The 115,343-nt window shown below is 40.5% G+C and carries 77 protein-coding genes, 6 tRNA genes and 1 riboswitch (2 of these 84 cut by a window edge); of the genes, 36 read left to right on the plus strand and 47 right to left on the minus strand.

What is annotated here, in order from left to right; genetic code table 11:
• Positions 1–145, plus strand: partial view of a leucine--tRNA ligase gene (locus IPM34_09635; protein MBK8955806.1) — the final stretch only. Its footprint begins 2,702 nt before the window's first position; 145 of the gene's 2,847 nt are visible here — the last part of the coding sequence; its start codon lies beyond the left edge, outside the window; it ends in the stop codon at positions 143–145.
• A gap of 122 nt (positions 146–267) precedes the next feature.
• Here IPM34_09635 and IPM34_09640 read toward each other — a convergent pair whose 3' ends face one another.
• Positions 268–1,158: a 3-hydroxybutyryl-CoA dehydrogenase gene (locus IPM34_09640; GenBank protein MBK8955807.1), complete on the minus strand. Its 891-nt coding sequence runs from the start codon at positions 1,156–1,158 to the stop codon at positions 268–270.
• Positions 1,159–1,252: 94 nt separating this feature from the next.
• Here IPM34_09640 and IPM34_09645 point away from each other — a divergent pair, with 94 nt between their 5' ends.
• Entirely contained in the window at positions 1,253–2,095 is an 843-nt protein-coding gene (locus IPM34_09645) for a hypothetical protein (GenBank protein ID MBK8955808.1), read from the plus strand.
• A complete protein-coding gene (gene pfkA, locus IPM34_09650) occupies positions 2,082–3,062 on the plus strand; it encodes a 6-phosphofructokinase (GenBank protein MBK8955809.1) in 981 nt (326 codons plus the stop codon). Before IPM34_09645 ends, pfkA begins: the two co-directional genes overlap by 14 nt.
• An 11-nt stretch (positions 3,063–3,073) precedes the next feature.
• On the opposite strand, the gene IPM34_09655 is transcribed toward pfkA, so the two are convergent.
• Positions 3,074–3,649: an aminodeoxychorismate/anthranilate synthase component II gene (locus tag IPM34_09655; GenBank protein MBK8955810.1), complete on the minus strand. Its 576-nt coding sequence runs from the start codon at positions 3,647–3,649 to the stop codon at positions 3,074–3,076.
• A gap of 90 nt (positions 3,650–3,739) precedes the next feature.
• Between IPM34_09655 and IPM34_09660 the strand changes: the two genes are divergently transcribed.
• Genes IPM34_09660 through IPM34_09670 form a run of 3 tightly spaced genes read left to right on the plus strand, consistent with a single transcriptional unit; the run spans position 3,740 to position 5,934 of the window.
• Positions 3,740–4,675: an aminodeoxychorismate synthase component I gene (locus IPM34_09660; protein MBK8955811.1), complete on the plus strand. Its 936-nt coding sequence runs from the start codon at positions 3,740–3,742 to the stop codon at positions 4,673–4,675.
• Entirely contained in the window at positions 4,659–5,285 is a 627-nt protein-coding gene (locus IPM34_09665; protein MBK8955812.1) for an aminotransferase class IV, read from the plus strand. The genes IPM34_09660 and IPM34_09665 overlap by 17 nt, the downstream gene beginning before the upstream one ends.
• Entirely contained in the window at positions 5,275–5,934 is a 660-nt protein-coding gene (locus IPM34_09670; GenBank protein ID MBK8955813.1) for a YggS family pyridoxal phosphate-dependent enzyme, read from the plus strand. The genes IPM34_09665 and IPM34_09670 overlap by 11 nt, the downstream gene beginning before the upstream one ends.
• Here IPM34_09670 and IPM34_09675 read toward each other — a convergent pair.
• Both IPM34_09675 and IPM34_09680 read right to left on the minus strand, forming a co-directional pair.
• Positions 5,928–7,559: a hypothetical protein gene (locus IPM34_09675; GenBank protein ID MBK8955814.1), complete on the minus strand. Its 1,632-nt coding sequence runs from the start codon at positions 7,557–7,559 to the stop codon at positions 5,928–5,930. The genes IPM34_09670 and IPM34_09675 overlap by 7 nt on opposite strands.
• A gap of 2 nt (positions 7,560–7,561) precedes the next feature.
• On the minus strand, positions 7,562–9,823 hold the full coding sequence (locus tag IPM34_09680) for a T9SS type A sorting domain-containing protein (GenBank protein ID MBK8955815.1): 2,262 nt from the start codon (positions 9,821–9,823) through the stop codon (positions 7,562–7,564).
• Positions 9,824–9,987: 164 nt separating this feature from the next.
• Here IPM34_09680 and IPM34_09685 point away from each other — a divergent pair, with 164 nt between their 5' ends.
• The 4 genes from IPM34_09685 (at position 9,988) to IPM34_09700 (ending at position 14,534) form a co-directional block, all read left to right on the plus strand.
• The gene (locus IPM34_09685) at positions 9,988–10,491 is read left to right on the plus strand and encodes a TlpA family protein disulfide reductase (GenBank protein ID MBK8955816.1); all 504 of its coding nucleotides are present in this window, start codon (positions 9,988–9,990) and stop codon (positions 10,489–10,491) included.
• 1 nt (position 10,492) lies between these two features.
• A complete protein-coding gene (locus IPM34_09690; protein MBK8955817.1) occupies positions 10,493–11,083 on the plus strand; it encodes a thioredoxin family protein in 591 nt (196 codons plus the stop codon).
• Positions 11,084–11,200: 117 nt separating this feature from the next.
• On the plus strand, positions 11,201–13,423 hold the full coding sequence (purL, locus tag IPM34_09695; protein MBK8955818.1) for a phosphoribosylformylglycinamidine synthase subunit PurL: 2,223 nt from the start codon (positions 11,201–11,203) through the stop codon (positions 13,421–13,423).
• A gap of 16 nt (positions 13,424–13,439) precedes the next feature.
• On the plus strand, positions 13,440–14,534 hold the full coding sequence (locus IPM34_09700; GenBank protein ID MBK8955819.1) for an AhpC/TSA family protein: 1,095 nt from the start codon (positions 13,440–13,442) through the stop codon (positions 14,532–14,534).
• 18 nt (positions 14,535–14,552) lie between these two features.
• Here IPM34_09700 and IPM34_09705 read toward each other — a convergent pair whose 3' ends face one another.
• The gene (locus tag IPM34_09705) at positions 14,553–15,275 is read right to left on the minus strand and encodes an RNA methyltransferase (GenBank protein MBK8955820.1); all 723 of its coding nucleotides are present in this window, start codon (positions 15,273–15,275) and stop codon (positions 14,553–14,555) included.
• A gap of 34 nt (positions 15,276–15,309) precedes the next feature.
• Between IPM34_09705 and IPM34_09710 the strand changes: the two genes are divergently transcribed.
• Entirely contained in the window at positions 15,310–17,667 is a 2,358-nt protein-coding gene (locus tag IPM34_09710) for a BamA/TamA family outer membrane protein (GenBank protein ID MBK8955821.1), read from the plus strand.
• Here the strand turns inward: IPM34_09710 and nth are convergent.
• From nth to IPM34_09725, 3 genes are read right to left on the minus strand one after another with little or no spacing between them, the layout of a single operon-like run.
• A complete protein-coding gene (gene nth, locus IPM34_09715) occupies positions 17,664–18,296 on the minus strand; it encodes an endonuclease III (GenBank protein ID MBK8955822.1) in 633 nt (210 codons plus the stop codon). The two genes, IPM34_09710 and nth, sit on opposite strands and share 4 nt — an antisense overlap.
• Complete coding sequence (locus tag IPM34_09720) at positions 18,274–19,317, minus strand: hypothetical protein (protein ID MBK8955823.1); 1,044 nt, start codon at positions 19,315–19,317, stop codon at positions 18,274–18,276. The genes nth and IPM34_09720 overlap by 23 nt, the downstream gene beginning before the upstream one ends.
• Positions 19,317–20,360, minus strand: a complete 1,044-nt coding sequence (locus tag IPM34_09725) for an RluA family pseudouridine synthase (protein ID MBK8955824.1) — start codon at positions 20,358–20,360, stop codon at positions 19,317–19,319. Before IPM34_09725 ends, IPM34_09720 begins: the two co-directional genes overlap by 1 nt.
• Before the next feature lie 42 nt (positions 20,361–20,402).
• Between IPM34_09725 and IPM34_09730 the strand changes: the two genes are divergently transcribed.
• Positions 20,403–21,608, plus strand: a complete 1,206-nt coding sequence (locus tag IPM34_09730) for an aminotransferase class I/II-fold pyridoxal phosphate-dependent enzyme (GenBank protein ID MBK8955825.1) — start codon at positions 20,403–20,405, stop codon at positions 21,606–21,608.
• Here the strand turns inward: IPM34_09730 and IPM34_09735 are convergent.
• The 6 genes from IPM34_09735 to IPM34_09760 form a co-directional block, all read right to left on the minus strand.
• Positions 21,601–22,101, minus strand: coding sequence for a metallophosphoesterase family protein (locus IPM34_09735; GenBank protein ID MBK8955826.1), 501 nt, complete (start codon positions 22,099–22,101; stop codon positions 21,601–21,603). The two genes, IPM34_09730 and IPM34_09735, sit on opposite strands and share 8 nt — an antisense overlap.
• Positions 22,098–23,072 carry a zinc-binding dehydrogenase gene (locus IPM34_09740; protein MBK8955827.1) on the minus strand — a complete coding sequence of 325 codons (975 nt, stop codon included), beginning with the start codon at positions 23,070–23,072 and terminating at the stop codon, positions 22,098–22,100. Before IPM34_09740 ends, IPM34_09735 begins: the two co-directional genes overlap by 4 nt.
• A 70-nt stretch (positions 23,073–23,142) precedes the next feature.
• Complete coding sequence (locus IPM34_09745; GenBank protein MBK8955828.1) at positions 23,143–27,336, minus strand: T9SS type A sorting domain-containing protein; 4,194 nt, start codon at positions 27,334–27,336, stop codon at positions 23,143–23,145.
• A gap of 202 nt (positions 27,337–27,538) precedes the next feature.
• Positions 27,539–31,975: a hypothetical protein gene (locus IPM34_09750; protein ID MBK8955829.1), complete on the minus strand. Its 4,437-nt coding sequence runs from the start codon at positions 31,973–31,975 to the stop codon at positions 27,539–27,541.
• 164 nt (positions 31,976–32,139) lie between these two features.
• Positions 32,140–36,519: an Ig-like domain repeat protein gene (locus tag IPM34_09755; protein MBK8955830.1), complete on the minus strand. Its 4,380-nt coding sequence runs from the start codon at positions 36,517–36,519 to the stop codon at positions 32,140–32,142.
• Positions 36,520–36,964: 445 nt separating this feature from the next.
• Positions 36,965–43,276: a T9SS type A sorting domain-containing protein gene (locus IPM34_09760; protein ID MBK8955831.1), complete on the minus strand. Its 6,312-nt coding sequence runs from the start codon at positions 43,274–43,276 to the stop codon at positions 36,965–36,967.
• A gap of 458 nt (positions 43,277–43,734) precedes the next feature.
• Here IPM34_09760 and IPM34_09765 point away from each other — a divergent pair, with 458 nt between their 5' ends.
• Together IPM34_09765 and IPM34_09770 are read left to right on the plus strand one after the other, a co-directional pair.
• Positions 43,735–46,620 (plus strand): hypothetical protein, encoded by a 2,886-nt coding sequence (locus IPM34_09765; protein MBK8955832.1) that lies wholly within the window; start codon positions 43,735–43,737, stop codon positions 46,618–46,620.
• A 153-nt stretch (positions 46,621–46,773) separates the two neighbouring features.
• A complete protein-coding gene (locus IPM34_09770) occupies positions 46,774–47,967 on the plus strand; it encodes a pyridoxal phosphate-dependent aminotransferase (protein ID MBK8955833.1) in 1,194 nt (397 codons plus the stop codon).
• Here the strand turns inward: IPM34_09770 and IPM34_09775 are convergent, their stop codons facing one another.
• From IPM34_09775 to IPM34_09795, 5 genes are all read right to left on the minus strand, one after another.
• On the minus strand, positions 47,968–49,368 hold the full coding sequence (locus tag IPM34_09775; protein ID MBK8955834.1) for a hypothetical protein: 1,401 nt from the start codon (positions 49,366–49,368) through the stop codon (positions 47,968–47,970). It abuts the gene before it with no gap.
• Entirely contained in the window at positions 49,325–50,857 is a 1,533-nt protein-coding gene (gene guaA / locus IPM34_09780) for a glutamine-hydrolyzing GMP synthase (protein MBK8955835.1), read from the minus strand. Before guaA ends, IPM34_09775 begins: the two co-directional genes overlap by 44 nt.
• 36 nt (positions 50,858–50,893) lie before the next feature.
• Positions 50,894–51,826 carry a transcription antitermination factor NusB gene (nusB, locus tag IPM34_09785; GenBank protein MBK8955836.1) on the minus strand — a complete coding sequence of 311 codons (933 nt, stop codon included), beginning with the start codon at positions 51,824–51,826 and terminating at the stop codon, positions 50,894–50,896.
• A gap of 188 nt (positions 51,827–52,014) precedes the next feature.
• Positions 52,015–53,544, minus strand: a complete 1,530-nt coding sequence (locus tag IPM34_09790) for a DoxX family protein (GenBank protein MBK8955837.1) — start codon at positions 53,542–53,544, stop codon at positions 52,015–52,017.
• Positions 53,545–53,548: 4 nt separating this feature from the next.
• Positions 53,549–54,106, minus strand: coding sequence for a DUF1599 domain-containing protein (locus tag IPM34_09795; protein ID MBK8955838.1), 558 nt, complete (start codon positions 54,104–54,106; stop codon positions 53,549–53,551).
• A gap of 101 nt (positions 54,107–54,207) precedes the next feature.
• On the opposite strand from IPM34_09795, the gene IPM34_09800 reads away from it, so the two are divergent.
• The 5 genes from IPM34_09800 (at position 54,208) to IPM34_09820 (ending at position 58,656) form a co-directional block, all read left to right on the plus strand.
• Positions 54,208–55,065 carry an EamA family transporter gene (locus tag IPM34_09800; protein MBK8955839.1) on the plus strand — a complete coding sequence of 286 codons (858 nt, stop codon included), beginning with the start codon at positions 54,208–54,210 and terminating at the stop codon, positions 55,063–55,065.
• A 3-nt stretch (positions 55,066–55,068) separates the two neighbouring features.
• A complete protein-coding gene (locus IPM34_09805; protein ID MBK8955840.1) occupies positions 55,069–55,716 on the plus strand; it encodes a YigZ family protein in 648 nt (215 codons plus the stop codon).
• Positions 55,713–56,303 (plus strand): dephospho-CoA kinase, encoded by a 591-nt coding sequence (gene coaE, locus IPM34_09810; GenBank protein ID MBK8955841.1) that lies wholly within the window; start codon positions 55,713–55,715, stop codon positions 56,301–56,303. The genes IPM34_09805 and coaE overlap by 4 nt, the downstream gene beginning before the upstream one ends.
• A gap of 70 nt (positions 56,304–56,373) precedes the next feature.
• Positions 56,374–57,615 (plus strand): ornithine--oxo-acid transaminase, encoded by a 1,242-nt coding sequence (gene rocD, locus IPM34_09815; protein MBK8955842.1) that lies wholly within the window; start codon positions 56,374–56,376, stop codon positions 57,613–57,615.
• Positions 57,616–57,789: 174 nt separating this feature from the next.
• A complete protein-coding gene (locus IPM34_09820; protein MBK8955843.1) occupies positions 57,790–58,656 on the plus strand; it encodes a T9SS type A sorting domain-containing protein in 867 nt (288 codons plus the stop codon).
• A 35-nt stretch (positions 58,657–58,691) separates the two neighbouring features.
• On the opposite strand, the gene IPM34_09825 is transcribed toward IPM34_09820, so the two are convergent.
• Entirely contained in the window at positions 58,692–60,668 is a 1,977-nt protein-coding gene (locus IPM34_09825) for an acetoacetate--CoA ligase (GenBank protein MBK8955844.1), read from the minus strand.
• 275 nt (positions 60,669–60,943) lie between these two features.
• On the opposite strand from IPM34_09825, the gene IPM34_09830 reads away from it, so the two are divergent.
• Both IPM34_09830 and IPM34_09835 read left to right on the plus strand, forming a co-directional pair.
• The gene (locus IPM34_09830) at positions 60,944–61,702 is read left to right on the plus strand and encodes a metal-dependent transcriptional regulator (protein MBK8955845.1); all 759 of its coding nucleotides are present in this window, start codon (positions 60,944–60,946) and stop codon (positions 61,700–61,702) included.
• A 12-nt stretch (positions 61,703–61,714) separates the two neighbouring features.
• Positions 61,715–64,162, plus strand: coding sequence for a TonB-dependent receptor (locus tag IPM34_09835; protein MBK8955846.1), 2,448 nt, complete (start codon positions 61,715–61,717; stop codon positions 64,160–64,162).
• A 355-nt stretch (positions 64,163–64,517) separates the two neighbouring features.
• Here IPM34_09835 and IPM34_09840 read toward each other — a convergent pair whose 3' ends face one another.
• The 4 genes from IPM34_09840 to IPM34_09855 all read right to left on the minus strand — a co-directional run bounded on the left by IPM34_09840 (position 64,518) and on the right by IPM34_09855 (position 66,354).
• Positions 64,518–64,679 carry a hypothetical protein gene (locus IPM34_09840; GenBank protein MBK8955847.1) on the minus strand — a complete coding sequence of 54 codons (162 nt, stop codon included), beginning with the start codon at positions 64,677–64,679 and terminating at the stop codon, positions 64,518–64,520.
• A 170-nt stretch (positions 64,680–64,849) separates the two neighbouring features.
• Positions 64,850–64,922 (minus strand) — tRNA-Lys (locus tag IPM34_09845).
• A gap of 109 nt (positions 64,923–65,031) precedes the next feature.
• Positions 65,032–65,976 (minus strand): ribonuclease Z, encoded by a 945-nt coding sequence (locus IPM34_09850; GenBank protein MBK8955848.1) that lies wholly within the window; start codon positions 65,974–65,976, stop codon positions 65,032–65,034.
• 3 nt (positions 65,977–65,979) lie between these two features.
• Positions 65,980–66,354: an STAS domain-containing protein gene (locus IPM34_09855; protein ID MBK8955849.1), complete on the minus strand. Its 375-nt coding sequence runs from the start codon at positions 66,352–66,354 to the stop codon at positions 65,980–65,982.
• Positions 66,355–66,598: 244 nt separating this feature from the next.
• Between IPM34_09855 and IPM34_09860 the strand changes: the two genes are divergently transcribed.
• The 4 genes from IPM34_09860 (at position 66,599) to rplT (ending at position 70,446) form a co-directional block, all read left to right on the plus strand.
• A complete protein-coding gene (locus tag IPM34_09860; GenBank protein MBK8955850.1) occupies positions 66,599–69,145 on the plus strand; it encodes an ATP-dependent Clp protease ATP-binding subunit in 2,547 nt (848 codons plus the stop codon).
• Between the two features lie 47 nt (positions 69,146–69,192).
• A complete protein-coding gene (locus IPM34_09865) occupies positions 69,193–69,780 on the plus strand; it encodes a translation initiation factor IF-3 (GenBank protein ID MBK8955851.1) in 588 nt (195 codons plus the stop codon).
• Positions 69,781–69,842: 62 nt separating this feature from the next.
• A complete protein-coding gene (gene rpmI, locus IPM34_09870; GenBank protein ID MBK8955852.1) occupies positions 69,843–70,040 on the plus strand; it encodes a 50S ribosomal protein L35 in 198 nt (65 codons plus the stop codon).
• A 61-nt stretch (positions 70,041–70,101) separates the two neighbouring features.
• Positions 70,102–70,446, plus strand: coding sequence for a 50S ribosomal protein L20 (gene rplT, locus IPM34_09875; protein MBK8955853.1), 345 nt, complete (start codon positions 70,102–70,104; stop codon positions 70,444–70,446).
• Positions 70,447–70,461: 15 nt separating this feature from the next.
• Here rplT and IPM34_09880 read toward each other — a convergent pair whose 3' ends face one another.
• On the minus strand, positions 70,462–71,712 hold the full coding sequence (locus tag IPM34_09880) for an ABC transporter permease (protein ID MBK8955854.1): 1,251 nt from the start codon (positions 71,710–71,712) through the stop codon (positions 70,462–70,464).
• 177 nt (positions 71,713–71,889) lie between these two features.
• On the opposite strand from IPM34_09880, the gene queA reads away from it, so the two are divergent.
• From queA to IPM34_09895, 3 genes are read left to right on the plus strand one after another with little or no spacing between them, the layout of a single operon-like run.
• The gene (gene queA / locus IPM34_09885; protein MBK8955855.1) at positions 71,890–72,954 is read left to right on the plus strand and encodes a tRNA preQ1(34) S-adenosylmethionine ribosyltransferase-isomerase QueA; all 1,065 of its coding nucleotides are present in this window, start codon (positions 71,890–71,892) and stop codon (positions 72,952–72,954) included.
• 48 nt (positions 72,955–73,002) lie between these two features.
• Complete coding sequence (locus IPM34_09890; protein MBK8955856.1) at positions 73,003–73,224, plus strand: DUF2795 domain-containing protein; 222 nt, start codon at positions 73,003–73,005, stop codon at positions 73,222–73,224.
• Between the two features lie 59 nt (positions 73,225–73,283).
• Positions 73,284–73,949, plus strand: a complete 666-nt coding sequence (locus tag IPM34_09895; GenBank protein ID MBK8955857.1) for a (d)CMP kinase — start codon at positions 73,284–73,286, stop codon at positions 73,947–73,949.
• Positions 73,950–74,132: 183 nt separating this feature from the next.
• On the opposite strand, the gene IPM34_09900 is transcribed toward IPM34_09895, so the two are convergent.
• The 3 genes from IPM34_09900 to IPM34_09910 form a co-directional block, all read right to left on the minus strand.
• Positions 74,133–79,865, minus strand: a complete 5,733-nt coding sequence (locus IPM34_09900) for a gliding motility-associated C-terminal domain-containing protein (protein MBK8955858.1) — start codon at positions 79,863–79,865, stop codon at positions 74,133–74,135.
• Positions 79,866–80,162: 297 nt separating this feature from the next.
• On the minus strand, positions 80,163–85,541 hold the full coding sequence (locus IPM34_09905; GenBank protein MBK8955859.1) for a gliding motility-associated C-terminal domain-containing protein: 5,379 nt from the start codon (positions 85,539–85,541) through the stop codon (positions 80,163–80,165).
• Between the two features lie 281 nt (positions 85,542–85,822).
• Positions 85,823–89,026, minus strand: coding sequence for a PKD domain-containing protein (locus IPM34_09910; GenBank protein ID MBK8955860.1), 3,204 nt, complete (start codon positions 89,024–89,026; stop codon positions 85,823–85,825).
• A 94-nt stretch (positions 89,027–89,120) separates the two neighbouring features.
• Between IPM34_09910 and IPM34_09915 the strand changes: the two genes are divergently transcribed.
• Complete coding sequence (locus IPM34_09915) at positions 89,121–89,726, plus strand: hypothetical protein (GenBank protein MBK8955861.1); 606 nt, start codon at positions 89,121–89,123, stop codon at positions 89,724–89,726.
• A 21-nt stretch (positions 89,727–89,747) separates the two neighbouring features.
• Here IPM34_09915 and IPM34_09920 read toward each other — a convergent pair whose 3' ends face one another.
• Complete coding sequence (locus IPM34_09920) at positions 89,748–92,195, minus strand: TonB-dependent receptor (protein ID MBK8955862.1); 2,448 nt, start codon at positions 92,193–92,195, stop codon at positions 89,748–89,750.
• A gap of 26 nt (positions 92,196–92,221) precedes the next feature.
• Positions 92,222–92,322, minus strand: a riboswitch (TPP riboswitch).
• A gap of 5 nt (positions 92,323–92,327) precedes the next feature.
• The gene (locus IPM34_09925) at positions 92,328–92,852 is read right to left on the minus strand and encodes an ATP-binding protein (protein ID MBK8955863.1); all 525 of its coding nucleotides are present in this window, start codon (positions 92,850–92,852) and stop codon (positions 92,328–92,330) included.
• Positions 92,853–92,880: 28 nt separating this feature from the next.
• Here IPM34_09925 and IPM34_09930 point away from each other — a divergent pair, with 28 nt between their 5' ends.
• From IPM34_09930 to IPM34_09960, 7 genes are read left to right on the plus strand one after another with little or no spacing between them, the layout of a single operon-like run.
• On the plus strand, positions 92,881–93,438 hold the full coding sequence (locus IPM34_09930; GenBank protein MBK8955864.1) for a hypothetical protein: 558 nt from the start codon (positions 92,881–92,883) through the stop codon (positions 93,436–93,438).
• A 1-nt stretch (position 93,439) separates the two neighbouring features.
• Positions 93,440–94,342, plus strand: coding sequence for a GTPase Era (gene era, locus IPM34_09935; protein ID MBK8955865.1), 903 nt, complete (start codon positions 93,440–93,442; stop codon positions 94,340–94,342).
• Positions 94,339–95,640, plus strand: a complete 1,302-nt coding sequence (gene der, locus IPM34_09940; GenBank protein MBK8955866.1) for a ribosome biogenesis GTPase Der — start codon at positions 94,339–94,341, stop codon at positions 95,638–95,640. The genes era and der overlap by 4 nt, the downstream gene beginning before the upstream one ends.
• Complete coding sequence (rfbC, locus tag IPM34_09945) at positions 95,637–96,194, plus strand: dTDP-4-dehydrorhamnose 3,5-epimerase (GenBank protein ID MBK8955867.1); 558 nt, start codon at positions 95,637–95,639, stop codon at positions 96,192–96,194. The genes der and rfbC overlap by 4 nt, the downstream gene beginning before the upstream one ends.
• Positions 96,184–97,065: a dTDP-4-dehydrorhamnose reductase gene (gene rfbD, locus IPM34_09950; GenBank protein MBK8955868.1), complete on the plus strand. Its 882-nt coding sequence runs from the start codon at positions 96,184–96,186 to the stop codon at positions 97,063–97,065. Before rfbC ends, rfbD begins: the two co-directional genes overlap by 11 nt.
• A 10-nt stretch (positions 97,066–97,075) precedes the next feature.
• Entirely contained in the window at positions 97,076–99,793 is a 2,718-nt protein-coding gene (locus IPM34_09955) for a gliding motility-associated C-terminal domain-containing protein (protein MBK8955869.1), read from the plus strand.
• Positions 99,794–99,800: 7 nt separating this feature from the next.
• Entirely contained in the window at positions 99,801–100,391 is a 591-nt protein-coding gene (locus IPM34_09960) for a riboflavin synthase (GenBank protein ID MBK8955870.1), read from the plus strand.
• A gap of 34 nt (positions 100,392–100,425) precedes the next feature.
• On the opposite strand, the gene rpoC is transcribed toward IPM34_09960, so the two are convergent.
• From rpoC to IPM34_10045, 17 genes are all read right to left on the minus strand, one after another.
• The gene (rpoC, locus tag IPM34_09965; protein MBK8955871.1) at positions 100,426–104,685 is read right to left on the minus strand and encodes a DNA-directed RNA polymerase subunit beta'; all 4,260 of its coding nucleotides are present in this window, start codon (positions 104,683–104,685) and stop codon (positions 100,426–100,428) included.
• A 20-nt stretch (positions 104,686–104,705) separates the two neighbouring features.
• Complete coding sequence (gene rpoB, locus IPM34_09970) at positions 104,706–108,524, minus strand: DNA-directed RNA polymerase subunit beta (protein ID MBK8955872.1); 3,819 nt, start codon at positions 108,522–108,524, stop codon at positions 104,706–104,708.
• 145 nt (positions 108,525–108,669) lie between these two features.
• The gene (rplL, locus tag IPM34_09975; protein MBK8955873.1) at positions 108,670–109,047 is read right to left on the minus strand and encodes a 50S ribosomal protein L7/L12; all 378 of its coding nucleotides are present in this window, start codon (positions 109,045–109,047) and stop codon (positions 108,670–108,672) included.
• A gap of 71 nt (positions 109,048–109,118) precedes the next feature.
• The gene (locus IPM34_09980; protein ID MBK8955874.1) at positions 109,119–109,646 is read right to left on the minus strand and encodes a 50S ribosomal protein L10; all 528 of its coding nucleotides are present in this window, start codon (positions 109,644–109,646) and stop codon (positions 109,119–109,121) included.
• Between the two features lie 25 nt (positions 109,647–109,671).
• Positions 109,672–110,364, minus strand: a complete 693-nt coding sequence (locus IPM34_09985; protein MBK8955875.1) for a 50S ribosomal protein L1 — start codon at positions 110,362–110,364, stop codon at positions 109,672–109,674.
• A gap of 73 nt (positions 110,365–110,437) precedes the next feature.
• Complete coding sequence (gene rplK, locus IPM34_09990) at positions 110,438–110,878, minus strand: 50S ribosomal protein L11 (protein MBK8955876.1); 441 nt, start codon at positions 110,876–110,878, stop codon at positions 110,438–110,440.
• Positions 110,879–110,888: 10 nt separating this feature from the next.
• Positions 110,889–111,437 carry a transcription termination/antitermination factor NusG gene (nusG, locus tag IPM34_09995; protein ID MBK8955877.1) on the minus strand — a complete coding sequence of 183 codons (549 nt, stop codon included), beginning with the start codon at positions 111,435–111,437 and terminating at the stop codon, positions 110,889–110,891.
• A 10-nt stretch (positions 111,438–111,447) separates the two neighbouring features.
• Positions 111,448–111,636, minus strand: coding sequence for a preprotein translocase subunit SecE (gene secE / locus IPM34_10000; GenBank protein MBK8955878.1), 189 nt, complete (start codon positions 111,634–111,636; stop codon positions 111,448–111,450).
• Positions 111,637–111,651: 15 nt separating this feature from the next.
• Positions 111,652–111,724 (minus strand) — tRNA-Trp (locus tag IPM34_10005).
• A gap of 55 nt (positions 111,725–111,779) precedes the next feature.
• Positions 111,780–112,976, minus strand: a complete 1,197-nt coding sequence (gene tuf, locus IPM34_10010) for an elongation factor Tu (protein ID MBK8955879.1) — start codon at positions 112,974–112,976, stop codon at positions 111,780–111,782.
• A 48-nt stretch (positions 112,977–113,024) separates the two neighbouring features.
• Positions 113,025–113,096, minus strand: a tRNA-Thr gene (locus IPM34_10015).
• A 153-nt stretch (positions 113,097–113,249) separates the two neighbouring features.
• A tRNA-Gly gene (locus IPM34_10020) sits at positions 113,250–113,322 on the minus strand.
• 314 nt (positions 113,323–113,636) lie between these two features.
• A tRNA-Tyr gene (locus tag IPM34_10025) sits at positions 113,637–113,719 on the minus strand.
• Between the two features lie 11 nt (positions 113,720–113,730).
• Positions 113,731–113,803, minus strand: a tRNA-Thr gene (locus tag IPM34_10030).
• Between the two features lie 174 nt (positions 113,804–113,977).
• Positions 113,978–114,283, minus strand: coding sequence for an HPF/RaiA family ribosome-associated protein (locus IPM34_10035; GenBank protein ID MBK8955880.1), 306 nt, complete (start codon positions 114,281–114,283; stop codon positions 113,978–113,980).
• 55 nt (positions 114,284–114,338) lie between these two features.
• The gene (locus IPM34_10040) at positions 114,339–115,226 is read right to left on the minus strand and encodes a tyrosine-type recombinase/integrase (GenBank protein ID MBK8955881.1); all 888 of its coding nucleotides are present in this window, start codon (positions 115,224–115,226) and stop codon (positions 114,339–114,341) included.
• Between the two features lie 55 nt (positions 115,227–115,281).
• Positions 115,282–115,343, minus strand: partial view of a 30S ribosomal protein S21 gene (locus IPM34_10045; protein ID MBK8955882.1) — the end only. The gene runs 130 nt beyond the window's last position; 62 of the gene's 192 nt are visible here — the last part of the coding sequence; its start codon lies off the right edge, out of view; its stop codon occupies positions 115,282–115,284.

Genomic DNA, 115,343 nt, shown 5'->3' on the forward strand with positions numbered 1-115,343 from the left:
GGAATGGGAAATTTCCAAAACGCATACTGTGGATGAAATCAAAGCCATGGTTGTTGAACTTCCGGAAATCAAAAAATGGATTGAATCGGGTCCAATTAAAAATATCATTGTGGTGCCGGGGAGGATGGTCAATATTGTGATGTGATTGGCCTCACCCCTAACCCCTCTCCACTACGTGGAGAGGGGAATAAGAAATAAAATTTTTTTAAACCGAAATCGCTCCCTTCTCCACTGGCGTGGAGAAGGGCTGGGGATGAGGCCAAACCCTTACGAAAACTGCTGCGCCACCTTCATCGCTCCCTTCGTTTCCCCCTGATAATTGTAAAATCCTTCGCCTGATTTAACTCCCAGTTTTCCTGCGGTGACCATATTGACCAGCAGCGGACATGGTGCATATTTTGGATTGCCGAATCCATCGTGTAATACTCTCAATATTGCGAGACACACATCCAATCCTATGAAATCCGCAAGTTGCAGCGGGCCCATGGGATGTGCCATTCCGAGCTTCATGACCGCATCGATCTCTTCCACTCCCGCAACATCTTCGTATAGCGTATAAAAAGCTTCGTTCAGCATCGTCATCAAAATGCGGTTGGATACAAAACCGGGATAATCGTTGACCTCGACGGGAATCTTTTGAAGAGATTTCGTAATGTCGACAATTTTGGCAAGGGTTTCGTGGGAAGTGTTGTAGCCTTTGATGATCTCGACCAGCTTCATAACCGGAACGGGATTCATAAAGTGCATTCCAATTACACGGGAAGGATCAGCAACAACCGATGCAATTTTTGTTATGGAGATGGAAGAAGTATTTGAAGCCAGTATGGCTTCTGCAGGAGCGGCCTTAGAAATATCTGCAAATATTTTCAACTTGAGATCGATGTTTTCTGTTGCTGCTTCCACCACCAGATTAGCTTTTGACACCGCATTGCTGATGTCTGTCTGTGTAGTTAACCTGTTTAAGATCGACTCCTTTTTCTCCTCGGGAAGAATTCCTTTCTGGATCATTCTGTCCAGATTTTTAGATATCGTTGCAAGAGCTTTTTGCAGAGCGGTTTCAGAAATATCGGCGAGGACCACGGTATATCCATATTGTGCAAAAACATGAGCAATACCATTTCCCATAGTTCCTGCACCAATGACTGTAATGTTATTCATAAAAATATTGATTAAGCGCGCAAAGGTAAACTCAGATGTGTAAATCCGTGCAAGAATATTCTCCTAAAAAATTTCCATATATTGCCATCCAAACATGGTACTGATATCGGATTCGGGTTCTACTAAAACAGATTGGGCTTGCCTTTCTGATGCAACCACACAATATTTTTCTACTCCCGGAATGAATCCGGTCACTCAAAGTCCGATAAAGCTGCAGGAGATCATTTCTCTGGTAAAGGACAACTGTGACACAGCTCCAGCAAAACTAATTCATTACGGTGCTGGCTGCAGGGATTTAAAGGCCCGTGCAAACCTAATCCATCTCTATAAAGAATCCTTTCGCGACTGCGATGTCCGTGTAGAAACTGATCTTTTAGGAGCAGCCCGTTCCCTGTGTGAAGGAAAACCCGGGTTGGTTTGTATTTTGGGCACCGGATCCAACGCAGCCGCATCCGATGGTCATCAACTGCTCCGGAATTTTCCTTCCCTGGGTTATATTTTAGGCGATTATGGCAGCGCAAGTCATCTTGCTAAAAAGCTACTGCAGGCTTATTACACAAATTCACTTCCAAACGAGGTCGCGAAGAGTATTCAACGGCAAGTGCCGTTACTCGACGATGCATTCATTTATAAATTCTATACGGAACCCGACCAGGTCAGCAAATTATCTCAAGTGGCTTCTGTCGTCGTAAAAAATAAAAATGAACCGGCTATTCAAAAATTGATTCAAACAGCTTTTTTCGAGTTCATTGATCTACAGCTGTTGCCTCTTTCTTCCGACAAATCATTTCCGGTTCACTTTACCGGGAGCATCGCCTTTTATTTATTCGATGTGTTAAAATCGTGTTTAGAGCTAAGAGGCTTCACTCCCGGAAATTGTATTCGCAAACCTATTGAAGGCTTAGTCCGTTATCATCATACATATGAACTCAATTAAACGAATTGGCGTATTTACCTCCGGCGGGGACGCCCCCGGCATGAATGCCGCAATAAGGGCCATTACCCGAAGTGCAAGTTTTTTTGATTTGCATGTCTATGGCATTATGAGAGGCTATGAAGGAATGATCGATGGAGACTTTAAAAGACTCGAACCTTCAGATGTTGCGAATATCATTCAACGGGGTGGCACCATTCTCAAAACAGCCCGGAGTAAAAGATTCCTGGAGCCTTCGGGCAGAGAATCCGCGTATAAAAATCTGGTCGCAAATGATATCGATGCACTTATAGCGATAGGAGGAAACGGGACCTTCGCGGGTGCCGACATTTTTTACAAGGAACACGGTATTCCTGTCATCGGATTACCCGGCACGATCGATAACGATCTTTACGGAACAGATTATACCATAGGTTTTGACACCGCCATCAATACGGCAATTTCTGCGGTGGACAAAATCAGGGATACCGCCGATGCCCACAACCGGTTGTTTCTCATCGAAGTCATGGGCAGACATTCGGGTTACATCGGGCTTTACACCGCTCTGGCCTCCGGCGCTTCCGCAATGGTTATTCCCGAAACCCATCCAACGCTGGATCAATTGGTGGCCGATCTCGAAAATTCCTTGCGGAGAAAGAAATTGTTTGGTCTGGTCATCGTAGCCGAAGGCAACAATATTGGTTCGACCCATTCCATTGCGGAACAACTGGCCCAACGCATCAAGGATTACGAAATTAAAATCACCATCATCGGACATATCCAGCGGGGAGGCTCGCCCAGTGCAAACGACAGAATTCTCGCCAGCAGACTTGGACATGCCGCAGTAGAAGCCCTTTTGAAAGGAAAACACGGTTGCATGGCAGGATTGCTCAACGACAAAATCACTTTTACACCCTTCGATATTTCTATTCAGAAAGCAAATGAACCCGATCGCGAATTGTTTAAACTGGCCGAAATTTTAGGCCTTTAAACGAACAAGGTTTACAGTTTCTTAAGCCAATTTTTAATCATTACGGGGCCGAACCCGGTTAGAAAAGATTCCGGGTGAAACTGAAAACCTTCAATGGGAAATTGCACATGGCGAACCCCCATTAGAATGCCCTGTTCTGATACGCATGTGGCCATTAGTTCTTTTGGTAATGTTCCTCTTTCGACAGCCCAACTGTGGTACAATCCCACATCAAAACATTCGGGTACTTCATGGAATAAATCGGAAGCATTGGGTATTTGAATCACTTTATGGATCTTCCCGTGCTGCACTTCCGCCTGCCGGTACAGGCGACCTCCGTAAGCTTGAGCAATGGCCTGCATTCCCAGACAAATTCCAAGCATTGGAACATCTTGAGAAGATTCTATTATTTGCATCATCAAAGGAAAATCGGTTGGAACTCCCGGCCCTGGCGACAACACTACTCCCTGAACCTCAGATATATTCACATTCCGGTTCTGTTTTCCACCAACCACAATTGGATTGACATGAAGGTCTTCAAGCAATTGGACCAGGTTAAAAGTGAATGAATCTTTGTTGTCGACTAATAGTACTTTTGGAGATGCCATGTGCCTAAAAGCTGCTAACTTTCTGCGAAATTAGAAAAATAGAGAAAGGCGGTGTCTGAATTTATTGAATTCACAGAGGTCAGGGAGAAGATGGATGATTATTATCAAAGGAGAATACCTTTCCTGTTCGTCATCGATTATCAAAAAACCCAGGGACTATGTCTGCCTTTATCGGAAATCAATCCCGAAGAAATTCAATACTCCTTTGGCCAATCAAAACAGTCATCAAAATCAAGTACCAAGCTCGCGATCGAAGTCCATCCGGAATCATATGAATCCTATCGGGACAAGTTCAATTGTGTAAAAGAACAACTCAAGCTGGGAAATACCTATCTCTGCAATCTAACGCAACCCAGCAAAATAAAAATCAATTGGGGCTTACAAGAAATTTACGAGCACAGCCACGCATCTTACAAATTATATCTGAAAGACCGCTTCGTTATTTTTTCTCCTGAAACTTTTGTCAACATCGAAGATGGAAAGATCTCAACGTATCCGATGAAAGGAACTGCAGATGCTGAAAAAGAGGGCAGTTACGAATTTTTACAAACAGATCTCAAAGAAAATGCCGAACACAATACCATCGTCGATCTGCTGAGGAATGATCTGAGCATCGTTGCAAACCGGGTTCAAGTGAAAAAGTTGAAATACATCGAGAAAATAAAAACCCACAAAGGCGAACTCTGGCAAATGAGCAGTGAAATTACCGGCATACTTAGAGAAAGTCATGTCAGGCATCCCGGAAAGATTTTTGATGATCTGCTTCCCGCAGGTTCAATTAGTGGAGCGCCTAAGGCGAAAACACTTCAGATCATCGAAGAAGTTGAAAAATACAAAAGAGGCTATTATACTGGTGTCTTTGGCTTATTCGATGGTTCGACCCTAAAAAGTGCCGTCATGATCAGATTCATTGAAAAAAGCGGAGACCAATTTATCTATAAAAGCGGAGGCGGGATCACTGCACTTTCAGATCCGCAATTGGAATATCAAGAACTCCTGGATAAAATTTATGTACCGGTTTTTTGAATCCATAGCAATCGTTGGTGGTGTGGCCAGAAATTTGCCATTACACCAGGAAAGGGTTGAAAAAACCTACAGACAATTCTATAAAGTCAGGTTTCCAGTTGAGCTTTCAAGTCTTATTCAACAATCCGGTGAACAATTTTCTGCAGAAGTAAAATATAAATTCAAATTTAGTTACTCTCAGAACAAGTTCTCTCTTTCATTCGAACTCTATGAGACAAAAGCGCACGCTCATTTTAAGCTGATACCCTCCAAAATAAATTATCCCCATAAACTCACCAACCGGATCAAAATTCTACAACTAAAAAAAGACATTGCAGATCAGGACGAAATCATCATCATCAGATCAAATAGATTAACCGATACGAGTTACTCCAATCTGGTTTTTTCGGATGGTCGAAGTTGGTTTACTCCAAAACAACCTCTACTCAAAGGAATCATGCGTACCCATCTGCTGAATCAAAATAAAATCACAGAGGAAGATCTTTGCCTGAATGATTTACATAAATTTGTCCGGTTCAAATGCATCAATGCATTAAACGGATTAGAAGAAGGGCCTGTGTACGGAATCGAAAAGATCCTGCATCCAAATATGATTCAAAATGGTAAATGAGAAAAAATACATAGAGGTCCTGAACTTAAGCATAAAGTACAAAGCTGATTTGTTGGTAGTCACCAAAAACCAAAGCACTTCAGACATTCTTAAACTATACGAATTGGGCCATCGGCTTTTTGGCGAAAATAAAGTCCAAATGTTATTAGACCGACGCCAATCGTTGCCGGAAGATATCACATGGCACATGATCGGTCATTTGCAAAAAAATAAGATCAGGTATATTATCGACTGGATCAGCTGTATTCAATCGATAGATTCCTGGTCGCTTGCAGAAGCACTCAATCAACATGCCCGGGAAGCCAACAGAATCTTGCCCGTTTTTCTGGAAATAAAAATCGCAAAGGAATACACCAAATATGGTTTTAACCGACTTGCCTTAATGGAGGACTTAAAATCTTTTCCAGCCCATCCTTTTCCTAACCTACATCTGGCCGGTTGCATGGGTATGGCCAGCTTTACAGACAACAAACTGCAAATTCAAAGCGAATTTGCAGATTTAAAAAACTGTTTCGATGAAATAAAAATGCTATTCGATTGTTGCTCGAAAATGCAAACACTCTCCATGGGCATGTCAGGTGATTATCAAATCGCATTGGATTCAGGATCCAATATGATCAGAGTCGGATCTCTTTTATTCTCTCAATAGGAAACTGCAAATTTTGAGATATGCCGAAGTCCATTTTCTGTATGCGCCCTCAAAAAGTAGATCCCTGCTGGAAGCGGAACTTTAACTTCAACAGGACCATCAGAATGATCTGTCATATTGAAAATGCTTTTTCCCGAATAATCTATCAATTGGAGATCTTTCAAGGGTTGATCCTTATGAATCGTTAATGTTTGCACATCAGGTCTGTAAAACGTTTCGATTCGATTGACTGCATAATCATCCTGATTGGTAGTTTCGCAGATCTCCTTGCTGAGCATTTTTATATCCTGAGCCAACGCGGAGAAATCAGATAGACGCAGTTCGAGATTTTTAGCAGAGAGCGTCAGATCAGTTATTCGCATGGTGTCTTTCGCAACGGTAGAAGTCAGATTTGAACCACAGAGATGCGTTAAAGAACTGGGATTTTCGATAACGAGAACTCCATGATCTGATTTATTATTTGATTTTACTGCAGACCATATTTTATCATTTGCGCGGTCGTAGCATGCGGTAGAACTGGTTTCTGTATTTTCATTGTGAATACCTTTTTCAAAATATTTTACAGCTTCGACAATTGCGTTAGAAGAATTGACGCGTACCATGGTATATCCGTTGTACACAGATCCCAAAGGCGATTGCCCGCCAAAATAAAAGAAATTACCATCGATCATCGAAAATTCTGCTTTGATGGGTACCGTATAATTCCGCCAGGTTCGCAAAGCATAATTCACATCAAACATGGTCACGAGCAATTGTCCTGGTTCTGAGCCGCCGATCACAGCCTGAGAAAATAAATGCACATTGGTGCCTCTGGTTTTGACATAAGTCCAACCATATCTATTGCTAAAGGTTAAATTCGGAGCCAACAGCTCCACTTTTTTTAACAAACCGGGATCTCCATTTGTATTCACCTGCATCAGCATCATCCTGTCAAAATTATCTCCCGAAGATTTGATTGTTCCTGCAATTGCAATATTTCCATTGGGGTCAAAAGTCAAGTGTGTCGGCGCTTCAGAATGAATTGGTGCCACGACATTGTACGTTTTTGCCCAGGGAATTCCATTCCCATTGTAATTAAATAAGACCACTTTTTGGTGCCTGGCTGACAAATAATCAATTTCTGTCGATGCAAGCAAGTAAAACTGATCTGCTTCAGAAATCACATCTTTCAAATTCAATCTTAAATCCGGATCATTTGGAAGATCGATCACTTTAAATGAACTTAATTGCTGAAGTCTGTAATTGTATTTTGCAACAAATGGATAAGTCTCCCCACTGGCATTTTCAAACATGCCAAACAAGTACATTTCATAATCACCATCTCCAAAAAGTTTGACCAACTCCAGTTTTCCCTCGGGGATCGTAAAAAAGATGCTGCTTTTAATTTCCAACGGATTTAAAAACTGACTTACCAAAATTCCTGCTTTTCCATTTTTTTCATCGACAGCATTCATGCCCAGATATTTATTTGCCGGAGTTGCAGATAAATTTCCAACGGAATACATGGATACGGCTTTGGTAATTTTATAATCTGAATCTTCTGCATACATATTTACATATGATTGCGCATAAAATTCATTCCATGCCAATATGAGCAACAAGAAGAAAATGTAAAATCTAATCATAGTTAAATTTTTATCCATTTACAAATTTCTGAACCTGATTTATGTTTTAATACAATCATATAAGCACCTGTGGAAAACTTATCAACAGGTATGCTTAGACTTTGCTTCTCCTGAATGTGTTTGCGATACATTTGTTTACCATCCATCCGGAGGATACTAAGCTCCGCATGACCCGTATGATGCGTCAAAACATTAAGTATTGTATGTCCGGGATTCGGACTAAGTTCCATTGTAGCAAAACTTGTTTCCTGAGTTGTTGTTCCCAATTTTATTTTCAGGTCCGTCTGGTAGAAAGCTATACCTCCTCTTGCATTTCCAGTGGCCATTTCCAGTAAACCATCCCCATCCAGATCGGCCAGACTTAAAGTCAACCTCTCCCCTTCTTTAAGTTGTCCGTAGTGCTGATTTAAATAAACATAGGGCAATTGCGGATCAGTGGACACATTTCCGATGAGTTTAACCTCTCCGTAAATATTGCCACTCAACATTTTCAACTCGCCATTTTCATCCGTATAGAATTCAGGACAAGTAAAAGATTTAGAAGAAATAGCATTGACTATAATTTTGCCAAGACAATTGGTATTTGGGCTTTTATAATAATCCGGATCAAACTCAGCTTGAGTAGTCGTTCCCATATTTTGAAAATAGTAAAAACTCCCGCAAGCCAATCCGCTAAGATCATTTGTATTCAATCTCGAACCACTGACGATATCCAGCAATCCGTCTTTGTTAATATCTACGAGATAAGGAGAGCTGTATGTTCTTACACTTAAATCTTTGTAAGGATAGACCGGTTTTTTAAACTGAAATGGTTTCCCTTTTCCGGCGATGTTCTCACAATAAAAAAACTGACCTTGATTTTCGCCTACGATCAAATCCAAATCTTCGTCGTTGTCCAGATCTCCAAAAGCAGGAGTAAAAGACAGATGCGCATCAGGGCTCAGGGCAAATTCACTGAAGTTTAAATAATTGCTATCGACCAATTGGAACGCTGGATTTTTCTCGCTTCCTACATTTTCAAACAACATCAATCTTGCATCCCTCAGATTGGTTCCTCTTATAAAATATCCTTCAGAACCTATAAGTAAATCCATTTTTCCATCCTGGTTGTAGTCGACAAAACACGGATCGCTTGACGAACCCAGGTCGATGGTTTCCTCCGTCAGGAATGATTTGGACACGACTTTAAAATCAGGTGCCGCCAGTGTACCTGTATTGCGATAGTACCAAAAGTTATTGGCATTTTCTGAAATAGATCTTTGGTTAGGCGCAACCAATACGTCCATGAGCCCATCCTGGTCCACATCTGCCCGAAAAGCCGCATTGAAGGTTGCTATGTTCACCGAATCCGAAGGATATGGCCAATTGGGTTGTTGGCTGGTAAAATAGGCTTGGGGACCTGGTTTGGAATTGAATAGAGCAATCAATCCATTATTGGTGAGATCTCCCACCAGTAAGTCGAGAAATCCATCGCCATTCAGGTCCATACTTAGCAAAGTGGAACCGGAATGCCTCGTGGTGTTGGCAGGATTCCGGAAGTTTGCACAGGTATCTGAACTGCCGCTGAGCGTAATTTCCGATGTAAATCCACTTTCAACAAATCGCCCGTAACAACGGTCAGATAAAACAAACGCAAGCGTATCTTTTGAGTAGCCTCTTTCCTTCACTACATTGATGAATAACGAAACGCGATTGTTGCCCGGTTCGAACAGGATGATGTCCAAATCACCATCTCCGTCGGCATCTTCGATGGCAGGGATGTCGGTAAAATCAGTTGGTATTTGAGTATCTCCTATGCCGGTCGAAAAGTAAATGACATCAAAGGATTTCCCCATATCAAATTTCCGAAACTCCAGACCGTTGACGCCTTTTTGGGCGACATGCAATTCAATTCCCGGAATGCCTGCAGTATTGAATGAACTGGCGAAAATATCGGCCAATCCGTCGTTATTAAAATCCCTTAAGAGTACCCAATCCTTTAGTTTGGGAAACAATTGCCGATGTTTGTAGCTAAAGAGGTAATTCTGTGAAACAGGATCAAATACAAAGGGCAGGATCACATCTCCGGCACGATCAAAAACCAGAAGATCCATGTGGGTGTCGTCATCAATCAACATTTCACCAATTTGTGGATTATCCAGCCCCCCAATGGCAGCATTAATCAGTTGACGCTGATCAGGGCCCAGGATTGGAATTTCCTTCATTTCAAGCACCTGGGCATATACAACCTGTACAATAAATAACCATATCAAGCTTGTTCTCATGACCTTTGTTCCTTTATAGTGCAACGAACAAAACTAAAAAACGATTCTTACATCCCTGGAAATATTACGTAAACGGACAGCCCAGGGTGGTTAAAAAAGGCATAAAATTTAAGCTTCATTCCTGATTTACCCAACTAATACCATTAAATTTCGTTGTTGATTTTATGAATTTCCACAAATTTTTTATCCCTGTAATCCTGATTTTGTCTGCAAACTCCATATGGAGTCAGGGCTTGGCAACCACAGTTCCAGTGATTGGAATGAAGGACTTACAGCTATTGTTAGAAAAGAAAGATGACACGATCAGATTATTTAACTTTTGGGCAACCTGGTGCAGGCCCTGTGTCAAAGAACTTCCCTATTTCGAAGAATTGAATAGCGAATGGAAAAAATCCAAAGCGATGGTTTATCTGATCAGTCTCGACTTCAATGAAGGCCAGAACAGAAAGTTGCATAAATTTTTAGAGAAAAACCAAATCAAATCTCAGGTTTTACTCTTCGATGGCGGGGACCCGAATAAGTGGATAGATGAAATATCAAGAGAATGGTCAGGCACCATTCCTGCAAGCCTGGTTGTTCAACAGGGACGAAAATGTTTCCTTGAATCTTCTTTTGACAATACTCAGGAAATCCGGAAATTTATAAATAGCTGTAGCAAATCAAATTAATATGAAATATTTACACGTACTACTTTTTAGCCTGGTGGCTTTTGCAGGATTAAACTCACAGGCTTATCAGTTTGGCGATCAGGTAGATGACTTTAAACTTATGAATGTCGATGGAAAATGGGTTTCTCTATCCGATTACAAAGATTCTAAAGCTTATATCATCGTTTTTACCTGCAACCATTGTCCTTATGCAAAAATGTATGAAGACAGGATCATTAAGCTGGCTTCTGCATACAAGGCTAAGGGAATCCCTGTCATAGCTATCAACCCAAACGATCCCGATGTCGTTCCTGAAGACAGTTACGAATTGATGGTTACTCAAGCCAAAAGCAAAAGTTATACCTTCCCCTATCTGTTTGATGAAAAACAAACTGTGTATCCCAAATTCGGAGCCACCCGAACTCCACAGGTTTATGTTTTGGATGCCATGAAGAAATTAAGATACAGCGGAGCCATTGATGATTCTCCGAAAGATGCAACCATGGTTCAGAGCAGGTACCTGGAAAATGCAGTTTCAGCTGTGGAATCAGGCAAAACTCCGGATCCGCAACTTACCAAAGCCATTGGTTGCTCCATCAAGAAAAAGAGCTGATTTTTATATCGGGATGCATATCCCATTTGTACCCCCGTGTTAATGCAAATCTAAAAGGCAATGACTGTTTAAAATATGTAAATCATTAAATATCTTTGCCTTACAAATTTATTTAAGGTGTCAGTAGCAAATGTAGAGACCGCTCAAAAACTTGGTTTAACGGAAGAAGAGTTTTATAAAATCAACGATATTTTAGGGAGAGCTCCGAACTTTACAGAACTGAGTATTTATTCAGTCATGTGGTCTGAACATTGTTCTTATAAAAACTCAATAACTTATCTCAAAAAACTGCCCAGAAAAGGTTCGCGTTTACTTGTCGAGGCCGGTGAAGAGAATGCTGGTCTGGTCGATATCGGCGATGGAATTGCCTGTGCGTTTAAGATAGAATCACACAATCACCCTTCTGCCATTGAACCCTACCAGGGAGCAGCAACTGGGGTCGGTGGGATCCATCGCGATATTTTCACCATGGGTGCCAGACCCATAGCAGCTTTGAATTCCCTAAGGTTTGGCGAAATTCAACTCAACCATACGCAGAGACTTATGAAAGGGGTGGTAAAAGGAATTGGGAATTATGGAAATGCTTTTGGAGTGCCCACCGTTGGAGGAGAAGTCTATTTCAATTCATGCTACAACCAGAATATCCTTGTGAATGCCATGAGCGTAGGCCTGGTTGAAATTGGCAAAACTGTTTCTGCAGTTGCCGATGGCCCGGGAAACCCTGTTTTTATTGTCGGGTCGGCAACCGGGAAAGACGGCATTCACGGAGCTACATTCGCCAGTGCGGACCTTACTGAGGATTCAGCAGAGGACCTGCCCGCTGTGCAGGTAGGTGATCCTTTTCAGGAAAAATTGTTATTGGAAGCCAGCCTGGAAGCTATTTCAACCGGACAAATTGTAGGCATGCAGGATATGGGGGCAGCAGGAATTACCTGTTCCACTTCAGAAATGTCTGCAAAATCGGGTACCGGTATGGATATCTGGTTGGACAAAGTTCCGACACGGCAAAAAAACATGCAGCCGTTCGAAATTTTGCTTTCAGAATCTCAGGAAAGAATGTTGGTGGTTTGCAAAAAGGGCGGAGAAGAACAATTGTTGCGCGTTTTCGAAAAATGGGATTTGGAATGCATTCAAATTGGCGAAGTAAATGATACCGGTCGTCTGAAATATTTTCACCATGATGAATTGGTTGCAGATGTGCCAGCCGAATCCCTGGTACTGGGAGGTGGTGCACCGGTTTATCAAAGAAGCTTTAAAGAACCAGCCTACCTGGAAAAAGTCCGCACATTTGATGCTTCGGCGGTTAAACTCCCTGCAGACCTCAAACAGGTAGCCAAAGAGCTCATGAAACATCCGGATATTGCCAATAAAAAATGGATTTACGAGCAATACGATAAAATGGTTAGAACCGGCACCATGACCTCAGTGGAAGCCTCAGATGCCGCAATTGTGAGAATTAAGAACTCTGAAAAAGCATTGGCTTTAACCGTGGATTGCAATTCCAATTACGTCTACCTCAATCCTGAAACCGGGGGCATGATAGCCGTAGCAGAATGTGCCCGCAACATCAGTTGTTCAGGAGGGATTCCCGTTGCCATCACCAATTGCCTCAATTTTGGAAATCCATACAATCCCGAAGTGTACTGGCAGTTTGTACATGCGTTGCAAGGGATGGGGAAAGCCTGCCAAAAATTTGACACCCCCGTTACCGGTGGCAATGTGAGCTTCTATAACCAATCAGTTTCCAAAGATGGGACGATCCCGGTATATCCAACTCCGGTAATTGGTATGTTGGGCATTCTCGAAAACCAAAATCTAAAAACCGGAATCGCATTTAAAAATCAGGGCGATCTGATTTACCTCCTGGGAGATATTCAAAACGATATAAGCTATTCAACTTATTTAAGCAAGATCCACGGCATCCAGTTTGCTCCTGTTCCTCATTTTGACCTGGAAAAAGAATTTCAATTGCATAAAAACATTCAGGGTCTGATCCGCAATCAACTTGTAAGAAGTGCTCATGACTTGTCCGAAGGCGGGTTGTTTGTTGCTTTGGCAGAATCGTGTTTCAGTCCGGCACAATTAGGCTTTTCGATACACTTGCCCCAAGGCATCCGATCTGACATCGCATTGTTTAGTGAAGATCAGGGACGGATCCTGGTGAGTGTTGCTCCCGATAAAAAAAATGAGTTTGAGACCTATCTTTTACAAAACTCTCAGCAGTTTCTTTTGTTAGGAACAGTTGAACCCGGTGTTTTCGAGATCGATGGAGAACACTTTGGTACCGTTGGTGAGTTTTTTGAAATTTACTCGACAGCTATTGAAAATTATTTAAACTAGACACAAATTATAAAATATGAAAATGAATTTCCTTTTTGCTTTATTGGCCCTAATTGTACTCAACTCGTGCAATTCCGGAAACAAGATCAGTGGAAATTTTGAAAACGGACCAGACATCGCTGTCCATTTGGAACGCATTGGTCTGGATAACTCCGCTATTGCTATCGACAAGTCTGAAATGAAAGGAGGCCAGTTCAATTTTACTATGGATGAAGCATTAAGTCCCGGATTATACCGCATCAAAATGGGACAACAAAACCTCATCTTCGTTCTTGAAGGAAATGAAAAGTCCGTTGAATTTTCAGGCGATTTCAAAGAACTTGCAACAGGTAAAGTAAATGTGAAAGGTGGAGCGGCCTCTGAGGAAGTGTTTACCCATATTAAAAAATTGTCAGAACAGCAACCCAGCGCAGATTTGATCAAAGAAGCCACCAGTTCCATGAACAGCCCCCTTGCAGCTGGTCTGATCGCTGTTCAATTCTTAGGATTTCGTCCTGAATTTATGTCTATTCACCAGGATGTACTCAAAAGAATGAAAGATAAATTTCCGGCGACGGAGTTTACTAAAACCTATGAAACATTTATGGTCCAGCTGGAAGAAATGGCTGCAGCACAGGAAGCTGCAGAATCCATAAAAGTTGGCATGGATGCACCAGATATTTCTTTACCAACTCCTGACGGAAAAACCTTGGCGCTCTCTTCATTAAAAGGCAAAGTTGTATTGCTGGATTTCTGGGCAAGCTGGTGTGGACCCTGCAGACGGGCTAATCCGCATGTCGTCGAAATGTACCACAAATACAAAAACAAGGGTTTTACAGTCTATAGTGTATCCCTGGACGGGGTCGACAGTCGCACCAAAGCTCAGCTCGGCAATGAAACACAGATTCAGGACTTTATAACCCGTTCCAAAGAAGCCTGGCTTGCGGCTATAGAAAAAGATAAATTAAGCTGGAATACCCATGTGAGCGACCTCAAAAAATGGGACAGCGGACCCGCCAAAGTTTATGGGGTTCAGGCTATTCCAAAGACATTTTTAATAGGAAAAGACGGTAAAATTACCGCAGTCAATCCAAGAGATAATCTGGAAGAAGAAATCATCAAAGCGCTCTGATCAGAAGCATCGCATTTCTCAGCTTCCCAAACGCCAGGAAAGCAAAATGGAAGTAGCGACTGCAGCGTTTAATGATTCTGCAGTGGATTGAGCTGCTTTGGGAATGCCAATTTTGTGACTGCAGTAAGCAAGTATATCATCGCTCAGTCCGTGTGCTTCACTTCCAATACACAATATCCGAACCTCTTCCCGATTGCAATGGGAATAAGGAAGACCCGCCATGGTAGCTGCATAAAAAGAATTCTTCGGATGCAACAAAGAAAATTCACGCCACGGAATGACCTCAAGCTCAACGCGCATTATACTGGCCATGCTGGCTTGCACAACTTTGCTATTGAACGCATCTACACATTCCGGGCTGCAATAAATTTTTTTAAGTCCAAACCAATCCGCTGTACGGATAATAGTTCCCATATTTCCCGGATCGGATATGTTTTCTAAATATAATTTAAAATCATCGCCGTTATTATTATAAAACACAGGCATTTTAAATACTCCCAAAACAGAATTCGCAGTTTTAAGTGAAGTCATGGATTTGAACTCTGAATCATCGATTATTTCACATCGTCCTGCAAGGGATTTGTCAAACGAAAATTCATTGGCTATGGAATTTCCCAGAACCAACAAGGAACAAAAGCTACCAGGTTCATTCAACAATTCAGAAACAAGTTTTCTGCCTTCGGCAACAAACACTCCGGAATCCATTCTTTCCGCTTTATGCTGCAGTGATTTTATCCACAATTTTTCTGATTTTGTTAGCATCTTTGTCGATCCTATGGCTCTCCGCAAAATTAGTATTTTCCTGTTGCTGTGCGCGGGTTTGTTTTCCTGCAATACCACTCGCTATCTCAGCCCTGACCAGGCCCTTCTCAAACAAAATAAAATTAAAATCATCAGCACAAGCTCAGAGGAAGCGAATTTCAGATTAAAAGACCAGCTTCTTCCTCTTCAAAAACAAAAACCAAATAAAAATTTTTTACTGGTTTTCCCCAGAGAATGGTTTTATTTCAAAGCTAAATCCAGAACAAACAAAGATTCATGGATCACCAAGACTCTTGAAAAAAATGGAGAACCTCCAAGTTTATTGGATACTACGGCCTGTGAAGCGACCCGAAAAAATTTCACGAATTATTTATACAATCTCGGATACTTCAATGCCGAGGCTGATTACAGCATAAAAATCAAACATAAAAAAGCAAAGGTTACATACACCTTAAAAACGGGACCCAGGTATTACATCAATGAGATTGTTTATACAGCTGAAGACAGCATTATCGCACAGCTGTTAAATAATAATTCTGAATCATCCATACTTTCACCCGGCACCCCGCTCGACTACAATCTATTCCAACAGGAGAAAGCCCGGTTGAGTGAATTGTTATACAATAATGGCTACATTGAATTCAGTCCGATTTATATCGATCCGTTGCTGGCTGACACTATACATCTTAAAGCCAACTTAAATCTGCATGTCAGAAACCCAGGCGAACAGGAACGGCATACGAAGTTCCATATACTTTCGGTTAAAGTAAATTCTAATTATAAGCCATCTGACCGGAATGCACAATTCTCAAGTTATGAGTTTGACTCACTTCAATTTTTGGCTGTTGAACAAAATCCATATATTTTACCATCTTTACTTGCTGATAAAATAGAAATCAGGCCAGGTCAAATTGCCTATAAAAATCTTGTCGATGAAAGTTATTCCAATCTATACAAATTAGGAACTTATAGATTCATCAACATTGAAGGTAAAATTGACAGTCTGCTAAATGACGGAATTCATTACAACATTTTATTGAGTCCGAATCAAGAATGGATTTTTGATTCAGGTATAGATCTTAATTACACCTCCATACGGCAGGCGAGAAAAACTTTGTTTGGAGTCTCCGGATTCGTTCACCTGAAAAATAGAAATTTATTTAAAAGAGCCGCCAGCTTGTCAACTAAACTCGAGATTGGCACTGAACTGGACTTACTGCAACTCAGCGATTTTAATTCATTGAATGTAAGGTACAGCAACGAACTGTCTCTTGCCTCGTTTTACGACGTCACGCGAAGTTGGTCATTGTTTAAATTTGTTTCAAAACCTTTTTCAAACATCACAGGAACGCCCGACTCGAGGACCAACATCAAGATAGGAATCGACTATGAAAATTTGGTTTCTCTGTATAAATATACGGCCTTCAACACCGGTATCGATTACGATTGGCAACTCAAAAGGAGGAAAAGATTTACATTGAAAACTTTAGGGTTTTCACTTTACCTGCCTACCACTACGGCATCTTTCGATGAGCTCTTGGCGAACAACAAATTTTTAAAAGAGAGTTTCACCAACAGCCGTTTATTCAGTTCGTTTTTCCTTGACAATATTACATTTTATTACCAAAGCCAAATTATATCCAACAAACAACATTCTGTGATTGCTTCACTCAATGTGTCAGGTCTGGAGGTAAGTGCAATAAACAGTTTGTACAACGGGATCACCAACAAAAAAACCAACTTTGCATTGGGAGAATTTGAATTTTCAAAATTTATCAAAACAGATATTGATTATCGCTATTATATCAATTTTTCAGATAAAAGCAAGCTGGCCTTAAGGTTTGCCACGGGTGTTATTTTTCCATTTGGAAACAGCACCAGCGTTCCATACATCAAACAATTCTTCGTAGGAGGTCCACAAAGTTTGCGGGCCTGGAATCTGCGCGAGATCGGGCCCGGTTCTTTAAACCTCGCTGATTCCGTCCAAAGCGAAAATCCAACATACTTCTCTGCCGGAGATTTTAAGCTTGAAGGAAATATCGAATACCGCTTCGATATGTTTTGGAGATTTAAAGGTGCCTTATTTTTGGATGCAGGCAATATTTGGTATTTACCAAAATCAGGAAGCGATGATCAGAAAAGCGGATTTCTCACTTCAGACTTCGCAAAAGAAATTGCACTGGGAACAGGTATTGGCCTGCGGCTCGACCTTACTTATTTTTTGTTTCGGGTCGATGTGGGTTTTAAGCTTAAAAATGCTTATCCAGATCAAAATGGAAGATACTGGATTTACAATGCAGACAAAACTGTCAGTTTAGGAAATCTTTTCGAGAACTCAACGATTCACCTTGCTTTGGATTATCCCTTCTAGCCATTTTTATGGCTGACCAGATGATTGCAGATGATACACTTCTTAATATCGTGAGCTCTTGCAGGACAATATTGCCTCCCGTAATATATGATTTTCAGATGCAGTGAATTCCAAAGGTTTTCCGGAAAAAGTTTTTTCAAATCTTTTTCGGTTTTTACAACATTCGTACCATCTGACAATTTCCATCTCGCTGCAAGCCGGTGAATATGTGTATCCACCGGAAACGCCGGTTGTCCGAAAGCCTGACTTACAACCACAGAAGCTGTTTTATGTCCAACACCGGGTAAAGCCTCGAGTTCATTCAGCGTATCCGGAACCTTACCGTTATATTGTTCTTGTAATATTTGTGAAAGTGCATAAATGGCTGCTGATTTTTTCTCCGACAATCCACAGGGTTTTATCACCTCTTGGATTTTTTCCTTTCCTAAATTTACCATGGCAGCGGGAGTTTTGGCCAAAGCAAACAACTTTGGAGTAATTTGATTGACACGTGCATCGGTACATTGCGCAGAAAGCAAAACAGCAACCAGCAAAGTATATGCATCTTCGTGTTGCAATGGAATGTCCACCTCAGGATACAATCGGTTTAAGGTTTCTGTAATGTATTCAGCTTTTTGTTTTTTCGTCATGATTCAATAAAAACAACATGGTATCTACATGATCCTGGTAGTCAGAAAGTCCCGGATTCTGGGCAACTCCAAATTTTATGGTTTCCAATTCTGGCAAACTATTTGCACAACAAACGCATTGAATTTTATTCAAATTCAATTGGATTGATTCAACAACTTCAGATAAACTTTCATACTCTTCAAAGTACAAAGTAGAAATCGGCGGACTTATTCTTTTTTCAGCTTCCAGTAAAACAATTTCCGATTCAAGAAAAGGAACTCTATTGATTAATTTAACAGCTTTTTGGTATTCAAGATTACGAACATAAGGAACTACATCTTTCAAATACAAAAATTTATCGTCCCAGTTGCGCAACAATCCTGTAAAATCGTAAGATTTCGGAATATAAAGTTTAGTTACGTTTCGACATCCCAAACCAAAGTAATGAAATACATCTTGTCCCAATGCTTCCACCTCATTTGCATTTTCGTTTCCGCTCAGAACGGCAACACTGTTCCGATGTCCTCTGGTCAATGAAGGTTTGCCTTTGAGGTATGGCTGGAAATGAGATAAAGCAAGCGAAGACCCCGTTATGATAAATTTATCGACACTTTGCAATTTTGATGTATACTGAATTTCCGGAAGCATACCATCATCGATATCCTGAAGTAATTTCAATGCTAATACTGGCAGGGCCTTGTCTTTATCTGAGAGCTTTAAATAAATCTTGTAATTACATACCAACGCACAGAACAGATCGTGAAAAGAAACGAAAGGAATATTGCCTGCTGCAACGATGCCTACACTTTTACCGTTTGGAACTTCAAAATCAGCGTACTTCTCCATCCATGAAAGCATTGCGGATTCGTCGAGATAATTTCTGCAAATCGCCAGAATACTTCTCCTGATCTCATTTTCTGTAAACCATGGATTATCTGCACGTGCTTCTTCAAATATGCGATCATGCCTTTCATCAAGAGATTCGAGTGCTTTTCTCCATTCCGAAAATAATTTTACCAGTTTTGAAATTCTCAATTTCATTACTCCTGTTCGTTTGGATCAACTTTACGGGTAAGTGTATAATTTTTCCATTTATGCAACAGAGCTTTGAAATCCTCAGGAAGTTCACATTCGAAGTACATCGATTTTTTTGTTTCTGGATGTATAAATCCAAGAGATCTGGCATGCAACGCCAATCTTGGCAGGATTTCAAAACAATTCTCAACAAATTGCCGGTATTTGTTAAATATGGTTCCTTTGAGTATCCGGTCTCCTCCGTACTTGTCGTCATTAAAAAGAGGATTTCCGATATATTTCATATGAACCCGGATCTGGTGTGTTCTTCCTGTTTCAAGTTTGCATTTTACGAGGCTGGTGTAATAATAGGTTTCTACCAATTCATAATGGGTTACTGCATGTTTGCCTTCGAGTCCTTCAGGAAAAATGCATTGCCTTTTCCTTTGCCTGGGATCCCGACCTATGTTGGCTTCAATGGTCCCGGATGGCGGGTTCGGTTCGCCCCATACGAGAGCCAGGTATTCTCTTTCAATACTATGATCGAAAAATTGTTTTGCCAAATGAGCATGGGCATATTCCGTTTTCGCGACTACGAGTAAACCGGATGTTTCCTTATCAATTCTATGAACAAGACCATAGCGGTTTTTGGCCATCAGCTCCTGTCCAGGTCCATAGAAATGATGGGCTAAAGCATTGACCAGAGTGCCGGATCTGATCCCCGCCGCCGGGTGAACAACCATACCCGAAATTTTATTCACGACCAGCAAGGTTTCATCCTCGTAAACAATATTCAGAGGGATGGCTTCAGGTATAATATCGGTTGGTTCGTGAACCACGGGAATTTTAAGCTCAATTTGGTCTCCCCCACTAATTTTATAACTTACTTTAACTCCTTTGTTGTTGACTTGTATTAAACCTGCAAGAATTGCTGCCTGAATTCTGCTTCGCGAAACTTTTGGTATTCGGGAAGCAAGATATACATCTACCCGTTGACTGGATTGACCGGGATCAACAGAGATATCCATTATTTCCATCAGGTCCTCACCAGACTCCTGAAAGTCCGTCATTTCTTCGCTACTTTTGCTCAAATTGTTTGCTAATTATTAATTATGGAATCCAAATTCAATCATATAGAATCGCTCTGCGCTTCAGAGCCAAAGTTAACCAATTCCACACAAGCACATAAAAATCCAATAGTTGCGAGCTCTACATTCAAATTTAATACGATTGATGAAGGAGTTGAGATTTTTAAATCGCAACCAGGTCATCATGTTTATACGCGTTATGGCAATCCCGGAATAGAATCGGTAGCACAAAAAATTGCAGATCTCGAGTCCTTTGGGCTTGGATTTTCATCGTTTGGCCTATTGACCAGCAGCGGAATGGCGGCATTATTTACTGCCATTTCAGCCAACTGCAAAGAAAACACATTACTTGTGTCGCAGGGCAATCTTTATGGTGGAACCACAGAATTACTTCAAAAGATCATCGCAGGTAAAGGGGTTAGTATTTGCCTTACAGACCTATCAGATTTAGCTGAAACGGAGAATCTTTTCAAAACTAAATCTTACTCAAATGCTATTCTTCTTATAGAAACGCCGTCAAATCCTACATTGCAATGCCTCGACCTGGAAGCTTTGTGTGCACTTGCAAGGCAATATGGAGCCATGGTTGTTGTGGACAATACGTTTGCAACTCCCATCTTGCAGCAACCACTGGCTTTTGGTGCGGATATCGTAGTACACTCCACAACGAAGTACATCCATGGGCATGGATTATCGACCGGTGGGGCCCTGGTCTTTCGGGACGAAAATCTGTTTAAGAAAGCCTGGGAAATCATGAAACTGGTGGGTTGCAATTGCAATCCGTACGATGCCTGGCTCATCAATACCGGAATGAAAACTTTGGCTCTCAGAATTAATCAACAAAGCAATAATGCACTTTTCCTTGCTGAACAATTGTCTGATCATCCTCAAATATCTTCAGTCAACTATCCCGGCTTAAAATCCCATCCAAGTAATAAGATCGCAAGCAAACAAATGCGTTCATTTGGAGCAATGGTAAGTTTTTCCGTTGGAAAGACCCTATCGGATGCGAAGTCCTTTTGCAATCATCTCAAATACTGCAGTATCGCCCCATCATTAGGGGAAACAGACAGCATGATCTTACATCCTGCAACGATGTCGCACTTAAAAGTGGATTCTGAAACCAGAAAATATTATGGAATCACCGACAATTTAATCCGGCTTTCCGTTGGGCTTGAACACCCGCAAGATATATTAGACGACATCGATCAGGCATTAAAATTTATTTGACATGCCTGTTTGCAAATTCAATAACTTCTGCGTTACCCATAAATCCGCTTGAAATTTCAAAGCGCAGGATCGTACGAACCTGATGAAAACCTGAAATTCCAACTGCACCTGGATTCAAATACAGCAGGTTGTATTTCGAATCAAAAGCGATTTTTAATATATGTGAATGCCCACAGACTAAAATATCCGGTTGATGTAAAGCAATCAAATCCCTGACCTGAGGTGTATACGAGCCGTATTTTCCTGCAATATGGATCATCAGTATTTTCTTATCCAAAATTTCAAAACTTAGGAATTCAGAAACCCGTTTTCTTATCTGATGCCCGTCGATATTTCCAAAAACAATTCTGCATGGTTTAAATGCTTTCAAATCGTCGATCACCGTCTCATCTCCAATATCTCCGGCGTGCCAGATTTCATCGCAGTTTTCAAAGTATGAAAATACTTTTTGATCCAGATATCCATGCGTGTCAGATAAAATTCCAATCTTCATTTTGCCTGGATCCGAAATACAATTTTGCCAAATTGCTGACTTTGCTGCATTCTTTGAAATCCACGCTGCACATCTGTCAGATCAAAAACAGAATCAATAACAGGAACGAGCCTGAATTGGTTAACCAACTTTAAAAATTCCAGAAAATCATGTAAGGATCCCATCGTACTTCCAAATATAGAAATTTGCTTCCAAAATAATATTTGAGGACTCAGATTTTGAATTTTACCTCCAGTCCCACCATAAAAACAGAATCGCCCACCGGGATTGATGAGTTTCATCATCTTTTCTACCTGATCGCCGGCATAACTGTCTATAATGATATCAAATCCCGAGGGATTCATTTCTATCAATTTACCTGTCCAATCTGAATCTGTATAGAGCACTCCTCCGGCCGCGCCAAGTTGCCTGGCACTCTCCAGTTTCGCTTGGCTGGAACTGGTTACATACACTTCAAGTCCCAACAAATGAGCTATTTGCAAAACAAACAAGGCTACGCCGCCGCCAATACCAGTGACTAACAATCGTTCGCCTGGCTGCGGTGTACATCGGCTAACAAGAGCCCTGTAAGCAGTAACACCAGCCAACCCCAAAGCAGATGCCTGGACATCGTCTAAATGCTCCGGAGCGCCTGCTAAATTTTCAACAGGTACATTGACCCATTCGGCCATACTGCCGTTATCAGGCAATCCCAAAATTTGAAAGGATTTCGATTGAAATTTTTCGTTAGTTCCCCAAAATAAACCCGGATTGACGATCCATCGTTGCCCATTGAAATAACCACAGGCATCCGATCCCGGTATGATCGGGTACTTCAGTCCCGCATATTGCCCCTGCATGATCCAAACATCGCGGTGGTTGAGAGAAGCATGAGAGACCTGCAATTTGTGGTAACCTGCTTTGTCATCGGGAATTGGCACTTCCAAATATTCCGGAAAATATCCTTTGTCTTTTATTTGAACTGCTTTCATCGCCTAAAAATAAAAAAAAGTGCCCTTACGAATAAGGACACTTTCCCTTCATAAACCGATATAAAAATTTCTAATTGTTGAGTATCAACTTTTTCACACCTGAATAATTTCCGGTTTCCATTTTATAATAATAGAGACCAGCACCTGTCAGGTCTTGCTTTGTAATTTTGATAACATTTCTTCCTTTTTGAGCATCCACTGCCATTTGCTTTACCAATACACCACCCACAGTATAGAAGCTGAAGTTAACTTTTTGAGCTTCAGAAACTGAATAATTGATGTTGGTTCCTTCAGTAAATGGGTTAGGCTCATTTTGATACAATTGCGTACGATCGAATGATTTCTTGCTATTGTATTCGCGGATCCGAACATCCATAATTTCAAGTTGGTCGGTATATGCTTCAGCTGCTAATAAATCGTCTCTCAAACTAATGGATTCTCCGAGTTTCACTTTGCCGGCCACTTTGTATACCAAATAAAACAGAACCTGCCCTCTGTTTTCAATGCCCTGGTTTGCATTCCAGCTAACATTGACAACCCCCGGGTATTGTTTTGATACTGCAATATTCTGATCTCTGATATCCAATTCAGCTGGCTGAACACCCATAAATTCCATTTTAGCATCATCAAACATCAGACTAAACTGAAATCCTGTCAACAGATTGTTCCATGATCCATAGAATGGTACTTTAACCACGCCGCCTTCCAAAGTAGCTGATGCTTCCAATTCGAGATAAAAGTTATTGGAACTTCTTTGCTCAAATCCATTTCCAAATTCAGTGGTTTTTGCACTTAAATTCACGTCTCCGGATTTGATGGCCATGAAATTGGCACCTTTAAATTCACCTATTAAATTTGAAAATTCGTATTGAGTTTTCCAGGGTGCATTCAACCAGGGATTTTCAATTTGATCAAACACCATATCGTGCGTGATAAAATTCCATGAAGGAACTCCTTCCTTAAACTTATCGGTGATACCCAGAATCAACTTTCTAATTTCAGAAATATCTGCAGCCGTTACGCTTTGTGAATTATTGACGTCTGCTGCGATGTATTGATAAGGTGTTGTAAATTTTTGTACTCCTAAAATATGCTTTTGGATCAACACGATATCCGCGGTAGAAATTCCGTTATTGATGTCGTCATCCTTACGGGGTCTTACTGTATAATTCTCGCCTTCCGGTAAATCGAGGAACATGTAGTTTCCTGATCTCTCTGAATTTATAGTTCCAACCGTAAGGCCGTCTTTCAGCAGATCCAAATGGGCATTCTGAAGAACTGCCTGATTGCTGGTTGAAACCAAACCACTGATCATTCCACCATTTGTAAATCTGTTTGGACAGGCATTGCCATTGTCCTGCAGGATCAATTTCGTATTGCAGAAAGATTGATTATTCCACAGGTCGGTGATGTAAACAGTAATATCCAGTGTATCGGCGATTCCATTTTCGATGTCAGCACAGGTAAATGTGCGAACGGAGTCGGAAATGTTAATGCTATAAGAGAATTTGAGATCTTTTTTAGCCGTACAATTATCTTCGCTTTTGTCGTCAAAATATCTTGCCGGTACTTCGATCCTTCCGTTATTGGGCATCACAACCGTAATGATTCCGGGTTTACAGAATGGCGTTGGTGCTTTGCAATCATTAATTCTAAGGATTTTAACGCATTTGCTGACATTGCCGCATGAGTCGGCTACAGACCATTCCAATCTGTGCACTCCTACCGGATAAACTCCGCTTGCATTATTTCCTGTTTGGGAATTGCCGTAAGTACCTGAATTGTTCAAATCAATCCGATATGACCAGATCAGCTTGTCGTCATCTGTACAATCATCTGTAGCAGATCCTACCAAATCGAGATTAGCATCACAAGTAAAGTCATTCGCACATACGTCAACATTTGCACATGTTGCCGGAGAAATCGTTGGAGCTGTGGTATTTCTTACATATACAATCTGGTCTCTTGAAAAGACTCCTGGTGAATTTGGATCGTTGACATCGTAAAGACACCAATCAATTACACGCCAATGTCTGATGATTTTCAGGCAGAATCCTCCAATATTATAGAATCTCTCATCGGTATAACCTGCAATAGCATTGCCGCAAGCCTTCACCGGAAATTCTGGCCGGCCTGAAAAGTCAGGATGCGCATCAGAAGCTTTACAACCGTTCACAGTGATATCTGCAGGCCACTGAATTTTATTCTGAGTGAGCGGGTCATTATCGCGAACAGTGATGCTCTGGTAACAAATTGCAAACAGACCACCTAATGATGTAGCTTTCCACTGTCTGCGGATGGTTCCTAAACCACATTTGTAACCTGATGTATCATCCTGGTATGTAATTTGGACATTTGTACATGTATTGCTTGCAGTAGCGGTTCCAACTTTAGATAAATCATGAATATCTGTACCGCAATTCACTGTAATATTCTTAGGGCAAGTTATGGTTGGTGGTATTTTCTCCTGTACGCTTACTGAAACCATACAATCATTATAGTTCCCGCTCGCATCCCATACTCGAAATACTACCATGTGTGGATTTCTTGTTAAATCTTCACAGCAAAAAGTTACTTTATTGCTGAATTGAGTATTTCCAATAACACCACACCAGTCTTGCATTCTCCGGACAGCCATAGAATCAATATCGCAGTTGTCGATGGAACCATTATCCACTGAAGTAGCAAACAATGTAGCGATACCTTGTTCATTTAAACTTACGACTGTATGTTCATCGCAAATCGCGACCGGTTGCAGATTATCCTCGATCAATACTTCTACCCGACATCTGGTCACATTTCCACAAGCATCTTCCACCACATACTGAACCCAGGTGGTATCTTTAGGTAATCCCGAGATTATTGCATTTCCATTTCTGTAGGTAATGTTATCTGTCCTGTAATCACCTGCTTCAGGCATGCCATCAGGTCCGGCAAGTTTGTATTCTACAGTAAAAGTGGTAGAACTGCAATCGATAACCAGATCTGGTGGTGGAACTGTAGCAGTTCCCGTACAAGAATAATAATCCATAGGGAACCTGATGTAATTTTGACTACAAGTCAGGATCGGTGCCCTGGTATCTGTTACTTTAATAAATTGGACGCGCTCTACAAGTTCGCCGGTACACCAGTCAAAAACCCTCCAGGTGCGTAGTAATTTGAAAGAATTGCCACATACAGGAATCCGAATATCTCTATAGGTTACTGCTATGTGATCACAATGCACATTGGTAGGATAACCGGTTCCTTTCCACTTAATTTTTCCATTGGCGAAAAGTTCGTCATAAGGGGAAGGATTCCCATTATCCAAAGCATTCCATCCTGCCGGATAAGGTCCAACTGCAGGTTCAATGCTGTCGCATTGTAATGCAGGCAATTGGAAACCATCGTAGTTCAAAGGCCAGTTTACTATACCAATAGAGGCTTGTGTCAGATAAATAGAATCTTTACATGCTGTTTTGTTTCCCTTACAATCCACTGCAGTCCAGCTTCTCTCCACCTGTGCATAATATCTTGCATTACATCCATTTTTAATATAAATATCAGAATAACACAATTCTACATCACAACACAAATCGTAGTTTTTGACTACATAACATTGAGCTTTCGAAGCATGAGGAGTTACTATGGCTCCTATCGGCAATGGAAATCCAATTGAATCCGGAGAATAATCATCATCACAACCTACAACTGCCGGTGACGTAAGACAAATCAGATTGGGTATATATTTATCTTCAATGAGGATACGTCCCCAACAGGATACTCCACTGCAAATATGTCTGATATGAACTTTCAGTACCTTTCCAAGATTTGCATAAGTAACAATGTTACTCGGCAAAGGCACATTATTAGTGTTGTATACGGTTACTAAAAATGCATCAGCAGGATATTGTTCACCTTCCAAAACGACTCCGGGAGTGATCACCGCCTGACAATTTCCATCCAAACTTACGTTTACCAGGTCATCGCATGCGATTGCAATATCCCCTTCGATAAAAATCTGTTGAAAAATAACAGATATTCCATCGGTAAGTCTTAATTGGAAAGTTCCGGGTACTTGTCCCCAATCGATGGTAAAAGAATTGGTTGGAAATACAGGAACCGGATTAAAACTTCCACCTCCAAGAATGCTGACCGTCCATGGCCCGCCTGCGAATGTGTAAGTTACTGTTGCACCCGGACAGACGCTTGTGTCGCCACTCACGTATTGTGCCTTTAAAGTTGTATTCCAACCGAAGACAAATAATACGATACACGTTTTCACAAGTATCCATTTAAATCTGCCCGTGAAAAGGAAGGTTTCCACTAGATTCGTAATCCTCTTCATAATGTTCATATTTTGATGTAAGAGATTTGACATAATTCAATTTTTTATATCAGCTTAATAAAGATTTTAGTTTTAAAGGTGGGCTTTCATCCGGGAACATCAACTGTTCCCGGAATCAGCCTAATTACCCAAGAACCGTTTATTTTATGACGACCATTTTCTTCATAGAATGGTAGCCGTTAACATCTAATCTATAGTACAACACACCTTCTGCCAGCAGATCATCGGCACCAATGCTCAATGAATTCAAACCTGGTTTAGCTGTAATTTTGTATTCTTTAACCGGATTTCCTGCAAGGTTGTAGATATTGATCCTGGCCTCACACGGATCCGGAACATTGAAGTAGATCGTAGTTTCATTCATAAATGGATTAGGAACATTCTGGAATAATGCATATCCTTTTACATCCCCTGAATCCGTGCTTCCTCTGAAAAGCATTTCAATCTTTTTATCTTTTTCAGTATGGTAAGATTCAGCTGATAAACTTTCGTGATTCATCCTGATCGAACCAGCCTGAAGACTTCCGGATTGATGTGCTTTGAAAACCAATTCAAATAACACCTCACTTGCTTTCAGTTGTAATATATTTTGAGCATTCCAGCTTATCTTCAAATTCTGATTATCTATTTTGTAATTATCAGATTCCATTGGCAATGCAGCAGGAATCACATCTACAAGTTCAAGTTCATTCGAAGCAAGCTGTAATGTCATTTGCAAACCATAAATAGAACTCTTTTCGAAACTTTTTATCTGAACTTTGATAACGTCACCAGTTTTAAAGGTTTGTTCATTATACTCAAGGAACCAAACATCTCTGGATCTTGTCGTCTGGCTTGCAAATCCTGTATTCGCTTCACCGGTTACATCTCCTGTTTTAATTCCGATAAAATTCACGCCATCCATGTTATGACTCATTTGATCCACATTTAAATTACTGGAGTAATTCATATATGTATCCATTCCTAGAGGTGCATTCGCATCTACAAAATTCCACGAACTGTTGTTGTCAAACTGATTCTGAACACCCAGTATTAATTTTCTTAATTCTGAAATGTCCCTTGCAGTAATACTTCCAGATTTATTTACATCTGCAGCGATCAGTTTATATGGAGAATCCATCAATTCAAGCCCTAGAATATGTCTTTGAATTTTAACGATATCCTTGGTGGTAATACCGTTCATAGGATCTAAATCATATGTTGCAGTCAATTTGTAATCCTGATACATCTGAAGATCATCAAATGTGTAGTTACCGGATTTACTGGTGATCGACTGTTTGATTATTCCATTTACATCAGCGACATAGACAACCACTTCTGGTGATGGATTATCATTATAACCTTTAATGAAGCCGGAAATAGATCCTGTGGTAAAATTATCAGGACATACATTTGAGTTATCCTGCAGGATCAGTTTTGGTTTACATACATCCTGGTTACTGGCAAGATCAGTTATATAAATATCCAGATCAATGGTATCACTTATGCCATTTGCTATATCCGCACAGGTAAATACTCTGAAAGAATCAGCAATGTTGGGTGTAAAACTGTATTTCAACAGATCGCTGGGCGTACAATTGTCTTCACCATATTGTATTAAATCTTTAGCCCATACAGTAACTGATCCGGTGTTTTGCATAAGTACAGTTACAAGTCCGCTCTTACAATAAGGAGTAGGTCTCTTGCAATCCTTAACGGTGATCAGATAACTGCAACTTGTTGAATTGCCGCATAAATCTTCAACGATCCATGTAACCCGATGCACTCCGGCAGAAAAATTAAAACTAAATCTGTTTCTGGTACCGTTGACATCATTGGTATTATCATTATTCAAGTCGAGTTGGTAGGTCCATCTCAAGTCAGCCTGTGAGGTACACAGATCCGAAGCACTTGCTTCTATCGTTGAGAATACTTTACATGCTTCGGTAATACACAATTCTCTGTTTGAACAAGAACTGGTAAAAAATGGAGCATCCGTATTGTTAATTTTAATAACCTGTGTTCTGTACCAGATACCCTTTTGAGTCAAAGGATTGTAAGTACACCAGTCAATAACCGTCCATTTACGCAGGATCTTGAAACAAACGCCTTCCACGTAATTAAATACCAGATCTTCAGATGATGCAATCGGCTGATTGCAGGCATCTCTATTCAAGTATGTTGGTTTACCGGTAACAGAAGGATCAGCCTGATCAGAGCAACCATTTAAAGTGATGTCACCCGGCCAAACGATATCCTCATATTTAAATGGCGTTTGATCAATTACCGTGATTACCTGGCGGCAGGAATCTCTCAAACCTCCGTTATCTATACCGACAAATTCTCTTACTATAGTACCAAGATTACAAGAATTTAAATTGTTGTAAACTCTATTCAATGGACTTACATTACAATTATCCTGGTAAGTGGCATTTCCAAATACACTTAAATTATTTAAATCAATTCCACAAAATACAGTAGTATCTTTTGGACAAGTAACTTTTGGAGGTAACTTATCCTGAATGTATGCATCAACCATACATTCACTTGAATTGCCCGCCTTATCAATCACGCGAAGAACCATTAATACCGGTTTGTTGGGATTGACATCGTTGCAACAAAATTCCTGAGTAGTCGCAAATGAAGTCGTACCGCACTGCCCAGGATTCATCCTTCTCACCCTAAAATCAACGCCTGCACAATTGTCATGACTATGATCATCGAAAACAGATGCAGGTACAGTTGCTTTACCATTTGAACCTAAAGAAATTACGGTCTTCTGGTGACAAACGGCTACAGGTGGTGTAAGATCAACCACTTCAATATCAAACTGACAAACTGTGCTGTTTCCACAACCGTCTGTAATGGTATAATAGATCCAGTTACAACCCAAAGGCATATTGCTCACCTGATATCTTCCATCGGGAAGTTTGGTAATGTTATGTGTTGTTCCTTGTCCTGGTACCGGAGTACAATCTGTTGGGTCAACAGCAGGCAAATGCGTCACAGAATATGTCCAACCTGAACATTCTTCGATGACATAAGGTACCTTATGGTCAATTATGGTTTGAGGTGTAAGATCCTGAGGTACGGGTAATATTAAAGTACCGTCGCAACTCCATGGATTTGTACTCAGTGTATAGTTACTAGGACAAGTTACTTTTGGCGCTCTGTCATCTACAACTTTAATTTGTTGAATGTGATCAATTCTGAAAGAAGGATTACACCAATCCAGGATCAACCATCTTCTCAATAATTTATATGTTCCTTTACAAACCTGAATGGTATCGTCTGTAAAATCGTATTGAATATTGCCGCAATAAATTCCGGATGGTTTGCCTGTACCTGTTAAGGTAGTATCTGGAAACCCGGTCCCCGGCAATTTAGTCCAGGTCCCGTTACAAGACAAATAGGGTTGATTTCCAGGTTGACCATCGTAATGTGGCGGAAGTGTTATATCTGCCAATGTCCCTTTTCTTAAGTCAATGGTATCGTAACAACATGCCTGATACCCTCCCGGATCCGTAGCGCACCACTTTCTGTATATCGTGGCACTGAGTTCTGGATTATTACATTCGTGGTTTACTAAACTATCCTGATATGTCAGATAAACGATGCCACAGGCATCTATTCCGGTTACTACATAAGGATAAACATTTTGATTGACGTTTCCGACGGGGACCGGAAAACCAAGGGCAGCCGGAGAAAGATTTGCTGCACAGCTAATCGTATCGCGCACTCTGCAATTCAAAGCAGGCGGTGTTTTATCTTCGAGTACAATGTATCCCCAGCAACTGTTTCCGCAAACGATATTTCTAACATTGACTCGTAGCTTCTTATTAATATAACTTAAATCCAAAGGCATAGACACACGTTTGTTTCCGTCGTATATGGTCACTTCGAAAAATCCCAGATCAGCACATGGACCAACCTCACTTTCGAGTATCATATCTGCCAGAATCTCCGCTTCGCAAATACTGTTTACAGACACCTGAACCTGATTGTTGCAAACAAGCTGACAATTGGACCAACAGTCTGGAATTTCGACAAAATTCGAAAATGCTATGTCAAGAGGTATGCCGCTGCTTACCACACTACTGTTTAATAATTGAGCAGGTGCACCTGGTGCGTCAGGATCGACTTCCACTGTAATCTGAAAAACCATGACATCATCACCAAGGAAATTCCCAGATCCATCTGTAAGAAATCCATCGAAAACTCCATCATACAATGGATTGATTACACCCGGAAAACTGCTACCAGATGTTGACACAATTACCGGTAAGCCAACAACCCTCACAAAAGCTAATCCCAGATTTGAAGGATCACTAGGTCGATCAAAAACCTCAATGTCAAATAACATGGCATTTACACATGGCAGTTTCGTCACCTCAATTCTATAGGTCACATCAATATTGCCCTGGATGCCACTGGAAGCAGGCGCTACTGCGAACAGCGTTTTTTCAACTTCCAGACATTGTGCCTTTACTTGTGATCCCGGCATCAGAAAACTCAATCCCAATACCGCGATAACCAGCACAACTGTACGTGCGATCATTTTCTCAACACATAAACCGAAACGTAATGTCGTGTTCATTTTGGATAATTTATTCATTGTAAATATGTTTCATTTAATACATGACAATTTTTGAGATCCTCAAACGGTCCTTTCGAGGGTCAAATCCTGAGTTATGGTTCATTAAAAAAGAACAAAGAGGGGGTATACCTGAAAACAACTAATGTTGTGTTTGCTGGTAGGCTTTATTCTATGAGTAGCATTTTACGAACAGATTTATAATCACCCATTTCAATTCGGTAATACATCAATCCGCTCTGGCTTAAATCTTCGCGACGGATGTCGACAACATTTAAACCTTCTTTATAAATGCCAGATATTTTCTTAATCAGTTTTCCATTCACATCCATGATGGTTAAATTCACTTCTCCATCTACCGGCAAGTTAAATTTAATGCGGGTCTCCGCTGTGAAAGGATTGGGTTGATTCTGGTAGAGGTAAAATCCTTTACTGAATCCATGCTCGTCTTTTATTCTGAAATCGATGTTGATCAATTCCAAATCGTCGTTATAGGCTTCAGCGAGAAAATCAGAAGCCAAAACCAGATTACCATTTAATTTCGAGCGCTTTTGTACGTTGAATACAAGGTAAAATAATACCTGCTCTTCATGGACAGTAGTCATCTGATCGACACTTATCTTGATTCGTTCCTTAGAGGGTTCGTGCATGTAATTTGCATCATCAATTTTCAATACGCCTGATTCCAAACCACTAAACTGCAAAACTGAGGATTCATAATTAAAAGCCATTTGCATACCGGTCAATCTGCCTGCATGGCCTGCGAGAACAGGAATGCGAACGATCTGACGTGCATCCATTTCCAGGTTTTCAACATTCAATGCGAAAACTTTTGATGAACGTTGCGTGCTATTCTGCACATTACTTGTACGTGCGTTTCCAGTAACATCTCCCATCTTCACCGCTATGAAATTATTATCCATAATGTCTTTGGATAAATTTTGTACTTCAGATTGCTCATTAAATGGCCATGGATGGTTGAAGTCGTTAAATTTCTGAGCTGCAGAAATAAATTTCCATGATTTGTTATCTGGAAACTGATTCGTAATACCCAGAATGAGCTTACGCAGATCAGAAACATCTTTTGCAGTGATGGAAGCAGAATTGTTGATGTCTGCAGCGATCACCTTATATGGTGAGTTCAGATTTTGCAAGCCCAGTATATGTCTTTGAATGAAAACGATATCCTGAGTGGTAACTCCATTCAATGGGTCGTCATCCTTTTCTGCAGTAATGGTATAATTTTCATTGAGCGGCAGTCCGATGAATGCATATTCACCATCGAGTCTGGTCATCTCGTATTTAGGCATACTTGGCATATTGCTGTTCAAGGTCACCATAGCATTTTCAAGTTTGCTATTGGCCTCATTGAAAATGGCACCTGCCAGATTTCCAGTGGTTCCGCCTCCGCCTAAATTGTCGGGACAAGCATTTCCCAAACCATCCTGAATAGTCACTTTGGTATCGCAGAAATCAAAATTTCCAGCTTCGTCAAAGACATAAATACTTACATCAAAGGTCATTGATACTCCATTTGGAATCTGAGCACATGTATATGTTCTCGAAGCATTGCTTGGATTCGACGAAAAAGCAAATCGCAATCTGTTGCTTGGAGTGCAATTATCGCGACTGCCGTGATCGAGGTCAGAAGCCCAAATTGTTACTTGCCCATTGGAAGGCATGATCACCGTAATGATTCCGGTTTCGCAAACAGGTGTAGGTTTCTTTCTGTCGAGTATGGTAAATCTTCTCAAACAAGTTGAGCTGTTTCCACATTGATCCGTCACTGTCCATTTGATTCTGTGTGTGCCAACCGGATAGGTTCCGCTTGCGTTGCTACCAATACTGGCAGCATCTATTGAACCGTCAATATTCAAATCAATTTCATAACTATAAATTAACTGGGCAGGTAAACAATCGTCAGTGGCTTCTGCAAACAGAGTTGCAAATCCATTGCAATCATTGCTGATCCCTTCAAAAATCAAATCAGAACAAGGAGTTGTAAAAGTTGGACTGATTGAATTTTTGATTTTAATTACCTGGGTATAAGTCCATCTTCCTGCACCGGTATTGCTGTTGTAAATACACCAGTCCACTACAGTCCATGTTCTCAATACTTTGAAACAAACATTTTCAACAACATTGAATACCTGATCATCATAAGTGGCGATGACATTTGAACAAGTCAGGTTTGATGGCCATTCCGGTCTTCCGGTAATATCTGGACTGATATTGGGGTGACAAGCATCAATTTCCTTGTGAGAAGGCCAAATAATAGAAATGCTGCCATCAAATTTTGTAAAATCACGTACAGTAATTACCTGAGTGCATCTCTCTTTATTGTTTTTACTAAAGTCGTCGTAGAAATCATATTTACGTTCAATGGTACCCAGTCCACACGAATTTAACTTGTATTCCACCGAACTGTCAATATGTAAATTACAGTCTTCTATTACCAGACCGTCATATCCCCAATGTTTGGGTTGAGCAGTCTGATTATTGGTAGGATCATAGAGAACTATAGGTTTTCTGTCGAATTCATTAGTTCGATACGTTCCAAATACTGAAAGATTGGAACGATCATATTCGCAACTGATAGTGATGTTAGGCAAACAAGTAACAACCGGTGGCTTTTTGTCCTGAACAGTCACCCGAACCATACACTCGTTAGTATTGCCAGCTTTATCTACAACCAACAGTACTACCGTAATAGGATTGTTGGGTATGTCACTACAACAAAATTCGACAAAGTCCCCATAAAGGCTATCATCTTTGATAGGATCCGGACAGTTCCCCGGATTCATTCGTCTAACCTGAAAATAACCCATCTCGCAATTATCGTGAGAGCCGTCATCAAAAGTGATGGCATAGACTTTTGCAGAGCCTTCGTCTGTCAAAGTCACAACCGTTTCAAGATCACAAACTGCAATCGGACGAGTCTTTTCTTCGACAAATACTTCGGTAGCACAGGTATCTGAATTACCACAACCGTCAGTACCAATGAATAGTACCCACGATAAACCAACCGGTAAATTGTGAATTTTATAAAGTGAATCTGTGAGTTTTAATATTCCTGCCGTCGTTGCATCGATTGCAGATGGCGGGGTATTTGGGTCTGCTCCTCTTTTCACCTGTACCTGCCATGTAACTGCAGAACATTCTGAAATTACTGTTGGAATTCCAAGAATTACTTCTCCTTCGCAGGTATTTGGTAACGTTGAGATGGTATCATTAAGTCCGCAAGTCAGAATGGGTCCGCGTTCATCTACTACCTTGATAACTTGTATACAACTCGTCTGACTTCCTGTGCACCAGTCTGCGACAATCCATTCTCTCAATATCTTATAGGTTCCAGGACATACATTTAATCGTATATCTGAATAAGTAAAATCGAGATTTCTGCAGGTTGCAAATGAAGGCAAACCAGTACCCGGCCATTTTACTGTTCCATTCGGATTAAGTTCATCATAAGGCGATGGATGACCGTTGTCCAGTGCATTCCATCCGCTTGGAAAGGGTCCAAACCTCGGTTCTTTTTCATCGCATTGGAGATAAGGATTCGCAAAACCATCGTAATTCGGCGGACAAACAATAGCGGAAATATCTCCTACCCGGATCAATACAGTATCAGTACAAGTATAGACATTGCCATAAGAATCCGTAGCCGTCCAATCTCTATAAACGGTATCTATATAAGTTACGGGTGGTGGACAATCTGCATGGGCTATACGATCTATATATGTAATAATAGTAGGACCACAATTATCGACCAGCGAATTTGTAGATCTATAACGTCTTTCTCCTATACGGGTTGGATTGGGCGCGCCGGCTGGCATTGGGAATCCGACATCTTCGGGCTCGTAATCTTTGTCACAGTCGACAATATAAGTTCCACATTCCAGCCTTGGAGGCAATTTGTCCTCTACCAGCATATAACCCCAGCAACTGTTTCCAGAACACACATGTATCACTTCAACGATAAATTCTTTACCGATATGAGTTGCGTTTAAGTAAGGGCTGCCCTGAATAGGTAAGTTTGTGATTTTATCTTTGATCACGACGATATAATCCAGACTGTCGTATATCCCTTCGAGAATAAGACTGGGATAAACAAACCCAACACAATTTTCATCCAGTGATAAATGAACTTTATCATTACAATCCACTTGTGGAGCAATCCTGCTTGAAACATGCACATCGAAAACGTCTTCACAAGAAGGGGCATTGACGCTAAAGAAAAACTGGTAATTTCCGGGAGTATTGTAAAATACTTCAAAACCAGGATAACCAGGAGTCAAATTATTGACTGTAACTCCAATACCCGGACTCACTAACAATTGATATGCGTTTGCGCCCAAATAAGGATTAATTAAAAATGTATCCCGATCTCCTGCACAAGCTAAACCAGGAACTCCTCTTAATGGAGAAGGATTGCCGCAAGGCTGAGCGAAAACATCACTCCAGAAGGGTAGGCATAACAGGAAGGCTAACATCCTTAAGTTTAGGTAGTTTCGCCTGAACACTGTTGTAAGTAATGGTTTGTTCATAATCTTTATGTTTATAAAATTCGTTTTTGCTCATAGTTATCCACCCCCTGCCCAAATAGCATCAGGTGTATCACTATCGTGAAATATTCAGTGGGAGGTATTATGAAAGGATTCAGGCGTTTAAAGCCCAAATATTCCATGAGAGCTTAAGTGCAAGGAACATTCCAAAAAAGAGCCCGGAAAACTTAGAATTTAGAAGAGAAATTAATGTGAAAACATTAAAAAAAAATATCAGATGTTATGTTATTGAAATGCAACGAAATATACTTTCTAAAAACTATTTATGGGTAAAAATAATTTATGTAAGAAATTTTTCACCCCTGATTTCAAAGTGTTCAAAAAAACAAAAGGCAAGGATCACATGACCCTTGCCTTTATTTATTAGGTTAATTATCAGCTATTTATCTCCAAAATTCACTAAAGAGACAAAAGCCAGTCTTAAACTTTACTCCAATATGACCATTCTTTTGGTTGCTGTGTGGCTATCAGCATCCAATTGATAATACAAGACTCCGCTGGCATTGATATCGTTCCTATCAATGTTTATTGAATTCAAACCTTTCACACCTTTAATTTCGTACACCCTCAATACTTTACCAGCAACATCATAGATGCTTAAAGTAGCCAATCCATCCTGAGGTAAAGTAAACTTGATCACAGTCTCCTTGGTAAAAGGATTGGGAGAATTCTGATTCAATTCAAATACAGCGGTCTCTTCAATACCCCTCTCAGTTCTGACTCCGAGCTGAACATCTTTGATATTCAGGGAGGCATCATAAGCTTCAGCATGGGTTATTGCGGAATTAATGGCTACCAGTCCTGAAATTTTTGCTTCAGTTGCTGCCCTGAATACAACAGTAAACAAGATGTCATCGCTGTCAGCTGAATACGACGTTTTATGATTCCAGCTGGTAGTTAGTAATCCTTCATTTGTCCTGTTGCTTCCAAAATGGCTTGCATCAACGGCAAGAACTCCAGCTTCAACACCTTCAAATACAAGGGCTTTCTGATCGTATTTGAGAGTAAACTGATATCCACTGATGTTTTGGAAATTTGATGATCTGAATTCCAATCTGTACAATTCTCCTGGTACAGTCTGATGATCTTCTATCACCAAATTCAATACACCATTCGAACGCGTACTGCTTCCGGCTAAATTCTTACCCCTGGCGCTGTTGTTTACATCTCCCATCTTAACCGCAAGGAAATTTTCAATAAACTCCGTTGCAGTAGGCAAAGGCACTACAGCCTGTCTAGGTGCATCCCAGGGCGCAATTGGATTCGGAAATACATAGGTGGTCGGAACAAATGTCCAGCTTTCGCATTTTGTAAACGCATTGGTCACACCAAGAATCAATTTCCGTATATCGGAAATATCTGAGGCGGTTACAGATTTGCTGAGGTTTACATCAGCGGCAATAAGCTTATAGGGACTATTCAAATCTTCTATTCCCAGGATATGGCGCTGTATTTTAACAATATCTGCTGTGGTGACTCCATTGGCATGATCGTCATTGCGGCTTGGCTTCACAACATACTCTTTTGAAAATCCGTAATCCAGATCGCCAAACAAATAACGCCCGTTTGTCGAAGTCGTCATTTGTTTTTTCATGATCGTAGATTCAAATAACTGGACCTCGGCATCCTGCGTTTCTTCAGAATTTAATGTTCTGATTTCACCACTGATTTTTCCAAATGAACCAACATCAGGACAAACGTTGTGAGGATCCTGGATCACAACGGTGGTTTTGCAACAATCCTTATTGCCTTCTTCGTCTTCAACACATATAGTAACGGGTATGATCAATTCATCGTTAATCCTGTTTGCAACAAAATCATCGCAGCATATGGTAAGACTGTCGCTATCAAAATCATCGAAATAAATTTTCAAATCCTCTGCATTGGTGCAATTATCAAAGCTTCCAGCGTCCAGATCTTTTGCCCAGATGGTAATACAGCCATTTACTGGCATTACGGTAGTAATCACACCAACATGGCAATATGGAGTGGGTGCTTTGCAGTCTTTCACTTCAAACAACTGACAAGATATACCCACGTTTCCACAACCATCTTCTACATGCCAGCAGATGTTGTGGATACCTATTGGATAAGTACCACTTGCACTAAATGGATCATTTTCATTATCTGCATACGGGTTATCGTGGAATAATGGCGTACGACCGGCCGCGAATTCTTTACGAGTCAGCGGACCAACTACGGCATCTTTTCCAGAGTAGGCTCCTTTCCCATCGTTAAAGAAATCAATTTTGTACTCATAGAATAACCAGTCCAGTGGGCTACAGTTGTCAGTTGCATCCACACTGATATCGATATGTCCGTAACAAACTCCATTCGTTTTTACTGCAGGTTCGCAATCGCCAATCGTAATATTCACAGTTGGCTTATCAGTGTCTGATATTTTAATAATCTGTAAATATTCCCATCTTCCATTAACCGGATCCAGACTTGGATCGTACTGACACCAATCAATCACCACCCATTTTCTGAGAACTTTAAAACATGCCTGTGGTTCAATGGTAAATACTTCGTCATAGTATTCAATACTGATCAGTGCACAAAGATCATCTGAATTATTCTCAATACTTGGCCTTCCTAACAACGGATTGTCCGGACTGATATCTGCTCCACAACCAGCTATAGTTGTCGCTTGTCCTGTACAATTTCCTGGCCAGGTAATGTCATCATCCGAATCGCAATTGTCTTCCCGGTTGATGTAGAAAGGATCGCAATCAACCACCCAAATAGTTTGGGTAGCGGTTACGCTGATTCCATTAGGACCCCTCGCTACCACAGTTCTGGTTAACTGTCCTTGTCCGCATTCGCGGTTATCATTAACAGAAATACTGTAGTTGGTTCCGCAACCACCTAAAACGGTTCCGTCGAATCCCCAGGTAAGTTCATATTTGCGATCAGCATGAGCGGTATCAAATAACACCCTGTAATAATCGCACGCTCTGTTCCAGGCTGGTGGGTTCGAAGGTGGTGCTCCGGGTACAAAACCGGGATATCCGGTAATGTCGTTGCGAACACAATAATTATAGCAAACCAAATCTTTTGTTACTACTTTTTTACGGGCACTCAGATCGTTGACCACCCTTCCAAAAGTTGCATCATTGGGGTCATCGAGATTCTCTACGTCAAACCAGAACCAACAGCTCACCACAATATTCGGTGGCGCTACAACGGTCGGAACCGTTTTATCCTGAACTTCAATTTCAATCATGCAATCGCTGAAACGATTGAACAGATTACCACCTGGATTCATTCTGTTAGGAGCAATAGGGCCTGCACCGGGTTCGCGATCAAACACGCGTAATACAACCATTATGCTATTGCCAACATCCGTACAACAGAATTTTACATGATCGTCGAAGTAAATCTGATTTCCATCGAGAATCGCATTGTCATCGCCATTCACTCCTGCACAGTTGGTTCCATTATCTGCCTGATTTGCATTGCTTCCATTATTGGTACTGCGAAGATGCTCCATCCGGATGACCTTAAAGAAGACATGTGGAGAACAGTTATCGAAACTTCCCTGATCCAAATCTTCAGCAAAAACTTTGGCAAAATTTTCTCCTGGACTTTGGTTGCCTGCGATACTAACAACTGTTCGTTGATCACAAACTGCAACAGGCGGAACGTTATCGACAACGTTGACTGCAATGCGTTTTTTCGTAATATTTCCACAACAATCTTCAGCAACAATATAGGCATTCCAAACACCTACTTCCATATCCAGGACAATATAACCGGCCACGTCATTACCCAATACTACTCCAGTCTCTGTTTCAACACTATAATGAAGTTCATTGCTGCAATTATCCAATAACCAGGGTGCAGGAACTTCCCAGCGGCCTGTACAAGTCCACACATCCATATTGACTATAACTGTGTCGGGATATAAAACATCGGGACCTTCTTTGTCGGCAACTTTAATAATCTGGTTCACACCACCTACTTCACTGGTACACCAATCCAAAACCGTCCACTGGCGTATAATTTTGAAACAGCCGATTGGCCCCGCATCACATCCGGGCGTAGCCAGATCTATCCTGATATCCTGGAAGGTAATGCCCATATTGGAACACTCACCGCCGGAAGGATATCCTGTGCCAGCCCATTGGATGACTTCATCCGGGCCCCAGCAAAGTGGATTGTTAGGTCTCCAGCTTGGGTGTGCGGGCCAGTAAACCGGGAATGGACTTGGATGCCCGATATAAAGACCGGTATCAATACAATTCCACCCCAAAGTTCTTGGTAACCGTTCACCCGCCAGGTCGCCATTTGGACTTGGCAGGAATCCGCCTGTAGCAAACCAATATGCAGAATCCAACAAATAACCATCGACGCAATAAGGGGATGAAAGATAATGTGCAGTATAATCTTTAGTCGTATTGATTTTGCCATCGCAGCTCAATACCGGTTCTTCGAGATCATCAAAGTTTAAAGGAACATCTAAAGAACCTAAGGTAGCCAATGCAACTGTAATGGTTTGTACACATGTGCTCTTGTTACCATAAGCATCTTCAGCAGTCCATGTCCGGGATATCACTTCCTCATTTCCTGAAGCGCAACTACCCTGAGTGACATTGTCTTTGTACGACAATGCAAACCCACCGCAATTTTCATCGACGATAGGCGTACCCATATATGCGGGTGAAGTCAAAGAAGTTCCGCACACAATACAGGTATCCCTGGCACACATCAAGCGAGGTGCAATTTTATCTTCAACGGTTGCGTGACCCCAACATGAATTTCCAGTAACCGGATCTCTTACGGTGATTTTTAATTCGCGGCCAATGTCCTGGATTCCAACCTGAATTCCAGGATTTGGACTCCGATCGATGATCAGATTAGTAATCCAATCTCTTACTTCTATTTCAAAGTCGTCAAAGCACTTATATGGACCGCCTGCTAGAACTTCATCAGCAGAAATCGTTGCGAGACAATTCTCATCAAGACTAATTTGAATTTCATCATGACAAGCAAGTTGTGTAACCGGGTTTGCAAACGCATTTACACACACATCAAACTGACAGGTTGCAACATTACCTGCAGCATCTGTAGCTTCATAACACAATGTTGTACATCCGATCGGGAAGTAACAACCCGGGCCATAAGGAATTCCGCAAGTTTGGCGAACGCGGATCATATTGTCTGCAGTTGCATAAATTACATTTCCTGTATAACCGATAGGACGGCATATCCCCAAGGTTCCAAATCCGGCAGCCATATTATCAATAGCTCCTCCGGTAATTAAACCTGTGCTAAGCTGAAGTTTACCATCTCCAAATGGTCTTCCAGCATTGCAACCTCCAAAAGTTGAAAGTTTTACATCGTAAAGCGTACCTATCCCTCCTACAAGGGTAATACCTCTGGTTTCTCCCGGGTCGAGAATTAAAGAAGATGTTCTGCTCGATCCTGTATTGATCACAAAAGTACCATCGCAGTTATATACTGTATCTGTCTGTGGTGTGGTTGATCCCCCTAAATACATGGTATCCAAAGAAGGAGCATTTTGTGGTGTTGTGCGAATTCCATCAGCAGCAACTGATCTTCTTACTAAAGTCCAAAGGCTTTTAGGCGATACACCGTTGCATCCCTGGAAATTAGGATTATTGTTATAACCCGTTAAACCAGTTGTCCAAGCGTCATTGGCAGCTGTTTTTGCATAACACTCAAAAATACCGTTTGGAGTGGGTGCACCAGAACAACCGGCGATAAAGTTTGCTACCATTCCAATAATGGCCACTTTTTGTGCTGTATTGTTGGTAACGTTAAATATTAAACCACCAGGTCTTCCGAAGGCATAACCACAGAAACCACCCGTTGCCTGACATCCTATAGAGTTAGCTTCATTTACAAAATTACTGCTTGGACAATCGTCCATGGCCATAAATGGAGGCGCATCCCATGAAGCCTCGCATTCGCCGGGACCTAAGTTGATCACCACCCCTTTAGTAGGACAGCCGATAATAACAGGAGGTATATTGTCGCCAACAGTCAATTCCTGCTTGGCTTCAATTTCTTCACATGTATATTTATTGATACTCTTCCAATTAATGGTGTGCGTACCATATGTATTGAAATTCACCATACCACCGCATTCACCGGTAATATCATTAATAGCGCGAATATTAGACTGGGGTATTGTCAATTCCACATTCACCCAGTTTTCACCGCAAAACGGATGTTGAAAACGATTTGTAACTAAGGAATTCGGCAAAGTCTTCCATCTCAGACCTCCTTGAACCTGAGTATTGAAATCACAAAAAGACATGGTACACTGGGCCACAACAGTTTCACAGTCTGCCCCTCCAGCCCTGCAAATAATATTACCGTATTCATCAACAAGAACGATGTCCTCAAAAGGCCTTGAACTGAGGTCTCCAACAGCGGTCAACTTGATAATGACATCAGCACATCCAGCCTCCGGGGCATCATTAAAAAGCACAGGCATAGAATCCAAATGCCATTCGCCCGATCCGGGAGGAAACTCGACAAATTTGAAATCAAACCGTTGGCTAATGACTACAGGTGCAGCTTTGGGATCCGGCCAGCAACCACAATCAGGCGCTATTAATTCAGGGCAATCTAGGTTAATAGCTGCCAGACAAGCTCCAACTCCTGCCCCCTGAGGAGGAAAAGGTGCAAAAGAACAAGAAGTTCCTTGAGAAAATGCCAGATTCAAATGAACAAGGCAACCTAAGAATAAAACTAGTGTACGTTTCATGAAATGGGTTATTCGGTCTTAAAAATTCGTCTTTTTGAATTTTCGTGCAGTTACAAAAACCCGAATTTCCAAAACATTTTGGGCAGACTCAGAAAAGTCACTTGTACCGACAGTCAGACATTTTAGTGCAAGTCAAATAAGATATACTCAATACAATATACTGTATATCAATCTATTGCACTCAAATCAGATCTAAACTTCCGGAGGTTTGCTTCGTCCACCTTTAGGTTAAGAATCTTGAGTTCGTGTTATTACACGTCTATTCAATGAGCAAAAATACTCTTAATGTTCTAATTTCCAAACTTTAAAGCAAAAATTAATCGTTGGTTCATAATTATTTTATATATATGAATCTTAACTCATTTGATAAATGAGGGGGAGTCAAGATTTATGGCAGGATCAGGCAACTCATTAGCCTCAAATGTCGTACTTTTATTAAATCGTTCAAATTTTCTCTGATGACATCACAATACATTCCCGGTATGAACAAATTAATTAAAAGCCTGCTGAGCATTCTCTTTTTGGTAAATTGTCTTACAACCCAGGCATCCAGTGCCTGTGAAATCTATGATTTACAGGTCATTAAATCAGACTGTAATGCCTCTAAAAAATTCTTTGTCAAAATAAATTTTAAGTACCAGGATGTAAGCGAATGCTTTACTGTGTCCGGTAACGGGATCAACTATGGTAGCTTTAAATATACCAATCTACCCATCATTATAGATGGTTTGGAAGGCAATTGCCTTACAGAGTACGAATTTGTAATTAAGGACTGCTTAAACAACACCTGTCAAAGAGCTTTTGCTCTTGGCAAAGTATGCTGCGAAAACGAGTGCGCGATTTACGATCCTGTAATCGAAAAGACCGATTGCGATTCGGATCGCAAATTCTTTGTATTCCTTAATTTTAAGTATAAAAACACATCGAGCTGTTTTAATGTATTTGTAAACAATGATCTTACCGGAACTTATAAATATACGCAGTTGCCCTTAAAACTGGGCCCTTTTGAAGGAGATTGTCAAACTGCCAGACTGTTTCAAATTGTAGATTGCGATAAAGAGTTGTGCAATTTAAAGATTGAACTACCCAAAGTTTGCTGCGAAGCAACTTGCAAAATTTCCAATATTAAAATAGAGCGGTCGGCTTGCGACAGTAACCAGAAATTTTTTGCATTCTTATCTTTTCAAAGCCAAAATACTTCTGATAGTTTCACCATAAAGGTAAATGGTGCCAGTATGGGAAAATTCAAGTATGGCAATGCGTCTTATAAATTTGGGCCGCTTCAAGCGGACTGCAGAACCAAATATGGCATCCTCATCCAGGACCACAAAGATCTCCATTGCGCAGAAGATACCCTTTGGGGCCCTGTTTGTTGCGATACTATGAATATGCCTTGCAAATTGTACGATCTGGTTGTCGAAAAATCGCAATGCGACAGCAATAAACAGTTTTACGTACACATCAATTTCAAATACCAGTCTGTCTCCAATTGTTTCAGAGTGAAAGGCAACGGTCATTCCTATGGTGAATTCCGTTACGGACAACTCCCGATCAAACTTGGTCCTTTCAACGGTGATTGCACAACCTCTTATGAATTCAACATCGAAGATTGCGAAAAGCCGGATTGCAGGATTGTCAAGGAGTTAGGAAAAGTCTGCTGCGACTCGGGTACTGAGCCTTGTAAATTGTACGAAATGCGCTATGAAATTGAAAAATGTAAAGACCCTCATTTTTTTAGCCTGTTTCTTAATTTTAACCACAAGAATACCTCCGACTGTTTCAAAGTAAAACTTAATGGCAACCAACTTGGAATATTTAATTACAATCAGCTACCTGTACATTTTGATTCTTTATTGGCCGACTGTAAAACAGAATATAAAATTGTAGTTCAGGATTGCCACGATGCCAGCTGCGCCCTCGAAAAAAATATCGGAGTCGTGTGTTGCGATACCATGAATACCAAATGCGTCATACGCGAAGTACTTGCTGAACGCACTGAATGCAATGCCGATAATCAATTTTATGTCTTCCTGAAGGTCCGTGGCGAAAATACTTCCGAGTGTTTCAAAGTTGTGGGTAACGGCCACGATTACGGTGAATTCAAATATGCCAATCAACCAATCAAACTTGGTCCGTTTAAAGGAGATTGCACAACAGCATATGAATTCATCATTACGGACTGTATTTATAAAGAATGTAAATTTGAAAAAGTAATAGGAAAAGTTTGTTGCGATCAAAACTGCGAGATCAATAATCTGGTTGTAGAAAGGACCCCATGCAATTCCGACAATCAATTTTATGCTGTTTTGAATTTTAATTATTCGGGCACATCAGATTGCTTTAAAGTGGCAGGAAATGGGAAAAATTACGGTCTGTTTAAATATTCTCAATTACCCGTCAGAATAGGCCCTTTGCCAGCTGATTGCAACACGCCTTATGAATTTGTAGTCTTTGACTGCCATGCTAACGAGTGTAAGGCAGATGTAAATCTTGGTATCGTTTGTTGCGATTCGATCGACCGTGAATTGTATAATTATGAAATGGTCAGAACAGATTGCCTGCCGGATTCCACTTTTAAGCTGAAAATTAAATTCAATTACAGGCATGTATCAGATTCGTTCCATCTTCTGATAAACGGCATCCACGATGGCACTTTCGCATACAACGCTTTACCTGTAACTTCGGGAACGCTTAAAGCAGATTGCCGTACGATTTACACCATTAAAATAATAGATCAAAAAGATACCAGTATTAGTCTGACCAGATATCTTGAACGTCCATGCTGCAAACCCAATCTGGAACCTTGTAAGATTTTTGAAGTCAAAGCATCTCCACTCCATTGCACAGGTCCGGGACAATACTCACTTCATCTGGATTTTAAATATACAGGCGTTATCAACAGATATTTTGAAGTCTATTCCGGAACCGGTCTGGTTGGCTTTTATTCTTTTACAGATCTGCCGATAACCATACAGGATTTCAAAAAATCCGGCAGGACATTCGACTATGTAAAAATTTGCGAAAATGACAATCCCAATTGCTGTTCGGTCATTGAATTCAGATCCATTGAATGCCTGGGTTCCGGTCCCTCTAAATTTGATGTCAAAAATGTAATCATCAACAATCGCAGCACTTCGGTTCTGCTCTTTTCGCAAACAGAATTTCCAAAAGATCTCGAATTTGAATTTTTCAATCTGGAAGGAAAAAGCCTGGAAATTAAGGTAATACCCAGAGGCTTGTTTGAATTGGAGGTACCATTGGATGAATTAGCCACAGATCTTTATTTTATTCGAATCAAAAGTCAGGAGAAAATTCAGGTGTATAAATTCTTCCATCTGAAATAAGGTCTTTAGGCTTTTAGATGTTTTGACTTTGGGCGTTAGGCGATGAGGTGTATCTACCTGTGGTTTTATGACCAATAGGTATGTTCGCAGTTATTGTGCAAAGTCTACCAACAAGTTGTAATGGTTTCGCCAGAATTTGTGACCTTTGCGCGCATGTTTAAATTAGCAAACAGAGTTCTGGAAATGACGGAGTCGGCTACCCTTAGAATGGCTCAACTTGCACGTAAACTGGCCTCTGAAGGACACGATGTGATCAATTTAAGTCTTGGTGAACCCGATTTCGATACACCGGACTTTATTAAACAGGCTGCTATTGAAAGCCTTAAAGCTGGATTTACAAAATATACGCCGGTGGCTGGAACACTAGAATTGAGAAAAGCCATCAGCCAAAAATTTTTAAGAGACAATAATCTGGAATATGGTTCGGATGAAGTTATGGTATCCAACGGAGCCAAACAGTGTTTTGCAAATCTATGTTTTGCCTGCCTGGAACCCGGAGATGAAGCTGTAATTCTTTCTCCTTATTGGGTGAGTTATTATGAGATCATCAAACTAACGGGTGCAACTCCGGTTTGCGTGGAGAGCGATGTTCAAACCGATTACAAACCAGATCTCCCGGCAATCAGGAAAGCCCTCAGCCCAAAAACGAAATTATTTGTTTTCTCCTCTCCGTGCAATCCCACCGGAACCGTTTTTACTGAAAATGAACTAAGAGCATTTGCAGAGATCCTCCAGGATTTTCCTGACGTCCTGGTCGTTTCAGACGAGATCTATGAATATATTCAATTTGGAACCAGGCATTTCAGCATTGGGTCCTTGCCTTCCCTAAATAATCGCACAGCCACCATCAATGGCTTTTCAAAAGGTTATTCTATGACGGGTTGGAGATTGGGGTATATGGGAGGTCCAAAAGCTATCATCGAGGCCTGCGTTAAAATTCAAGGGCAATTCACTTCCGGTGCGGCAAGTTTCAGCCAACAGGCTGCTATCAAAGCTCTGCAATCTGATATGAGTTCTTCAAAACAAATGTGTCAGGCCTATGAAAAAAGACGCAACCTCCTTTTAAATGAATTAAAAAGCATCCCGGAATTTAAAGTAAATAAACCCCAGGGAGCTTTTTACGTGTTGCCCGAAGTGAAAATTCTGTTTGGAAAATCTTATCAAAATCAAACAATTAGGGATTCGGAAGATCTCGCATTGTTCCTACTCACAGAAGCAAAAGTTGCCATAGTGAGCGGTATTGCATTTGGAGCTCCTGATTGCATCAGGATTTCTTATTCTTTATCGGAAGAAAAAATTACGGAAGCTGTTACAAGAATGCGCAGAGCGCTTGATTTGCTTGTATGATTAATCAATAAAACGGAATTTGTAACCATCCATATCGACAATTTTTACAAATCTATTCTCAAAATAATCGGTCTTGTTTAATAATGGGTCTTTCGAAACTGCTTCGAGCTGGTACTTGGATTGAAAATAGTGTGGTTCTTCCGAATCTAAATTGCTGGTTTTCGAAGCATTGAACTTATTGATCCTGAAAAGCAGAAATTGCATCAGGTCATAACCCTCATAAACATCATTTCGGGGAAGTTCCCGGTATTTTTCGTAATACTTCAACTTGAAACTCCTCAATTCAGGATGCTCTAAATCCAGCATATTGCTGAGACAGAGTCGGACATTCAGACTGTTGATGTAATCGACAATCTCAGGTTTAAAATCGAGCCATCGGTAAGTGCCATAGATCACTACTTCCCTACCGTTTTTTTCGGCAGCTACCCTTCTTAAAAAATGATAAATGTAATTTTCATCCTTGGATAAGGTCATTGGCAATACAAAAACAACCGGTTGTTCTTCAGAAAAGTACTCTTCGAGAACCATCCCGGATTCATTCAATAGTTGTTCTTCAGAAAAAATTGCCTCTTTAAAATTTTCACCCGATTCTCTTAAAAAATGTTTGGTCCTGGCATCGTCCTTTGTTTTAGAGATAATATATACCTGATTTTCTGAAAAATGTTTCTGAATATGCTGCCCGATGGCTTTGAAATGTGTATTCAGTCCTGCTTTGATTTGCAAATAATAGGGATTGTCTGATGTGATTGAAGAACTGCTGATCCAAGGGCTTATTGCAAGGGTACGATTGACTTTCGCCCATTCGGAAACCAATTTTAGTGATTCCACATCGTATGGCCCGATGATGCAATCGGGCTTCTGTATTAAATTCTTCGCAAGCAGTTGATCTACTTTATTCTTATCCTGTTCATCGATGATTTCTAAATTCAGTGGAAGTCCGCCTCTTTTCTCATATGCTTCGAGTGCCATTTTCATACCGGCATAAAATTGGATAAATCGCAAAGACTCTTCTGAAGTGGTTGTATCGTTAGATGAGGCGGTAAAAGGAGCTAAAAATAAAATGTTTAATTTTTTTAAGCCACTCATGTGAAGAGGACTTTCAGGAATATCCGTTATAGATTCTGAAGGTTGTTCTTTGTTTTTTTCTCCAATGACCGGCTCATTTTGGCTTTCTTTCGCGACCTCCGGTTTAACCTCTTTCCAAACGATAGTATCCACTTTGACTACTGGCGCTTCCTTCCGAATTTCTTTCTCTGGTTTGGGTTCCGGAAATTGCTTATCTGCAGAAATAACTTTTCTCGAAGAGCCACAGGCCCAATTGATGAGAAACAAAATGCACAGCCAAAGAATTACTGGCCTATTCCCATTCGATTGTTGCCGGTGGTTTTGAACTGATATCATAAACAACTCTATTTATACCTTTGACCTGATTGATGATTTCATTAGAAATTTTTGCTAATACAGCATGTGGTATGTCGCTCCAATCAGCCGTCATTCCATCGGAAGAATTTACAGCTCTTAACGCAATCACTTTTTCATAAGTGCGTTCATCTCCCATAACTCCTACTGTGTGCACGGGCAGAAGAATTGCGCCAGCCTGCCATATTTTATCGTATAGTCCAGCCAATCTTAAATTGCTAATGTAAATTTCATCGGCTTTTTGAAGCAATTCTACCTGAGCTCTGTTTACTTCCCCGATGATACGGATGGCAAGGCCCGGTCCCGGAAAAGGATGCCTTCCTAAAATAACTTCGGGAAGACCTAATGCAGATCCTACCTGCCTCACTTCATCTTTAAATAATAATTTCAGAGGTTCTATGATCTTTAAGTGCAATGTGTCGGGTAAGCCTCCAACGTTGTGGTGAGATTTTATGGTCGAAGAAGGTCCCCCATAAACCGAAACACTTTCAATTCGGTCCGGATAAATCGTTCCCTGACATAACCACTTTACAGCAGGAAAATTCGAGGCGGCCATTTGGAATACATCGATAAACACTTTACCAATAACCTTCCTTTTAGCCTCGGGATCAGAAATTCCATCCAATTCGGCATAAAATTGATCTTTGGCGTCAATTCCCTTTACATCCAATCCCAAGGCTTCATACGTGTGAAGCACCTGTTCAAATTCTCCCAGCCTCAACAGTCCGTTGTCGATAAAAAAGCAATGCAGGTTCGCTCCAATAGCTTCCTTCATGATCAATGCAGCAACCGAAGAGTCAACTCCTCCCGATAAAGCCAACAACACCTGATCGTTTCCAACTTGCTTTTTAATGGATTCAATTTGCTCGCTGATAAAGGAACCTGTTGTCCAGTTCGGTTTGAGATTGCAAATTTTAAAAAGGAAATTTTGAAGCAGTTGTTTCCCAAATTTTGTATGCACCACTTCAGGATGAAATTGAACAGCATACACCGGAAAAGATCCAAGGTCCATTTTGAATGCTGCGACTGGTATGCTGTCGGTTTTTGCAATGACACTGGTATGTTCGGGCAAACGGCTGATTGAATCGCTGTGCGACATCCAAACTTGTTCCTGATCGGGAATGCCATCAAAGCAAGGGTCATCAATCAGAAACTCCAAATGGGCACGGCCATACTCCCTCTTGGAGGAGGGACTGACCTCCCCACCAAATTTTGCAGCCAGTAACTGCGCTCCATAACAAATACCAAATACCGGATACGAGTTCACCAGCTTTTGTAAATCTACATCAGGGTGATCCTGATCTCTTACAGAACAGGGAGAGCCCGATAAAATGACTGCAGATATTTGTTCGTCATAAGGAAATTCTACATGATAAGGCAAGATTTCACAATACAATTCAAGTTCCCTGATTCGTCTGGCGATTAATTGGGTAAGTTGAGACCCAAAATCCAGTATGATGATTTTCTCCATGTGCTTATCAAGAAAGAAAAAGAAAACAGTTTAAATTCAGATACTCAATCCTCTGCCTTCTTTCACAATTTTTCCTGTGGATTCCAATTGCTTCAAAAGTTTGTCCAATACCCCGTTTACGAACTCCTTCGATTTATCTGTACTGTAAGTCTTCGACAACTCCACATATTCATTCAAAGTCACTTTAGGCGGTATGGTTTTAAAATGAACCATCTCGACAACTCCCATTTTAATTAATATCATGTCGATAAGGGCAACGCGCTCAGAATCCCAGTTTTCCAAAACCGGATTGATCATGGCGCTTAAATCCTCGTTCATTTTGCAGGTGTGATCAAATAAATATTTGCCAAAATGAACCACCGTGTCTTCATCGGGAATGTATTCCTTATAAAAAGGCTCGTTATTGGGTAAAGCCTTTAAAGTTTTTTTCAATGCTCCGATGACAAGACTTTTGTCGTCAGTCCAACAGGCAAACCGGTCATCCATGATTTCATTAAACAATTCATTTCTCCGGCAAAACCGATACAATTCTAAAAGGATCTCTACATGATCTTCGTGATCAGACTCCTTATTCAGATATTCGATATAGCTTTTTTCTTTAGTAAAGTCTTTGTATATCTTCCGGAACAAATCGTCGTCGAGTCCTTCTGCACAATGTTCCTCTTTAAATTTATGCTGTATAAAATTGTTGTTTTCTATACTTTGGATCAGAGGATTGGAATAAATTTTATCGGTAAATATTTTATCGTCTTCAGACTTAATATGCTTGGATTGGCGGTGTTTGAAATCCTCGCTGGCAAAATAACATACCCGTCCAATGCAATATAAATTTAATAAATAAAGTCTGAAAGAGTCGTGTATGGTTTTAAGAAATGCCTGGACGGCCTGATCGTAAGTTAATTCGTGGTCTTGGGCCAGGCTATATAATTGTTGCATCACTTTGACGCGAACATTCCTCCTACTCAACATTGTAGTGTTCTGTCTTTAATTGAGTTGCAAAATTAATTGGATTATTGAATTTTCATCAACTTTACCCGAGAACTACTCGTTAATTTTTATAAAACCATTAAAAAGTTATCGTACAGGCTGAAAATCTATGAATTACTGCCAAAAATTCAAAAAAGATCCTTTTTGTCCTAAACATTTGTAAATCCCAATCAATACAACTTATTACCGGCTTCATTCAGGTATTTTTCCTTAAGCTCCTGAGGATCCGGTAACTGCTTGTGATGCCATTTATGAATAACTTTCCCATTTTTCAACAATAACAAGCCAGGATTTGACCTCATAATGGTCTTTAGCAATAGATCGTCGGCTTCATAGCATGAAAATTCAATACCGGAAGCTTTTCTCAATTCAATCATACCTTCTTCAGTCAAGCCGCCAAAAACTGCAGTAAAATTGACCTGAAGATCTTTTACTGAATCCAGCAATGGCAGAATTTGCTTTTGTATAACAGCCAGATAATCCGGATCAAAGGTGTATTTATTCTTTTTGATCGTCTTTTCAATAATGGTGTCAACCTTCCCTTTTCTAACCTCAATAGTCTCAATTAATGTCACAGGATCGAATATAACAACGGTGTCTATGTGAAAGATGGTGTCTGAAACTGACACTTCTTCTCCTTTCACCTCGTATTTAACTTTAGGACTAATGACCATCAATCGATATCGCTCGTCGTTCAAAATTTCACTTGTTTTGCTCTCCCCATCATAGGACAAGAGGTCAAAGTCTGATATTTTCGTCCGGGCAACCTTAGGTTCGGATTTTATCTGATCGAGGGTTTCCCATGTCGCTTTAAAATTTGGGTTGCTTTTGAACGAATCTATATAGGCCTGGTAAGGAACTTCCAATTCCTTTTGAGATTCTCTGTTCCTGATTTTATAAGCCAGGATCTCTACATCGGCCTGAGCTTTTTGTTCAATTTCGAGTTGAGTTCTGATATCCGTTCCAATTTTAAAAGGACGAAAGTCAATAACAGGTTCATTCCAGACATAATTTGAAAAACAGAACAGCAACAAGCCCAAGGTGCTCATTCCTGTAATGGCCATTCTGATTTTTTCTGTAAACAGTGTATACAGTTTCCTCCAGCGCAAGAGAAACCAAATAGCTGGTCCCATCAAAATAATATCTTTTATGAAAGAAACTTTGGGTTCAAGTTTGATAAAATCTCCGAAACAACCACAATCGGTTACCCTCATCTGATTCTTATTGAATTCTGTCCACTTTGAAAATTCAAAGAAATTGGCATCCGTGGGCACATAACCGGTTAAATAAGTGAATCCGGTAAGGATGGTAAAGAATACCATGATTGCAAAAAATAACCAGGCTGAAAGTTTTTTCTTATACCCAATTATGAGCATTACTCCAAGTACGATTTCCAACACAATCATAAATACCGAAAAACCCAATGAGTAACTTGAAAACATTGGAAATATCGGGGCCATGAATTTTAGAAACGAGCCATTGCAGGTATCCTCAAATGCGGTAAAATATTGCTCCATTTTAAAAGCAGTTCCCATCGGATCTACTGCTTTCACAAAACCGGAAAAAATAAAGAGTATACCGGCAAAATTTTGAATAAAATTATCCAAAAGTGAATAGCCTGGAGTTTTAAATCGGTAAATAATAAAACTCAAACAAGCTGCAGCAATACCAACATAAATGAATAAGGTAATAATTGTCATAATTCTAAAATTTAAATGACCAGGCTTTATTTTCTGACCAAATGATCAATGCAAATACAGCATAGTTAATGATATCCAGATAATTTGAAGCAGCGCCCTCAGAAATGATCGTTTTACCTTGATTTTTTTCGATTCTGCGTATTCTCAGAATTTTTGAAAGTATCAAATCGGTAAAACTGCTCATCCGCATTTGCCTCCAAATCTCGCCATAGTCGTGATTCTTTTTTAACATCAACTCAAATGCTTTGTTGAAATAATTGTTGTACAATCCAACGATCTCTTGTTTCTCAATTTCTTTATCCCCTGAACCTAAATCTAATTGGATCAAGGCCATTATGGAATAATTGATCAATCCAACATACTCTACATCGGGCATCTCGTCGATCAGCTGCTCGCTTTGTTCTTCTATACTCCGGATGCGGAATGCTTTGATCAAGAGCTGATCGGTGACAGAGGAAGGACGTAATATCCTCCAGGATGTACCATAGTCCTCCGCTTTTTGCGCAAATATACTTTGGCAGATCTTTTGAATCTGGCGATATTGTTCAATAGTTTTATTCAATTAACTGAGATTAAACCGACAAATTTATCTGGACAAATGCAGAATTTAGATAAATTGTTTTAAAATTCCTTCAAATAAATGTTAATAGCTTTGTATCCCTAATGAACACAGTATGGTGTATAGCATGCAGTTTTTGCCTGGGCTTGATCTTTCGCGTGGCAGCCAACCAAAAAATTGATTTGGTTCCCCTGGTTCTTGTGAACTATCTGGTTTGTTCAGTTATCGCATTTTCAAAAGTCCTGCAGCAACCTGCAGCTATCATAAATACACCCGGTTTGCTTTATAGTGGACTATTGGGTATCCTGTTTTTCTTCGGATTTACATGGTTTGCGAAATCTATACAGGAAGGAGGTCTTCCCATTGCAGTGTTGTTCCAAAAATTATCACTTGTGCTCAGTGTGCCTTTCGCTGTATTTCTTGGCGATACATTGCAGGGATGGCAAATGCCTGGGATCATTTTGTCTTGTATTTCAATTTATTTTCTTCAAAAATATCCGAACCGGGGTTTATCAAAATCGAAAACTGCCCTTCGCTTCCTTCTTGCAAGTTTGTTCATTTCCGCAGCGATTGAATGTACTTTTATCGCTGCCCGAAAAGTTTTGGAATGGAGTCAGGGACCACCCCATTTTTTCATTGGATTCATTTTTGTTTCTGCATTTATAACAGGCATCCTTTACTTTGCTGTTCGGAGGCAATTCCATCATGCAATAAACCGGAATGTCCTCATTACAGGTCTTGCGCTTGGCATTCCCAATTATTATTCCATTCATTTCATGCTGGAAGCTTTGAACACAGAATGGCAGCCATCTGTTTTTTATACCATTCTAAACATTGCCTTGATTGTTATATCGTGCTTTGCCGGAGTTTTCATATTTAAAGATAATTTATCTCCGTATCAATGGCTGGGTCTTGTCCTCTCGATTCTATCTTTGACCATGCTTACAGGATCGCAACTCTAAGACATGGAAAATTATCATTCAATACGATCTGAATGTCAATCTTCGCTGACCATTAAAGGAAGCAAGTTTATTGCGATTGCCTTTCCCGTACTCAACCAGAAAGAAGCGGAAGAAAAACTAAGCTTGGTTAAATCCATGCATCCCAAAGCCAGGCATTGGTGTTATGCCTGGAAAACCGGATTTCCGGAATTTTCGTATAAAGCTTCTGATGACGGAGAACCTTCCGGCACCGCAGGAAAACCGATATTAAATCAAATCGAAAGATTTGGACTCACCAACATCATTTTGATTGTGGTCCGTTATTTTGGAGGCATCCTATTGGGTACAGGAGGTTTATTAAAAGCCTACAAAGAAAGTGCAAGTTCGTGTTTGGAAAATGCACAGCCCGTTTTACTGGAAAAAAAATTGGAAATAAGAATTGCATCCAACGCCATAAAAATACAAATGTTGTTGGGCATCATCAAAGATTGTGGAGTTCCCATTAAATCTTTTGACATGACTACAGAAAATTGGATCCTCGTTGAAATTCCCCTGCGCCAAAAAACAGAATTCCTGAGAATGGTTAAGTCCAAACTTGAAAAGACTAACCTGACTCACATCGAAAATGAAGAAGATTGGAGGGATTGCAAAATAAGTTTTAGAGAACTATGAAACTCGTAGCATTGACCGGAGGAATGGGCAGTGGCAAAAGTACGGTAGCGGTCATTTTTGATTTGCTGGGTGTGCCTGTTTACAATTCTGATTTAGCCGCAAGAAAACTGATGGAAAATGATCGGTCTCTAAAGAACAAATTGATAAAAAAATTCGGAAAACAATCTTTCCAACTGGATGGAAAACTCAACACCTCCTTCATTTCTCAAATTGTATTCAATGATACCAGGGAATTGCAATGGCTGAATAAAACGGTGCATCCTTTCGTCGCCCAAGATGTTTCACTTTGGATCAAGGGACAAAATTCAGTTTACGGACTCATGGAGACTGCACTGCTTTTAGAATCCATGGCATTTATAAAATTCAGCAAGATCATTTTCGTCAAATCTCCTATAGAATTGAGATTACAGCGCATAAACAGCAGAGACCATTTACCAAGGGTTGAAATTCAGAAAAAATTAGATTCGCAAGCAAACGAACCTGCTGTAGAGAAATTATCTGATTACGCGATCGAAAATAATGACATCACTGGCCTCATATCCCAGGTGTTGGCTATTCACCACAAATTGAATGAGGCTTTTAGGTGAAAAATGTTAATATGGTCTGGTTTTATAAAAAGCTGGAAATCGGATTTTAACTTTGCTCTATACACTTTTTATGAAAACATCGACCTCTACCAGCACTTCGCAGTTTTTTCTGGATTTGGAAGACCGCTACGGAGCTCACAATTATCACCCACTTCCCGTTGTTTTGGAACGGGGTGAAGGTGTCAACGTTTGGGACGTAAACGGGAAACCATACCTCGACTTCCTATCTGCCTATTCAGCAGTTAACCAAGGGCATTGCCATCCAAAAATCATTTCTACCCTGGTGAATCAGGCTCAAAAGCTAACACTGACTTCGAGAGCTTTTTACAACGATCAGCTCGGGCCGTACGAAAAATTTATGTGCCGTTATTTTGGTTTTGAAAAATTGCTCCCAATGAATACCGGAGCAGAAGGCGTTGAAACGGCTGTGAAGTTGTGCAGAAAATGGGCTTACGCCAAAAAAGGAATTCCCGAAAATGAAGCAAAGATTCTTGTTTTTGACGGAAACTTTCATGGACGTACCATGTTAGCCGTTTCATTATCTACCGACCCATCGAGTTACCATGGTTTTGGCCCTTTCTTACCAGGCTTTATAAAAATTCCATACAACGACCCCGATGCACTGGTTCATGCATTTGAAGTCGAAAATTTAGCCGGAGTGCTCATTGAACCAATCCAGGGAGAAGCAGGTGTGGTGATTCCGGATGACAACTTTCTCGCTTTGATAAGAACCCTTTGCTCCAAAAATAATGTACTATTTATTGCAGATGAGATCCAAACGGGATTAGGAAGGACAGGAAAACGATTGGCATGCGACCATATTCCGGTTCGACCTGATATACTCATCCTCGGAAAAGCATTATCCGGAGGAACATTGCCTATATCCGCTGTTCTTGCAGACGACGAAATTATGCTTTGCATCAAACCCGGCGAACATGGATCTACATTCGGAGGTAATCCGTTAGCCGCAAAAGTTGCCATAGCTTCCATACAAGTAATTGAAGATGAACAACTTGCTAAAAATGCTTGGAGTCAGGGAATTTACTTGCGGGAGCTCCTTTCAACACTGCAACAGAAATTTCCAATAATTAAAACCATAAGAGGCCGCGGTTTACTCAATGCGATCGTAATAAATAGCGAGGAATCAAGTGATCTTGCCTGGAAGCTTTGTCTTTTAATGGCAGAGCAGGGAGTTTTAGCCAAACCAACACATGGGAACATCATCAGACTCGCTCCCCCACTCTGCATCAGAAAAGATCAAATTGAAGAAGCAAGTTTTGGGATAGAACGCGCCTTGAGTAGTCTTCAGTAGTAAAATTGAGCCGGTACCTAAAAATTTAGTATTATTTTTAGATAAAACATTCAAATCAATATAGATATATATTCATTTTTCTTATAATTTTGTCCAAAATATCAGTTTATGCGCCTTCAGTTATTAACCCTTTTTTGCTTATTTTTATTTATTAATTTGGGAAGCACCCAATTTATGCAAATTAAATTTTGCGGTAAAACAACGAATGTGGTACCCTCCACCGATGGTTCAGGCAACGACCAAAGACACAAAGGCGCTTTGAGATTAGATTACATAAGAGTCGGCCGACTGGGTCAATCTAAAACAAGTCCCTTTTACAATTTAGGGAACACGGGAGGACTTACATTTAAAAACAATACCTGGGTGGATGGTTGCACCAACAACCAAAATCAAACTTACTGTTCCGGTTGTACAAAATGCACTTTTGTGACTGACAACAGCAATAAAACCCTGGGAGTATTTGAAGGTAAAATGGCAGGAAATGTCAGAACGCGAAGCAATAATAACGACCTGTTCCTGGAAAGTACGGGTGACCAAAATGTTGTCTGCTTTGTTACCGATCCGTTTTCTGTAGCCGGTCACGAAGGAAAGAGAGTTGAAGTAAACATTGGATATGAAGGCACCAAACAGGATGGTTTTGAAACTAAAAATGTTAATTTTTGGTACAAATTCACAAACGGAGAATGGAAGCAACAGCTGAATCAAAACAGCAACTTTTTAAGGGTAATCGACACGACCATATTGGTTTTGGATGCTGTGCCAACGGCTGTTGAAAATCTGGAAAGAACGGTTGCATTTCAACTTATGCCTAATCCTGTAAACACAGAACTCGAAATACTATTAAACAGCAATGAAACCTTTTTTGGAACTGTAAATATTCTCGATTTTGAATCGAGAACCTTAAAGACAGAATCCCATCAAATACCCACTGGTACGTCTAAACTCGCCATAAACGTCAAAGATTTGTCAGCAGGTTTTTATTTCTTTCAACTGTCTGATGGAAAAGGAAGGACCAGTAGCAAAAAATTTGCGAAGTACTAATTTCTTGTTTGGGTCACAGGTACAGTAAAATTCTTTTAATTACCCGAAAGCGAATCAACATTCGTTATAAAATATTGCATACTTAGGGGATTTCTCATCGCATCCGGATTATAGGCTTTTTTAAGATCCGCTTTTAATAATACTTTTTTAACAGGTCCCTCCATTTTTTTACCACTGATGGTATAAGGAATATCAGGGCAGACGAAAATCTCATCCGGCACATGTCTTGGGCTGCAACGCAATCTGAGACAGGTATTAATTTTCTTGCGCAGCTCATCGTTTAACAGGACACCTGACTTCAGTTGCACAAACAATGGCATAAAATGCTCGCCATTTGTTTTTTCCAAATTCACTACAAGAGCATCAGCGATCTCCTCCAGTTCATTCAATGCGCTGTAAAATTCAGCGGTACCCATCCGGACACCTTGCCTGTTTAAGGTTGCATCCGATCTGCCATGAATGATCACGCCATCTTCAGCTGTAATCTCGATCCAATCTCCATGGCGCCAGACTCCCGGATACATCTCAAAATAACTGGAGATGTATTTCTCAAACCCCTGATCGTTCCAAAAAAATACAGGCATACAAGGCATAGGTCTCGTGATAACCATCTCCCCGACTTCCTGGTTTACAGAACGGCCTGAATCATCCCAGGCCTGGACCGCTGCTCCCAAAGCCCTGCACTGAATTTGACCGGCATAAACTGGGCGTTCTATACAACTACCTACAAAAGCAGTACAAACATCTGTACCGCCGCTCATCGAACAAAGCCAGACTTCCTCCTTTACAGCCCGGTAAACCCAATCAAAACATTCAGCAGGCAAAGGGGAACCTGTTGATCCAATACTGCGCAAACTTCCAAGATCAAATTGTACACCGGGTTCAAGGTTTTCTTTCATGCAAGCGACCAGAAATGGTGCGCTGGTTCCAAAATGATGCATTTTCAATTCTGCACATTTTTGCCACAATGAATCTAGTTTTGGATATCCCGGACTCCCATCGTATAAAACAGCTGTAGCTCCTGCCAATAAAGATGCATGTACGAAATTCCACATCATCCATCCTGTAGTTGAATACCAGAAAAATCTTTCCCCTTTTCTGATGTCGTTTTGCAGGACCGTATATTTATAATGTTCGAGCAGCATTCCTCCGTGGCCATGCACAATGGGTTTTGGCAATCCCGTGGTACCTGAAGAATACAAGACCCAAATGGGATCTGAGAAAGCGACTCTTTCAAATTGGATGTTTTTGGATTCCCCGTTCATCAAAGAAGTCATTGCGACCTGTTGATCATTTTCAAATTTGGGTGCAGCAATATCACAGCTTTCGATCCATAAAACTTTTTTCAAATTTTTTAAACCGGAAATCAATTCCTGTATTTGCGATGTTTTATCAAAAACTTTTCCACCATAACTGTAGGCAGTTACAGCTACTAAAATAATTGGTTCAATCTGTTTAAACCGGTCCAGTGCACTGCTGACTCCAAAATCCGGAGAACAACTGCTCCACACCAATCCACTCGCAACTGCAGCCAGCATACAAACCGATGTCTCCAGGATATTCGAACAATATGCCACGACGCGATCTCCTTTTTGCAGCCCTGCAGATTTGTAAAACTTTTGCACGGAAGCAACCTGGCCTTTAAGCTGACCCCAGGTAGTATACCGCAGTTCACTGGATTCAGTAAAAGAAATGAAGGCCATATCGGTGTCCGCTTTATTTTTAAACAGATGCTCTGCATAATTCAATTGAATGCCATCAAACCACCTGACATAAGGCATTGGATCATTAGAACACACCTCACTGTAAATACCCGAATATTCCATTTCAAAATATTCCAAAATACACTGCCAGAAATTTACATATAGATCGATAGACCATTCATACAGCTGCTGGTAATTCCTGAGCTGAAGGCCATATTTATGATTGACCCAGGTTCTGAATCTGTACAACTCTGAAGATTCAATTTGGGCTGAAGCGGGACTCCAGATTTTTTGTATTTCTTTTTTCATTCGCCTGACTAAGTCCCCAAAAATATAGATTTAGTGATGAATCGTTAAAATATATAAGCAGAGGTCTGATCAATTACGAAAGCCCATTACTCAAAAAAAACAAATCAACGACTACTTATTATCGTGTGACATGACTACACAATTCAGAAGTAATTAAACTGTTCAACTCCCTGAAAGACAGCGGATTTAAGTTTGAATTCAGGACTCATGTAAAATATTGTTAGTATTGCCTAACTTTTTTGTTTGAAATTCATTTTAAGCTTTACATTTGCCCCATGGAAGGCCAATTATTAAGTACATCGGAAGAAAACTACCTGAAATCCATATACGAGCTCTCTAACCGGTCAGAGGACTCCGATACCAGTACCAACGAATTGGCTTCCTATGTCGGAAGCAAACCCGCCACGGTTACAGAAACATTGAAAAGACTGGCAGACAAAGGATTGTTGCGCTATGAAAAATACCAGCCGGTGCGTCTTACCATCATTGGTAAAAATATGGCTCTTCGGATCTTGCGCAAACAACGGATCTGGAACACCTACTTATTTGAAAAATTAGGGCTCGAGCTCAATGAGCTGACCATGCATTCGGACCAACTCGAACACGTCCACTCTGAAAAACTGATAAATATTCTGGATGAAATGCTTGGCAAACCTTTATTTGACCCATTTGGCGATCCCATTCCCGATGCGAAAGGACAAGTCAGAGGTAAATGTTTTAAAAGTCTCGATCAGATCAAATCAGGTGAGATCTGCAGGATTACCGGCTTCAAAAACCGAAGCGAGTTATTCATCCAGTACATACGGAAAATCGGATTGCATATCGGAAACCATTTACTCATTTTAGATAAAGAAGCATTCGACGGAACCCTCACCGTTCTGAAAAACGGCCAGTCCCAGCTACAGTTGCCAGCCTCTCTTGCTCAAAACATCATTACGTCCACATCTTTCCAGTGCTGCGCATTTGAAAAGCAACTTACTGAACCCCCGTGTTTAACCCAATTGATTCAGCTGGTCAATAAATACCCATCTTAATCCTAATATCTCATGAAAATCTTGATGACCATGAGCTTCATGCTCATACTCACATTGAATGCGCAGAGCCAGAAAACGGTCCTAAAAGGAAGAGTTACTGAAACCGATCCTTCAAAATCAATTGCTGGGGCACTGATTTATTTGGAAAATACTTCATATGCCACTTATACAGATGCACAGGGAACATTCGCTTTGGAAATTTCAGAACCTGCACACTTTACGCTTGCTGTAAAATTTGAAGGCTACCAGACTTTCAAAACCGAAATTCAAACATCGCCTGCAGAAACGTCAGAACTGAGGATACAGTTGAAAGAAATCAGCTCTACCCTTCCCGAAATCCTGGTTATGACAAAAGGTTATAATGGAGTCCGGGAAATACCTGGTTCCGTTCATTACATCTCGCCAAAAGAATTGCAGAAATACAACTATACAGACATCCACAGAACGCTTGGAATGCTGCCGGGCATTCATATTCAGGAAGAAGACGGATTTGGTTTAAGACCCAATATTGGTTTGCGTGGAACCGGTGTCGAACGCAGTTCCAAAATAACCATCATGGAGGATGGGGTCCTCATTTCACCAGCACCTTATTCAGAACCCGCAGCTTATTATTTTCCAACCACCGGAAGAATGCAGGCCGTTGAAATAATCAAAGGAAGTAGTCAGATCAAGTATGGTCCTTTCACGACCGGAGGCGCTATGAACCTGGTTTCAACTGCTATCCCGGATGCCTTTAGCGGAAAAATAAATCTCTGGCTGGGCAATCACGGTTCAAAAAATTTGCATGCCTATGCCGGAAACGCACACAAGAACATATCCTACGTCTTTGAAACATTTCAATACAATGCCGATGGATTCAAAGATCTCGATGGAGGCGGCAACACCGGGTTTGACAAAAAAGATTATCTGGCAAAAGTGTCCATTCATACAAATCCCGGCGCAGCAGTTCCCCAATCGCTAAGTTTTAAAATAGATAAAACATCTGAAACTTCAAATGAAACCTATTTAGGCCTCACTGAATCTGATTTCAACACCACCCCATACAGAAGATACTATGCTTCCCAAAAAGATCAAATGATCAGTGAACACAATCAAATTGCCTTGATTCATACCATAAATCCTTCGGCTTTCTTGACGATAAAATCGATTGCTTATCATACTGATTTCAGCAGAAACTGGTACAAATTAGATAAGGTCAAAAATATCACAACCGGAATAAAAACAGGCATCGCAGATGTACTTGCAAAACCCGATGTTTATGCGAGCGAATATGATTTCATCAGCCATACAAGCACTGGCCTGCCTGCTCATTCGCTGATTTTAAAAGCCAACAATCGCAATTATTCAGCACGCGGAATTCAATCCAATGTCATTTATAAATTTGAAAGCGGAAGTTTGCGTCATCGCATTGAATTTGGTTTGCGCTTGCACGAAGATGAAGCAGACAGGTTCCAATGGGAAGATGAATACGACATGAATAACGGAATCATGATGCTGAGTTTCCACGGGAATCCGGGTTCCGAAAGCAATCGGGTCATCGAATCCAATGCGCTGGCTTCATTCGCGTCCTATAAATTGAACTGGAACAAGTTAACTTTAAGCCCAGGTTTGCGCTATGAAAAGATCAAATCAAGTCAGTTCGAATATGGAAAAAACGATGCAGGAAGAACGGGCAAAGATTTAAAGTATACGTCCAATGAAGAATCGGTTTTCATCCCGGGGATTGGTGTGGATTATAAATTTTCAAAAGAAATGCATGGTTTTTTTGGCCTTCATAAAGGCTTTGCACCTCCCGGACCACAAGACGAAACCAATCCGGAAATCAGCGTCAATTACGAATTGGGATTTAGATTTGAAAAATCTTTCATGAATGTAAATGCAACAATCTTTTTCAATGACTACAGCAATTTGCTGGGATCTGATCTTTCGGCATCAGGCGGTGGAGGAACCGGAGATCTTTTTAATGGAGGATCTGTGGAATCTAAAGGATTGGAATTTGAATGCAGATATGACCTAAACCGCATTTTTCCACATTCCAAAATAAGTTTGCCTCTATACATTTCCTATACCTATATGGATGCCATTTTCAAAAACAGTTTCAAGAGTACTTTTGAAGATTGGGGAACCGTAAATCAAAATGACGAATTGCCATACACATCCAAACATCAGCTCTCATTCCAGTTATCTCCCGAATTTCAAAAATTCAATTTCAACATCACCGGAAAGTATCTCGGTAAAATGCGAAGCAAACCCGGACAAAACGAAATTTCAGCTGCTGAATTGATCCCATCTCATTTCGTTGTCGACATCAGCATTAAGTACATTGTGAACAACAATATTTGTTTGTTTGCAAATGCGTTAAATGCTTCCGATCATGTTTATCTCGTCTCGAGAAGGCCTGCCGGACTTCGGCCAGGGCTTCCTCGCACCTGTTCAGTAGGCATGACCGCCAGATTTTAAGATTCGATTTTGCCTGCTTTACGATTTGGGTCATATGAAAGTTAAAAAATTCGCCTCTATGCAGATTGGTAAACTAATTTTGAAATTAGATTGTTGAAATTTGAAGTTTAGAATTTAATTACAACTCACAAATGAAGGAGTTCCTAAAGAAAATAAATACACGTCTCGTTCAGAAGCATCCCTATCTGGCCAGATTGGGCATGGCGGCTTTCCTTTTTTTTCTGATAAAAGGTCTGGTTTGGATTGCTGTATTTATTTGGGCTTACTTGAAAATAAAAAGCTAAGGGGTGAAATTCTCCCGGTTTCATTTTCTAAACTTTTTTTAATACCGTATCCATTCAGTGAATCACCAACCTTATTCTGCAAAGCTATTACCACTTAAGTTTTTTACATAAAGTCTCCATGCAGATGAATAGATGACCGGAGTAAAGCCTGACAAAAAAGCTTTGGTTCCGTTAGCTTTTGCACGACCAACCAGAGAACTGATATCCATATAAGTGAGCCGACCATCAATCAATTTGACATATCAACGCAATTCAATTTCTATCGGGTCGAGAGCAAGAAAGCGGGGGTAGTTTTAATAAATTGAAAAAAAGTAATCCAAAGCCAGATTAAATCAGGAACTGATAGATTTTAACCTTACTAACGTACAAAAAAAAAACCTCAGCATCCTTACTGAGGTTTTTGTGATCTGTTTGGGATTCGAACCCAAGACCCACGGCTTAAAAGGCCGTTGCTCTACCGGCTGAGCTAACAGATCTGACCACGATCTGAAAATCGAGCTGCAAAGATACGTTTACCGCCCTTTTTTCCAAAATATTTGATTTTTATTAATATTTCCGGCAATTTCAGGGCTAAGTCCTTGCTAATCAGCATGCTTCTTCCTGTTTTACCGGGATGCTAATTCTTAACCCTTCTTTACCAAGGATCGTATTGTCAAACACAGATTTACATTCTTCCAGGATGGGCTCAAGTTGTTCATACCTGGATGAATAATGTCCGCAAAGCAGTTGTTTTGCCTTGGCCAGCTTCGCCATTTCGGCAGCCTGTCTGGCCGTTGAATGCCCATGCTCATAAGCCAGTTCAGCCATTTCATCCAAATAAGTCGTTTCGTGAAATAATAGATCGACGTTCTGAATAAAGGGCAAGATCTGTTTATTGAACCTGGTGTCTGTGCAGTAAGCAAATTTTCGCGATGCAGGTGCTGGAAGTACAAGCGATTCGTTCGCAAACGATCGGCCATCTTCCAATTGAATATCTTCTCCTGCTTCCAGAATCTTATAATATGCCAAGGGGATATTCAGTTGTTGTATTTTTTCTATGTGAAGCTTTTTGCGGTTCTGTTTTTCCTGAAAAAGAAATCCGGAACATGGAACCTTGTGATCCAGTGGCAAAGAACGCACGGTCACGTGTTCGTCTTCATAAACGCATGCTCCCATAAAATTATGAATGGGATGAATTCTCAGTTCAAACTGTAGCCCCATGGTCGTTCTCGATAAGACGGCATTCAAGAGGTCTTCGATGTGGGCTGGTCCAAAAATATCTAAAGGTTCAATCCGGCCCAAAAGTTGAAAAGTGGTAATCAATCCTGGCAAGCCATAAATATGATCGCCATGGAGATGGGTTATAAAGATCCGGTGAATCCGGGATAATCGGACACCGTATTTTTTTAATTGAAATTGAGTGCCTTCTCCGCAATCTATAAGATAATAGTGCTCGTGTATATTGAGGAGTTGAGAAGAAGGAAATCTGTCATATGCAGGTAGGGCTCCATTGCTTCCCAGGACTAGAAGCTCAAAAGGTCCGGTGTTCATGCCTTATTCTTCCTCTGTCAAATCGCGCTCGAGATCTTCCATGAATACGTATTCAACGGCCTCTTCCATGGTTGGAATAATGGTTAGGATTCCATTCAGTTTGGAAATTTCTATCAATTTCTGAACGCTTTCGCTTCGTACATTGGTCATTACAAAACTACCAAAATCCTTCCAGATGCGGTTTGCTGTAAGTATTGAACTCAATCCCGAAGAATCGACATAATCCACCTGACCTAAATCGAAAATCAGGTTTCTCACACCTTCATTCCTTAGAAAAACAAATTCAGATTTTAATTGAGGGGCAATCAAGGAATTAAGATTGGCTTCCTCTAAAGTGAAAATGGCATACCTTTCCTGTTTGTCTACCTGATACTTCATGAACGGTCTTATTAATATAAAGTCTTAGCTTTTATTTACTTACCTATAGAATTTTATTAATATATATTAGGAAATTCCACAGATTTATTACCTTTGAAAGGCAAAAGTAATAAACTTTGTTCCATACCCATCAAATAGAATGTTATTTGGCGGACTTGTGAACATTGCTTCCTGCCGATTATTTATATTGAAGCGAAATGAATTTGTATATTTTCTGGATTAAAAATTTTGAAAGCGGGTTCTGATGAATAAAAAGTTTTCCCAAAAAGTAAAAAAAGTACTTGCCAATAGCCGGGAAGAATCGCTAAGATTGGGTCACGACTACATTGGCACCGAACACATTCTCCTGGGCCTTATACAGGAGACGGATACACTGGCAGTCAGTGTTCTCAAATCACTGAAAGTGGATTTAAATGATTTGAAATTTAAACTTGAAGAATCTATCCCTGTCAAGAAAGGGAATGAAGCCACATTTCAAGTGGGCAATTTGCCCTTAAACAAACATGCAGAAAAGGTATTGAAATTTACCTATCTCGAAGCCAAAGTCAATAAGGAGGAGGAAATTTATCCCGAACATTTGGTTTTGAGCTTACTTAAACATCACGACAATCTGGCTTCCCAGATCCTCGAAGATTTTAATGTAGATTACGAGACCTTCAGAAATGAGCTGGAATTTCTGGTTGAACAACAAAGTGATCCGTCCCTGTTTGAAGACCTTCCTCAAAATGCTGCTAACGACCCCGACCCTTATGAAGACGAACCATCTCAAAGCAGTTATTTAAGGAAATCGGGTTCAAAATCGCAAACACCTGTTTTAGATAATTATGGACGTGATGTATCCAGGCTCGCAGAAGAGGGAAAGCTCGATCCCATCGTAGGCAGGGACCGCGAAATAGAACGCGTATCTCAAATTCTGAGCCGCAGAAAAAAGAATAACCCGATTTTAATTGGAGAACCCGGAGTTGGCAAGACCGCAATTATTGAAGGTCTTGCTCTTAGGATCGTGCAAAAGAAAGTATCGCGCACCCTGTTCAATAAACGCATAGTCATGCTTGATCTGGCAGCTTTGGTTGCCGGTACAAAATACCGCGGACAGTTTGAAGAGCGGATCAAAGCCATCATGAGCGAACTGGAAAAAACCAGGGATGTTATATTGTTTATCGACGAGATCCATACCATCATAGGAGCTGGTGGCGCTACCGGTTCTCTGGATGCCTCCAACATATTTAAGCCTGCTTTGGCCAGAGGAGAGCTGCAATGTATTGGTGCATCAACGCTGGATGAATACCGTCAGCATATAGAAAAAGACGGAGCGCTCGACAGGCGTTTTCAAAAAGTAATGGTCGATCCGCCAACCGTTGAAGAAACCATACAGATCCTGCTCAATATTCGCTCCAAATACGAGGAATTCCATTCTGTTAATTATTCGGATGCATCGCTGGTTAGTTGCGTTAAATTGAGCGATCGCTATATCACAGATCGCTTTCTTCCCGATAAGGCTATCGATGTGATCGACGAAGTCGGAGCAAGAGTTCATTTGAAAAACATACATGTTCCGAAACCGATTGAAGAACTCGAAAAACAAATTGATCAGGTAAAAGAGCAAAAAAATCTGGCAGTAAAAAGTCAACAGTACGAAAAAGCGGCTGACCTCCGCGATCTCGAATCCAAAATGCTCAAGAAACTGGAAATCGCCAAACAAGAGTGGGAAGTTGAGGCTAAAACGAAGAGATACCCTGTATCAGAAGACGATATCGCAGAGGTGGTTTCAATGATGACAGGAATTCCGGTCAACAAAGTTGCTTTGTCTGAAAGCAAAAAGCTGGTCAATATGGCTGACGAGATCCGTAAAATGATCATCGGCCAGGATGAAGCCATTGAAAAAATATGTAAAGCCATTCAGCGAAACCGGGTAGGACTAAAAGATCCGAAAAAGCCCATTGGCACCTTCATTTTTCTTGGCCCTACCGGAGTCGGCAAAACTGAATTAGCCAAAGGCTTAGCTCGGTTCTTATTTGATTCCGACGATGCATTGATTCGCCTCGATATGAGCGAGTACATGGAAAAATTTACCGTATCCAGGTTGATCGGAGCTCCGCCGGGATACGTTGGTTACGAAGAAGGCGGACAGTTGACCGAAAAAGTTAGACGTAAACCATATTCTGTAGTCTTACTCGACGAAATAGAAAAAGCACATCCGGATGTTTATAACATTTTACTACAAGTGCTAGACGAAGGTTTACTGACCGACGGACTTGGACGAAAAGTGGATTTTAAAAATACCATCCTGATCATGACTTCCAACATCGGAGTTCGGCAGTTGAAAGACTTTGGTCAGGGAGTTGGATTTGCTACAAAGACCCGAATTGAAAATCAGGACGAAAACACCAAAACGGTCATTAAAAACGCCTTAAAAAAGACATTTTCTCCTGAATTTCTCAACAGAATAGACGACGTATTGATATTCAATAGTCTGGAAAAACCGGAGATGAACAAAATCATCCAAATCGTAATCCAAAAACTCGTTTTGAGGATCGAACATCTCGGTTATTCCTTTAGCTTATCTGAAGAGGCCGTTGATTTTCTTGCAGAAAAAGGATTTGACCCCCAATTTGGAGCCAGGCCTTTGCATCGGGCGGTTCAAAAGTATCTGGAAGATCCCCTTGCAGAATATTTATTGCAACATAATCCGGAGCAAGGAACCAAACTTAAGGCCGTAATTGATAAAGAAAAAGGTCTTATCGTCATCCAGCAGCTCACCAAAACGGGCAGTGTGAAGAAATCTCAGTAAAATACCTGCCGACTTGTATTTTTGCACCGAATTAAAAACTATATCATTTGAGTCTTAGAGGACCTGTTTACAACAAAAAAGATGCCGTCAGAAGCCAATACCGTTTGAATGCTGCCATTAGGAGCCCACAGATACGATTGGTAGGCGAAGATTTTGATCAAATCAGTGAGACCGCCGGAAGGAAAATCGAAGCCGGCGTCTACCCTATCGAGCAAGCACTCCGATGGGCTGAAGATCTTGGAATTGATCTGGTTGAAATCACCAACAAAGCCGATATGCCGGTTTGCAAGATCATAGATTTCAACAAATTCCTTTACCTCAAGCGAAAAAAGGAAAAGGAAATTAAGGCCAAAACGGCAAAAACCGTTCTCAAAGAAATCAGGTTTGGCCCGCATACCGACGATCACGATTTTGATTTCAAACTCAAACATGCTATTAAATTCCTCGAAGAAGGCGCCAAAGTAAAGGCCTATGTTCAATTCAGGGGTCGCGCTATCGTTTTTAAGGAACGGGGCGAACTTGTGTTACTTAGGTTTATTAAAGAGCTGGAACCTTTTGGAGTTACCGAAGAGCTGCCCAAATTGGAGGGAAAACGCATGCATGTCATACTCACTCCTAAGAAAAAATCCAATTAAAAAGAAATCAGACTCTAATCTGTCGCTTTTTTGTATATTTGCACCCTTAAATTTTATCGCATATGCCTAAGATGAAGACGCATTCCGGTGCGAAGAAAAGGATGAAAGTAACCGGAAAAAATAAAGTCAAGAGTTTCCAGGCGAACTCATCGCACCTTTTCAGAAATAAATCTAAAAAGGCAAAAGGCCGCCATGCCTCTTCTGTTGTTGTAGATGCCGCAGAGGAAAAACGCATGAAAAAACTTTTAGGATTCGGTTAATCAAATTCATTCACCAAGGTTAAGAGCAGAATTCTTATCTGCCCCTTGAAAATCGAAAAATATGCCACGTTCAGTCAACGCAGTTGCTTCCAGAAGAAGAAGGAAGAAAATAATGAAGGCAGCCAGAGGTTACTTTGGCGGTCGCTCAAAAGTCTATACGGTAGCTAAAAATGCCGTTGAAAAGGCCATGAAATATGCCTACAAGCACCGTAGGGAAAAGAAAAGAGCCTTCAGAAGATTATGGATCGCACGTATCAACGCCGGTGTAAGGGCTTTGGGTCTTAATTATTCCGGGTTTATAAATAAGTTGAAATCCAATCAGATCGACCTGAACAGAAAGGTACTTGCAGATCTGGCCATGAATCACCCAACAGCTTTTGCTGCATTGGTTGAAAAGGTAAAATAGACATTTCACGATATTCTAATGTCTGATGGCTTCCACCGGGTCCATCCTGGAAGCGTTCAATGCTGGTATTATTCCGGATAAGATTCCAATCAATATGGATAGGCTTAAGCCCAACAGGATATTCTCAAATGAGATATACATGGGGAAGTCCAAAAGTTTACCAACCAGGGTAAGAACAGCCCAAACCATCGATAGGCCTATAACCCCTCCTATGATGCATAACATGATGGCTTCAAACAAATATTCCAGCAAGATGAAGTATCGTTTTGCACCAAGGGCCATTTTGATTCCAATCAGCGGAGTTCTTTCCTTTACGGTTACAAACATGATGTTAGCCACGCCAAAAGCTCCAACAAGCATGGCAAACATCCCTATAAAAAATCCTGCATAGTTGATCACTTTAAACACCCCCTGCACAATAGAGGTGAGCATGGTGAGTTCGTTCACAGCAAAGTCATTCTTATCCAAGGGTTTCAAACCCCTTACAGGACGAATGATGCTTGCAATTTCCAATTTTAATTCTTCCAGATCGATTCCCTTTTTGGCTTTGACATTGATCAATGTAGCCCAATTTGAATGTGCGTGAATATTGACCAGCTTTCGCGCCGTATTATAGGGCACAAAAATCGCCTCATCATTATTCATGATGTTGATGATGGATTTTCCTTCCTTTTTCAAAACACCGGCTACAACAAAATACTGCCCTTTTAAATGCAGTTTTTTCCCCGTAGCATCTCCTTGCGGAAACAAGGCCTCAGCAAGTTTATTGCCCAGTATAACCTCATTCATACCCGTAAGAAACGCCCTACCGGAAAAATAACTACCTTCCAGCAATTCAAGCTGGATCACCTTGTTATAGTCCTCTGTTATGCCAGCAAGAAAAGCCCCTTCTACATAATTATTCGAGTATTTCACCAATGTCCCTGGTAAAAAGACCATTATAGAAGCACATTCAGCAAGTTTAGATCTGTCCTGAATGGCTTCGAGATCATCTATATCGGGATTCGGCCTGGCCAGATATTTCCAATAGTTCTGGCCGGGCTCCTCTTGCCAGGGCCATTTATCTACATAGATGACATCATTTCCAAGCTTATCAAAGCTTTGTACAATATTGTCTTCTAAAGAATCCACTGCCGAAAGAACCGCTATGACGCAAAAGATTCCAATAGTGATTCCCAGAAGGGTCAAAAAGCTTCTCAATTTGCTGCTCACCAATTGTTGTATGGCCTGGTGCAATCCGTCAAGTAGTATTCTTAGTATCAGCATAGGAACTATAAATCAAAAATATGCGTTAAAGCATCAATCCAAGGCTTATTTAGACCAATTGCTAAAAAATCCATATCACTTTACAACATTCTTATATAAAAAACATTAGATATACTGCAAAACACTTGATTTTGGTATATCCAAAAACTTATTTTTGCGCAAAATTAAAAAGAGCCCATGCGGACCAAACTTTCCCAGTTTACATTTAATCTTCCTAAAAACCTGATCGCCCAATACCCGGTTAATGAGAGATCGGAGGCCAGAATGATGGTCATACACAAAGACAGTGGTAAAATTGAGCACAGAACCTTCCAGGATTTGTTGGAATACGTCACTGAAGACGATTGCATGATCATCAACAATACCAAAGTTTTTCCAGCCAGGATGTTTGGAAGGAAAGAAAAAACAGGTGCCAAAATTGAAGTTTTTCTTCTGAGAGAACTAAACAGGGATGTCCGGCTTTGGGACGTTTTGGTAGATCCAGCCAGAAAAATAAGAGTTGGAAACAAACTTTATTTCTACGACAAGAACGGAAAGGAAGTCCTGGTTGCAGAAGTTGTAGACAACACTACTTCGCGTGGAAGGACCATAAGATTTCTGTTCGACGGCGATCGCGATGCATTTCAAGCTGCATTAAAGACTTTAGGACAGACCCCGCTTCCTAAATACATCACCAGAAATCCCGAACCATCAGATGAAGAACGATATCAAACTATTTATGCCAGTGAAATTGGAGCCGTTGCTGCACCTACAGCAGGGCTGCATATGAGTCGCGAGTTGTATAAAATGCTTCAGATTAAAGGCTTAAATTTTGGCGAAATAACCCTTCATGTTGGCCTCGGTACATTCAGGACAATCGATGTTGAAGATCTTTCCAAACACAAAATGGAAGCAGAATATTTCAGAATTCCAGATGAGACTGCCGACCTGGTCAACAAAGCAAAAGACAACAACAAAAGCATTTTTGCTTTGGGAACAACCAGTATGCGTGCTTTGGAGTCCTCAGTAACCGCATCCCGCTATTTGAGAGCTGCCGAAGGCTGGACCAATTTATTTATTTATCCCCCGTATGAATTCAGAATTGCCAATAAACTGATCACAAATTTTCATTTGCCTAAATCCAGTTTGCTGATTATGGTTTCTGCATTTACCGGACATGAGTTACTTACAGAGGCCTACGAAATTGCTATAAAAGAAAAATACAGGTTCTTTAGCTATGGCGATTCCATGCTTATTGTTTAAAATCGAATTTTCCAATCATTGCAAAACCCATAAAAAGAAAATACACCTATGTACTGGACATTAGAACTGGCTCACCATCTTGAAGAAGCACCCTGGCCTGCAACACGAGATGAGCTCATTGATTTCGCCATACGAAACGGAGCTCCTATCGAAGTGCTTGAAAACCTTCAGGAACTGGAAGACGAGGAAGAGATTTACGAAAGCATGGAAGATATTTGGCCGGACTATCCCCGGAAAGATGATTTCCTGTTTAATGAAGATGAATTTTAAACCACAATCCCGTTTTTTAAACAACGGGATTTTTTTTACTTGAGCATGTCAGAAAACTCATGATCATTGCCATTGACGGACATTCAGCTTGCGGTAAAAGTACTCTGGCCAGAGATTTGGCTCATGCATTGGGTTTTCTATATATAGATTCCGGAGCCATGTACCGGGCTGTTACCTTGTATTTTCGCAGTAAAAATATTTTACCCACAGATTCTGAATCCATAAGCAAACAAATCGACCTCATCCATATTCATTTTGAAAAAACAGAATCGTCTCACTTGATCCTGAACAACCAGGATGTTTCTGAAACAATTCGTTCAAGTGAAATCAACGATTGGGTTAGCGATTATGCTACTATACCGATCGTTCGTAAGAGAATGGTGGAATTACAAAGAAATTTGTCGGCAGATTCTGATGTAGTGATGGATGGCAGAGATATCGGCAGTGTGGTATTTCCACAAGCAGAAGTTAAATTTTTCGTAACTGCCGATATAGAAACACGTACACAACGACGGTTCATTGAATTGCAGGAAAGAGGAATTCATGCAGATTACCAGTCTGTTAAAATCAACTTATTAAAAAGAGATCAGATAGATTCCACCAGGCTTGACAGCCCTTTAATCCAATGTGTTGACGCCGTTGTCATTGACAATAGCAGGATGACCCGTTCTGAACAACTTCAAGTCGCTCTGGACACCATCAGGGGGAAGCAAATTTTAAAATAGTTCCGGCAAAAACCAGGCATATTTCGGTTATCCGGATTCCAGCTTCTTTAACCCGGCTTCAAGAATCGCAAATTATATTCTCTCCTTTTCCTTTTCCTTTTCTATTTGACTATTAAAAACAACTTAATAAAAAAGGGCTGTCTCAATCCAGACAGCCCTCTCCATTATGTTTGTAAATTGAATTTATCTCAATAGAGTAAATTCTCCCTTGTATTTATCAAATCCAAGTGAACCATAGAACTGGATCTCCGCATAAAAAACATAAACTCCAGGAAGGGCTTTCTTTCCTTTCAGATTTCCATCCCAACCAACTTTATTATCTATGTTTCCGTCGAGTAAATCCTGACCGGAATACACCAATTCACCCCATCGATCATAGATGTTTAAGGTCTTAATCTTGGTTACGCGTTTTCCTTTCAGATTCCACAATTCATTGATTCCATCGCCATTCGGTGAAAATACATTAGGCCACCAAATATCCTTAATGATGCGCACTACAACTGTAATTCTTTCCTGGATTTCGCAGCCAGCGGCATCGATTACAGTCACAAGGAAATCACGGGTAGTATCGGCAGCATAACGGAGCTTGGTATCCCAGGGTACATTCTGATTCAGATTTAACCAATTGGTATCTCTGTAAGCAGCAGTACCACCAGAAACGTAATTCAGCATGGTATCGAGGTATACGATTTCATCCTGGTCAACCACAATGAGTTTATCTACCCCAATGCCCAATTGTCCTGGTTCAATCAATGTCAAAGTTGTATCGTGCTCACAACCATTTACATCGCGAACAACCAATTTATAACTTCCTTCACCAAGGTTGGGATAACTTCTGTTGGTAGTAAACGGACCATTGTTGAATGAATAGGTCAGACCATTAGCCGGGCCCGTTGCAATGACACCGGTAATATCGATATTACCATTGCGTTCTCCATGACATTTTGGATTACCTGCATTGAGGTCAAATCCAGCAAGCGGATTTCCAATTTCAGATACCGTGATGTCAGTAAGTTCCGTACAACCGTTAGTCTGGTCTTTAACCAAAACGGAATATGTACCTGGCCTGTCTATCGTAATCCGTGGAGTACCCAGGCCGCTAACAATACTACCATTAGCTGTTGCCCAGTTGAATGCTGAAATCGGACCGGCTTGACCGGTAGAACCGCTTGCATCCAATTGGATCTGCTTAACCGTACAAGTCAATTGGCCAATTTGAGAAATATTTGGCGTAGGCTTACGCTTATCTTCAGCTACATTAATCGTTGCCAATTCCTGACAACCGTTAGTAGTATTGGTAATTAACATGGTATAAGTACCTGTAGCATCTACTGTAGGATTATAGCTTGACCCATTCTGAATATTTCCAGGTCCACTCCAGTTTACGATGTAATTCGGTCCTTTAGAAGAAGCATTTCCGTCGAGTCCTACAGTCAAACGATCGCAGGTTATCAATTCCGGATTACCAATGTTGACCGTTGGTTTAACTACATTCAAAGTAATGTTATAGGTGATCTGATGCGTACAATTTGTAACAGGATCTGTCACAAGTAAAGTATATGTACCTTCTTTATTGATATCTACTGTACCGCCATTCACCTGACCTGGATTTACAAATTGACCATTGGCAGTACTCCATGCATAATTCAAATTAGCACCGGAACCGCTGGTAGATGAACTACCGTCTAATGTTATGCTTGTTACAGCACAGGTAAGAATCGCTGGACCAGAAATAGCAGCTACAGGATATGCATACCAGGTTACCGGAACAGCTGCAGCTTTTAAACATCTGTCTGTGAGAACCACATTTCCGGTTGCCGGATCCAGATTACCCATGAATACAGCGATGTAATAGGTTTTACCTAATTGCATAGTCCCTGCATCAAAAGTAAAACTGCCATTGCTGTTAAAACTCAGAATACTTCCATTTCTCGGATCATTTTGATTTCCATCATAAAGTGCGAAACGAATAACATCATTGCCATCTGGATTCCCCGATGCAGCATTGTAGTTTGCTTGTGCAGTACCGTCAGCACAAAGTATAATCGGAGTTTGATCGAGATTTCCTAATCCACTGATGCATGGACATTCATAAGTATTTGAAGTAGTATCCGGCAAACAATTATGTCTGTCATTGATGATCAGGGTATATGTTGAATTGTTATCGATCCAGTCGGTTTGCCAGGTATTTGCACCAATAAAACTACCCGGTAAATTTCCACCCGGGAAAGAAACTCCATCAATAGTCCATGAAATCCTTTCGCCATTTTGGCCGTCAATACGCACGCGATATTTTTCAGCCGTATTGTCGCACTCGTATGGTGGAGGCACATCAACAAAATTAGGAGAATCCCAATGGGTAATATCAACAGTATCTTTAGTGATACAATTTTTGAAATCTTCGGTCAGTTCGTATCTGTATGTACCAATACTCGATACCGTTACAGAAGTCTGATCATTTGAAGGATTAGAAATTATGCTCACTCCAGGGCCACCAATCACTCTCCATGAAGGTGTACCTGTATTTGTGGTTCCATTCAATTGATAGTCATAAAAACAAATGCTATCGTGCGGACCTGCATCCGGATTCGGATAATCATACCATACGATAGGTTGATTGTTGGATGCCCTTAAACAAGGATCATTTGAATCCACAATAAGGTCAATAGGCATTGTATCGTTACCAACCACTCTGGTCAGGAAATACGTTTTTCCGGTAACCATGGTACTTGCATTGAAACAGATCTGGTCGTTTAATGAGAAGAACGTGTCCAGTCTTGGAATAACCTGATCGTTGTAAGAAGATTGATGTAAAATATACATGGCATTATCTTCAGGATCGAGAATTGCAGGTACCAACTCGCGGATGCCGATGCACTGATCGACACAAAGCTCGGTTGGCAAACTATCAAGCAAACCAGCATTGATATTGCCACAATTGCAATTGTAGTTGTCGATGATCAGATTCGAAACACAACCATTGGCATCCTGAATCTGCACGCTAAACTGCACGAGACTGGCTAAGGTATCCGTCATGTAAATATTTCCATTAATTGTTCCACCGCCAGCAAGAATCGTGTATGGAGGCTGACCTGTATTGATCTTAACTTTAGCGGCATACGGATAATTCGGATCATTATAATCGATACATATTTTTTCATCGACGGTAATCAGTGGTGATTCGTTGAATGTGATACTGACCCTGTCTGCTCCGAGACAATTGTTGTTGTCTTCTGTAAACTCAAATACGTAAGTTCCAAAATTGCCTTGTGTATTCACCGATGTGGATGCAGCAGCATCATCAGCAAAAACAACGCCTGAAGGACCTGAAATCAACCTCCATTTCAAATTGGTACCACCGATACTCTGGGTTCCCTGCAGATCGTAGACCGTATTACAAATGGCATTGTCTGTTCCTGCGGTTGGAGTTGGATTCTGATAGAATACGAATGGCTTTGGACCATCGGGTTGTACACAACCGGCAGCATAATCTATACCTCCCAATCCATCTCTCTTACCAAGGATCACAAACACATAGTATGTGGTATTGAAACTCATGGTAGCAGGATCGAAAACAACATTATTCGAGCTTAATTTCTTGATAAAAGTTCCTCCGGCTACATTGTTTGGATCAGGATCGTCTGTGATGACAAACATGACGGTATCATTTGGATCCTGAATTTCTGTTGATGGATCGTAAAAGAAATTGAAACTTTCGTCCTCGCAAAGTTCCTCCGGAGCTTTTTCCAACAAACCAACTGCATTGGTACATTTGCATTCGTGATTAAAATTAAAGGTCAGTATACAGCCCATTACATCTCTGATCACGATGGTATAGTTTGTGAGATTGTCGTGGAAATTGGATGTATAAAATCCATTCGCATCAACCACTCCATTACCCTGAATAACAGTATACGGAGCTGTTCCTCCATTGATTTTAAATCGGAGCCTGTATTGGGTTTGCTGTACATTACAGATATAAACCACATTGGATGAATCGGGTGTAGAATTAAAAAACATATCTACCGTATCTGTGCCCGTGCAACCCAATCTGGTTTCACTGTAAACATATTTATACATTCCATACTTGTCAACAGAAACCGCGGAGGCTGGATCGGTAATATCAGCGATGTTGGAGTTTCCGGGTCCAGACAAAACAGTCCATGAACCACCCCCTACATCTCTCCTTCCCTGAAACTGATTGGCCAAATCGCAGATACTGTCATTGGGCCCGGCATCTGGTCTTGGTGTGCCAACGATGGCAACCCTAAGACATTTTTCACAGGATCTTCCACAATCAGTGTCATAAAATACACATACCTCTCCGGTATCTCCGGCATTCAGATTCCATTTTATTTCTACAGCCTGAGAGTCTATTTTGGATACGATGGTTCCTCCATCTACAGTCCAGCTATAAAATAATACTTTCTGGCTGATGAATGTATCGATGAAATACGTTCCGTTAAATCCTGTACATAATATTAGATCACCAGCAAGTGGAAAACATTTGGGTGCCAAATCGCCTTCATTAAAGTTTTCCTGGAAGGTTTTTGCACAGACTGCAAATTCAGTACCCAATTCTACCCTAACATTCACTTCAAGACAATACGTCTCTGATACTGCATCAACCAAAATGCGCTCATCTGTAGAGATGGTCTTTTTCTGAGGATCATTGCATTTGTACCATCTGTAATCAAACTGATAAGTTTCACCCACATTACATGGTTTTACCATGATGATGTTGGGAGAAATTTCGACCATCCCACCAAAACAAGTCACTCTAAAGTTTGGTCGGTAATCCACATTTATGGCCGTTAATAAAATTGAACTATCGCATTTATAGGGATCTGTTGTTTTTGCCAAAGGCACCTGAAATGCCTGTGTACAAGGTTGCCATGCTTTTCCAAGAATATCGATGTAAGGCTCATTATCACACGTGATGTAATAAACTTCAGCCGGTTCGGGTTCATCAAGTACCGTGAAATTAACCACTGAATCAAACTTACAACAATTTGCATCTGTGAACTGCTGTCTGTACTCCCCACTCGTGAAAATTCGCTGAGAGTGCCATTTGAATCCTCCGGGGTTCGCCTGTTCATAACAAACAACCCGTGGGATTCCCATTTTGTCTGCGATTGGTCTTACTTTAACAGTTGCACATTTTGGACCCTCTTGAGAACAAATCGAACCACTCTGAGGATTCCCAATATAAGCCGTAACGCAAATCACAAAATCGCCTTCGTCAGGAAAATCGAGGTTGATTTCATTGCTATTTCCACCTACTTCATCACCGTCAAGAGTCCAAACATACGTGGGGTTACATCCGCCTGGTTGCGGATTTACCCAAAATCTTACATTGCAGGCACCTACACAAATGGGTTCAATGATCATACTTGGCTTATTGTTGATAAATCCGAGGGGGCTTAATGTAGGTGGGCCACCACCACTGGTACTCAATGTAAAATCGCAAATATCGCCAGAACAACCATCCACCCAAAGGTAATAAGTCTTGCAAGGTTCTAAGTTGGCATTAATTATTTCCACGCTACCTGGTGGTACGCAAGGAATTGAGCGGCAGGCCACTTCTTGAGAACAGTTACAATCTCCCCAAACTCCATACTGGAGACCCTGTGATGTAGTACAACCTCCAATGGTCAGTGTAATGGTTACGTTACCTCCCTGGGTTACGAATCCCCACCAACTGGTATTGTGACCGACACCACCCTGCGAACAGAGGGGTGAACAAGGACTGGGAACTGAACTGGGGTTGTTACAGGCATAACCGTTCACCTCGTCCAGGGAGCAAAGTACGTTTGCTTCTTCGCAACTTTCCGCCATCGGTGGCGTACACTGTGCGTGAATAGCGCTTTGAAAAGCGCCTAAAATACATATTAAAGAAAGTAATCTTTTTAACATATTGATAATGTTTATCTTAAATATAAAAAATGAAATACATAAACCTACTGTAAAACGAATTAAAATTAAGCTTTTATTGGGATATAGTTTAGAATATTTTATAAATTCTTATGTTTCCAAAAAACATACCGAATCTTTATTCAACCACCCGTTTATAAGCTTTAATTATTTTACAAGCCCTCTTAAGTCTCACCTCGATCATAAGACACACTATCCTTCAAATTCGCTTTCTGCCTGATTAAATTTTTTCTGTTTTTAACATAAACTATGCTCCATCCCTTTCATCAGGAGAATATGTTATCGCAACAAAGTAATATCGCCCTGTTTTTTGTAGGTTTTTCCTCCGGTTAAAACAGCTTCCAGGCTGTATACATAGACTCCGGGATTCATTTTCTGGCCTTTGAAAGTCCCATCCCAAAATAATTCTGAAATCCCTGGAACTACATTTTTGATTTCATAAACCAGATTCCCCCAACGGTCAAAAATGTTGAAAAATCGAATGGACTCAATTTCCGGCCCCGCGGAAAAAATGATAAAATCGTTGATTTGGTCACCGTTTGGCGAAAAAACGTTAGGAATGTAAATTTGAGGGTCTACGATTACATCGATCCGGATTTCGTCTTCAGCTTCACATCCATTTTCATCAGTTATACTGATTTTATATAGAATCGTTTTTAAAGGTTTAACATTTACATCAAAACAATCTTTACAATCGAGGAAATCTTCGGGAAACCACTCAATTTTTTGAAGTGCATTGGGATTTGCATTGGTCGTTGGAATCAAATGGATGGACGATCCAATCTTTAATGTCGTATCTCTTCCTGCATAAACTGAAAGAGGGTTTGGTTCGATCAGGCGGATCAAAGTATCCAGACCACAGCCAAATTTACCCCTGGTAAAAATCTGGTAATTCCCAGCCCCAAGGTCTCTATAAAAGCTATCCCGCTCAAAGGGGCTTCCATTTAAACTGAATTCATATGGATCCAATTCTCCGCCAACATTTGAGATAAGGATCCATCCATCATTGAATCCAAAACAGGATGGCGGTTCTGAAATTATTGTCATAGGACCCAGATGGGGAAATATTTCCTGAACCCTAATTGAAGCAGAATCCCGGCATCCATTTACAGGATTTGTTACAATGCAGTGATAATCCCCAGATGCATTTATTAAAATCGTATCGCTGTTTTGAGTTCCCGGAAGCACTCCTGTTCCATCTTTCCACTGGATTTCTGCCCCTGCAATTGCACCGAGAACCGTTAGTTGTGCTTCTTTCTTTTCACAAATAATGCTGTCGATAACTACAAGAGCAGCATGAGGATGTAAAGTATCAATATTAACAATCACTAAGGTGTCGTGTTGACAACCAAATTCATTTAAGGCGCTAAATTTGTAGACTCCCGGCTGGTCTACATTCAAGATCAGGTTTAAAGAGTCGAGCAAATTTGGACCTGTCCATTGAAAATCAATATGGGTAGTATCGCAAACTGCCTGCAGTTCAGCTTTTGGATTTTTACAATTCAAATCCGTATGGGATACTAAAAATTCCGGAAGATCTCTTTTGAATATAACTTTTAAACTATCTCTCGATGCACATTTATTCTTTGCAATTAAAATGATCTCATAGGTTCCTGTATCTTTTACAAATGGATTTTTTAAATTGCTGAAAAAATTGCCGGGACCGAACCAATTGTAAGTTTCGATGGAATCATTGGTAAAAACATCTAAGGCTACCGAGTCCAAATTACAAGGAATAAAGATGTCTGACACTTGCAATTTTGGTACTGCTAAATCAGAAAATATATAAGCTGAATCGACCGTCTCACATCCATTTACACCAATCGCCCGGACAAAATACCAACCTGTATCTATGACCTGCGGTGAATTCTCCGTGTAGATGACATTTCCAGGTCCTGTCCAAATTACATCAGAGAGTGAATCTGCACTTGACAATTTCAATTGCGCCCGACTGAATTCACATGTCAGGGTATCACCAGTCACATGAATCACAGGCTTGCTTGTATCGATAAGCAAATTAACCAAAGTATCCAAAAAACAAAAATTATCGCCGGTGAGACGAAGTTGGTAGACGCCACTTGCTGTAAATCCGGGAGAAGCATTATAAATTGTATCGGAATCTGGTGTGATCCACCTGATCTGATGATTAGCTCCGCCGACGATCAGAGAAGGATTGCTAACTTTTCTGGTACAGTTTAAAGCTTGGATAGAAAAGCCGAGGATCACAGGTGCAAGTGTATCGAATGTTACCACAACTGTGTCCCGCACGCGACACCCATAGATGTCAATTCCGGAAAAAATGTATGCACCGCCACGGTCAGGTACAACCAGACTATCCTGAAACACCAATCCATTGGGAAACATCCAACTATAAGAAATTAAACTATCGGTATTCGATGCCGATAAGCTTGCATTTGAATAATTGGAGCAATTAAAATCAGGATTACTGTATTGGATATTGTATTTGTTATCGATCTCATAAACAAACAATGAATCCGTGGTGATACAACCGTAACTATTTGTTGCCTGATAATAATACCACCCGGGAGAAGAAACTTGACAAGCAGAGTCCATCGAAGTAAAATTGCCAGGACCCATCCAGGAATAATTCAATCCGGTTTCGCTACTCATCAATCCAATCTGAGCCAAAGTATCTGCACAGGTTATCGTATCATTTACTGTGGTCAGAACCGGAGCATTCGTAAAATCTGAAACCAGCACTGAATCTGTATATGAACAACCGTTTGCACCGGTGGCTTTTACAAAATAAACACCCGGCTGCTGAATCCGGATTACATCCCCATACAAGGAATCGCCGGAAGGGAATTTCCACAAATAACTGGCACCGGATTCGATCATAAGTACTCCAATTTCTCCTTCCAGTGTCATACAACTGATGGTATCTGTAAATAAGCTCAGAACAGGAGCGTTCGTATCCACAGGAACCATTACATCCATAGAATCAATACAATGATTTGTTCCTTTGGCAAACACCCGGTATCGACCTCCAATCGCAATAAAATTTTGAGAACGGTTGCTTTGAAACAAACCCGGACCAGACCAATGGACTGAATCCAAAATTCCTCCTGGAATTAATTCCAAATTAACGGAATCCAATTTGCAGTTAATCGTATCAAAAAGGATTTGCAAAATAGGACTTTGTGTATCCCTTTCGACAAAAATCGTTTTCTCAGACGTACAACCGTTAGCTGCCGTCACCACCAATTTATATAATCCATCATCATCGACCAATGGATTCTGAAATGTTGAGATGAATGTACCGGGACCAGTCCAATCGTATCGAATGCCCGTTGAAGAGCTTCCAAAAAGTTGCACTTGATCAATAGCGCAATTCAGTTTTCCTGAAACTGAAGTGGATATATCTGGTTTAGAATCATCCTGTACTACTGAAACACTATCCACATGCATACATCCGTTTGCCGCTGTAACGGTCAGATAATAAATTCCGGCTTCTCTTGTGAAAACTTGTCGGGTATCTCCAGAAAAACCCACTGGCCCGGACCAATTATAGTGAAGGCCGGTTGTATCTGTAAAATGATTCACTGCCAACATCACACTATCGCGCATGCAATTAAGAGTATCCGACTTTAAACTAAAAATGGGCGACAGGGTATCTGATATTACCTCAATAAAAGTATCGAGAATGCATCCGGCTGTATCGGTAAGTTTTACGAAATACCGCCCTGGTTCATCGATCAAGGGATTCAATTGTTTTTTGATAATTCCCGTTGGACTTGTGTAAATTATTGAATCTACTGCTGCTGTTGTTCTGTCCTGCAGTGTGAACATTTTTCCATTGAGACAATTTATGGTATCTGGAATATATGAATAATCCGGAATGCTGACATTTGAAGTGACTTGTATGCTATCAACGGTTAAGCAACCATTTTCTGCCTGATAATGCAACTGAATCCAGCCCGCTTTTTTCACATGAATACTATCCTGATTTCCAAGATTTGTATTGCCTTCCTGCCAAAATTTTACAATACCGGGTTTATCTTGAATAAAAGTTAAAAATGCCTCATCCTGTTTGCAGGTAATGTTGGTTGCAAATAATTGGATGTCGGCTTTTATAGTATCTGTAATCACTACGACTGCCGAATAATTTGAGCAACCATTTTGATCTGTAACCGTGACGAGGTATTGTCCGGCCTGAGATACCAGGAGTATTGAATCAATTCCAATATCGGCGACCCCATTCGACCATCTAAAGTTTGGATTGGCAGCATCTGTTCTTGCGATCAATTGAGCATTTGGTTTATTGCACCGAATGGTATCATTCAGAACCATCAACTCCGGGATCCTGCCATCTTTTATCACAACAAACTCTGCAGAATCAATACATGATCCATCCGAAACGACGATTTTGTAGGTTCCCTCTTTGTTTACTTTAATATTTAAAAGATCTGTTGAATCCACAATCAGACCACCGTTCGTTGACCACTGAATGTTTGCCTTACTTGTAATAACAGAAGATTGTAAATCGATGTTTACCACCGGTCTGGAGCAGTTGATTGTATCTACAAGGATGGAAGATATTTGGAGATCCACAATTTCAAGATCGAGCGTCACCAGTGAATCGCAACCATAATTAGTTTTAAGAAGAATTGGGTAAATACCTGTGAGGTCATATTTAACTCCATTTATAAGGAGACTATCGCCTCTGCATAAAAATATTTTATGGACAGATCCCGAGTAAACCGGTGCAATATCGATCTCCATGCAATTCTTCGAAAGTTCTGCGCACATACTCAGTACATTGGAGATCAGATCTGCGCGATAATTTGAATAGACAGTTCCGGGAAGAGGCAGTTTTAAGCTATCCTGCAGTAAATACGAAATGCCACATAATAAATATTTTCCCTGAGGCCAGTTCCTGAAATCGGTATGGTCCTGAATACTCAAAATGGTGTCGTTGCGAATCCACAAATATTTATAGCCGTATAAGCCTGCATCCGGTGTAAAGAATGGAAATTGAATTTTATCGGGCAGGTTAAGCCCGGGGTTTCCCTCGCAGAAACTCTTGGCTTCAATACCAAACAATCCTCCATTAGGACTACAATCCACACAGGAAATTCCGGTCTGATCACAAAACAAGAGACAGAAACTCTCTACTTTACCTTCATAGAATCTTTCGGCATCCGTTATGGAAAGTGTCCAGGTGCCATTTACAGGCCCAACATTAATATCTTCCAGGCAACCCTGAAAAGGATAGTAGGTTCCGTTGTAAAATTTACCTAATATTCCCCAGGATTGGATATTGTCCCATTTTGGTTTAAAGCCTAAATCAGGCACAGCTAAACTTGCACAAGGAACAAATGTGATGAACCATTTCGTAAAATCAGACCTCCCGCTATTGCCTAAAGGCCCAGTCAATTTGATTCGCTGACCGGAAGGAGAAATCAACTCCATAGTAAGATCGCCTACGAATCGATGTTCAAATTTTACCCGAACTCCGCAAATTCCCTGATTTGGATCTGCAAGATTATTGTTTGCAGCACCGGAAATTTGCAATCGCAGAGAAACTGTAGTTTCATCCTTGATAATCAGGGATGAATCCACGCAACACCACTGAGATTTTGCTGTAAAAAAACAGAAACCACCTAAAATCACCCATATGATTCTTTTCAATCTCATAGTCAACGCCTAGCGAATTCATACATGCAGCAAAATCCGCACCAGAGTACCGAACTGGTAAAAATGAATTTTTGTTCAGAAATCAGAAGCGCTTTCCCGCGGAAAACAAGTTTGTCTGCCATGGCAATTTTTTAATTCAGGTATCTGGTAAATAACTCCATTTACCATCAAAAAAACCTTCAATAGCTACCTCGAGGTATCCTTCAATTTTTCGCTTCTGTTGGTATTCGTGCTGTGAGCAGCTTTCCGCTGTTCACCATGTTTTCAAAATTACAAATTCACTATGGTTTCATCATTAAGACTGACCTGGTAGTCGTGCCTTCCAAAGTGATCAATTTCAGGAAATAAGTTCCGCCCTTCAAATTTTCGACATCCAATGTAATAAGCGCATTTCCACTTGCTTTTATCGCACTCTCCAACACCATTCTTCCTGACAAATCAAACAATTTTACATTTCCGAAATCACCTTCGGTGTGGAAGCTGATGTTGAGCTCATGATCAAATGGATTGGGATAAACCTTGGTTTCTGCTTTTTTAAATTGCTTTAAAGGAAATCCGTATTCAGAATTCAGGTCTTCGTTTTTATAATAAACAAAATCCGGACATAAAACAGGAGAAATTACTTTGATGTAAGCTGTTTTAATAAGTTCATTTGTTCCATTGCTGTTTAATACAGTCAATTTAACAGCATAGGTTCCCTTTTTATCGTAATAGACCATTGGATTTTTTTGATCGGATTCGGCTGGAGATCCCCCATCAAAGTTCCAGCTCCAGGAGTTCACATCGGAAGACGTTTTACTTATAAAATGAATCTCACCAGCACCACAGATTATGGTTGTATCAGAAATAAAATCTACTCTTGGAATCAAAAAGACTGCAACATCTTGTTCGATGGTATCTGACCCACATTCATTGCTGATGATCAATTGCACTTTATATTCCCCTTCAGCCTTGTATGTGTGGCTTGGTGATGGTTCATTGCTGGTTTCCAAATCTCCGAAATCCCAAAAATAAGTGTTGCCGTATTTGGATTGGTTGCTAAAGAATGCTGTAAAACCCATAATGGACTTCGTGTAATCAGCTTCAGGAAAAGACTGAACTGAAATAAAAGAAGTTTTAGTTTCTGTGCTTTCCTCGTTGCCATTGCCAGCCACAAGGGTCACATCATATTGTCCCGGGGTAAGATACGTTACTTCGGGCTCCGCATCCGTTGAGCTTGCAGGATTTCCTCCCGGAAATGACCATTTGTAGGTTGTAGCTGCAGTTGATGTGTTTTTAAACTTTACAATGAATGGAGTACATCCTTTTTGAGTATCTATTGTAAATCCTGCACTCAAACCACTCCCTATTTTGATAGATTGTATTGCAGTATCATTTCCACAATTGTTGAATACAATCAATTTAGCTTCGTAGGTTCCCGATTTGTATATGTGCATCGGATTTAAATTGGTCGTATCCAAATTCCCGTCTCCAAAGTCCCAGCTAAATTTTTTAGCATATAGGGATTGGTTCGAAAAGTTGACTGTATCACCGCTGATATTTGGAGTAAATGCAGCATAAGGAACAGAATCAACTTTAATGTATTTAGGTTTTAATGAAGTCGCTTTGTATTTACTGTTTTTTGCCACCAGTTTTACATCAAATTCTCCGGCGATGGAATATTCAACTACAGGTTCAAATAATGCAGAAACGGAAGGATTGCCTCCAGGAAAGTCCCATTCCCACGAAGTTACATTTGAAGAAGATAAGTTCTTGAACTTAACTTTATAACTTGCACAACCATAGGTCGTATCTGCTGTAAATAATGCTATTGGAGTTGTAACAATCGTAACATTCATGGCCATTTGATGTATCCCACATTCATTTTCCGCGGTCAAAACAACCGTATAAACACCATCATCTGTATAGGTATGTGTTGGATTAGGATCGTTGGAAATATCTCCATCGCCAAAATCCCATTCATAGTTTCCTCCGTAAAAAGATTTGTTTGTAAATATCACGGTTTTTTCAATGACAATTTTAGAAAAATCGGCAATAGGGGTTGCATTGGCAAAGATGTATTTTTTAAAGGTCACCTGATTATTTCCGAACTGGTTGGTCGCTTTAAGAATTACATCGTATTCGCCATAAGCTTTGTATGTGACCACTGGATTTTGCTGCGTTGAAGAAGATGGAGTTCCTCCGGGGAATGTCCACAACCAGGAAGTAGGATCATTGGTGGAAAGATCCGTGAACTGCACTGTAAACGGCACACAATCAGTGGTTGGGGTTCCGGAAAAATTGGCTACCGGGGGTGAACCACCAGAGCATATTCCAAGACAGCCTCTTGTTCGAACGTGATTATTGATAGAATTAACCGACGCGTTTGACCAGGAATTGGAACAATTAACTGCCGGAGCCATAATGGTTGAAGACCCGCTTGCATCGTGCCCGGCATTAAAATTGTGACCAAGTTCATGTGCCTGCAATTGCTTCAAACAGTTATTGGATCCACCGTAATCACTGCATACATTATACCTCAAGTTGTTGCAAATCACACCCAACCAGGCAAGCCCTACCGCACCTGATTTATATTTTGTCGTCCAGGCGGTAGCTACATCGTAAACAGACCCATAACCACCTCCATTTCCCCAGGAAACATGCACATTGAGGTGTTGATCTATATTATTGACTCCATTCCATGGATCAGATCCCGTAGAAGTGGCAACAAATCCAGCAGATTGGACAAATTCAAGGCTGTGTTCAAATTCGTTATCGTAATTTGCCTGAAGCAAAGTCAATATAGTTGTATTCCAGTTTTCAACATTTGCAACCGAACCTTTTTTCTGGAATACGGTAAAGTCGTTAGCAATTGCAATTTCAACCTGCAGGCAATGGCCTCTCCCCTCGGTTTGGATATTTTCCGTTGATTTTTCGAGTTCCTGCTTGGTCTTTATGTATTTTTCATATCCACATTCAATATTGGTATTCTGTATGATTTGATCCCGGTTGTAAATTACCAATACATCGCTACTCAACGTTGGATCCAGCCCATTTGCTGGTTCAATAAAAAACTGAGCCCCGCCTTCCTCTACCATACCAGCAATAAAGCGATCGGCTACGACCATCCTGACCTCTCCTCCCCTATTTGACTTTAAGCTGCCAATCATAGGCATGTTGTCCGGCTTGCGTTGGTATCTTTGAATCCCTTGATCTGTACCTATTGTCAACAAATAATCCCCGGAATGAATATCGTGCTCAAACAACTCGAGTTCCCATTTGAAATCCGGGTGATTTACAGTTAAATTGTGCTGATTTCCGCGGCTTACAAAAGCATTTTTTAGCTGAGCAAAATCAATTTTAACAAGCTTATACTCAAAAAAAAGCGAATTTAGCGGAGACTCCTGAGAAGCCTCCAATTTTGAAAGTTGAATACTTTGACCGAAAATAACCGTATTCAGCAGGGTGAAAGTAAAGATTATAGAAAAAAGTGAACGAAACCTCATAATATATCCTTTAATTTGGCTGTAAATTTAATACTTCTCTAATTAATTAATTCAAATTTAACCTTTATAACGCTTTACAATTCGTTTAGTTATCATGTTACACTTTAAAAATTTTCCGAACTTGTTAATTTCGGCTTTATTGCTGTTTGCTATCACCAATTCAAGCTTTGCACAATCCAAGAGGACAAAAAAGCCTCAAATAGATTTTTGGAAAGAAAAAGTCTGGTTTGGAGGCGGTTTTAACCTTGGATTTAACTCCAGCATTTATAACGGGTTGCAATCCAATGTCTTTGGCATTGGGGTTTCGCCCATGGCGGCCTATAAATTCAACAAATGGTTGAGTGCAGGCCCCAGAGTGAGTATTGATTTTACGACGGCCAAGTTTTCTGATGGTTTCGATACCTACCGATACAACAGTGTGGATTACGGAATGGGCTTATTTGGACGGATTAAGTTTTCTGAGAATTTCTTCCTACATGGGGAATACAGTTTTCTGAATGAGACTTACACCACCGGAGAGGTCAACAACGACAAACTCGTTACCCAGAGAGAATGGAGAGATATCCTATTGTTGGGACTCGGCTACAGTTCCGGAGGCGAGGTTGCTTATGAAATTTATATTAATTACGATTTTCTGGAAGATCCTGAATCTTTCAGGGTACCAATTATCTATCGGGCTGGCATTACTTTTAAGTTTTGAACGATTTCAAACCATTAAATTTTAAAATTTCAACTTCAAACCACAACGGAAGTGCCTAAGCGCCTGGGGATACAGTCCTTTATAATAATAGACTTGATCTCCTTCTTTACCCAGATAAGGACTTGAATTTAAATCGAGCTCACCCTCATAACCCAACCTGGAGATCCATCCATGGCTGAAGAAATTTTCGTCCAAGAGATTATATACATCGGCCCAAAATTCAATTTGTGTGTGTTTAAACCCCTTGTATTCGAGCTTTAGACCAAAATTGAACAGATGGTAAGCCATCATTTTAGAAGAATTTTCTGAGTTATTGGTCAAATAAAAATCGGACAAATAATAATGTTGGCAATAGAAAGTCAAGGCTGATGAGCCTGAATCGATTAAATCAATTTTTTTACGGATTTCAGTCCAGGAGCTTACTGCAGGCTGATAGGCCAGTCGTGAATTCCTGTGTATGCTCGATATAAGGGAGCTCTCACTCCAATCGGCCGAATACTTCAGGTAAGATTCCCGCCATTCGGGGATATTTGAATTAGCATATGTACTGGAGTGACTCAGGGCGAATCCCGATCCTGCTTTCCATGTTCCTGAGAATTCAAGCCCATAATTTTGTACTTTTTCCAGATTTACAAACAGGGGTTCACCAACATCGCTCAATACCCCGGAAAGTCCTCTCATGGATGGATAATACATATAATATGCATTGAGGCTCAGTTCCAAACTCTCATGCAACCGGGAGTGACATCCTGCTTCAATATCCATTAATTTTTCAACGGCTTCGGATGCATCGCCAGCCAGAATATCTTCTCTGAAAGGTTCGCGCTGCATGTATCCGAAAGAGTAGAAAAAGCTAAACTTTTTGACCGGGCGGTGGCTTATAAAAATTTTAGGAGAAAGGTACTGATGCTTTATTTTTTGGCGAACGTCAGTAGCAAACTCCCTGGTTCCATTTATTTCATGAGTTACATATCTGTATATAATATCAAAATTAAATTCCCAATGGCTTTTGGGTTTCAATAGTATTTTAACGCCAGAGGATACATCAGATTTTTTTCCCTGATTCTTGTAGTAATTCGGCCGTATTAATTGGAATGAATCTACAATCACGTCTTTCACTTTTCCAAAATGTCTGCCTTTATAAAAACTCGTGCTGAACTCAGGTCTGATCTCCAGCATATTTGATGGTTTAATAAGTAAATCTGTTTTGTAGAAATAAAAATCGTTATCGAGCCATTTCTGTCTGATTAAATCAGCATATTCAGTACCAAAAGCATGAACGGCGTATTGGTTTAATGGAACCTGGGCTTTATAATTTTCGTAAAAACCTCTTCCCTGCGTGTAATTAAAGGTATTTGACCATATCCATTCCCGATGGAATTGCAATTGATAAAACATCTGAATGTGATCTTGTAAATAATCATCGATCTCATTTGGATAAGGACTGTCGGTTTTTTCCTGACCGGCAGCATTGTATTTGCGCAAACTGTCCACTTTAGAAAATTGATAGGGCAAACCAAACCAGGCCTGGTCTGTATTTTCAGATCCATGGATGTAATTGATCCTGAATGCACTTTTCTTCTTCAATATTCCACCGGAAAAAAATAAGGATTTAAGTCTTGAAGACGAACGATCGATATATCCGTCGGAATTTTGGGCCGACAAACCCAATTCAAAGTGAAATTTATTTTCGATCAATCCGGTATGTGCATGAGCCCTGTATTTTACAGTATTAAAAGAGCCATACTGCAATTCCAAATTTGCTCCGGAAGTAAATTTTATCTGGTTGGTTTGAATGTCTAAAGCTCCTCCAAATGATGGAGTTCCCGGCCTCCCCGGGACATTTCCGCGGATGAGTGAAATGTTTTCAGCAGCATTGAGGATATCGGGGATATCGACAAAATAACTCAAAGAAGATTCTGCATCTGTAAACGGAATTCCATTCAAGGTAACCTGAATATGGGACGGATCCAGCCCCCGGAATCGGATTCCGGTGTAGCCTATTCCATGGCCGGCATCTGAAGAAACCATAACTCCGGGTGCACCCATGAGGACATAAGGAATATCTTTATCCAAATAGAAGTCTCCCAAAGCTTTGGTGTTTAATTTATAAGCATTCGGGTACTCTGCAACATCGAGTTGGTATGATTTTATGAGCACTTCATCATAAGATATTCGCCGTTCCAGATGAATTTCAAGAATGCTGTCTTTCGCGGGGATGACCAGTGTTCTGTATTCAATATCATATAAATAGTCAATGGCCAAAGCGTATGTTCCTGCCGGTAAATTTTGAAAGCTGCAAAAACCCTTGTCGTCTGTTTTTAATTCGATATTGAGTTGGACGATCCGCGCCGAAACATTTTGAAAAGGCTTCTGCTCCAAATCAAGGATTCTTAAATCAAGCTGATGCTGTGAAAAACCAATAATTTGAAGACAGGTGCAAATGATTGAAATACCTAACCGGTACATAGTAAAAATAAAAAACAATAAAGAATAAGGGCAATCACACAAACTTCCCAGTCAGGCATTACCCTGTCAGGTTCATCGGGTTTGATCTCAGCCGGCAGAAGCTTATGCGGCACCCCGTTAACGGACGTAAAATTAATTGATTTTTTGTAATAAATTATCAATATACCACCGGGCATGAATAAACCTGTAAAACCCGTTTCCACTTAAAATATTAAAACGAACTTTTAAGTGTCGGATAGCCTCCAGGTATTTATAAAACAGATGAAAGCGGTCATCCCTCGATTCTCGCAACGGATCCCATATCCAAGGCGTGTCGGGATAACAAATAATATAATAGTCTGCTACATTTTCTTGCCACAGGGCAGCAAGCTCCTGATTTTTCGATTTATATTTTTCTTCGTACCAAATGTTGTAGGTCAAAAGATCCGTATCCCAGATTTGAATCCGGGAATTGAGCTCGTTCTGCTTTAACAATTTATTATGTTCCTCTGCCATTATTAACAAATCGTGTTGTTGGTATTTACCTTTGGTGTGATGCAGATAATCACGACTATATTCAGTAATCAATGTACCTTTGTAATGCATACTCAATTGCACAGCCAGGCTGGATTTGGCAGAAGATTCTGGCCCAGTTATTGCAATTTTTAAGGACATCATTTTTAAATGTCATTGTTAGTTAGAAGATATGCACGATATAGAACCTTTTTACCACTGGAAGGAAGTTTATGACAGTGCTGATGATCCGAATTCTCCATTTTATGGTAAATCGTACGACACTCTAAGGTATACAAATAAAATTTATAATTATTACATTCATCCATATTGGGATGAAATTGGATCGGAAACCTTATTTGTCAAATTACTTTACACAGATTATGAAGAAGGATATTGTATAATAGAATTAATGGGAGAATGGAATGACTGCATTTATAACGACATTATGTTTCTAAAAAGAAAATTGGCAGACCGGATGATCCAAAAAGGAATTTACCGGTTTATCCTCATGTGCGATCATGTATTTAATTTTCATGGATCAGATGATTGTTATTACGAAGAATGGAAGGAAGATATTCAGGAGGAAGGGGGCTATATTTGTATGTTAAATCTACAAACTCATATATTATCAGAATTAAAACAGTATGGATTGCAATTTCATGTTCAATACGGTAAAAATCTTCAGGATATAAACTGGCGTCGTATGGAGCCCGCAGTTTTAAAAGAATTTATAGAAAATAATATTTAATTTGGAAAGTCAATCAAAAGCCGGATTTGTCAATATTATTGGTTTGCCCAACAGTGGCAAATCAACATTGTTTAATGCTTTATTAAAAACCAAACTGGCTATTGTTACACACAAACCACAAACCACAAGACAAAGAGTGATAGGCATACTCAATCAAAATGACAGGCAGCTCATTTTATCGGACACTCCCGGTTGGATTGAAAAAACGAGTTACCCCTTGCACAAAATGATGAACATCCAAATTAAAAATGCAATGGAAGATGCAGAAACGCTCTTGCTGGTTGTAGATGCCTCCACACTCAGTCAGCTTCCGGATGATTTTTTACGTGGTATCAAGCAATCAGTGATCCCCTTCCATTTGTGTTTAAACAAGATGGACATTGTTCATCCCCAGGCTGAGCAACACTACCTCAACATATTAAACGAAGCCAACATTCCGATCAAATCCATTCATCGCATCCAGTCGAAAACAGCGACCGGCATTGAAGAAATGCTTGGACAACTTTTTGATGAATTGCCCGTGCATCCGCCGTATTACTACGAAGATATTTCAAGTGACCGTTCCGTAAGGTTTTTCATTTCTGAAATGATAAGGGAACAGATCCTGTTTTTATTCGATGCAGAAATACCCTATCATGTCTTTGTCGTTGTTGATTCTTGCAAAGGAGTAGATGAAGAAGCGGCAATGGCTCATATTTATGCTACGATTTATGTAGGCAAATCTTCACATGTCTCTATTCTTATTGGAAAGAACGGACAAAAACTAAAAGAACTGGGCATCCATTCGAGAAAAGAAATCGAATCGTTTCTTCAGCAAAAAGTATATTTAAATTTAAGTATAAAATTAAAAAAAGAATGGAGGGATAACTCCAACTTTATTCAGAAATCAGGAATTTTTCAATGAGTTTTACCGTAGCAATTGTAGGAAGGCCCAACGTAGGAAAATCGACATTTTTCAATAGGTTAATTGGCCGTAAAAAATCAATAGTCGACGACATTAGCGGTGTGACCCGCGATCGCATTTACGATGTATCCGACTGGAATGGAAAGACATTCACCGTTATAGATACAGGTGGATTTGTACCAGACAGTACCGATTTATTTGAATCCGGAATACGACGGCAAGTTGAAATTGCAATCGACGAAGCGCAATGCATCCTTTTTATGACGGATGCGACTACCGGCGTCACAGATCTGGATCAAAGCATGGCGCATTTGCTTCGTCAATGCACTAAAAAAGTATTTCTTGTAGTCAACAAAGTTGATAATCAGGAACGGGCGTTTATGGCTCATGAAATGTGGAGCCTGGGTTTTGAACAAATGTATACGATCTCTGCTATATCGGGCAGCGGTACCGGAGATCTTCTCGATGAAATCAGCAAACTCGTACCGGAAGAAGAAGTTATTGAAAGCAACCTGCCGAAATTCGCAATCATTGGACAACCTAATGTAGGCAAATCGAGTTTTTTAAATGCATTGCTCGATGAAGAACGAAACATCGTGACGGATATTGCCGGCACTACAAGAGATCCTATTCATACCCATTACAAAAAATTCGGAAAAGAATTCATCCTTGTGGATACAGCAGGGATTCGAAAAAAATCAAAAGTATCTGAAGATCTGGAATTTTATTCCGTCATTCGCGCAATTCGCGTAATTGAAGAATGCGATGTGTGTTACCTCATGATTGATGCCACATTAGGAATTGAAGCACAGGACATGGAATTGGTATCTATCGTTGTCAAAAGAAATAAAGGGCTCGTGATCCTCGTCAATAAATGGGATTTGGTGGCTAAAGAAACCAACACCATGAAACTATTTGAAACCCAAATCAAAGCTAAACTTGCACCATTTACGGATGTACCGGTACTATTCATTTCTGCAAAAGATAAACAGCGCATCTATCAGGCCATGGAAGCCGGTCTGGATGTGTTTGCTAATCTGAGGAGAGAGATCAAAACCTCGGAGTTAAACAATAAAATGCTGGAAGCTATTGGAAAAATACCACCACCCTCTTACAGAAATCACCTGATTAAGATCAAATACATCACACAAATATCCAAGCCATATCCGGCTTTTGCATTTTTTACCAATTATCCGGATCAAATAAAAGGATCCTACAAGCACTATCTGGAAAATCAAATGCGTTCCCTGTTTAATTTTACAGGTGCTCCAATTCGTTTGCTATTTAAGGAAAAATGAAATTTACATTTACAGAAACCGGTTTCGAAGGATTAATGATCATAGAGCCTCAGGTGTACTCGGATCAAAGAGGGTACTTTTTTGAATCGTTTAATTCAAAGGAATTTTTATTAAAAAAAGCAGATTATTTTTTTGTTCAGGACAATGAATCCGCTTCGCAATATGGGGTCATCCGGGGTTTGCATTTTCAGACTGGCAAAATGGAACAAGCTAAATTGGTACGGGTCATTCGGGGGGAAGTCATGGATGTAGTTTTGGATCTCCGGAAAGGCAGTGATACCTATTTGAAATGTTTTCAAATGATACTTTCTGATTCCAATAAGAAACAATTGCTTATTCCCGGAGGTTTTGCCCACGGTTTTGCTGTAAGGACAGAATTTGCAATCTTTTCATACAAATGCGACAATTACTATTCTCCTCCTCACGAAAGGGGGATCCATCCTTTGGATCCTTCGCTAAAAATTAACTGGGGGATTGAGCCCGATAAGATCGTTCTTTCAGAAAGAGATTCCAATTGGCCCGGCCTTGAAGAATACATCAAGGATGCCGATTAAAATTTTAGTAAACGGAGCTCATGGCCAGTTGGGACAAGAACTCAAGGCCATTGAGGAACAATATCCTCAGATTCATTTCAGCTTTTATACCAAAGAAGAATGGGATGTGTGTTCGGAAATTGATTCAGCAAACATCCTTGCGGATGCCAAAGCTCATTATCTGATCCATGCAGCAGCATATACCCGTGTTGACCAGGCAGAGACTCAGCGGGATGAATGTTTTAAAATTAATTGCCAGGCAGCCGAATCGATTGCTCGTTTTTGCTATCAACAGCATACCCGGATGATATATATCTCAAGTGATTATGTCTTTTTTAAAGATCAACCAGGATTGATATGCGAAGATGAACCAAAAAATCCCAAAGGAGTGTATGCAGAGTCAAAAAGCCAAGGCGAAGATCTTGTGCTTAAAACGCACCCGGAAAGTATAATTATTAGGACATCCTGGTTATACAGCAGTTTTGGTCATAATTTTGTCAAAACTATGTTGAATCTCGGCAAAAACAGGAATACCTTGAACATCGTAAACGATCAAACCGGAAGTCCGACATACGCGCGTAATCTTGCACATGCCTTAGCAAGTATAGCAACACAAACAGCAGGTAAATCGTTAAATCAATATCAGCGAATACTGCATTTTTCAGATGAAGGCACTTGTACCTGGCTGGAATTTGCTACTGAAATTTTTAAATACAAGAATATCCAAATGGAACTCAACGGAATCAGCACTGAGAAATACGGGGCTCCTGCACCAAGACCTCATTATAGCAGTCTCGATTGTTCTAGAATTGCCGAGCAATTTTTTGTATTTCCCAAAAACTGGAAAGTGGCATTACATGAATGTTTGGACTGCATATCAGATAACTATTGAATTGGTATTTATGCACCTGATTTACCGCCATATCCTGTTTTTAATGTTTTTAATTTTAATAGCATCGCCTTGTCGGGGTACGCACAACCGGGCAGGTGAAATAAGCTTCATTCAAATTTCTGATTTTAGCATACAGGCAACAATTACTACTTACACCAAAGCGAGCAGTACTGCCGCAGACAGGGATAGTCTGATCATCAGCTGGGGAGACGGAAGTTTCAGTACGGTACTCCGTTCAAATGGCTCGGGAGAGATTCTTTCGAACAACACCAAACGCAATTTTTATACTGCCACCCACACCTATCCGGGCAGAAGCACCTACAGAATAGGCGTCATGGATCCCAATCGCGTAGACAATATTTTGAATGTCGATCCACCCAACAGCGTGAATATTCCGTTTTACATTCAGACCACTGTTACGCTATTAAATTTGCAATTCCAATCGCCAAACAGATCTGTGCAGCTTTTGCAGGCACCCATAGACTTTGCCTGTGTCGGCGTTCCTTTTCAGCACAATCCAGCAGCATTTGATCCTGATGGCGATAGTTTGAGCTTTGAATTTACTGTTCCATTGATGGATCTCAACACCCCGGTTCCCAATTATACATTTCCAAATCAAATTAATCCAGGAATAAACAACGTCATTTCTTTAGATCCACAAAAAGGTACTTTTAATTGGGTAAGCCCGCAGAAAGCCGGTGAATACAACATTGCATTTATCATTCACGAGTATCGAAAAGGAGTAAAAATTGCAAGTACAATACGGGATATGCAAATATTTGTGAGACCCGATTGCAGCCAAAATAATCCCCCAAAAATCGCATCAATCACTGATACCTGCATTATCGCCGGAACTGTTTTGGAGTTAATGCTTCTCATATCAGACCCGGATACTTCAACACCAGGATCAAGAATAAAAGTTGAGGCAAGTGGTGCACCATTTTTCTCAAACCCAAAAATGATTATCTCGGCACCAAACGGATACCAGGACTCGCCATTCCCGGTGCAACTGAAATGGAATACCGATTGCTCACTGGTTAGAAAAGAATATTATACCATTGTAATAAAGGCAACAGACGACATCTTAGATACAACAGGCATATCTACATTACATACCATCCGAATAAAAATAAGTGGTCCTTCACCAGAAAATCTGCAAAGTTTTCCAGATTCAAAAGCGATGCAACTGACCTGGGCTCATCCCTACTTTTGCACTGATTTCAAGGATCACTTTAAAGGATTTTCGGTGTGGCGAAAAGAAGGATCGTTACCGCTTGGTTTGGACACTTGCAATCCGGGTTTACAAGGTTCCCAGTACACTCAAATTGCCTATTTGGTCAGTGACTTCGATGGGAACAATTACAAATACAAGGATACAACCCTCCTCGAAGGTAAATTTTATTGTTACCGAGTCCAAGCTGAATTTGCCATTACTAGTCAGGGAGGATTCCCTGTAAATTTTGTAAGCGGATTGCATTCCAACGAATCCTGTAACAGTTTACCACTGAATATTCCGGTACTTTTTAATGTGGATGTGGTTCGCACTGATATACAAAATGGCGAAATTTTTCTCAGGTGGACTAAACCCCTGTTATCAGAATTTGATACGACCCTGCACAAGCCTCCTTATAAAACCAGTATTTATTCCAAAACAAATCAAACAGCATTTTCAAAAATTGTCGGCAGCGAAAGTATTTATCAAAACTACAGCAGTATTGATGATACGACTTTTACTCATCAACAGCTAAATACTGCTGAAGAACAATACAGTTATTATGTCGAATTGATTTCAGCTACTCCAACATTGCATCTCTCCGATAGTGGAGATATGGTTCAGTTAAAAATAAACAGTTCAGATAAAAGTTTGGATCTGAGTTGGAAAGAATCAACACCCTGGACTAATTTCAGGTATGATATAATGTTGTATGATCCGGTAGGACAAAAATTTGACTCCATCGCATCGACAACATCAAAAAATTATAAAATTAAAAATCTTGTCAATGGCAATGAATATTGCACTTTGGTGAGGACATTTGGCGAATACGGCGTTTCGAGGTTTGAATCTCCATTAATCAATCACTCGAATATTGTGTGCGCGGTTCCCATAGATAATGTCGCTCCATGTTGCCCAGTCTTAAGAGTATCTGATCCCTGTAATGAAGATCCGCAACTTATGGGCAACAACATTATTAATACTTTGAGGTGGGACCCTCCTGAACCTTGCCCTGACAATGACATTGCAGGATTTAATCTTTACGGATATTATAGAAATAAGATACACTTTATCGCAAACATTGGCGATCCTCAAACGCGTGCTTTTGAGCACACTGTTATCGATAGCATTCCAGAATGTTATCTGTTACGATCGTATGATCAGGCAGGAAATGAATGTGTGGATGCAGACTCCGTTTGCATCAATTATTGTCCGGTATACAACTTACCCAATACATTTACACCCAACAATGATGGCCACAATGATCTGTTTAAACCTTACGCCTACAGATTCGTCGATCAAATTGATTTTAAAGTTTTCAACCGTTGGGGGAATCTGATTTTTGAAACAAAAAATCCCGAAATATTATGGAATGGCAACACAACCTCCGGCAACAAAGTGCCAGACGGAACTTATTACTACACGTGTTCCATTTTGTATTCAGGAATCATTCATCAATTAAATCCGGCAAGTCAAATCAATGGATTCATTGAATTGCGTCGAGGAACAAATTAATAATCATATGTTTACCGGAATTGTTGAAACAGTCGGCATCGTAAAAGCGATAGAGAAAAAAGGCAAAAACCTACAATTTCAAATTGTTTCAAATATTTCTTCCAAATTAAATACCGATCAAAGCGTATCGCACAATGGGGTCTGTCTTACTGTCACTCATAAAACCAAGACTAGTCATTTTGTGACAGCAATAAATGAAACTTTAAATAAAACGAACCTCGGCAATCTGACCATAGGAAGCAAATTGAATTTGGAAAGGGCGCTTAAAATTAATCAGAGACTTGATGGCCATTTAGTTAGCGGACATATTGATAAAACAACGAGCCTCCTAAAAAGAGAATCCCGCGATGGAAGTTATTTATTGCATTTTAAAATAGACAAGAAAGATCAGATGTACCTGATTCCACATGGATCTATTACAATCAATGGCATCAGTCTGACGATTGCCAAGTTGAAAAAAAAGTCCTTCGTCGTGGCCATCATTCCTTATACCTGGGACCATACGAATCTGAAAGAATTAAATATTGGCGATGAAGTCAATATTGAATTTGACTTATTGGGGAAGTACATACTCCGATCTCAAAAAATAATAGGATAAAAAAAAGGGCCTCAATTGAAGCCCTCTATAAATTTTACTCTGCAATCTCCGGAGTTTTTTCACCGGTCCTGACAAAAAGGTCTTTAAACCTTTTGAGGCCTGTACCTGCAGGAATCTTTTTCCCGATGATCACATTCTCCTTTAAGCCCGAAAGGTCATCGCTTTTTGCAGCCATGGCTGCAGAGCTGAGTACCTTGGTTGTCTCCTGGAATGATGCTGCTGAGATCCAGCTGCTCGTTCCCAAGGAAGCCCTTGTGATCCCGAGTAACAAAGGACTTGCAGTGGCTGGTGTAGCGTCTCTGACCTCGACCAGTTTTTTGTCATTTCGCTTTAAAAATGAATTTTCTTCGCGAAGCTGACGGATATTAATTAACTGACCAGGTTTTAATTTACCAGAATCTCCACTCTCAGTAACTACTTTTTTATCAAAGATTTCGTCATTAGCTTCAATGAAATCCCAACGGTCTACAGGTTCTCCTTCGAGCAAAGTGGTATCACCCGGATCTTCGATTTGAACCCACCTCATCATTTGACGAACGATAACTTCAATATGCTTGTCGTTGATATTAATACCCTGAGAACGATATACCTCTTGAACTCCATTCACCAGATGCGATTGCACAGCAAACAAACCTTTGATCATCATGATATCGCGAGGTGCTATGTTTCCATCAGACAATGGCGTACCTGCTCTTACGAAATCGCCTTCCTGAACAAGAATGTGCTTTGACAATCCAATAAGATATTTCCGGCGTTGAGCTGTTCTTTCGTCTTCGACGAAGATCTCGCGGTTACCCCTTTTAATTTTTCCATAAAATACAATTCCGTCAATCTCAGAAACAACAGCCGGATTTGAAGGATTTCTCGCTTCAAATAATTCCGTAACACGAGGAAGACCTCCCGTAATGTCAGATACTTTGCTCACATTACGTGGCATTTTTCCAATAATCTGGCCTGAATTGACTTCCGAATTATCATCAACAGCAATGTAAGCACCCACAGGCAATGAATAATTCTTCAATTCTTCGCCAGCAGCATTTACAATGGCTATAGAAGGAATCTTTTTCTTGTTCTTGGATTCAATAATAACCTTTTCAGAATATCCGGTCTGGTCATCTCGTTCCATGCGATAGGTAACACCTTCTTCGATAGAATCGTATTTGATGATCCCTGAAAATTCGGATATGATCAATGCGTTGAAAGGGTCCCAGTTACATATCAGATCGCCTTTCACAACAGCCTGCCCTTCTTTTACATAGAGTGCTGAGCCGTATGGGATATGCATGCTGGTTAGCATTTTCTTTGAATCGCTGTCCAATATTCTCATTTCACCTGAGCGGGAAAGAACGATCATGGATTTATTTCCCTCCTGAATGAAATGCGATGTTTTTAATCCATCGTATTCGATAATTCCATCAAATTTTGAAGTGATTTCAGATTCGGCTTTCGAAACGGCAGCCACACCACCCACGTGAAATGTACGAAGAGTCAACTGAGTTCCTGGTTCGCCAATACTCTGTGCAGCAATAATTCCTACTGCATCTCCTTCCTCTGCAATCCTTCCCGAAGCTAGATTTTTCCCATAACACTTATTGCATACTCCTGTTCGAGACTCACATGTGAGTACCGATCTGATCGTAACCATTTCAATACCCAATTCTTCAATGAGGTTTGCAACTTTATCGTTTATATAATCACCTGCCGATAAAATGATTTCATCGGTATTCGGATTTACAATATCATGGAGTGTAAATCGACCAACAATTCTGGAAGATAAATTCTCAATTACTTTGTCATTATCGATCAATGCGGTAGTTTCTATTCCTCTTAAAGTGTTGCAATCCTCTTCAGAAACTACAACATCCTGAGCCACATCAACAAGACGTCTGGTCAGATAACCTGCATCAGCTGTTTTCAAAGCGGTATCGGCCAAACCTTTTCTCGCACCGTGTGTGGAAATAAAATATTCCAAAACGCTCAAACCATCCTGAAAGTTTGACAAGATTGGGTTTTCGATAATGGCACTTCCTGTATCTCCTGACTTCCTTGGCTTCGCCATCAAACCTCTCAATCCACACAACTGCTTGATCTGTTGCTTGGAACCTCTCGCGCCGGAATGCAACATCATGTATACAGAATTAAACCCACCTTTATGCGTGGCTAATTCCTTCATGAGATTGTCGGTGATTCTGTTATCTGCATAAGTCCAACGGTCAATGATCTGGTTGTATCTCTCATTATTGGTTATAAGACCCATATTATAACTGTCCCAGATTTCATCCACTTCCCTTTGTGCATCATCCAGAGTTTTCTGTTTAATCGATGGTGTGATCAAATCTCCAAGATTGAAAGAAAGTCCTGCTTTGAATGCCCAATAGAAACCTAAGTCTTTGATATCATCTAAAAATTTAGCAGTCACCTGGAAGTTGGTCCGTTGGATGATCATACCAATGATCATCTTCAGGTTTTTCTTTGTCAACAGTTCATTTACATAAGGTACTGTTTCAGGTACAGCTTCATTAAACAAGACCCTACCAACTGTTGTCTTAATAACTTTCCATGTCATTTCTCCGGACTCTGTTTCAACTTTTGCTCTTACCCGAACCGGCTCGTGAAGGTCAATTACCTTTTCGCTAAAAGCGATCAATACCTCTTCTTTATCGTAGTAAATTCTTTCTTTAACTTCTATATCGGTCACGCGTTCTTTAGTCAGGTAGTACAAGCCCAAAACCATGTCCTGAGATGGAAGCGTAACTGGCGAACCATCCTGTGGGTTCAACATGTTGTGACTAGCCAACATTAATAATTGCGCTTCAAGTATAGATGCATTTGCCAATGGAACGTGTACGGCCATCTGGTCACCATCAAAGTCGGCGTTGAAAGCACCACAAACCAAAGGATGCAATTGAATTGCCTTCCCTTCGATCAATACAGGTTGAAATGCCTGAATGGATAATCTGTGAAGTGTGGGAGCCCGGTTTAACAACACCGGATGCCCTCTCAGAATATTTTCCAGAATGTCCCAAATGACGGGATCTTTCCGATCGACTAGTTTTTTTGCGGATTTGACAGTCTTAACTACACCTCTTTCAATCAATTTTCTGATGATAAAAGGTTTAAAAAGTTCAGCGGCCATGTTTTTTGGCAAACCACATTCGTGTAATTTCAAAGTTGGGCCCACAACAATGACAGAACGACCACTGTAATCAACCCTTTTTCCAAGAAGATTCTGACGGAACCTTCCTTGTTTTCCTTTGAGAATATCGCTGAGTGATTTAAGAGCACGTCCACCTTCTGCTTTTACAGCGTTGGATTTTCTCGAATTATCAAATAAAGAATCTACAGCTTCCTGCAGCATTCTTTTCTCATTTCTTAAAATTACTTCCGGAGCTTTTATTTCCAATAATCGTTTCAAACGATTGTTGCGAATGATGACACGGCGATATAAATCATTGAGGTCAGAACTTGCAAATCGTCCACCATCCAAAGGAACCAATGGCCTTAGTTCAGGCGGGATAACCGGTAAATACTGAATGATCATCCATTCCGGTTTGTTATTTTTTGTATTCAAACCTTCTCTGAAAGCTTCAGCGACCCGAAGCCTCTTCAGCGCTTCAGATTTTCTTTGTTGGGAAGATTCATTTGATGCCTGATGTCTCAACTCAAAAGAAAGATCATCGAGATTCAATCTGGTAAGAAGATCAAAAATGGCTTCAGCACCCATTTTTGCAACAAACTTATTTGGATCTTTATCGTCGAGCAACTGATTTTCTTTTGGCAAGCTTTCCAGAATGTCCAGGTATTCTTCTTCAGTAATCAAATCCAAATAACCCGATCCATTCGCTTCAGCCACGCCAGGTTGAATAACAACAAATCGTTCATAATAAATAATGGATTCCAATTTCTTTGAGGAAAGACCCAACAGGTATCCAATTTTATTCGGAAGACTTTTGAAAAACCAGATATGAACAACAGGCACAACGAGTTTTATGTGACCCATTCTTTCGCGTCTTACTTTTTTCTCTGTCACTTCCACTCCACAGCGGTCACACACGATACCCCGGTAACGAATGCGTTTGTATTTTCCACAATAGCACTCGTAATCTTTTACAGGTCCAAAAATACGTTCACAAAATAAACCATCTCTTTCGGGCTTATACGAACGGTAATTTATCGTTTCAGGTTTCAATACTTCGCCAAATGAGCGCTCCAATATATCATCCGGAGAACTCAGGCTAATGGTGATTTTATCGAATTCCTGATCCTGTTTTATGGTTTTATTTTTAAAGTTCATATTTCTGATTATTAAGGGAATTATTCGAATTTAACATCCAGACACAAGCCTCTCAATTCGTGAATCAATACGTTGAACGACTCCGGAATATTGGGCTCAGGAAGATTATCGCCTTTCACAATGGCTTCATATGTTTTTGCACGACCGATGATATCATCTGACTTAATGGTCAATAACTCTCTTAAAATATTGGATGCACCAAATGCTTCCAATGCCCAAACTTCCATTTCTCCAAATCGCTGACCTCCGAACTGTGCTTTACCACCCAAAGGTTGCTGTGTAATCAATGAATAAGGACCAATTGATCTTGCGTGCATCTTGTCATCTACCATGTGCGATAGTTTCAACATATAGATAACGCCTACAGTTGCCTGCTGGTGGAAGCGGTCTCCTGTTTCTCCATCAGTTAAGTAAGTCTGTCCGTAAAGTGGTAAATCTGCTTTCTTGATCTCCTCTTCAATATCGTGTATGGTTGCTCCATCGAAAATTGGCGTTGCATAATGGAATCCCATTCTTTTTCCAGCCCAACCCAGAACCGTTTCGAAAATCTGTCCCAGATTCATCCTCGATGGTACTCCCAATGGATTTAATACGATATCAACAGGCGATCCATCTTCGAGGAATGGCATGTCTTCTACGCGTACTATCCTCGAAACGATACCCTTATTACCATGTCGCCCGGCTAATTTATCGCCAACTTTAAGTTTCCGCTTTTTAGCAATGTAAACTTTAGCCAACTTCAATACCCCGGCTGGCAATTCATCTCCGATGCTGATGTTAAACTTTTCACGTTTGTATTTTCCGACTTCTTCGTTGACTTTAATGTTGTAGTTATGCAATAACCTACTAACCAAGGTATTTTTTTCAGTATCCTTGGTCCAATTGAAATAATCCACTTTCGTAAAATCCAACTTTTTCAATAAAGCATTTGTGTATTTACTTCCTTTTGCAATGAGCTCTTCACCATAAATACTTTTAACGCCGGTTGACAGTTGGTCTTTTACAATCTTCACCAGTTTATCGATGAGTACCGTTTTCAATTCATTCAGGATGACGTCGTGTTTATCATCGAGTCGGGTCAACAAATCTTTTTCCTGAACCTTTTGGAATTTATCCTTTTTAGCACGTGCATAAAGTTGCTTATCAATTACAACTCCTTCTACTGATGGTGGAACTTTAAGTGAAGCATCTTTTACATCTCCAGCTTTATCACCAAAGATGGCGCGTAATAATTTTTCTTCAGGAGTCGGATCTGTTTCCCCTTTTGGAGTAATTTTTCCGATAAGGATATCTCCTTCTTCGACATTTGCACCAATTCTTATGATCCCGTTTTCATCGAGATCCTTGGTTGCTTCTTCACTCACATTAGGGATATCATTGGTCAATTCTTCTTCTCCAAGTTTTGTATCGCGCACTTCCAATTCAAAACTTTCAATATGTATCGAGGTAAAAATATCTTCCTGGATAACGCGTTCAGAAATTACAATCGCATCTTCAAAATTATAACCTTTCCAGGGCATAAATGCCACCTGGAGATTTTGTCCCAAAGCCAATTCTCCATTTTCTGTTGCATAACCATCGGATAGAATAGTACCCAGAGCCACGCGTTCTCCCTTTTTAACCAATGGCTTGAGGTTGATGCAAGTAGCCTGGTTGGTACGCGCGAATTTGGTCAAATGGTATTCTTTGAAACTATCTTCAAATGAAATCAGATTGTCTTCTGAATTTCTGTCGTATTTGATCACAATTTTATTCGCGTCAGCGTATTCAACAACACCATCTCCTTCTGCTGTAATCAGCATCCGGGAATCATGGGCTACCTTCGCTTCGAGTCCGGTACCAACGATAGGTGCATGAGGCCTGATCAAAGGAACAGCCTGCCGTTGCATGTTAGAGCCCATCAAAGCACGATTCGCATCATCGTTTTCGAGAAATGGGATCAATGATGCTGATACACCAACGATCTGGTTGGGAGCAACGTCCATGAAATGAAGTTCCTCTTTATCCAACACCGGAAATTCCCCGTGCTCTCTTCCTTTTACTTTGGCTATTTGAAAATCACCCTTTTTATCTACAGGTACATTTGCCTGCGCAATTCGAGCGTAGTCTTCTTCTTCTGCAGATAAATATTGGATGCCATTCTTTACACTTACTTTACCGGAATCAATTTTCCAGTAAGGGGTTTCAAGAAATCCCATGCTGTTGATTTTTGCATGGACACAAAGTGTAGAGATCAAACCAATATTTGGTCCTTCAGGAGTTTCAATAGTACATAACCTTCCATAGTGGGAATAGTGAACGTCTCTGACTTCAAATCCTGCACGCTCCCGGGATAAACCTCCGGGACCTAAAGCTGAAATTCTTCGCTTGTGAGTGATTTCTGACAAGGGATTTGTCTGATCCAAGAATTGAGAAAGCTGGCTGGTACCGAAAAAAGAATTGATGACCGACGAAAGTGTACGGGCATTGATCAGATCGATTGGAGTAAATACCTCGTTGTCCCTAACGTTCATTCGTTCTCTGATCGTTCTCGCCATTCTTGCCAAACCAACTCCAAACTGCGCATATAACTGCTCTCCTACGGTGCGAACCCTTCTGTTGCTGAGATGATCGATATCATCGAGTTCCGCTTTTTGATTAATGAGCGAAATCAGATATTTGACGATCTCGGTAATGTCTTCTTTGGTAAGAACCAGTGTTTCGTCAGACGTATTGAGATTGAGTTTTTTATTTATTTTGTAACGGCCTACATCTCCAAGGTTATACCTTTTATCGGAGAAGAATAATTTATCGATAATCCCACGGGCCGTATCATCATCCGGTGGATCTGAACCTCTCAGCTGACGATAAATGTGTATAACCGCTTCCATTTCAGAACTCGATGGATCCTTTTGAAGCGTGTTGTAAATAATAGAATAGTCTTCAGTAATATCTTCTCTTTGCAGAATGATGGTATCTACGTTGGCATCTGCAATGTGCTTGATATTTTCTTCATCCAGGATGGTATCCCTTTCGAGAATAATTTCATTTCGCTCTACAGTGACCAATTCACCGGTATCTTCATCGACAAAGTCTTCCGTCCATCTTCTCAGAACCCTTGCAGCTAATTTCCGTCCGATAGCTTTTTTCAGATCTTTCTGAGTTGACTTTATTTCCTCTGAAAGATTAAACAAGTTCAGAATGTCTTTGTCTGAAGTATATCCGATGGCTCTTAACAAAGTAGTTACCGGAAATTTCTTTTTCCTGTCGATGTAAGCATACATCACCAGGTTAATATCGGTGGCAAACTCCATCCACGCCCCTTTGAAAGGGATCACCCTTGCAGAGAATATTTTTGTTCCGTTGGGATGGAAAGTCTGACTATAGAATACTCCCGGGGATCTGTGTAATTGAGATACGACAACGCGTTCTGCTCCATTGATCACAAAAGTTCCTTTCGGAGTCATGTAAGGAATATTTCCCAGAAATACATCCTGTTCAATGGTTTTAAAATCGACGTGTTCTTCATCGTTACAAGAAAGACGCAATCTGGCTTTGAGCGGTACAGAGAAAGTCAAACCTCTTTGTACACATTCGTCAATTGAGTAGCGCGGTGGATCAACGTAGTAATCCAAAAATTCGAGAACGAAAATATTCCTGGCATCAGAAATAGGAAAATTCTCTTTAAACACCTTAAAGAGTCCTTCATTGATCCTTTTATCAGGTGTTGTTTCCAATTGGAAAAACTCCTTAAAGGATTTAATTTGTATTTCAAGAAAATCCGGATATGGCACTTGCAAGACTGCTCTTCCGAAATTATGCCGTGTTCTCAACTGTGATTTGGTTTCAACTGAAGCCATTATGGTTATTTTTAATTAAAATCCAGAACCTTATCAATAAAAAACAAGAGATGGCCAGGATCACAAAATTAATTATGACCCGGGCCATTATTTTATGTATACCTTTTTTCGTTCAAAGGTGTACGCTGATCAACCAATGTAAAAATTATTTTACTTCGATTTCCGCACCAGCTGCTGTAAGTGTATCTTTCAAAGAATTCGCTTCTTCTTTAGACACACCTTGCTTCAATACAGATGGAGCTCCATCTACGAGGTCTTTAGCCTCTTTCAAACCAAGGTTCAACAAGTTTTTAACTTCTTTAATAACGTTGAGCTTATTGGCTCCACCTGAAGTTAATACTACGTCAAATTCAGTCTTTTCAGCGGCTGCAGGGGCTGCTCCACCGGCAGGTCCGGCAGCTACTGCTACTGCTGCTGCAGCTGGTTCAATTCCGTACTTGTCTTTAAGCACAGAAGCCAGCTCCGTTACTTCCTTGATTGTTAGATTTACCAGCTGATCTGCTAATGCATTTACATCTACCATGATTTAATTGTTTTCGTTGTTAATAAAATTTATGCGTTAAATACTTGGAAGCCTTATTAATTATGGTTCTTTTAAGAACCTGCTCTTTCTTCGAGAGCTTTTACAATACCAGCGATCTTTTGTCCACCACTCTTCAATGCACCAATTACATTCTTTGCAGGTGATTGCAGCAACATGATGATATCTCCAACCAGTTCATCCTTGGATTTCAATGCCACCAGAACATCCAATTGATCGTCACCGCTAAAAATTGCGCTATCGATGTATGCTGCTTTTACCAGAGGTCTGTCGGCGGTTTCGCGAAATTCCTTGATCAACCGCGCAGGTGCAGAAGGATTGTCTGTAAACATCAAGGATGATGGTCCTTCAAATGCGTTGTATAAGGGCTCATATCCTTCATTTTCCAAACTCTTCAGTGCTTTCACAGCAAGCGTATTTTTCACGACTTTCATTTCAATACCTTGTTCAAAGCATTTTCTCCGGAGATTGTTAACCTGCTCAACAGTTAGTGTGGATGAATCAGTCACATAAAAAAACTGTGCGTTTGCAAACCGTTCTTTTAATTCCTGTATCGCCGTTGTTTTATCTTGTTTTGTCATTTTTTTAAATTTATGGACATGTAAATTAATTCGCTACTTTCGTATCCAACTTAATTCCCGGACTCATGGTTGAAGCCATGGAAATGGATTTGAAATAAGCGCCTTTAGCTGAAGAAGGTTTGAGTTTACTGATGGCATGAATGAGTTCAATGCTGTTCTCTTTCAACTTCTGAGCTGTAAATGAAACCCTCCCAATGGAAGCGTGGATGATTCCGAATTTATCGACCCTGAAAGCTATTTTACCACCTTTTACATCATTAATTGCAGAGGCGAGGTCCATGGTAACGGTTCCGGTTTTTGGATTGGGCATTAAACCTCTTGGACCCAGGATCTTTCCTACTTTTCCCAACTGTGCCATGACGGTAGGCATTGCAATAATAATATCAATGTCAGCCCAACCGCCTGCAATTTTTTGAATGTATTCATCCAATCCTACATGATCTGCTCCCGCAGCTCTTGCTTCTTCTTCTTTATCGGGTGTACACAGCACCAATACGCGTTTGGTTTTACCAGTTCCATTGGGCAGGGTGACCGTGCCGCGTATGGCCTGATCTGGTTTTCTGGGATCCACCCCCAACCGGATATGTAAATCTACTGAGGAATCAAACTTAGTTGTATTGACTTCTCTGACCAGGGTGCATGCTTCATCCAAATTGTAGAACTTCTTTGGATCTACTTTGTCGTTAACTGCTTTTCTCTTTTTAGTAAGCTCTGCCATGTTTTAAAATTTTTAGGTAATGACGTTCCGAATTTTATTTCGAAACTCCCTTATGATAATAATTATTTATTTTCTATGACCACGGGGCATCCCCAGTGACCGTTAAGCCCATACTTCTTGCTGTACCTGCAACCATCTTCATTGCAGATTCCATGGTAAATGCATTCAAATCGGGCATTTTATCCTTGGCAATGGTTTCAATTTGAGACCAGCTTACCGAACCCACTTTTTTACGGTTCGGTTCTGGCGATCCCCCTTTTATTTTTGCAGCTTCAATTAATTGAACAGCAGCCGGTGGCGTTTTAACTACAAATTCAAATGACTTATCCTTGTACAGCGTAATCAAAACCGGTAATAGTTTACCGGGTTGATCTTGTGTCTTAGCATTAAATCTCTTGCAAAACTCCATGATGTTGATCCCCTTTGAACCCAAGGCCGGACCAACAGGAGGAGCAGGATTTGCTTGTCCACCTTTTACCTGTAACTTTATATAACCTTCAATTTCCTTTGCCATAATTTCTTAATTAATTCGTTTTTTCAACTTGCATGAAATTCAATTCGACTTCCGTGCCTCTTCCAAATATTTTTACGATGACCTTTAATTTCTTCTTTTCTTCATTTACTTCCTTGATGTCTCCCACAAACTCGTTGAACGGACCATCAATGATTTTCACTGTTTCTCCAACGATAAATGGTTCGATCATGGTTTCACCTACCTGCTGAGATTCATCAACTTTACCCAACATCCTATTGGCTTCAACCTGAGTCATTGGAATCGGATTGTTCTTCCCGAGAAAATGAATGATGTCGGGCATATTGGTAATATGCTGAACAATTTCGCCGGATAGCTTAGCCGGAATAGCTTCGACTAATAAATACCCGGGGAGAATATTCCTTTCCAGAATGACCTTTTTACCATTTCTGATTTTATATACTTTCTCGGATGGGACTATTACCTGTGTAATAAAATCAGACCATCCGGATCTATTTATTTCCATTTCGAGACGTTCGCGGATTTTCTTTTCCTTTCCGCTAATCACCCGAAGAGAATACCACCTTTTTTCTTCACTCATTTTGGTGGCATTACAGACTATAGACAAAGTTCAATACCTGATTCACGATAAAATCCATCCCAAACACCATAAGGCTTAATAACAATGCCGAAAAAACAACCACTTTAGCACTATCGACCAAATTTTCCCTGGTTGGCCAGGTCACTTTATCAATGAGCTCGTGGTAGCTTTCTTTTAAGTATAAAACGAATTTATCCATATTTTTTAGCCTTTGCACGGGCAGAAGGACTTGAACCCTCAGCCTACGGTTTTGGAGACCGTCGCTCTGCCAGTTGAGCTATGCCCGTTTGTTCCCGATGGCTTAAATTTATTTCAAACCATCGGGGACGTGAATTATCTTATTTAATCTAATATTTCAGTTACCTGACCAGCTCCAACTGTACGGCCACCTTCGCGAATCGCAAAACGCAAACCTTTTTCCATAGCGATTGGGTTGATCAATGTCACTTCCAAAGAAATATTATCACCTGGCATAACCATTTCAACTCCATCCGGTAACAAACACTCTCCAGTTACATCGGTTGTTCTGAAATAGAACTGAGGTCTGTATCCTTTAAAGAACGGAGTGTGACGACCACCTTCGTCTTTGGAAAGTACGTACACCTCACACTTAAATTTCATGTGTGGTTTAACTGAACCTGGCGCACATATAACCATACCTCTCCGGATGTCATCTTTTTCAATACCTCTCAACAACAATCCTGCATTATCACCAGCTTCACCACGATCCAATAATTTACGGAACATCTCTACACCGGTAATTGTAGATGTCAGTGCTTTTTCTCCAGGAGCCTGCATTCCAATGATCTCAACACCTTCTCCAACTTTGATAATACCTCTTTCAATTCTTCCGGTGGCAACTGTTCCACGACCTGTAATTGAGAATACGTCTTCAACAGGCATCAGGAATGGCTGGTCGACCAGACGAACTGGTTCCGGGATGTCCTTATCAACTGCTTCCATCAAATCCATGATCGCTTGCTTTCCGCCTTCTTCACCTTCCAGTGCTTTCAATGCAGAACCTTTAATAACTGATGCATTGTCGCCATCGAATTGATATTTACTTAAAAGCTCGCGTACTTCCATTTCTACCAGATCCAACATCTCAGCATCGTCCACGAGATCAACTTTATTCATGAAAACAACAATTTTAGGAACACCTACCTGTCTGGCAAGAAGAATGTGTTCTCTTGTTTGAGGCATTGGACCATCTGTTGCAGCAACTACGAGGATAGCTCCGTCCATCTGAGCAGCACCTGTAACCATGTTTTTTACATAGTCAGCGTGACCCGGACAATCGACGTGCGCATAATGCCGGTTGACTGTTTCGTACTCGACGTGAGCCGTATTGATGGTAATACCCCTTTCCTTTTCTTCAGGAGCATTATCAATAGAATCGTAATCTTTCTTTTGAGCAAGACCCTTTTCTGCCAAAACCATAGTGATTGCAGAAGTCAGAGTTGTTTTACCATGGTCAACGTGACCGATTGTACCGATGTTGACGTGCGGTTTTGACCGATTAAATGTTTCCTTTGCCATTGTTGACTGTTTTTACTTTTATGTTAAATAAGATAATTTTATCTTTTGAGCCAATGAAGGGAATTGAACCCTTGACCCCTTCCTTACCATGGAAGTGCTCTACCCCTGAGCTACATTGGCTGGAAATAGCAGGATCAGGTTCCTTCTCCTTCTGCACTTTTATTTCTTTTTCCGTCGGACACTTTTGCCTGACTCCATTTAGTTGATTACAACCCGTATCCCTTGTCACATCGTTTTTCTATACTTTTAGGTATACAAAACGCACTTAAATTGAGCGGGAGACGAGACTCGAACCCGCGACCCTTAGCTTGGAAGGCTAATGCTCTACCAACTGAGCTACTCCCGCAATTCGGTGTGAGTGTGAGTGTGGGTGTGGGTGTGTAATTTTGTTGGATAGATTTATCGTTATAATTCTATTTATATTTTTTGACGCAAGGGTTTGAAATTCAACTGATTAGAAATATTTTTTTAACTCTTCCTCAATAAACATGATCCCATTTCCACTCTCCTCACTCATGGAACACGCTCTTGACTTACACTCCAACTCACGCACACTCCAACTCACGCACACTCCAACTCACGCACACTCCAACTCACTCACACTCCAACTCACTCACACTCCAACACACCCACACTCACACTCACACTCACACTGAATTGTGGGGGTGATTGGATTCGAACCCATTCAGTCAAAGACACCAGATTTACAGTCTGGCCCGGCTCTCCCACTCCGGCGCACCCCCATCAAGAACTGAGCCAGTGGACGGATTCGAACCCCCGACCAGCTGATTACAAGTCAGCTGCTCTACCAACTGAGCTACACTGGCTTCTGTTTATTAAAAGGCATACGATTATACCCTCCAAAAAAGAGATTGCAAAGATATAACTATTTGAAAAAATGGATTAAAAAAAATTACAAGTATTTGTTAATCGAAAAATAGAATCATAAATACTTGATTATCTGTATTTTAGTTCACTTTTTTCGACACGTGGCTATTTGCTCAATGCTTCCTTTGGATTTTGGTTTTATACTTTGTCCATTGAGTTTTCAAAGTCCCCAGTGCGTCTCTGAGTGCTTCTTCGAATGACTTCCTTGTGGATTTGGCGATCAGTGGGTGACCCGGAATATGTATAATAAGTTCTACAACTTTATCCTGAATCTGACCCGTTTTCTCCAGTTTCAGGATAACCTTTGCTTCAACTTGGTCTTGTCCTAATATCTTTCCAAACTTATTCATTTTCTCTTCAATGAACTGAACCAGTTTAGTGTCCGCATCAAAATGAATCGATTGAATCCTTGTCATCATGTTTCTCATTTTTAGTTAATAAATACAAATGCTACAATATTGAATCAGAAATTGTTCACTCTGCTTTCGGGTGACTCTTGCTGTAAGCTTCTTTTAATTGGCTTATGGAGTTATGCATGTAAATTTGGGTTGCCGAAAGATTTGCATGCCCGAGTAAACTTTTGACAGCATTGATATCTGCTCCGGCATCTGCTAAATGGGTAGCAAAAGAATGTCTCAAGACATGCGGGCTTTTTCTGGAAATACTGGTCTTATTCTGAAGCCAGTTTCGGACTATCAAATAAACCATTTTGGGGTATAACTGTTTACCGTTTTTCAACAAGAAAAAATTTTGCAAATCCAGGCAATTAACTTCCTCTCTATATTTTAAATAACGATATAATACCTCTTTAAGTTCTTCACCAAAAGGAATAATCCTTTCCTTTCCACCCTTCCCTAATACTTTGAGTTCTCTGTAGTTCAAATCGACATCCGAATTCTTTAAATGAATCAATTCAGACCGCCGAAGGCCAAGTTCGTATAAGCAACGGATCACTGCAAATTTTAAAATGAGATCACCTTCATCCTTATCTGCAGGCAACGCCTTAAGCTCCTCCAACTCATGAGTCCTAACAACCAAGGGTAGTCTTTTTTTAACTTTAGGTAAAATCAACCTGGCAGCTGGATTTGTTTTCAGACCTTTTCTCTTTTTCAAAAACTTATAAAATGCATTCAGCGAAGAAATTTTCCGTCGAATCGTTCGGGGATCTCTGTTTTTCTTGTGCAGATCAACGACCCATGCCCGCAATTGGACAAATCCGGCATCTTCGGGAAGTACCGCATTGAAATGAATTTCTAAAAACTGGATAAACTGTTGAATGTCAGCTATATATGCTTGCAGGGTGTGCGTCGAATATCGCTTTTCCGACTTGAGGTAAGTCTCGTAAATTAAAACAGTATCCATCGATCAGCAAAGCTAATCAATGAATAATGAATAATTTAAATATAACAAAAATAATTTATATGTATTTGGCAATATATTCCTGGCGGTATACCGCTTTAAGAATTTCAGACCTGCGCT

It is taken from the genome of Saprospiraceae bacterium (genome assembly GCA_016716185.1).
GTDB lineage: Bacteria > Bacteroidota > Bacteroidia > Chitinophagales > Saprospiraceae > Vicinibacter.

Coding starts and splice junctions, on each gene's coding strand:
- IPM34_09775 (MBK8955834.1), bottom strand. CDS start 49,368: ATGATATCAGTTCAAAACCACCGGCAACAATCGAATGGGAATAGGCCA.
- IPM34_09955 (MBK8955869.1), top strand. CDS start 97,076: ATGCACCTGATTTACCGCCATATCCTGTTTTTAATGTTTTTAATTTTA.
- IPM34_09895 (MBK8955857.1), top strand. CDS start 73,284: ATGATCATTGCCATTGACGGACATTCAGCTTGCGGTAAAAGTACTCTG.
- nth (MBK8955822.1), bottom strand. CDS start 18,296: ATGACGAAAAAACAAAAAGCTGAATACATTACAGAAACCTTAAACCGA.
- IPM34_09820 (MBK8955843.1), top strand. CDS start 57,790: ATGCAAATTAAATTTTGCGGTAAAACAACGAATGTGGTACCCTCCACC.
- rplT (MBK8955853.1), top strand. CDS start 70,102: ATGCCACGTTCAGTCAACGCAGTTGCTTCCAGAAGAAGAAGGAAGAAA.
- IPM34_09680 (MBK8955815.1), bottom strand. CDS start 9,823: ATGAGAACAAGCTTGATATGGTTATTTATTGTACAGGTTGTATATGCC.
- nusG (MBK8955877.1), bottom strand. CDS start 111,437: ATGAGTGAAGAAAAAAGGTGGTATTCTCTTCGGGTGATTAGCGGAAAG.
- IPM34_09655 (MBK8955810.1), bottom strand. CDS start 3,649: ATGGCATCTCCAAAAGTACTATTAGTCGACAACAAAGATTCATTCACT.
- rocD (MBK8955842.1), top strand. CDS start 56,374: ATGAAAACATCGACCTCTACCAGCACTTCGCAGTTTTTTCTGGATTTG.
- rfbD (MBK8955868.1), top strand. CDS start 96,184: ATGCCGATTAAAATTTTAGTAAACGGAGCTCATGGCCAGTTGGGACAA.
- IPM34_09690 (MBK8955817.1), top strand. CDS start 10,493: ATGAAATATTTACACGTACTACTTTTTAGCCTGGTGGCTTTTGCAGGA.
- IPM34_09685 (MBK8955816.1), top strand. CDS start 9,988: ATGAATTTCCACAAATTTTTTATCCCTGTAATCCTGATTTTGTCTGCA.
- IPM34_09855 (MBK8955849.1), bottom strand. CDS start 66,354: ATGAAGTATCAGGTAGACAAACAGGAAAGGTATGCCATTTTCACTTTA.
- IPM34_09825 (MBK8955844.1), bottom strand. CDS start 60,668: ATGAAAAAAGAAATACAAAAAATCTGGAGTCCCGCTTCAGCCCAAATT.
- IPM34_09900 (MBK8955858.1), bottom strand. CDS start 79,865: ATGTTAAAAAGATTACTTTCTTTAATATGTATTTTAGGCGCTTTTCAA.
- IPM34_09670 (MBK8955813.1), top strand. CDS start 5,275: ATGGTAAATGAGAAAAAATACATAGAGGTCCTGAACTTAAGCATAAAG.
- tuf (MBK8955879.1), bottom strand. CDS start 112,976: ATGGCAAAGGAAACATTTAATCGGTCAAAACCGCACGTCAACATCGGT.
- IPM34_09755 (MBK8955830.1), bottom strand. CDS start 36,519: ATGAACAAACCATTACTTACAACAGTGTTCAGGCGAAACTACCTAAAC.
- IPM34_09905 (MBK8955859.1), bottom strand. CDS start 85,541: ATGAGATTGAAAAGAATCATATGGGTGATTTTAGGTGGTTTCTGTTTT.
- IPM34_09730 (MBK8955825.1), top strand. CDS start 20,403: ATGGAATCCAAATTCAATCATATAGAATCGCTCTGCGCTTCAGAGCCA.
- IPM34_09850 (MBK8955848.1), bottom strand. CDS start 65,976: ATGAACACCGGACCTTTTGAGCTTCTAGTCCTGGGAAGCAATGGAGCC.
- IPM34_09805 (MBK8955840.1), top strand. CDS start 55,069: ATGGAAAATTATCATTCAATACGATCTGAATGTCAATCTTCGCTGACC.
- IPM34_09665 (MBK8955812.1), top strand. CDS start 4,659: ATGTACCGGTTTTTTGAATCCATAGCAATCGTTGGTGGTGTGGCCAGA.
- IPM34_09640 (MBK8955807.1), bottom strand. CDS start 1,158: ATGAATAACATTACAGTCATTGGTGCAGGAACTATGGGAAATGGTATT.
- IPM34_09930 (MBK8955864.1), top strand. CDS start 92,881: ATGCACGATATAGAACCTTTTTACCACTGGAAGGAAGTTTATGACAGT.
- nusB (MBK8955836.1), bottom strand. CDS start 51,826: ATGTTGAGTAGGAGGAATGTTCGCGTCAAAGTGATGCAACAATTATAT.
- IPM34_09765 (MBK8955832.1), top strand. CDS start 43,735: ATGACATCACAATACATTCCCGGTATGAACAAATTAATTAAAAGCCTG.
- IPM34_09980 (MBK8955874.1), bottom strand. CDS start 109,646: ATGACAAAACAAGATAAAACAACGGCGATACAGGAATTAAAAGAACGG.
- rplK (MBK8955876.1), bottom strand. CDS start 110,878: ATGGCAAAGGAAATTGAAGGTTATATAAAGTTACAGGTAAAAGGTGGA.
- IPM34_09925 (MBK8955863.1), bottom strand. CDS start 92,852: ATGATGTCCTTAAAAATTGCAATAACTGGGCCAGAATCTTCTGCCAAA.
- IPM34_09915 (MBK8955861.1), top strand. CDS start 89,121: ATGTTACACTTTAAAAATTTTCCGAACTTGTTAATTTCGGCTTTATTG.
- rpoB (MBK8955872.1), bottom strand. CDS start 108,524: ATGGCTTCAGTTGAAACCAAATCACAGTTGAGAACACGGCATAATTTC.
- rpmI (MBK8955852.1), top strand. CDS start 69,843: ATGCCTAAGATGAAGACGCATTCCGGTGCGAAGAAAAGGATGAAAGTA.
- IPM34_09675 (MBK8955814.1), bottom strand. CDS start 7,559: ATGATTAGATTTTACATTTTCTTCTTGTTGCTCATATTGGCATGGAAT.
- IPM34_09890 (MBK8955856.1), top strand. CDS start 73,003: ATGTACTGGACATTAGAACTGGCTCACCATCTTGAAGAAGCACCCTGG.
- IPM34_09645 (MBK8955808.1), top strand. CDS start 1,253: ATGGTACTGATATCGGATTCGGGTTCTACTAAAACAGATTGGGCTTGC.
- IPM34_09835 (MBK8955846.1), top strand. CDS start 61,715: ATGAAAATCTTGATGACCATGAGCTTCATGCTCATACTCACATTGAAT.
- coaE (MBK8955841.1), top strand. CDS start 55,713: ATGAAACTCGTAGCATTGACCGGAGGAATGGGCAGTGGCAAAAGTACG.
- IPM34_09910 (MBK8955860.1), bottom strand. CDS start 89,026: ATGAGGTTTCGTTCACTTTTTTCTATAATCTTTACTTTCACCCTGCTG.
- IPM34_09750 (MBK8955829.1), bottom strand. CDS start 31,975: ATGAACACGACATTACGTTTCGGTTTATGTGTTGAGAAAATGATCGCA.
- IPM34_09700 (MBK8955819.1), top strand. CDS start 13,440: ATGAAAATGAATTTCCTTTTTGCTTTATTGGCCCTAATTGTACTCAAC.
- IPM34_09985 (MBK8955875.1), bottom strand. CDS start 110,364: ATGGCAGAGCTTACTAAAAAGAGAAAAGCAGTTAACGACAAAGTAGAT.
- IPM34_09735 (MBK8955826.1), bottom strand. CDS start 22,101: ATGAAGATTGGAATTTTATCTGACACGCATGGATATCTGGATCAAAAA.
- IPM34_10035 (MBK8955880.1), bottom strand. CDS start 114,283: ATGATGACAAGGATTCAATCGATTCATTTTGATGCGGACACTAAACTG.
- secE (MBK8955878.1), bottom strand. CDS start 111,636: ATGGATAAATTCGTTTTATACTTAAAAGAAAGCTACCACGAGCTCATT.
- IPM34_09725 (MBK8955824.1), bottom strand. CDS start 20,360: ATGACGGACTTTCAGGAGTCTGGTGAGGACCTGATGGAAATAATGGAT.
- IPM34_09880 (MBK8955854.1), bottom strand. CDS start 71,712: ATGCTGATACTAAGAATACTACTTGACGGATTGCACCAGGCCATACAA.
- IPM34_09830 (MBK8955845.1), top strand. CDS start 60,944: ATGGAAGGCCAATTATTAAGTACATCGGAAGAAAACTACCTGAAATCC.
- guaA (MBK8955835.1), bottom strand. CDS start 50,857: ATGGAGAAAATCATCATACTGGATTTTGGGTCTCAACTTACCCAATTA.
- IPM34_10040 (MBK8955881.1), bottom strand. CDS start 115,226: ATGGATACTGTTTTAATTTACGAGACTTACCTCAAGTCGGAAAAGCGA.
- IPM34_09770 (MBK8955833.1), top strand. CDS start 46,774: ATGTTTAAATTAGCAAACAGAGTTCTGGAAATGACGGAGTCGGCTACC.
- IPM34_09960 (MBK8955870.1), top strand. CDS start 99,801: ATGTTTACCGGAATTGTTGAAACAGTCGGCATCGTAAAAGCGATAGAG.
- IPM34_09660 (MBK8955811.1), top strand. CDS start 3,740: ATGGATGATTATTATCAAAGGAGAATACCTTTCCTGTTCGTCATCGAT.
- pfkA (MBK8955809.1), top strand. CDS start 2,082: ATGAACTCAATTAAACGAATTGGCGTATTTACCTCCGGCGGGGACGCC.
- IPM34_09720 (MBK8955823.1), bottom strand. CDS start 19,317: ATGAAATTGAGAATTTCAAAACTGGTAAAATTATTTTCGGAATGGAGA.
- IPM34_09860 (MBK8955850.1), top strand. CDS start 66,599: ATGAATAAAAAGTTTTCCCAAAAAGTAAAAAAAGTACTTGCCAATAGC.
- rpoC (MBK8955871.1), bottom strand. CDS start 104,685: ATGAACTTTAAAAATAAAACCATAAAACAGGATCAGGAATTCGATAAA.
- rfbC (MBK8955867.1), top strand. CDS start 95,637: ATGAAATTTACATTTACAGAAACCGGTTTCGAAGGATTAATGATCATA.
- der (MBK8955866.1), top strand. CDS start 94,339: ATGAGTTTTACCGTAGCAATTGTAGGAAGGCCCAACGTAGGAAAATCG.
- IPM34_09920 (MBK8955862.1), bottom strand. CDS start 92,195: ATGTACCGGTTAGGTATTTCAATCATTTGCACCTGTCTTCAAATTATT.
- IPM34_09710 (MBK8955821.1), top strand. CDS start 15,310: ATGGCTCTCCGCAAAATTAGTATTTTCCTGTTGCTGTGCGCGGGTTTG.
- rplL (MBK8955873.1), bottom strand. CDS start 109,047: ATGGTAGATGTAAATGCATTAGCAGATCAGCTGGTAAATCTAACAATC.
- IPM34_09790 (MBK8955837.1), bottom strand. CDS start 53,544: ATGACAATTATTACCTTATTCATTTATGTTGGTATTGCTGCAGCTTGT.
- IPM34_09740 (MBK8955827.1), bottom strand. CDS start 23,072: ATGAAAGCAGTTCAAATAAAAGACAAAGGATATTTTCCGGAATATTTG.
- queA (MBK8955855.1), top strand. CDS start 71,890: ATGCGGACCAAACTTTCCCAGTTTACATTTAATCTTCCTAAAAACCTG.
- IPM34_09760 (MBK8955831.1), bottom strand. CDS start 43,276: ATGAAACGTACACTAGTTTTATTCTTAGGTTGCCTTGTTCATTTGAAT.
- IPM34_09800 (MBK8955839.1), top strand. CDS start 54,208: ATGAACACAGTATGGTGTATAGCATGCAGTTTTTGCCTGGGCTTGATC.